This window comes from Streptomyces endocoffeicus (assembly GCF_016741935.1).
GTDB classification, from domain to species: domain Bacteria; phylum Actinomycetota; class Actinomycetes; order Streptomycetales; family Streptomycetaceae; genus Streptomyces; species Streptomyces endocoffeicus.
The window spans coordinates 230685-343029 of record NZ_JAERRG010000006.1; the positions used below are offsets into that span (position 1 = coordinate 230685).

At 72.3% G+C, this 112345-nt stretch carries 101 protein-coding genes, 2 pseudogenes and 1 riboswitch (1 of these 104 running past the window's edge); of the genes and pseudogenes, 51 read left to right on the top strand and 52 right to left on the bottom strand.

Features of this window, described 5'->3' with window-relative positions; all coding sequences use genetic code 11:
• Nucleotides 1-13 precede the first annotated feature (13 nt).
• The 5 genes and pseudogenes from JK364_RS17635 to JK364_RS17655 all read right to left on the bottom strand — a co-directional run bounded on the left by JK364_RS17635 (nt 14) and on the right by JK364_RS17655 (nt 4577).
• Nucleotides 14-460, bottom strand: coding sequence for a nitroreductase family deazaflavin-dependent oxidoreductase (locus JK364_RS17635; protein ID WP_201852048.1), 447 nt, complete (start codon nt 458-460; stop codon nt 14-16).
• A 531-nt stretch (nt 461-991) separates the two neighbouring features.
• Entirely contained in the window at nt 992-1669 is a 678-nt protein-coding gene (locus JK364_RS17640; protein WP_201852049.1) for an SCO2207 family protein, read from the bottom strand.
• A gap of 189 nt (nt 1670-1858) precedes the next feature.
• Complete coding sequence (locus JK364_RS17645) at nt 1859-2566, bottom strand: dienelactone hydrolase family protein (protein ID WP_201852050.1); 708 nt, start codon at nt 2564-2566, stop codon at nt 1859-1861.
• Between the two features lie 135 nt (nt 2567-2701).
• Nucleotides 2702-2923: pseudogene (locus JK364_RS17650) on the bottom strand (aldo/keto reductase); the annotation flags it as partial.
• 115 nt (nt 2924-3038) lie between these two features.
• The gene (locus JK364_RS17655) at nt 3039-4577 is read right to left on the bottom strand and encodes a Rieske 2Fe-2S domain-containing protein (protein ID WP_201852051.1); all 1539 of its coding nucleotides are present in this window, start codon (nt 4575-4577) and stop codon (nt 3039-3041) included.
• Nucleotides 4578-4824: 247 nt separating this feature from the next.
• Here JK364_RS17655 and JK364_RS17660 point away from each other — a divergent pair, with 247 nt between their 5' ends.
• The 4 genes from JK364_RS17660 (at nt 4825) to JK364_RS17675 (ending at nt 8826) form a co-directional block, all read left to right on the top strand.
• Nucleotides 4825-5481: a histidine phosphatase family protein gene (locus tag JK364_RS17660; protein WP_201852052.1), complete on the top strand. Its 657-nt coding sequence runs from the start codon at nt 4825-4827 to the stop codon at nt 5479-5481.
• A gap of 90 nt (nt 5482-5571) precedes the next feature.
• Complete coding sequence (locus JK364_RS17665) at nt 5572-7059, top strand: FG-GAP repeat domain-containing protein (RefSeq protein ID WP_230992101.1); 1488 nt, start codon at nt 5572-5574, stop codon at nt 7057-7059.
• Nucleotides 7060-7137: 78 nt separating this feature from the next.
• Nucleotides 7138-7371, top strand: coding sequence for a hypothetical protein (locus JK364_RS17670; RefSeq protein ID WP_201852054.1), 234 nt, complete (start codon nt 7138-7140; stop codon nt 7369-7371).
• 138 nt (nt 7372-7509) lie between these two features.
• Nucleotides 7510-8826, top strand: coding sequence for a S1 family peptidase (locus JK364_RS17675; RefSeq protein WP_307841323.1), 1317 nt, complete (start codon nt 7510-7512; stop codon nt 8824-8826).
• Between the two features lie 50 nt (nt 8827-8876).
• On the opposite strand, the gene JK364_RS17680 is transcribed toward JK364_RS17675, so the two are convergent.
• From JK364_RS17680 to JK364_RS17695, 4 genes are all read right to left on the bottom strand, one after another.
• Nucleotides 8877-11993 carry a glycoside hydrolase family 2 TIM barrel-domain containing protein gene (locus JK364_RS17680; RefSeq protein ID WP_201852055.1) on the bottom strand — a complete coding sequence of 1039 codons (3117 nt, stop codon included), beginning with the start codon at nt 11991-11993 and terminating at the stop codon, nt 8877-8879.
• 226 nt (nt 11994-12219) lie between these two features.
• Nucleotides 12220-12465, bottom strand: coding sequence for a hypothetical protein (locus tag JK364_RS17685; protein WP_201852056.1), 246 nt, complete (start codon nt 12463-12465; stop codon nt 12220-12222).
• A 75-nt stretch (nt 12466-12540) separates the two neighbouring features.
• A complete protein-coding gene (locus tag JK364_RS17690; protein WP_201852057.1) occupies nt 12541-13704 on the bottom strand; it encodes a cation diffusion facilitator family transporter in 1164 nt (387 codons plus the stop codon).
• 178 nt (nt 13705-13882) lie between these two features.
• Entirely contained in the window at nt 13883-14482 is a 600-nt protein-coding gene (locus JK364_RS17695) for a hypothetical protein (RefSeq protein WP_201852058.1), read from the bottom strand.
• A 157-nt stretch (nt 14483-14639) separates the two neighbouring features.
• Here JK364_RS17695 and JK364_RS17700 point away from each other — a divergent pair, with 157 nt between their 5' ends.
• A complete protein-coding gene (locus JK364_RS17700) occupies nt 14640-16610 on the top strand; it encodes an APC family permease (RefSeq protein WP_201852059.1) in 1971 nt (656 codons plus the stop codon).
• Between the two features lie 53 nt (nt 16611-16663).
• Here the strand turns inward: JK364_RS17700 and JK364_RS17705 are convergent, their stop codons facing one another.
• Nucleotides 16664-18001 (bottom strand): radical SAM protein, encoded by a 1338-nt coding sequence (locus tag JK364_RS17705; RefSeq protein ID WP_201852060.1) that lies wholly within the window; start codon nt 17999-18001, stop codon nt 16664-16666.
• A gap of 208 nt (nt 18002-18209) precedes the next feature.
• On the opposite strand from JK364_RS17705, the gene JK364_RS17710 reads away from it, so the two are divergent.
• The 4 genes from JK364_RS17710 to JK364_RS17725 are packed head-to-tail and all read left to right on the top strand — an operon-like array spanning nt 18210 to nt 23057.
• The gene (locus tag JK364_RS17710; protein ID WP_201852061.1) at nt 18210-19298 is read left to right on the top strand and encodes an NAD(+)/NADH kinase; all 1089 of its coding nucleotides are present in this window, start codon (nt 18210-18212) and stop codon (nt 19296-19298) included.
• 2 nt (nt 19299-19300) lie between these two features.
• The gene (locus JK364_RS17715) at nt 19301-19927 is read left to right on the top strand and encodes a 2Fe-2S iron-sulfur cluster-binding protein (protein ID WP_230992102.1); all 627 of its coding nucleotides are present in this window, start codon (nt 19301-19303) and stop codon (nt 19925-19927) included.
• Nucleotides 19924-20922: an FAD binding domain-containing protein gene (locus JK364_RS17720; RefSeq protein ID WP_201852062.1), complete on the top strand. Its 999-nt coding sequence runs from the start codon at nt 19924-19926 to the stop codon at nt 20920-20922. The genes JK364_RS17715 and JK364_RS17720 overlap by 4 nt, the downstream gene beginning before the upstream one ends.
• Nucleotides 20919-23057: a xanthine dehydrogenase family protein molybdopterin-binding subunit gene (locus JK364_RS17725; RefSeq protein WP_201852063.1), complete on the top strand. Its 2139-nt coding sequence runs from the start codon at nt 20919-20921 to the stop codon at nt 23055-23057. Before JK364_RS17720 ends, JK364_RS17725 begins: the two co-directional genes overlap by 4 nt.
• Nucleotides 23058-23226: 169 nt before the next feature.
• Here the strand turns inward: JK364_RS17725 and JK364_RS17730 are convergent, their stop codons facing one another.
• The 8 genes from JK364_RS17730 to JK364_RS17765 form a co-directional block, all read right to left on the bottom strand.
• Nucleotides 23227-24465: a S1 family peptidase gene (locus JK364_RS17730; protein WP_201852064.1), complete on the bottom strand. Its 1239-nt coding sequence runs from the start codon at nt 24463-24465 to the stop codon at nt 23227-23229.
• Between the two features lie 110 nt (nt 24466-24575).
• Nucleotides 24576-25601: an ABC transporter ATP-binding protein gene (locus tag JK364_RS17735; protein ID WP_201852065.1), complete on the bottom strand. Its 1026-nt coding sequence runs from the start codon at nt 25599-25601 to the stop codon at nt 24576-24578.
• Nucleotides 25598-26656, bottom strand: coding sequence for an ABC transporter ATP-binding protein (locus JK364_RS17740; RefSeq protein ID WP_201852066.1), 1059 nt, complete (start codon nt 26654-26656; stop codon nt 25598-25600). The genes JK364_RS17735 and JK364_RS17740 overlap by 4 nt, the downstream gene beginning before the upstream one ends.
• Complete coding sequence (locus JK364_RS17745; RefSeq protein ID WP_201852067.1) at nt 26634-27557, bottom strand: ABC transporter permease; 924 nt, start codon at nt 27555-27557, stop codon at nt 26634-26636. Before JK364_RS17745 ends, JK364_RS17740 begins: the two co-directional genes overlap by 23 nt.
• Nucleotides 27554-28573, bottom strand: a complete 1020-nt coding sequence (locus JK364_RS17750) for an ABC transporter permease (protein ID WP_201852068.1) — start codon at nt 28571-28573, stop codon at nt 27554-27556. Before JK364_RS17750 ends, JK364_RS17745 begins: the two co-directional genes overlap by 4 nt.
• Nucleotides 28570-30159, bottom strand: a complete 1590-nt coding sequence (locus tag JK364_RS17755; protein WP_201852069.1) for an ABC transporter substrate-binding protein — start codon at nt 30157-30159, stop codon at nt 28570-28572. Before JK364_RS17755 ends, JK364_RS17750 begins: the two co-directional genes overlap by 4 nt.
• Before the next feature lie 321 nt (nt 30160-30480).
• Nucleotides 30481-31434: a DsbA family oxidoreductase gene (locus JK364_RS17760; protein WP_201852070.1), complete on the bottom strand. Its 954-nt coding sequence runs from the start codon at nt 31432-31434 to the stop codon at nt 30481-30483.
• On the bottom strand, nt 31431-31841 hold the full coding sequence (locus JK364_RS17765; RefSeq protein WP_201852071.1) for an RrF2 family transcriptional regulator: 411 nt from the start codon (nt 31839-31841) through the stop codon (nt 31431-31433). Before JK364_RS17765 ends, JK364_RS17760 begins: the two co-directional genes overlap by 4 nt.
• A 96-nt stretch (nt 31842-31937) precedes the next feature.
• Between JK364_RS17765 and JK364_RS17770 the strand changes: the two genes are divergently transcribed.
• Nucleotides 31938-32444 (top strand): cupin domain-containing protein, encoded by a 507-nt coding sequence (locus JK364_RS17770; RefSeq protein ID WP_201852072.1) that lies wholly within the window; start codon nt 31938-31940, stop codon nt 32442-32444.
• 110 nt (nt 32445-32554) lie between these two features.
• Nucleotides 32555-32791, top strand: coding sequence for a hypothetical protein (locus JK364_RS17775; protein WP_201852073.1), 237 nt, complete (start codon nt 32555-32557; stop codon nt 32789-32791).
• A 25-nt stretch (nt 32792-32816) separates the two neighbouring features.
• On the opposite strand, the gene JK364_RS17780 is transcribed toward JK364_RS17775, so the two are convergent.
• On the bottom strand, nt 32817-33413 hold the full coding sequence (locus JK364_RS17780; protein WP_201852074.1) for a helix-turn-helix domain-containing protein: 597 nt from the start codon (nt 33411-33413) through the stop codon (nt 32817-32819).
• 88 nt (nt 33414-33501) lie between these two features.
• Between JK364_RS17780 and JK364_RS17785 the strand changes: the two genes are divergently transcribed.
• Nucleotides 33502-34149: a class I SAM-dependent methyltransferase gene (locus JK364_RS17785; protein ID WP_201852075.1), complete on the top strand. Its 648-nt coding sequence runs from the start codon at nt 33502-33504 to the stop codon at nt 34147-34149.
• A gap of 51 nt (nt 34150-34200) precedes the next feature.
• On the opposite strand, the gene JK364_RS17790 is transcribed toward JK364_RS17785, so the two are convergent.
• From JK364_RS17790 to JK364_RS17800, 3 genes are all read right to left on the bottom strand, one after another.
• On the bottom strand, nt 34201-35295 hold the full coding sequence (locus JK364_RS17790; RefSeq protein ID WP_201852076.1) for an acyltransferase family protein: 1095 nt from the start codon (nt 35293-35295) through the stop codon (nt 34201-34203).
• Between the two features lie 171 nt (nt 35296-35466).
• The gene (locus tag JK364_RS17795) at nt 35467-36168 is read right to left on the bottom strand and encodes a DAK2 domain-containing protein (protein ID WP_201852077.1); all 702 of its coding nucleotides are present in this window, start codon (nt 36166-36168) and stop codon (nt 35467-35469) included.
• Between the two features lie 49 nt (nt 36169-36217).
• The gene (locus JK364_RS17800; RefSeq protein ID WP_201852078.1) at nt 36218-37216 is read right to left on the bottom strand and encodes a dihydroxyacetone kinase subunit DhaK; all 999 of its coding nucleotides are present in this window, start codon (nt 37214-37216) and stop codon (nt 36218-36220) included.
• Nucleotides 37217-37512: 296 nt separating this feature from the next.
• On the opposite strand from JK364_RS17800, the pseudogene JK364_RS17805 reads away from it, so the two are divergent.
• Nucleotides 37513-38174: pseudogene (locus tag JK364_RS17805) on the top strand (pyridoxal-phosphate dependent enzyme).
• A gap of 308 nt (nt 38175-38482) precedes the next feature.
• The gene (locus JK364_RS17810; protein WP_201852079.1) at nt 38483-39655 is read left to right on the top strand and encodes a sialidase family protein; all 1173 of its coding nucleotides are present in this window, start codon (nt 38483-38485) and stop codon (nt 39653-39655) included.
• Nucleotides 39656-39686: 31 nt separating this feature from the next.
• Here JK364_RS17810 and JK364_RS17815 read toward each other — a convergent pair whose 3' ends face one another.
• Nucleotides 39687-40304, bottom strand: a complete 618-nt coding sequence (locus JK364_RS17815; protein WP_201852080.1) for a TetR/AcrR family transcriptional regulator — start codon at nt 40302-40304, stop codon at nt 39687-39689.
• Nucleotides 40305-40383: 79 nt separating this feature from the next.
• On the opposite strand from JK364_RS17815, the gene JK364_RS17820 reads away from it, so the two are divergent.
• Nucleotides 40384-41931 carry a nitrilase-related carbon-nitrogen hydrolase gene (locus JK364_RS17820; RefSeq protein WP_201852081.1) on the top strand — a complete coding sequence of 516 codons (1548 nt, stop codon included), beginning with the start codon at nt 40384-40386 and terminating at the stop codon, nt 41929-41931.
• Nucleotides 41932-42252: 321 nt separating this feature from the next.
• Nucleotides 42253-44271, top strand: coding sequence for a spermine/spermidine synthase domain-containing protein (locus JK364_RS17825; RefSeq protein ID WP_307841314.1), 2019 nt, complete (start codon nt 42253-42255; stop codon nt 44269-44271).
• Nucleotides 44272-44365: 94 nt separating this feature from the next.
• On the opposite strand, the gene JK364_RS17830 is transcribed toward JK364_RS17825, so the two are convergent.
• Complete coding sequence (locus JK364_RS17830) at nt 44366-45439, bottom strand: hypothetical protein (protein WP_201852083.1); 1074 nt, start codon at nt 45437-45439, stop codon at nt 44366-44368.
• 261 nt (nt 45440-45700) lie between these two features.
• On the bottom strand, nt 45701-46678 hold the full coding sequence (locus tag JK364_RS17835; RefSeq protein WP_201852084.1) for a D-2-hydroxyacid dehydrogenase family protein: 978 nt from the start codon (nt 46676-46678) through the stop codon (nt 45701-45703).
• A 306-nt stretch (nt 46679-46984) separates the two neighbouring features.
• Here JK364_RS17835 and JK364_RS17840 point away from each other — a divergent pair, with 306 nt between their 5' ends.
• Entirely contained in the window at nt 46985-47782 is a 798-nt protein-coding gene (locus tag JK364_RS17840; RefSeq protein ID WP_201852085.1) for a prephenate dehydrogenase, read from the top strand.
• A gap of 8 nt (nt 47783-47790) precedes the next feature.
• Here JK364_RS17840 and JK364_RS17845 read toward each other — a convergent pair whose 3' ends face one another.
• Together JK364_RS17845 and JK364_RS17850 are read right to left on the bottom strand one after the other, a co-directional pair.
• Complete coding sequence (locus JK364_RS17845) at nt 47791-48483, bottom strand: response regulator (RefSeq protein ID WP_201852086.1); 693 nt, start codon at nt 48481-48483, stop codon at nt 47791-47793.
• Nucleotides 48480-50165: a sensor histidine kinase gene (locus JK364_RS17850; protein WP_201852087.1), complete on the bottom strand. Its 1686-nt coding sequence runs from the start codon at nt 50163-50165 to the stop codon at nt 48480-48482. Before JK364_RS17850 ends, JK364_RS17845 begins: the two co-directional genes overlap by 4 nt.
• A gap of 240 nt (nt 50166-50405) precedes the next feature.
• On the opposite strand from JK364_RS17850, the gene JK364_RS17855 reads away from it, so the two are divergent.
• The 4 genes from JK364_RS17855 to JK364_RS17870 all read left to right on the top strand — a co-directional run bounded on the left by JK364_RS17855 (nt 50406) and on the right by JK364_RS17870 (nt 54128).
• Nucleotides 50406-51218 (top strand): ABC transporter ATP-binding protein, encoded by an 813-nt coding sequence (locus tag JK364_RS17855; RefSeq protein WP_037959268.1) that lies wholly within the window; start codon nt 50406-50408, stop codon nt 51216-51218.
• Nucleotides 51211-52086: an ABC transporter permease gene (locus JK364_RS17860; RefSeq protein WP_201852088.1), complete on the top strand. Its 876-nt coding sequence runs from the start codon at nt 51211-51213 to the stop codon at nt 52084-52086. The genes JK364_RS17855 and JK364_RS17860 overlap by 8 nt, the downstream gene beginning before the upstream one ends.
• Before the next feature lie 126 nt (nt 52087-52212).
• Nucleotides 52213-53244: an ABC transporter substrate-binding protein gene (locus JK364_RS17865; RefSeq protein ID WP_201852089.1), complete on the top strand. Its 1032-nt coding sequence runs from the start codon at nt 52213-52215 to the stop codon at nt 53242-53244.
• Between the two features lie 317 nt (nt 53245-53561).
• Nucleotides 53562-54128: a hypothetical protein gene (locus JK364_RS17870; RefSeq protein ID WP_201852090.1), complete on the top strand. Its 567-nt coding sequence runs from the start codon at nt 53562-53564 to the stop codon at nt 54126-54128.
• Nucleotides 54129-54501: 373 nt separating this feature from the next.
• Here JK364_RS17870 and JK364_RS17875 read toward each other — a convergent pair whose 3' ends face one another.
• A complete protein-coding gene (locus tag JK364_RS17875) occupies nt 54502-55611 on the bottom strand; it encodes an MGDG synthase family glycosyltransferase (protein WP_201852091.1) in 1110 nt (369 codons plus the stop codon).
• 150 nt (nt 55612-55761) lie between these two features.
• On the opposite strand from JK364_RS17875, the gene JK364_RS17880 reads away from it, so the two are divergent.
• Genes JK364_RS17880 through JK364_RS17890 form a run of 3 tightly spaced genes read left to right on the top strand, consistent with a single transcriptional unit; the run spans nt 55762 to nt 58322 of the window.
• Entirely contained in the window at nt 55762-56580 is an 819-nt protein-coding gene (locus tag JK364_RS17880) for an SDR family NAD(P)-dependent oxidoreductase (protein ID WP_201852092.1), read from the top strand.
• Nucleotides 56581-56586: 6 nt separating this feature from the next.
• Complete coding sequence (locus JK364_RS17885; protein ID WP_201852093.1) at nt 56587-57594, top strand: DMT family transporter; 1008 nt, start codon at nt 56587-56589, stop codon at nt 57592-57594.
• On the top strand, nt 57591-58322 hold the full coding sequence (locus JK364_RS17890) for a polysaccharide deacetylase family protein (RefSeq protein ID WP_201852094.1): 732 nt from the start codon (nt 57591-57593) through the stop codon (nt 58320-58322). The genes JK364_RS17885 and JK364_RS17890 overlap by 4 nt, the downstream gene beginning before the upstream one ends.
• Before the next feature lie 7 nt (nt 58323-58329).
• Here the strand turns inward: JK364_RS17890 and JK364_RS17895 are convergent, their stop codons facing one another.
• Together JK364_RS17895 and JK364_RS17900 are read right to left on the bottom strand one after the other, a co-directional pair.
• Complete coding sequence (locus JK364_RS17895) at nt 58330-59802, bottom strand: class II fumarate hydratase (protein WP_230992103.1); 1473 nt, start codon at nt 59800-59802, stop codon at nt 58330-58332.
• A gap of 417 nt (nt 59803-60219) precedes the next feature.
• A complete protein-coding gene (locus JK364_RS17900; RefSeq protein WP_201852095.1) occupies nt 60220-61170 on the bottom strand; it encodes an anti-sigma factor RsbA family regulatory protein in 951 nt (316 codons plus the stop codon).
• Between the two features lie 152 nt (nt 61171-61322).
• Between JK364_RS17900 and JK364_RS17905 the strand changes: the two genes are divergently transcribed.
• From JK364_RS17905 to JK364_RS17915, 3 genes are all read left to right on the top strand, one after another.
• Nucleotides 61323-62204 (top strand): alpha/beta fold hydrolase, encoded by an 882-nt coding sequence (locus tag JK364_RS17905; RefSeq protein WP_201852096.1) that lies wholly within the window; start codon nt 61323-61325, stop codon nt 62202-62204.
• 229 nt (nt 62205-62433) lie between these two features.
• Nucleotides 62434-62757 (top strand): hypothetical protein, encoded by a 324-nt coding sequence (locus JK364_RS17910; RefSeq protein ID WP_201852097.1) that lies wholly within the window; start codon nt 62434-62436, stop codon nt 62755-62757.
• Between the two features lie 52 nt (nt 62758-62809).
• The gene (locus JK364_RS17915; RefSeq protein WP_201852098.1) at nt 62810-63643 is read left to right on the top strand and encodes an SAM-dependent methyltransferase; all 834 of its coding nucleotides are present in this window, start codon (nt 62810-62812) and stop codon (nt 63641-63643) included.
• Nucleotides 63644-63723: 80 nt separating this feature from the next.
• Here JK364_RS17915 and JK364_RS17920 read toward each other — a convergent pair whose 3' ends face one another.
• The 3 genes from JK364_RS17920 to JK364_RS17930 form a co-directional block, all read right to left on the bottom strand.
• Nucleotides 63724-66501, bottom strand: coding sequence for an AfsR/SARP family transcriptional regulator (locus JK364_RS17920; protein WP_201852099.1), 2778 nt, complete (start codon nt 66499-66501; stop codon nt 63724-63726).
• Nucleotides 66502-66668: 167 nt separating this feature from the next.
• Nucleotides 66669-67604: a TauD/TfdA dioxygenase family protein gene (locus tag JK364_RS17925; RefSeq protein ID WP_201852100.1), complete on the bottom strand. Its 936-nt coding sequence runs from the start codon at nt 67602-67604 to the stop codon at nt 66669-66671.
• 361 nt (nt 67605-67965) lie between these two features.
• Entirely contained in the window at nt 67966-68874 is a 909-nt protein-coding gene (locus JK364_RS17930; RefSeq protein ID WP_201852101.1) for a LysR family transcriptional regulator, read from the bottom strand.
• Nucleotides 68875-68962: 88 nt separating this feature from the next.
• Between JK364_RS17930 and JK364_RS17935 the strand changes: the two genes are divergently transcribed.
• From JK364_RS17935 to JK364_RS17960, 6 genes are all read left to right on the top strand, one after another.
• A complete protein-coding gene (locus JK364_RS17935; RefSeq protein ID WP_201852102.1) occupies nt 68963-69376 on the top strand; it encodes a YybH family protein in 414 nt (137 codons plus the stop codon).
• A complete protein-coding gene (locus JK364_RS17940; protein ID WP_201852103.1) occupies nt 69376-70566 on the top strand; it encodes a flavin-dependent oxidoreductase in 1191 nt (396 codons plus the stop codon). Before JK364_RS17935 ends, JK364_RS17940 begins: the two co-directional genes overlap by 1 nt.
• Nucleotides 70567-70768: 202 nt before the next feature.
• Nucleotides 70769-71911, top strand: a complete 1143-nt coding sequence (locus JK364_RS17945; protein ID WP_201852104.1) for an inorganic phosphate transporter — start codon at nt 70769-70771, stop codon at nt 71909-71911.
• A gap of 52 nt (nt 71912-71963) precedes the next feature.
• Nucleotides 71964-72203, top strand: coding sequence for a hypothetical protein (locus JK364_RS17950; RefSeq protein ID WP_201852105.1), 240 nt, complete (start codon nt 71964-71966; stop codon nt 72201-72203).
• A 73-nt stretch (nt 72204-72276) separates the two neighbouring features.
• Nucleotides 72277-73119 carry a pentapeptide repeat-containing protein gene (locus tag JK364_RS17955; RefSeq protein WP_201852106.1) on the top strand — a complete coding sequence of 281 codons (843 nt, stop codon included), beginning with the start codon at nt 72277-72279 and terminating at the stop codon, nt 73117-73119.
• 39 nt (nt 73120-73158) lie between these two features.
• Nucleotides 73159-74334, top strand: a complete 1176-nt coding sequence (locus JK364_RS17960) for a damage-control phosphatase ARMT1 family protein (RefSeq protein ID WP_201852107.1) — start codon at nt 73159-73161, stop codon at nt 74332-74334.
• Between the two features lie 80 nt (nt 74335-74414).
• On the opposite strand, the gene JK364_RS17965 is transcribed toward JK364_RS17960, so the two are convergent.
• The 3 genes from JK364_RS17965 to JK364_RS17975 all read right to left on the bottom strand — a co-directional run bounded on the left by JK364_RS17965 (nt 74415) and on the right by JK364_RS17975 (nt 76225).
• Nucleotides 74415-74663 carry a hypothetical protein gene (locus JK364_RS17965; RefSeq protein WP_201852108.1) on the bottom strand — a complete coding sequence of 83 codons (249 nt, stop codon included), beginning with the start codon at nt 74661-74663 and terminating at the stop codon, nt 74415-74417.
• A gap of 208 nt (nt 74664-74871) precedes the next feature.
• Nucleotides 74872-75132 carry a hypothetical protein gene (locus JK364_RS17970; protein ID WP_201852109.1) on the bottom strand — a complete coding sequence of 87 codons (261 nt, stop codon included), beginning with the start codon at nt 75130-75132 and terminating at the stop codon, nt 74872-74874.
• A 127-nt stretch (nt 75133-75259) separates the two neighbouring features.
• Entirely contained in the window at nt 75260-76225 is a 966-nt protein-coding gene (locus tag JK364_RS17975) for a hypothetical protein (RefSeq protein WP_201852110.1), read from the bottom strand.
• A gap of 404 nt (nt 76226-76629) precedes the next feature.
• Here JK364_RS17975 and JK364_RS17980 point away from each other — a divergent pair, with 404 nt between their 5' ends.
• Nucleotides 76630-77298: a pentapeptide repeat-containing protein gene (locus JK364_RS17980; RefSeq protein ID WP_201852111.1), complete on the top strand. Its 669-nt coding sequence runs from the start codon at nt 76630-76632 to the stop codon at nt 77296-77298.
• A 27-nt stretch (nt 77299-77325) separates the two neighbouring features.
• Here the strand turns inward: JK364_RS17980 and JK364_RS17985 are convergent, their stop codons facing one another.
• The 3 genes from JK364_RS17985 to JK364_RS17995 all read right to left on the bottom strand — a co-directional run bounded on the left by JK364_RS17985 (nt 77326) and on the right by JK364_RS17995 (nt 79589).
• The gene (locus tag JK364_RS17985) at nt 77326-78087 is read right to left on the bottom strand and encodes an ArsR/SmtB family transcription factor (protein ID WP_201852241.1); all 762 of its coding nucleotides are present in this window, start codon (nt 78085-78087) and stop codon (nt 77326-77328) included.
• Nucleotides 78088-78174: 87 nt separating this feature from the next.
• Entirely contained in the window at nt 78175-78681 is a 507-nt protein-coding gene (locus JK364_RS17990; protein WP_201852112.1) for a mycothiol transferase, read from the bottom strand.
• 86 nt (nt 78682-78767) lie between these two features.
• Nucleotides 78768-79589: a maleylpyruvate isomerase family mycothiol-dependent enzyme gene (locus JK364_RS17995; RefSeq protein WP_201852113.1), complete on the bottom strand. Its 822-nt coding sequence runs from the start codon at nt 79587-79589 to the stop codon at nt 78768-78770.
• A 221-nt stretch (nt 79590-79810) separates the two neighbouring features.
• Here JK364_RS17995 and JK364_RS18000 point away from each other — a divergent pair, with 221 nt between their 5' ends.
• The 6 genes from JK364_RS18000 to JK364_RS18025 are packed head-to-tail and all read left to right on the top strand — an operon-like array spanning nt 79811 to nt 85693.
• Complete coding sequence (locus JK364_RS18000) at nt 79811-80542, top strand: dienelactone hydrolase family protein (protein WP_201852114.1); 732 nt, start codon at nt 79811-79813, stop codon at nt 80540-80542.
• Nucleotides 80543-80571: 29 nt separating this feature from the next.
• Nucleotides 80572-81555, top strand: a complete 984-nt coding sequence (locus tag JK364_RS18005; RefSeq protein WP_201852115.1) for an ABC transporter substrate-binding protein — start codon at nt 80572-80574, stop codon at nt 81553-81555.
• On the top strand, nt 81552-82400 hold the full coding sequence (locus JK364_RS18010; RefSeq protein WP_307841315.1) for an ABC transporter permease: 849 nt from the start codon (nt 81552-81554) through the stop codon (nt 82398-82400). The genes JK364_RS18005 and JK364_RS18010 overlap by 4 nt, the downstream gene beginning before the upstream one ends.
• Nucleotides 82397-83221 carry an ABC transporter permease gene (locus JK364_RS18015; RefSeq protein ID WP_201852116.1) on the top strand — a complete coding sequence of 275 codons (825 nt, stop codon included), beginning with the start codon at nt 82397-82399 and terminating at the stop codon, nt 83219-83221. Before JK364_RS18010 ends, JK364_RS18015 begins: the two co-directional genes overlap by 4 nt.
• Before the next feature lie 59 nt (nt 83222-83280).
• Nucleotides 83281-84915, top strand: coding sequence for a benzoylformate decarboxylase (mdlC, locus tag JK364_RS18020; protein WP_201852117.1), 1635 nt, complete (start codon nt 83281-83283; stop codon nt 84913-84915).
• A 7-nt stretch (nt 84916-84922) separates the two neighbouring features.
• Nucleotides 84923-85693 (top strand): ABC transporter ATP-binding protein, encoded by a 771-nt coding sequence (locus tag JK364_RS18025; protein WP_201852118.1) that lies wholly within the window; start codon nt 84923-84925, stop codon nt 85691-85693.
• Here the strand turns inward: JK364_RS18025 and JK364_RS18030 are convergent.
• Both JK364_RS18030 and JK364_RS18035 read right to left on the bottom strand, forming a co-directional pair.
• Nucleotides 85690-88383 carry a carbohydrate-binding protein gene (locus JK364_RS18030; RefSeq protein ID WP_201852119.1) on the bottom strand — a complete coding sequence of 898 codons (2694 nt, stop codon included), beginning with the start codon at nt 88381-88383 and terminating at the stop codon, nt 85690-85692. The two genes, JK364_RS18025 and JK364_RS18030, sit on opposite strands and share 4 nt — an antisense overlap.
• A 215-nt stretch (nt 88384-88598) precedes the next feature.
• Nucleotides 88599-88817, bottom strand: coding sequence for an IclR family transcriptional regulator domain-containing protein (locus JK364_RS18035; RefSeq protein WP_201852243.1), 219 nt, complete (start codon nt 88815-88817; stop codon nt 88599-88601).
• 5 nt (nt 88818-88822) lie between these two features.
• On the opposite strand from JK364_RS18035, the gene JK364_RS18040 reads away from it, so the two are divergent.
• The 4 genes from JK364_RS18040 to JK364_RS18055 all read left to right on the top strand — a co-directional run bounded on the left by JK364_RS18040 (nt 88823) and on the right by JK364_RS18055 (nt 91232).
• The gene (locus tag JK364_RS18040) at nt 88823-88963 is read left to right on the top strand and encodes a hypothetical protein (protein ID WP_201852255.1); all 141 of its coding nucleotides are present in this window, start codon (nt 88823-88825) and stop codon (nt 88961-88963) included.
• 138 nt (nt 88964-89101) lie between these two features.
• Nucleotides 89102-89719 (top strand): TetR/AcrR family transcriptional regulator, encoded by a 618-nt coding sequence (locus JK364_RS18045; protein ID WP_201852244.1) that lies wholly within the window; start codon nt 89102-89104, stop codon nt 89717-89719.
• Nucleotides 89716-89916 carry a ferredoxin gene (locus JK364_RS18050; RefSeq protein WP_201852120.1) on the top strand — a complete coding sequence of 67 codons (201 nt, stop codon included), beginning with the start codon at nt 89716-89718 and terminating at the stop codon, nt 89914-89916. Before JK364_RS18045 ends, JK364_RS18050 begins: the two co-directional genes overlap by 4 nt.
• 80 nt (nt 89917-89996) lie before the next feature.
• Nucleotides 89997-91232 (top strand): cytochrome P450, encoded by a 1236-nt coding sequence (locus JK364_RS18055; protein WP_201852121.1) that lies wholly within the window; start codon nt 89997-89999, stop codon nt 91230-91232.
• 65 nt (nt 91233-91297) lie between these two features.
• On the opposite strand, the gene JK364_RS18060 is transcribed toward JK364_RS18055, so the two are convergent.
• Nucleotides 91298-93358, bottom strand: coding sequence for a phosphocholine-specific phospholipase C (locus JK364_RS18060; protein WP_201852122.1), 2061 nt, complete (start codon nt 93356-93358; stop codon nt 91298-91300).
• A gap of 394 nt (nt 93359-93752) precedes the next feature.
• Here JK364_RS18060 and JK364_RS18065 point away from each other — a divergent pair, with 394 nt between their 5' ends.
• Both JK364_RS18065 and JK364_RS18070 read left to right on the top strand, forming a co-directional pair.
• A complete protein-coding gene (locus JK364_RS18065; protein WP_201852123.1) occupies nt 93753-94559 on the top strand; it encodes a SigB/SigF/SigG family RNA polymerase sigma factor in 807 nt (268 codons plus the stop codon).
• Nucleotides 94560-94637: 78 nt separating this feature from the next.
• On the top strand, nt 94638-95750 hold the full coding sequence (locus tag JK364_RS18070) for a CapA family protein (RefSeq protein ID WP_201852124.1): 1113 nt from the start codon (nt 94638-94640) through the stop codon (nt 95748-95750).
• Nucleotides 95751-95796: 46 nt separating this feature from the next.
• Here JK364_RS18070 and JK364_RS18075 read toward each other — a convergent pair whose 3' ends face one another.
• Genes JK364_RS18075 through JK364_RS18095 form a run of 5 tightly spaced genes read right to left on the bottom strand, consistent with a single transcriptional unit; the run spans nt 95797 to nt 100987 of the window.
• On the bottom strand, nt 95797-96804 hold the full coding sequence (locus JK364_RS18075) for a lysylphosphatidylglycerol synthase transmembrane domain-containing protein (RefSeq protein ID WP_201852125.1): 1008 nt from the start codon (nt 96802-96804) through the stop codon (nt 95797-95799).
• Nucleotides 96805-96825: 21 nt separating this feature from the next.
• Entirely contained in the window at nt 96826-98043 is a 1218-nt protein-coding gene (locus tag JK364_RS18080; RefSeq protein WP_201852126.1) for a glycosyltransferase 87 family protein, read from the bottom strand.
• Complete coding sequence (gene mptB / locus JK364_RS18085; protein WP_230992147.1) at nt 98040-99503, bottom strand: polyprenol phosphomannose-dependent alpha 1,6 mannosyltransferase MptB; 1464 nt, start codon at nt 99501-99503, stop codon at nt 98040-98042. The genes JK364_RS18080 and mptB overlap by 4 nt, the downstream gene beginning before the upstream one ends.
• A 48-nt stretch (nt 99504-99551) precedes the next feature.
• Nucleotides 99552-100793, bottom strand: coding sequence for an NAD(P)/FAD-dependent oxidoreductase (locus JK364_RS18090; RefSeq protein ID WP_201852128.1), 1242 nt, complete (start codon nt 100791-100793; stop codon nt 99552-99554).
• On the bottom strand, nt 100790-100987 hold the full coding sequence (locus JK364_RS18095; RefSeq protein WP_201852129.1) for a ferredoxin: 198 nt from the start codon (nt 100985-100987) through the stop codon (nt 100790-100792). Before JK364_RS18095 ends, JK364_RS18090 begins: the two co-directional genes overlap by 4 nt.
• A 349-nt stretch (nt 100988-101336) precedes the next feature.
• Between JK364_RS18095 and JK364_RS18100 the strand changes: the two genes are divergently transcribed.
• On the top strand, nt 101337-103265 hold the full coding sequence (locus tag JK364_RS18100; protein ID WP_201852130.1) for an FUSC family protein: 1929 nt from the start codon (nt 101337-101339) through the stop codon (nt 103263-103265).
• Nucleotides 103266-103439: 174 nt separating this feature from the next.
• Here JK364_RS18100 and JK364_RS18105 read toward each other — a convergent pair whose 3' ends face one another.
• Together JK364_RS18105 and JK364_RS18110 are read right to left on the bottom strand one after the other, a co-directional pair.
• Nucleotides 103440-104945 carry a DNA-3-methyladenine glycosylase 2 family protein gene (locus JK364_RS18105; protein WP_201852131.1) on the bottom strand — a complete coding sequence of 502 codons (1506 nt, stop codon included), beginning with the start codon at nt 104943-104945 and terminating at the stop codon, nt 103440-103442.
• A 153-nt stretch (nt 104946-105098) separates the two neighbouring features.
• Nucleotides 105099-106094, bottom strand: coding sequence for an ADP-ribosylation family protein (locus tag JK364_RS18110; RefSeq protein ID WP_201852132.1), 996 nt, complete (start codon nt 106092-106094; stop codon nt 105099-105101).
• 321 nt (nt 106095-106415) lie between these two features.
• Between JK364_RS18110 and JK364_RS18115 the strand changes: the two genes are divergently transcribed.
• Complete coding sequence (locus tag JK364_RS18115) at nt 106416-106844, top strand: VOC family protein (RefSeq protein ID WP_201852133.1); 429 nt, start codon at nt 106416-106418, stop codon at nt 106842-106844.
• Between the two features lie 259 nt (nt 106845-107103).
• Here the strand turns inward: JK364_RS18115 and JK364_RS18120 are convergent, their stop codons facing one another.
• Nucleotides 107104-107982, bottom strand: a complete 879-nt coding sequence (locus JK364_RS18120; RefSeq protein WP_307841316.1) for a bifunctional 5,10-methylenetetrahydrofolate dehydrogenase/5,10-methenyltetrahydrofolate cyclohydrolase — start codon at nt 107980-107982, stop codon at nt 107104-107106.
• A gap of 22 nt (nt 107983-108004) precedes the next feature.
• A riboswitch (ZMP/ZTP riboswitch) is annotated at nt 108005-108091 on the bottom strand.
• Nucleotides 108092-108257: 166 nt separating this feature from the next.
• Here JK364_RS18120 and JK364_RS18125 point away from each other — a divergent pair.
• Nucleotides 108258-108494 carry a hypothetical protein gene (locus JK364_RS18125; RefSeq protein ID WP_086885525.1) on the top strand — a complete coding sequence of 79 codons (237 nt, stop codon included), beginning with the start codon at nt 108258-108260 and terminating at the stop codon, nt 108492-108494.
• Nucleotides 108495-108564: 70 nt separating this feature from the next.
• Here the strand turns inward: JK364_RS18125 and JK364_RS18130 are convergent, their stop codons facing one another.
• Nucleotides 108565-109509 carry a LysR substrate-binding domain-containing protein gene (locus JK364_RS18130; RefSeq protein ID WP_201852134.1) on the bottom strand — a complete coding sequence of 315 codons (945 nt, stop codon included), beginning with the start codon at nt 109507-109509 and terminating at the stop codon, nt 108565-108567.
• A gap of 141 nt (nt 109510-109650) precedes the next feature.
• On the opposite strand from JK364_RS18130, the gene JK364_RS18135 reads away from it, so the two are divergent.
• Together JK364_RS18135 and JK364_RS18140 are read left to right on the top strand one after the other, a co-directional pair.
• On the top strand, nt 109651-110772 hold the full coding sequence (locus JK364_RS18135; RefSeq protein WP_307841317.1) for a diaminopropionate ammonia-lyase: 1122 nt from the start codon (nt 109651-109653) through the stop codon (nt 110770-110772).
• 39 nt (nt 110773-110811) lie between these two features.
• On the top strand, nt 110812-112092 hold the full coding sequence (locus JK364_RS18140) for a M20 family metallo-hydrolase (RefSeq protein ID WP_201852136.1): 1281 nt from the start codon (nt 110812-110814) through the stop codon (nt 112090-112092).
• A 12-nt stretch (nt 112093-112104) separates the two neighbouring features.
• On the opposite strand, the gene JK364_RS18145 is transcribed toward JK364_RS18140, so the two are convergent.
• On the bottom strand, nt 112105-112345 hold the 3' end of the coding sequence (locus tag JK364_RS18145; protein ID WP_201852137.1) for a type 1 glutamine amidotransferase domain-containing protein. 500 nt of this gene lie beyond the right edge of the window; only the last 241 of its 741 coding nucleotides appear in the window; its start codon lies beyond the right edge, outside the window; its stop codon occupies nt 112105-112107.

Below are 112345 nucleotides of genomic sequence, written 5' to 3' on the forward strand. Positions count from 1 at the left end.
CGGGACCCGCGGGTCAGTGCGCGGTGGCCGCCGCCTCCAGCACGAAGACCGGGATCTGGCGGTCGGTCTTCGTCTGGTAGTCGGCGTAGTCCGGGTACGCCTCGACGGCGCGCTCCCACCACCGGGCCTTCTCCTCGCCGGTGACCTCGCGCGCGGTCATGTCCTGCCGCAGCGGGCCGTCCCGCAACTCGACCCGCGGGTCGGCCACGATGTTGTAGTACCAGACCGGATGCTTGGGGGAGCCGCCCAGCGAGGCGACGACGGCATACGCGCCGTTGTGTTCCACCCGCATCAGCGGGGTCTTGCGGATCTTCCCGCTCTTCGCGCCCAGCGTCGTCAGGACGACCACGGGCATGCCCCGCATGGTCGTGCCCTCGGTGCCACCGGAGCTCTCGATCAGCTCGACCTGATCGCGTACGAACTTCTCCGGGCTCGGCTCGTACTCACCCTGCAACGGCATGATGTCCGTCCCCTTGTCTCGTGTGCGAAGACTCGCCTTGCGTCTCCCCGTGCCGATGGTCAACACGGGGAGTGCGCGAGATCATCCCGGCGGCTCCGGCCGTCGGGGCGGCGACGCGAGGGGATCGGTCGCGGGCTGGGGGTCGGTCCGTCACGCCGCCAAGCGGCGCGGGGAGGGGGTGGGGGCGGAGGCGGAGGTAGGGGTTTCCTGGTCACCGTTCCGCTCCGCCGCGCGCTTCGACTCGTCGGAGCGACGTCCCTGAGGGGGGAAGGTCAGATCCGGTACGTCAACGACCGGCGGCAGATCGGGAGTGAGCATTGACTGCTCATTTCTGTTCATGGCCAGCGGGTACCCAGGTGTGCCGGACTCACCCTGCGATACCGGTCACAGTCGGACATGGCGGTCAGATCGGCGGTTCGCGCCCGTGCGGGACGGACCGCCGAACGGCCGGTGTGCACCCCCGCGGCACACCGGCCGCCGCACACCGGCCGCCGCACACCGGCCGCCGCACGGCGGCCGGTGTGCGGCGGTTCAGCCCACGCGCTCGATGCGCGCGTTACGGATCAGGAACTTGCCCGGCTCACGGACCTGCTCGAAGGCGGCGTTGTTGAGCAGGGCGCAGCTGCCCGACGTCGAGGTGACGGAGACGGTTGTCGACTTGTCGTTGTCGAGATTGGTCACCTTGAGCTTCGTGCCGACCGGGAACTCATTGCTGGAGGCGGCCGGGGTCCCGCCCTCGCCGGACAGGGTGACCGTCGAACCCGCGCAGACGACCTCGCCCGAGGCGCCGGCGTCACCGGCGCCGGAGTCCGAGGCCCCCGCCGGGGCGGAAGCAGAAGCGGAGGCGCCGCCCTCGGCCGGAGCGGCTGCCTCGTCCTGGCCCGCGGCCCCCTCCGCCTGACCCGCGGCATCATCGACGGCGCAGCCCGAAGCCTGCTGCTTCCGCTTGATCTCCTCGATGACGGCCTGCCGGTTGGCTATCCGCGCCTGTGACTGGGCATCCGGATTGGCCTGCTGATCGGCGATGAACTTCTCATTGTTGGCCAGCGCCTGCTCCAGCCCGGTGCAGGCCGTCGAGGACTGCGCCGAGCCCTCGGTGCTGGCGTTGCTGGTGGCGGCCAGCACCCCGGCGCCGGTGCCCGCCAGTGCCAGCGAACCGATCAGCAGGCCAAGCTTCTTCTTGCCGCTGAGTGTCCTTTTGCGTGTCATGTCGACTCCCTTTCAAGCTGTCCGCCATGCCATACGGGCGGATGCGGGAGTCGTCTCAGGGCCGGACAGAAATTTTTCGGGGAAATGTGGTTGAGAATTGAACGGTGGCGGCTTCTCCGGGCTCGACCTTAAAAGGGCCTTAAGGCTTCATGAAGCCTTAAGGCCCTTTCCGGGGGTGGGCCGATTTCGTCAGTCCAGCCGCTGGTGCAGGAAGCCCAGCGTGCTCTGCCAGGCGGCCGCCGCGGATTCCGCGTGATAGGACGGGCGCTCGTCATTGAAGAAGGCGTGACCCGCGGGGTAGAGCCGGAAATCCGGCTCCACGCCGGACTCCTCCCGCATGACCCGGCGCAGCCGCTCCAGACCGTCCAGCGGAATGGTGTTGTCGTTCTCCCCGAAATGGCCCAGGATGTCGGCCCGCAGCCCCGAGAAGTCCGGCAGCTCGCCCTGGATGACGCCGTAGAAGGGCACCGCCGCGCTGACCCGGGAATCGGCGGCGGCCAGATACAGCACGAAGCCGCCGCCCATGCAGAAGCCGACCGCCCCCACGGTGTCGGAGGTGACCTCGGGCCGGCCGAGGAGATGGTCCACCGCCCCGGAGAGCAGCTCGACCCCGCGCCCCACCGGCAGTTCCTGCATCATCCGGTACGCCTCGTCGGCGCTGTGGGCGACGCTGCCCCCGTACAGATCGGGCGCCAGCGCGACGAAGCCCTCGCGGGCCAGCCGGTCGGTGACATCGGCGATGTGATGGTCCAGGCCCCACCACTCCTGAATGACGATCAGCCCGGGGCCCTGCCCGGACGGCGGCAGCGCGAGGTAGCCGTGCGCGGTGGCTCCAGCGCTGGGGAAGGTGACGTTCTGGCGTGCGGGGGAGCCGGTCGGCTTCGGGGCCTCGGGCATGGGGGATCGCTCCTGTCGTACCGATCGTCGCTGGCCCCACCCATCGTAGGGACGGCCCGCGCCACCAGGGCGCGGCGCGCGCTGCCGCCGCGGGCGCTCCTAGAGGATTCCGCTCGTGGCGCGGCGGTGGGTGGAGCGCCGGTCGTCGAGCGACTCGCCGAGGATGGCTTCCGAACTGCCGCCGGTGTAGTTGTTGGCGGTGTCGATGAAGTTGCCGCCCGCGTCCGCGTAGAGGTCCAGCAGCCGCCGGCTGGTCTCCTTGGCGGCTCCCCAGCCCCAGTCCTCGCCGAAGGTCATGGCACCCAGGCTCAGCTCGCTCACCCGGAGGCCGGTCCTGCCGAACAGTGTGCAGCGCACGGTGGTCCCCTTGCGTCGGTCGTGTGATGACGTGCGCCGACGCTAGGAGTTGAAGAGGGCTCCAGGGCAACTCGCCGGGTGTGGCGGCGACCGCCGCCACACCCGGCGAGGCGGGTCACGAAACGGCCGAGGCGCGGATGTCGTGTCCGTCCGCGGTCAGACAGCGACCCGTGCTCAGGTCGTAGCGCCAGCCGTGCAGGGTGCAGGTGAGCACCTCGCCCTCGATCTGCCCGAACCGGCCGAGGTCGGCGCGCAGATGGGGGCAGCGCCGCTGCACCTGCCAGCCGTCCAGCACGATGTCCTGGCCGTCGTCCTGGCAGGAGTCGTAGTAGTTCTCCACGTACTCGATGCGCTCCATCGACAGGCATTTGAGGAACACATACAGGAATTCGTTGTAGGGCCCGATCCGGCTGGCGGTGAACCGCATCGACAGCAGCAGGCTGTTGGACCAGTCCACCTCGCGCCGCTCGATGTTGGTGGCCACCAGATCGGCCGAGGTGGACAGCGTGTAGCGGCAGCGCTCACCGCTCCAGAGACGGACCTCCCGCGCCGGGAAGTCGATCACGATCGGCACTTCGCCCACATCCAGCCGCGCCGGGCCGCCGACGCCCGCGCAGATCCGGTCCGCCCTGGTCAGCAGCGGTTCCCACCACTGCTTCAGCTCGGTCAGCAGCCGCTCGCGCGGCAGTGCGGTGGACCGTGAGGCGCGCTCGGCGGCGAGCGCGGGCCGTTGGCGGCGGGCGAACTCCCGCAAGTACGCGGGCTTCTCGCCGAAGATGTGCTCGATCTCCGTCTCGGTGTAGCGGTGGGTGAGCTTGCACGCGGTGTCCTCCGGCTCCGCCACCGTCCCGGGCAGCAGCAGATGCGCCGCCACCCGCGGGCGCGCCCGGCCCAGCTGGCGCAGGAACTCCAGCTGGTCCACGAAGATGCTCTCCCCGTCCTGGCCGGTGCCGTTGTGCTCGAAGAGCTCGTCGTCGAGGAAGCACGGCGGGCCCGCGTTGGGGAACACATGCTTGGCTTCCACCGCGTCGATGTAGCGCAGCGCCCGGTCGAACTGCCCCTGCCGCTTGCGCGCGGCGAACTCCTTCTTGGCGGAGAGCGGCAGCTGGTACACCATCGGGTACCAGATCGCCCCGGAGAACTGGACGAAGTACGCGTCCACCTCGCCGAAGTCCCGGATCGCCGCGATGTCCAGCGGATGGGCGTCGTTCTGGTTGAGCAGCACGGTCCGGCCGTCGTCCAGCGAGAGCGCGGAGTCTCCGATGGGGCCGTCCCCGGGGCCGGTCAGCGCGGTGATCATGATGCGCAGACCGTCGCGCTCGACCGGTGTACCGGAGGGGGCGCGGAGGAAGTCGGTGAAACCCAGCGCCCTCAGTTCGCGTTCCAGCTCGTCGGTGGCGAAGGCCGGAAGCAGCACGGTGATGTCCTTGCGCACGTTCCGGCGCAGATTCTCCGCGTCGAAGTGGTCGCGGTGCAGATGGGAGACATACAGATAGTCCGCCGTGCGCCCGTAGTGTGCCCAGTCCAGATCGGTGTTGTCCGGGAACGGGAACCAGGAGCCGAAGAAGGCGGGGTTGACCCATGGATCACAGAGCACCGACCCCGCCGCGGTCTCGATGAACAGCCCAGCATGCCCAAGTCCGGTCACGCGCATACCACAGCACCCCAACCCGGTCGGTGATGTCCGATATATCCACCGTGTCGGTGTTCCTGGCCGTGTGCATCCGCGGCTGCGCTTGCCGGGTGGCGCGATCCGCCACCCGGGTCACACCAGAGTGATCAGAGCCGTTCGGTCATGGCGTCTCCGTCATGAGACGGTGGGCGCGACGGTCGTCCGCTGCTCCGGAGCGGATCCCGGAAGGCGCCCTCCCGTGGGCGAAGGGTGCGGATGAGAGGGCTGGATGGTGCGGATCACGTTGGTCGCGCCCGCTGTCAACGCGGCGCTGCGGCAGGTGCGGTTCGACGACGCCCCGCCGGACGCGGCCGGGTGGCGCCGGGCCGCGGCGGCGGCCACGGTGTTGCCCCACCACGACATGGCGTTCACCGCGCCCTCCGAGCGCTGCCGCGGTACCGCCGCGGCCCTGGGGCTCGACGCCGCCGTGACGCCGGAGCTGGGCGATCTCGATGTGGGCCGCTGGCGGGGCCGGTCGCTGGACGAGGTGGGGCAGGAGGCGCCGGAGGAGGTCGCCGGGTGGCTGTCCGACCCGGCCGCGGCGCCGCACGGCGGCGAAACGCTGCTGGAGCTGGTGGAGCGGATCGGGGCCTGGCTGGACGCGCGCCGGGATAATCCGGCACCGGCGGCACCGGCCGCACCTGCCCGGGAGACGCGCGGGGAGGGTTCGCCCCCGGACGCACCGCCCGCCCCCGCCCGTGAGGCGCGGCTGCTCGCCGTCGTGGAACCGGCCGTGGTCCGGGCCGCCCTCGTGCACGCCCTCGGCCTGCCCGCGCCCACCTTCTGGCGGCTGGACGTCGCCCCGCTGACCGCGACGGAGCTCAGTGGCCGCGCGGGCCGGTGGAATCTGCGCTGCGGACACCCGCTGGCGGGGAGCGCGCCGTAACAAGAGGAGCGCGCCGTAACGAGGGGAGCGCGCCGTAACGAAATGATCTCTCCGATGGCGTGTCACCACAGGATGCGCTGTCGTGTCCTGATGGCATCCCCCACCACCAGGCTCCGCCCCGCCACCGTCACCCTCTGCGCCGCCGCGCTGGTGCTGCTCACCGCGTGCGGCGGTGGCGGTGGCGGTGGAGACGATGAGACCAAGGGTGGCGACGGGACCGGGAAGAGCACGGCCGCACCCGTCGTCACCCCCACCGCGACCGCTCCCGTCCCCCGAGGCAAGGGCAGCGCACTGGCGGACGACCTCAATGGCGACGGCCGCCCCGAGCTCGGAATCCCGATCGCCTCCGACGACGACGAGCTCGGCGGCCTGCGCCGTATCGCCTATGTGTACGGCTCGGCGAAGGGCCCCGACCCCGCCGTGCGCACCGTGCTCGGCCGAGACGACCTCGGCCTGCCCACCGGCGCCGGGTGGAAGGGCACCGCGGGCGAGATGGACTCCGCGACCACCGCCGACCTCGACGGCGACGGCTACGCCGAGGTGATCGCCACCGCCACCAAGGAGCGCGACCCGGCCAGTAGCGAGCGCGTGCACATCACCACCCAGACGCTGCCCTACATCGCCTGGGGCGGCCCCGACGGGCCACGCCGGGGAACCCCCGCCACCCCGGTGCGGCTGGCCGACGCCGACGATGGCCTCGAGGGCTCGCGGCCCCTGGCGACGGGCGACTTCAACGGGGACGGACACCACGATCTGGCCGCCGTGCGCCAGAGCGGCAAGGACTTCCATGTGCTGTACGGCCCGTTCGGCCGCGACGGCGAAGCCGCCCGTACCGAGACGTACGCCAACCCCCTCGGCTCCAGCGGCCAGATCGCGGAGCTGTACGCCGACACCATCGACGGCGACCGCCCCACCGATCTGGTGGTGCACGAGCAGGGCGACGACGACCAGACGAAGTCCGCGCTGCTCACGGCGGGTCCGGACGGCCTCGCAGGCACCGGCCGCACCCTCCGCAAGGGCAACGCGATCGCCTTCGGCGACTTCGACGGCGACGGGAAGCGGGATGTGGCGGTCGCCGACACCGGCAGCCGCAATGACGAACCGGGCTATGAGACCGAACCCGCGGACGTCGGCCAGTCGGTGAGCGTGTACACCAAACGCACGGCCGGTACGACCCCCGAGCCGATCAGGATCCCCGCCCTGGGCGGCGATGTGCTCGCCGCGGCCGACACCGACGGGGACGGCACCGACGAACTGGCCGTCTCGCTGCGCACCGGCGGCACCGAACTGCTGACGATCCGCCCGGACGCCCCCGGAGAGATCGCCCACCGCCGCACCCTCGACCGCACCGTCCCGTCCCGCGTGGACGGCCGCGAGGTGCCCAAGAAGCGGCGCGCCGTCAAGCTCTACGGCGCCGGGGACTTCGACCACGACGGCAAGGACGAGGTCGTGCTGGCCTGGGGGCCGGACCCGCTCTTCGCGCTCTACGGGGAGAAGCCGCAACGGTTCTGGGTGACCGACGGCACCGACGACAGGGTGGTGTTCACCAGCGCGCCCTACGGCAAGGGCGCCTCTTGAGGCCCGGTGCTCCACCGCACGCGTGTCCGTGCGCACGGCCCCCCGCCCAGCCCGGCCGACGCCCTACTGTGGGAGTGGATGCTCACCGAGCTCCAGCGGGAGCGTGAGCACCGCCGTCGCATGGACTGGGTCCACACGGGGCTGCAGGCGTTCGGCTCGCTGCTGGGCGCGGGCACGGTCGTGGCGTACATCTGGGTGGCCACGTACTTCCTCGCGCACGACGCCGCCACCCAGGGCGCGGCCATCCTCGGCGGCGGCACGGCCGCCCTGGTCGGGGGGTTCCTCGGCAAGCGCTACGGCGACCGGCGCTGATCCCGGGAGCCGCGGGCCGCCCCACCGGGATCCGTGGCTCCGTCCGGGGAGTGAGCAGGACGTCGCTTCCTTACGTATGAGGGGGTGGGCCTTCGCCGTCCGAGGCCCCCGGCTGGATCGACGTAAGGAGACAGGGTGGTGAAGCACATGCGGCGCGGCGTGCGCCGGGTCGTGCGGTTCGCGGCTGTCGGGGCACTGGTCTGTGGCGGGGTGATGGTCTCTCAGGCCGGGCCGGGCGGATCGGCCCACGGCACGACCGGAAGCGGCGGTCCGAGAGCCCTGAGCACGGACCGGACGGACGATGTGGGCGGACGGCTGGTGTCCGCGCTCGGCGCCTCCCGTACGGCGGGCAACTGGATCGGGGCCGACGGCCGCCCGGTGGTCGCGGTGACGGACGACACGGCGGCGGACGAGGTCAGCCGGGCCGGGGCCACCGCCAAACGGGTGCGCTACAGCATGGCCGACCTGGACTCCGCGACCGAGAAGCTGCGCTCGGCGCCCCGGGTGGCGGGCACCGCCTGGATGGTGGACCCCAAGTCCAACCAGGTGGTGCTGGTCGGCGACAGCACCGTCTCCACCGCCCGCTGGTCGAAGATGAAGGGCCTCGCCGCGGAGGTGGGCGGCGAGGTGCGCGCGCGGCGGACGGAGGGCTCCTTCACCACCAGAGCCGCCGGTGCCTCGCCCATGTTCACCAACGGCAGCCGCTGCTCGGCCGGTTTCAACGTCACCAACGGTCAGACCGGTTTCATCCTGACGGCGGGACACTGCGGCCCCAACGGCACCCCCTGGTTCACCGACGGCACCGGCTCCACCCGCCTCGGCACCACCGTCCAGAGCAGCTTCCCCGGCAATGACTTCTCGCTGATCCGCTACGACAACGCCGCGCTCGACCAGAACAGCGTGGTCAACGTCGGTGGCGGCCAGACGGTGCGGGTCACCGGTGTGGCCGATCCGGTCGTGGGCCAGGAGGTGTTCCGCAGCGGCAGCACCACCGGCCTGCGCTCGGGCAAGGTGACCGGGCTCAACGCGACGGTCAACTACCCCGAGGGCACGGTCACCGGGCTCGTCCAGACCACCGTGTGCGCCGAGCCCGGCGACAGCGGGGGGCCGCTCTTCGCCCAGGGCGTGGCGCTCGGCGTCACCTCCGGCGGCAGCGGCGACTGCGACCGGGGCGGGGTGACCTTCTTCCAGCCCGTGACCAAGGCGCTGACCGCGCTCGGGGTGTCCATCCCGGGCGCCAAGGCCCAGAGCCCCAACCCGTCCATCGCCTCCGGCACATCCGGGAGTTCAGGGGTCGACGACGGCGTCTCGACGCTCGACGACGTCGTGGCGTACGCCCAGGGCTTCGGGCCCGGTCTGGTGGTCATCGTGGTGGGGTTCGTGGGACTGCTGTCCACGCTGACCATCCGGCCCCGGCGACGCCGCTACCGCGGCTACTCCACCGGCTGGGGATGAGCCGTCGAGGTGGCCTCCCGGGGCGGTCGGTGGCTCGCTCGCCCGCCCCCTCAGCCGTCACCGGCCTCGAGGGCGACGATGCGCTGGGCGCCGTCCGCCGCGCCCGGATGACGGCTGGTGAGGTCCAGCCGCAGCCGTGAGGTGCGCACCGGGTCGAAGGTGATGACGGTCGGGGTGTCGGAGGCGGTGGCCCAGGTGATGGACGCCCCGCGCACCGGGACGTACACGTGGCCGTTCCACGCGGACACCTCGATCGAGGCGGGCAGGGTGTGCGTGGCGTCCACGGTGAAGGACACCTCGATTCGGCGCAGCCGCCGCCTCCCGCTCCAGGTCACCGAGACCCAGTCGGCCTTCCGGGCGCCGTCGAAGGCGGGGAGCAGTGCCGTGGCGGGCTTGCGGAAGGCGTTGGACCAGCCGGTGGCCGGATCGCCTTCCAGCATGGCCGAGGGCAGGGTCGTCGGCGCGCCCGAATAGCTCGCGTCGGCCAGTGGGTGCTGAGGAGCGCCGGGGCCGGGGTCGGGTGCGAACGGGGTGGGGCGGGTGACCGGCTCCGAGGTCCCGCCGGTGGCGCGGACGGTGGCGGTGGCGGTGCGCAACCCCGCCGAGCGGGCGGTGATGGTCAGCGGCCCGGCCTCGGTGCCGGCGCGGACGATGGCCAGGGCCTTGCCGTGGAAGGCGGTACGGGTGCTCGCCTGGTAGCGCTCGGCGCTCTCCTGACGGCCGTTGTCGACCCCGGCCAGGGAGCCTCCGGTGACCTTGAAGGCGATCAGATGATCGGCGTCCGGCACCACCACACCGTCGCTGTCGACGACTTCGGCGGTCACGAAGCACAGCGAGCGGCCGTCGGCCTCGACGGTCTTCCGGTCGGGAGTGAGCCGTACGGTGTGCGGGCGCCCCGCCGTGCGCAGCACATCGGTGGCCACCACCCGGCCACCGCGCCGGGCCACCGCCTTCAACTCGCCCGGTGCGAACGGCACCTTCCAGGTGAGGTGGAGCTTTCCGGCGCTGCCGCCCGGGCTGGTGTAGCTGCCGGGGTAGGGGCCGGAGGTGACGGTCTTGTCGTCGCCGGTCGGCTCGGTGGTCTCCAGATAGGCGCGGCCGTCGGTGGTCTTCTTGGTGTCGAACTCGCGGACGCCCAGCGATCGGCCGCCCAGGAACAGCTCCACCGCGGCGACGTTGGAGTACGCCCACACCTCCACGGTCTCGCCCGGCCGGTGCCCGGTCCAGTCCATGGGGACCAGATGGACCATCGGTTCGCTCGTCCACTGGCTCTTGAAGAGGTGGTACATGTCCTTGGGGAAGCCCGCGGTGTCCACCGCGCCGAAGAACGACGCCTTCACCGGGAACACGTCGTACGGCGTGGGCTCGCCGATGTAGTCGATGCCCGACCACAGGAACTGCCCGGCGAAGAACCTCCGGTCCCGGTCCTTCTTCAGCCCGTACTCGCCGCTCATCGTCCAGGAAGCGAGGTTGTTGTCGTAGCTGGAGGTCTGGCGCCTGCCGGGGGTGTGGTTCTCGCCCGTGTTGAGGTGTTCGGGCTCCTGGTAGGCGCCGCGGGTGGAGGTTTCCGAGGAGGACTCGGACTCGAAGAGGAACAACTGCGGATAGCGGGCGTGCAGGGCGTCCACCGAGGCGGCGGTGTTGTAGTTGAGGCCCAGCCCGTCCAGCTTGGCCAGCATCAGATCGGCGGGGGAGCCCTCGGCGGGCAGCCCGCGGTACTTGTCCGAGCCGATCACCACGGGCCTGGTGTCATCGGCCGCGCGCACGGCGTCGATGAGCCGCTGGGCCATCCCCAGGCCCGGGGCGCTGGTGGAGTCGGGGATCTCATTGCCGATGGACCACATGACGACGGCGGGGGAGTTGCGGGCGGCGCGCACCATCTCGGTGATGTCCGCATCGCAGTGCTCGTCGAAGAAGCGCCCGTAGTCATACGTGTTCTTGCCGGTGCGCCAGCAGTCGAACGCCTCCACCAGCATCACGATGCCGAGCCGCTCGCAGACCTCGATCAGCTCCGGCGCGGGCGGATTGTGCGAGGTGCGCAGGGCGTTGACACCCATGCCCTTCATGATGGTCAGCTGGCGCAGCACGGCGTCGGTGTCGACGGCGGCGCCGAGCGCGCCCAGGTCATGGTGGAGATCGACGCCCTGGAGCTTGGCGTATTGGCCGTTCAGCGAGAATCCGCGCTCGGGGTCGAAGATGGCATGGCGGAGCCCGAAGGGGGTGCGGTACCGGTCGGTGGTGTCCTCACCCACCCGCAGTTCGGTCTCCAGGACATAGCGCCGCGGGGTGTCGAACGACCACAGCCGCGGCCGGTCGATCCTGAGCTCCTGGGTGGCGGTACGGGTGTCACCCGCCCCGACGGTGAGGGTGGAGCGTGCCTGGACCACCATGTGCCCGTCGGGGTCCTTGACCGTGGAGATCACGGTCACCGGCTGCCGGCCGTCCGACTCGTTGACCACGAGGGTCCGCGCCCGCACCGTGGCATGCCCGGCGCGCAGGGCGGTGGCCAGGCCGGGGGTGGTGAGGTACGTGCCCCACCGGGCCACATGGACCGGGTCGGTGACCACGAGCCGGGCGTGGCGGTAGATGCCGCTGCCCGAGTACCAGCGGCTGCTGGGGAGCCGGTTGCGCACCTTGACGGCGAGGACGTTGGGCGTGGCGCCGTCGGTGTGGGCCAGCTCGGTGAGGTCGAGGGCGAAGCCGGTGTATCCGTAGGGGTGTTCGCCGATGAGCCGTCCGTTGCAGTACACGGACGAGTCCATGTACACGCCGTCGAATTCGACGGAGATCCGCTTGCCCTCGAGGGCGCGCGGCAGGGTGAAGGTGGTGCGGTACCAGCCGAGGCCGCCGGGCAGGAAGCCGGTGCCGCCGCTGGTGCCGTGGTCGGTGGTGGGGGTGAGCTCGATGCTCCAGTCGTGCGGAACCGCGACCTCGCGCCAGGCCGAGTCGTCGTACGCCGGGTCATGAGCGTCCTCGTACGCGCCGGTCGGGTCGGTGATGCCGCCGGGGTTGACGAGGGCGAACCGCCAGCCGTCCGTGAGCGGGACGGTCCGGCCTCCCATGGCGCGGGACGCGGTGGCGGACTGGGCGGGAACGGCCGTGACAAGTGCCCCGGCCATCGGGGCGGCGGTGCCTGCGATCAGTAACGATCTGCGAGTGACCGCCATCGCGATCCCCTTCTCTTCGATTGTGTGGTGTGCAAGGGCTTGTGCGGCACGTGAGGGTCGTCGACCGACCACAACAGCCCTTTGCGCAACAGATTCTGACAGTTTCAAACAGGGAACTGTCAAGGGTCCCGCAGGGGCTCGGCACCCCGACGGGAGTCGTACGAACGACGAGGTGGCCCCCACCCGCGGCGGGGGCCACCTCGTCGGAAAGGGAACCGGCCGGCACTCAGTAGTCGTAGTGGTGGTGGTGCCGGTGATGCTCGGGCTCCTCGACCACCGGGGGTGCCACGGCGCCGGGCTCGACGACGCGCCGACGCTTGTAGACACTCACATACGCGCATGTGCCGATGATGCCGACCGCCATCAGAATCAGGCCGACCAGGTGGACGTTGAAGCCGTTGGCGTTCCAGTCGGTGGCGAAGGTGAGAATCCCTCCCACCGCGATCATCAAAATGCAACCGCCGAGGCCCATCAGTTCTGCCTCCGTATGTGAGTTCGCTGTTGTGGGCTGGTTTTCGCCGAGTACCCAGGCCCGCCGGGGCCAATCTCACGCCCCGCCGTCCTCGCGCTCCACGGCCGCCACCGCCTCCTCCAGCGCCTGGCGGTCCGCGCGCGCCTTCGTCCGGTCCTCGGCCGAGGCGTCGGTGACATCGAGGAAGATCTGGTCGGCGTGCGGCCAGAGCTCCGTCATCGCCGTCTTGACGCGCACCAGGACCTCCTCGACCTCCTCGCTGTCGAGACCGGGGACGAGGTCGACCCGGGCCGCCACCAGCGTCGAGTCATTGCCCAGACGCATCGTCAGCAGCGTGGTCACGGTGTCGATCTCCGGCTGTGTCTCGAGGAACCGGCGGAGCTCCCGGCGCTGGACCGGGTCGATCGCCTCACCGATGAGCCGCCCGCGCGACTCCATGGCCAGCCGGTAGGCCACATAGACCAGCAGCGCCCCGATCAGGAAGGAGGCCGTGGCCTCGTAGGCCACCTGGCCGGTCACCATGTGCAGCCACATGCCGAGCAGGGCGAACACCACGCCGAGACAGGCGGTGGAGTCCTCGGCCAGCACGGTGCGCAGTGTGGGGTCGTCACCCCTGCGCAGCTCGGTCGCCATACCGCGGCCCGCTTCCCGGGCGTGCCCGCGCACCTGGACCAGCGCCCGGACCAGTGAGGAGCCCTCGGCGATGAGCGCCACGCCCAGGACCGCGAGGCCCACCAGATAGCCGCTGTGGTCCTCGGAGCCGCCCGCGCTCAGCGCCTCGGCGCCCTGGAAGAAGGAGAAGCAGCCGCCCATGACGAAGATGCCGACGGCGGCCAGCAGCGCCCAGAAGTAGCGCTCCTTGCCGTAGCCGAACGGGTGCTGGTCGTCGGGGGCCCGCCTGCTGCGCTTGAGGGAGGCGAGCAGGAACACCTCGTTGAGGCTGTCCGCGACGGAGTGAGCGGCCTCCGAGAGCAGCGCGGGGGAGCCGGCGAAGATCCCGCCGAAGGCCTTGGCCAGTGCGATGACCAGATTGGCGCCGAGGGCGACGAAGACGGTGACGGCGGTCCGGGAGTCCCGACCCTGCCGCGCGCCGGACCCCCCGTCCGGCCCGTGGTCCCTGTCCGGCCCGTGGTCTCTGTCCGGTACGTCCGGTGCGTGCGAGGTCTCCGGCGGGTCCGGCGCATCCGGCGTACGCGGTGTTCCGTGCCGGTCGGGGGAGTGCGTGGTGGAACGGCTCATCGGCGGGAAACTCCGTAGGCGGGAAGTCCGTGCCGTCCCTATGGCCCGCTCCGCGGGGGCGGCCGGACGGCCTGTCCCGTTCGCGGGTGTCCCGATGTCGGGACCTCAATCGTGACCCGCCCGCCGAGGAGCGCGCCCCGCCGGACCCATCCGGTCCACGGGGCGCGCTCGGATGGGGTCAGCCGGCCGGGGCGTTCGGGGACGCGGGCACCTTCGGCAGCTCGCTGAAGATGTCGAGCCCCATGGCGGCGGCGATCAGCAGACCGATCACGCCCAGCGCCACCGCTCCCCAGGCCACCGCGGTCACCCAGGGCGCCCCGGCCGTGACGGGCCGCCGCTGCCGCAGCAGCACCACGGCGGCGATCACCACGGCGGTCAGCGCGAACAGCCCGTTGACGAGGGCCGTGGTGTGCCACGGAGTGCCGTACACCGCGGAGATCTGATCGGCGGCCGCCCCGGACTGGGCCTTGATCTGGCCGGTCAGTTGCTTGCGCTCCTGCAGCATGGTGCCGAGCCAGGTGCCGGAGAGCGAGGCGAGCCCGAGGCCCGCGGCGACGACCGAAGCGGCGCCGGGGACGACGCCCGGTGTGGTGGCCGGGGGAGGGGGCGCGATGTCGTCGGCGGGGTCGGGTGCTTCCAGCGAGTCCGGGGTCTCCTTCGGGCCCGGGGTTTCCTGCTGGTCCGAAACAGCGTTCGGGACACCCTCCGCCGTGGCTTCCTCGGCTTCTGCGGGCTGCGCTGCGGTGTCGGTCGGTTGGTCGGTCTTGGTGGTGTCCATGTGCCGCAACCGTACGGACCGAAGATGAAAACTCACTGAGAAAGCGATGTCCTTCGGCCGGCGGCACCGGCCGGGTGGTGGCCGGCCGCGCCGCATACGCTGACCGAAGGGTCTCAGCGATGGCCGGGGACCCCTCCCCGTACGACGGGAGCACCCCGTGGTCTCCTCCACCTCTGGCGGCGCCGCCCCCGACGGCGGGGCACGGCACCGGCTGCGCGCATGGCTGCTGGAGGGCCTGACCGACATCGTCAAGCGCCAGCCCGGCCCGCACGCCGAGCCGGAGGGCGCACACCAGGGCCGGCCGTGGTGGCGGGTGATGTGCCTGACCGGTCTGGACTACTTCTCCACCCTCGGCTACCAGCCCGGAATCGCCGCCCTGGCGGCCGGGCTGCTCTCCCCGCTGGCCACCGTGGTGCTGGTGGTGGTGACCCTGGCGGGCGCGCTGCCGGTGTACCGCAGAGTGGCCGCGGAGAGCCCGCACGGCCAGGGCTCGATCGCGATGCTGGAGCGGCTGCTGACCTTCTGGAAGGGCAAGCTGTTCGTCCTCACCCTGCTGGGCTTCGCGGCCACCGACTTCCTCATCACCATCACCCTCTCCGCCGCCGACGCCACCGCCCACCTGGTGGAGAACCCGCATTTCACCGCGGTCCTGCGCGGCCATGAGGTGGCCATCACCCTGATCCTGGTGGGAATGCTCGGGGCGGTGTTCCTCAAGGGGTTCACCGAGGCCATCGGGATCGCGGTGGTGCTGGTCGCCGCTTATCTGCTGCTCAACGCCGTCGTGGTGGCGGTCGGGCTGTGGCATGTGTGCACCGCGCCCCACGTGATCCCCGACTGGTCCCAGGCGCTGGTCGCCGAGCGCGGCAGTCCCCTGGTCATGATCGGCGTGGCGCTGGTGATCTTCCCGAAGCTGGCCCTCGGGCTCTCCGGGTTCGAGACGGGCGTGGCCGTCATGCCGCATATCGAGGGCAGGCCGGGCGATACCGAGGAGCGCCCCGCCGGGCGCATCCAGGGCGCCCGGAAGCTGCTGACCACCGCCGCGGTGATCATGAGCGTCTTCCTCATCACCTCCAGCTTCATCACGACCCTGCTGATCCCGCAGCGGGCGTTCGAACCGGGCGGTCAGGCCAATGGGCGCGCCCTGGCCTACCTCGCCCATGAGTACCTGGGCTCGGCGTTCGGCAGCGTCTATGACGCCTCCACCATCGCCATCCTCTGGTTTGCCGGCGCCTCGGCCATGGCCGGACTGCTCAATCTGATGCCCCGCTATCTGCCGCGCTACGGGATGGCACCCCACTGGGCGCGCGCGGTCCGCCCCATGGTGCTGGTGTTCATCGCCATCGCGTTCCTGGTGACCTGGCTCTTCAAGGCGGATGTGGACGCCCAGGGCGGCGCCTACGCCACCGGGGTGCTCGTGCTCATCACCTCGGCCGCCATCGCCGTCACCATCGCCGCCCGGCGCGCCCGGCAGCGCGGCTGGACCATCGGCTTCGGCGTCATCTCGCTGATCTTCCTGTACACCACCGCGGTCAACGTCGTCGAACGGCCCGACGGCGTCAAGATCGGCGCCTGCTTCATCGCGGGCATCATGGCCGTGTCGCTGCTGTCCCGGGTGGCCAGGGCGTTCGAGCTACGGGTCACCAGCGTGACGTTCGACGCCCTGGCAGAGCGATTCGTCCGTGACACCGCCCACCGCAGGATCCGTCTCATCGCCAACAAACCGGAACGCCGCGACCTGGCCGAATACCGCGAGAAGCAGCACCAGATCCGGGCCGACAACGACATCCCGCCCGAGGACGACATCATCTTCGTCGAGGTCACGGTGGCCGACCCGTCCGAGTTCGAGAGCGAGCTGCGGGTGTGCGGCGAGGTGGTGCACGGCCGCTACCGCGTGCTGACCCTGCAGAGCGCCACCATCCCCAACGCGCTGGCGGCGCTGCTGCTACGGGTGCGGGACCTGACCGGGCAGCGCCCGCACATCTACTTCGAGTGGACGGAGGGCCATCCGCTGGCCCACTTCCTGCGCTTCTTCCTCTTCGGCCAGGGAGAGGTCGCCCCCGTCACCCGTGAGGTGCTTCGCGAGGCCGAGCCCGACCGCGGCCGCCGCCCCCACGTCCACGTCGGCTGAACGGCTCCCGTCGAGCCAGGGGCGGCCGCCACGTCAGGGCGCCGTCGTGCGGGTCAGGGCGCCACCGGCTCCGGGTCCGGGTCCACGGCGGGCAGGCTGTCCATGAACGAGCTCACCGAGAACACCGCCCGCCCCGGCCCCGGCGGGCCGTATCCGGGCGGCGAGGACAGCCCGAAGTCCTCGAGCGTCGCCCGGTAGGTCTCCAGCAGCCGGATGTGGTACTCCAGCGGGGCACCCTGCGGATTCTCCTTGCCCAGCGGAGTCGTCGGCTCGGGGCACCAGGTGGTGAACCGGGGCACGACCCCGTGCGACATGAAGAACCGCAGCCCCTCGGCGGTGGAGTCGATCGCCTCGGCCACGGATGCGAAGCCGAGCGGCTGGGCCATCTCCACGCCCGCCACGAAGTTGGGGATCACATTCCGGGCGCCGAACACCTCGGCCGAGTCCAGGATCCGGCGGTGCCACTCGTCCCGGCCGATGTAGCGCTCCTTGCCCGGGCAGTACAGCTCGAACAGCCGCCGGTCCCACACCTCGAAGTTGGGGTGGTAGATCCGCACCCCGTAGTCGTGGAACCGCTGGACGTCCTCCTTGGGCAGCGCCTGCGCCACCACTTTGCCGATCCACCGGCCCGGGAAGCGCTCCTCGATGGCCTTCGCGTACTGGCCGTAGAAGTCGGCCTCGTCACGGCCGCCCACCTGCGAGGTGATCGCGCCGCCGGTGAGGGTGTACGCCTGCGAGGTGCGGGCGGTGTCATGGCGGTCGATGATCTCCAGCGCCTCCAGCACCTCCTCGACCGGCTTCACCCCGGTGTACGGGCGGCCCGCCGCCTTGTGCTGACGCCAGTTGTGGTTGATGTCGCAGTACTGGCACTCCTCCTTGGCGCCGAAGTACTGACACACCCGGAAGACCGTCAGATAGACCAGATAGCCCCACTGGATGGTCGGCGCGACCTCCATCACCGACTTGCCGTTCGACAGGGTGTGGCGGTAGTACTCCGGCATCGGCGGCAGCCCCACCTCGGCGATGCGCGCACCGTCCAGATACAGCCCCAGCGCACCGTCCTCCCCGGCCCGGACCACATACGGCGACGCGGGGTTGACGCGGACGGACACCACGGTGCGGCGGAGCCCGTACGGCCCGCCGGTGAGCACGATCTCCTCGGGCGGCCGGTTGAGGGCCGCGGCGCCCAGCTCCGGCAGGGTGCGGTGGTCGAACGAGAAGATGAAGTACGACTTCGGCTTGACGTCGCCGCCCTCGTTGCCGCTGAGCGCGGACTCGTCGAAGGCCATGCCGCCGCGCAGCAGGTCCTCCTTGAGCACGGCCTCCCGGGGCACCTGGGGGAAACGCCCCATCAGCCCTTCGATCAGCGCGGTTCGTCTCTCACTCGCCATCTGCTGCACCATCCCCCTGGCTCCGTACGGATGCGGTGTGGTTCCCACGCGGGTCTCTGTGCCGCTGAACACGATAGATCAGGACGGATGTTCGGCTCCAGGGCACCCGCCCCGAGCCCGCCCCGTGTCCGTCCGGTGGGCGCTCCGAGCCCGCCCCGTGTCGGTCCGGTGGGCGCTCCGGGGCCGGCCGATCTACGGTGGAAGGGCCATGGCTGTCAACCGGCTCGGCATGGTCGTCCACCAGGCCCGCCCCACCGCCGTCGCGGCGGCCCGCACCGCCCGCGCATGGGCCGCCGCGCACGGCATCTCCTGCTTCGAGCTGGACGTCTGGCGCGGTGACCAGCCCCGGCGCAGCGCCCAGGAGGAGTCCGAGGCGGCCGGCCACCCCGATCTGATCGTCACCTTCGGCGGCGACGGCACCTTTCTGCGTGGCGCCCGGCTCGCCGCCAGGAACGGGGCCGCGGCGCTGGGGGTGAACGTGGGACGGGTCGGCTTCCTCACCGAGATCAGCGTCGACCAGGTGGAGGACGCGCTGAACGCCGTCCAAGAGGGCCGGGCCACGATCGAGGAGCGCATGCTGCTCACGCTGCGGGCGTCCCGGCCGCTGGAGATGCCCGAGGGCATGGAGGCGCTGCTGCGCTACGGGCGGGGCCCCGTCCCGCCCCCGCCCAAGGTCCGCCCCGGCCGCGGCGGCCCCGAGGAGGCCGGCTGGGGCATTCCGCTGGATGTCAACGCCGTCAACGACGTGGTCTTCGAAAAGCTCGCCCGCGACCGCCAGGCCGGGCTCGGGGTGTATGTGTCCGGGCAGCTGCTCGCCTCGTACTCGGCCGACGCGATCATCATCGCCACCCCGACCGGCTCCACCGCCTACAGCTTCGCCGCCGGCGGGCCGGTGGTCTCCCCGTACATGGACGCGGTCGTCTTCACCCCGGTGGCCCCGCACATCGCCTTCGACCGCACCGTGGTGGCCGCGGTGGACGAACCCGTCGCCGTACGGGTGCTGCCGACCTCGGGGCGGGTGGCGGTCAGCCTCGACGGGCAGCTGCGCGGGGTGCTGGAGCCGGGTGACTGGGTGGCGGCCTACCGGGCACCGGTCCGGCTGCGGCTGGTACGGCTCGTGCCGACGCAGTTCTACCACCGGCTGCGGGACCGCTTCCGGCTGGCCGACTCGCCCGCCGCCGACCCGGCCCCGCCGTTCTACCGCCCCAGCTCCCCGATCCCGCCGGACCTGGCACATCTGCGGCTGCCCCCGGTGCCCGACGACCCACCGGAGCCGGGGCCGGACGGCCCACGCTGAAGATGCGGGGCGCACCGCCCGGTGCCAGGCTGAGGGGCGTGACAGCTCACGCGTTTCACAGCGACTTCGCGCTGCGTGTCAACGGTGCCGACCGCCCCCTCACCCTCGACCACCGGGTGACCCTGCTGGACGCCCTCCGCGAACACCTGGCGCTGACCGGGGTCAAGAAGGGGTGCGACCACGGGCAGTGCGGGGCCTGCACCGTCCTGATCGACGGGGAACGCGTCAACAGCTGCCTGGTGTTCGCGGTGGCCGCCCAGGGCCGGGACATCACCACCATCGAGGGTGTGGCGGGGCTCGCCGCCCCCGAGGAACTCCACCCGCTGCAGCGGGCGTTCCTGGACCACGACGGCTTCCAGTGCGGCTACTGCACACCCGGCCAGATCTGTTCCGCCATCGGCGCGCTCACCGAGGCCGCGCGCGGCTGGCCCAGCCATGTCACTTCGGACATGGCGGCCGGGGTCGGCGCGCCGGAGGAGCTGGACGCCGACGAGATCCGGGAGCGGATGAGCGGCAACCTGTGCCGCTGCGGGGCGTACCCCGGCATCGTGGCCGCCATCCGCGAGGTCGCCGGGGCCGACGGCGGCGGGGCGCCCGCCCGCACCGGTGCGGCGGGAGGGGCGCGATGAAGCCCTTCGGCTACGAGCGCGCCACCGACCCCCAGGCCGCCGCCACGCTCGTGGCCGACTCCACCGAGGCGGTGTACCTGGCCGGGGGCACCAATCTGGTGGACCTGATGAAGCTCGGGGTGACCGAGCCCGCCCTGCTCGTCGACATCACCGGGCTCCCGTACGACACCGTCGAGCACCGCCCGGACGGCGGTGTGCTCATCGGCGCACTGGTCCCGGGCAGCCGCCTCGCCGGAGACCCGGGCATCCGCGAGCGGTTCCCGGCGCTGGCCGAAGCGCTGCTGTCCGGCGCCTCCGGGCAGCTGAGGACCGTGGCCACCACCGGTGGCAATCTGCTCCAGCGCACCCGCTGTGTGTACTTCCAGGACGTGACCAAGCCCTGCAACAAACGACGCCCGGAGACCGGCTGTTCGGCCGTCCAGGGCCTCCACCGCGACCTGGCCGTGCTCGGCACCTCCGACTTCTGCGTGGCCAACCACCCCTCGGACATGGCGGTGGCGATGGCCGCGCTCGACGCGGTCGTCCATCTGCGGCGGGTGAACGGCAGCCCCCGTACGCTGCCGCTGAACGACTTCTATCTGCTGCCCGGTGACACCCCGCACCGCGAGACCGTGCTGCAGCCCGGCGATCTGATCACCGGTGTCGAGCTGCCACCGCCCCCCGAGGGCGCCGCCATGTCCTACCGCAAGGTCCGCGACCGCTGGTCCTACGCCTTCGCGCTGGTGTCGGTGGCCGCCGTCGTGGCCACCGAGGCCGACGGCACCCTGCGGGACATCCGGCTGGGGCTCGGCGGCGTGGGCACCCGCCCCTGGCGTGCCCGCGAGACCGAGCGGCTGCTGACCGGGCGGCAGCCGACCGAGGAGCGCCTGCGGGAGGCGGCCCGGGCCGAGTTCGCCTCGGCGCGCCCGCTACCGGGGAACGCGTTCAAGATCGACCTCGCCGTGGATGTCATCACCGCGGCCGTGCGCGACCTCGTGGGAGGACAGCGGCGATGACCACGCTCCAGCGGACCGTGGGCGCGGAGGTGATCCGTGTCGAAGGGCGCGAGAAGGTCACCGGTGCCGCGCTGTACGCGTACGAGTACCCGGTGCCGGACGCCCTGTACGCGTGGCCGGTGCAGTCCACCATTCCGCGTGGCACGGTGCGCGCCGTCGACACCGCCGCGGCGCTGTCCCTGCCGGGCGTGGTCGCCGTGCTCGACAGCCGCGACGTGGTCCGGCTGCGCCCGACCGACACCCCTGAACTCGCCGTTCTGCAGTCCCCCGAGGTGGCCTACCGCGGGCAGATCGTGGCGGCCGTGGTGGCGGACACCTTCGAGACGGCCCGTCAGGCGGCGGCCGCCGTGCGGGTCGAGTACGACGTGGACGACCACGACGCCGAGCTGATGGACGGCGATCCGCGCATCTTCGTCCCCGAGACGGTCAACGGCGGCTACCCGGGACACACGGAGACCGGCGATGTGGAGGCCGCCCTCGACGCGGCGCCGGTCGTCCTCGACGCCACGTACACCACGCCCCCCGAGCACACGGCCACGATGGAACCGCATGCCACCATCGCCGTCTGGGACGGGGACACGCTCACCCTCTACAACGGCGACCAGGCCCCCTGGATGACGGCCGCCAGGGTGGCCGAGCTGTTCGGCCTGCCCGAGGGCGCCGTCCGGATCGTGGCCGACCACACCGGCGGCGGCTTCGGCTCCAAGGCGATTCCCCGACCGCCCACGGTGCTCGCCGCGCTGGCCGCCCGCGCCGTGGGCCGCCCGGTCAAGGTGGCGGCCACCCGGCAGCAGATGTTCACCATGGTCTCGTACCGCACGCCCACCCTCCAGCGCATCCGGCTCGGCGCCGAACGGGACGGCAGGCTCACCGCCATCTGGCACGACGCCCTCCAGCAGAGTTCCACGCTCACCCCGTACTGCGAGCAGACGGTCACCTGCACCCGCGTCATGTACGCCGCGCGCCACCGCCGGACCACCCACCGTCTGGCGCAGCTGGACGTGCCGACGCCCTCGTGGATGCGGGCCCCCGGCGAGGCGCCCGGGATGTTCGCGCTGGAGAGCGCGATGGACGAGCTGGCGGTGGAGCTGGGCATGGACCCCATCGAGCTGCGGGTGGCCAACGAGCCGTCCGTGGACCCCGGGACCGGTCATCCCTTCAGCAGCCGCAATCTGGTGGCCTGTCTGCGGGAGGGCGCGGCGCGCTTCGGCTGGGCGGGCCGCGACCCCGCTCCGGGCGCCCGCCGGGAGGGGCACTGGCTGCTCGGCACCGGAGTGGCGGCGGGCAACTACCCCGCCCTCACCTGGCCCTCCACCGCGACCGCCCGCGCCGAGCCCGGCGGAGGCTTCACCGTACGGATCGCCGCGGCCGACATCGGCACCGGCGCCCGCACCGCGCTGACCCAGGTGGCGGCGGACGAACTCGGTGTGGGGATCGACCGGGTCACCCTCGACATCGGCCGCAGCGCCTACGGCCAGGCGCCGTGGGCGGGCGGCTCGATGGGCCTCAGCTCCTGGGGCTGGGCGGTGTCCAAGGCGTGCCGGGCGCTGACCAAGCGGCTGGCCGAGGTCTCCGGCGCGGTCCCGCCCGGCGGACTGGAGGAGCGGGCGGACACCGCCGAGGACGTCGAGGCGCGCCGGGCGTTCTCGCGCCACGCCTACGGCGCCCAGTTCGCGGCGGTGCGGGTGGACGCCGTCACCGGCCAGGTGCGGGTCGACCGGCTGCTGGGGATGTTCGCCGCCGGACGTGTCATCAACCCCCGGACGGCGGGCTCGCAGCTGCGCGGCGGCATGTGCATGGGGCTGTCGATGGCGCTGCACGAGAACCTGGAGCCGGACCCGCGGTTCGGCGACTTCGCCAACCACGACCTCGCCACGTATCACATCGCGGCCAACGCGGATGTGCGCGACATCCAGGCGCACTGGCTCGAGGAGAACGACGACGAGCTCAACCCGATGGGCAGCAAGGGCATCGGGGAGCTGGGCATCGTCGGCACGGCGGCGGCGATCGCCAACGCGGTGTACCACGCCACGGGGGTGCGGGTCCGCGATCTGCCGATCACGGTGGAGCGGGTGCGCGCGGGGTTCTCCGCGGGCCCGCGCGCCGGGCTCTCCGCCGGGCCGTCCGCCCGCTGAGCGGCCGCCCGGCCCGTCGAGGGTCCCGGGGTGTCGCGGCTCCCGGCCCGTCGAGGCTCCCGGGGTGTCGCGGCTCCTGGGGTGTCGCGGCTCCTGGCCCGTCGAGGCTCCCGGTCACGGCTCCCGGGGTGTCCCGCGGTGACGGCGCGGGACACCCGGTCGCGTGGGATCAGCCGTTGTCGGCTGCCCCACCGGCGCCGTCCGCGCCCGCGCCGTCCCCGGCGGCCCCGGAGCCGTCAGCGGCGTCGCCGCCCGCCGCGCCACCGTCGTCCGCCGCGCCGCCGCCTCCGGCCGCGCCGCCGTCGCCGATCTTCGCACCGACCGCCTCCAGCGCGGTCGTCACCGGCTGGAAGAAGGTCTCACCGCCGGCGGTGCAGTCACCGCTGCCGCCGGAGGTCAGGCCGATGGCCTGGCCGTCCGCGCTGAACAGCGGGCCGCCGCTGTCGCCGGGCTCCGCGCAGACATCGGTCTGGATGAGCCCGCTGACCGTGCCCTCGGGGTAGTTGACCGTCGCGTCGAGACCGGTGACCGCGCCGTCATTCAGCCCGGTGGTGCTGCCCATGCGCTGCACCTGCTGGCCCACCGTGGCCTCGCCCGCCCCGACGATGTCCACGGACTGGTCGCCGGTGTTCACCGTGCTGGGGGCCTCGGTGTTGGCGTCGTCGTAGGTGACCAGCGCGAAGTCCCCGTCACCGGGGAAGGTGGCGTCCTGCACGGTGCCGATCGCCGCGCCGTTCTGCGAGTCCGACCACTGCTCGGCGGCCACGCCGCAGTGACCGGCGGTGAGGAACGCCGGGGCGCCGCTGTCCGTGGTGACGTTGAAGCCGAGCGAGCAGCGCGCACCGCCGCCGAAGATGGCGTCGCCGCCCGCGACGAAGGGCTTGAACTCGCCCGTGGACTTCTTCAGGGTGGCCATGCCGTCGCCCAGCGACTTCACGGTGGACTCGAGGGTGTCCCACTTCGCCCCGGTGACCGTGGAGTCCGCGGTGACCCGCAGCTCATTGGTCTTGGGGTCCACCGACCAGGAGGTGCCCGGGATGGTCGCCTTGGTCTTGAGGGTCTTCGCGGCGGTCTGCAGCGCCTTGGTGCTGTTGTCGACCTTTCTGGCCACCGCCCCGGCGCTCTTGACCTGGACGTTCACATTGTTGTTGTCGCCGACGACATTGACGATGACCTGCTGCTTGTCCTTGTCGTAGTAGGCCCCGCCGAACGCCTCGCCCAGCTGCGACGCGAGCTCCGCGGCGATGTCCGCCGCCGACGCGGCGTCCACCTTCTTGGGCTGGGCCGCCTCGGACTTGTCGTCCTGTGAGGCGTTGGCGTTGGGCAGGATGATCGCGGCTGCCGCCACGGCGGCGGCCCCGGCCCCCGCGAACACGATCTTTCGCTTGGGTACCCGTTTATGGCTCAACTCATGACCTCCAGTTGGGGGGTTACGGGATCCGCTCATCCGCGACGAGCACGACCCGGCAGTGGATACGGGCGGCGCACGAGTTGTGTTCAGAGTGATTTAGGAGATCTTTACGGGGCCGCCTCCAGCAGTCCGGTCCCCGGCGGCCGCCGCGCGGTGACCGGGGCGGCGATCAACTCGCGCCATTCGGACGCCCGGTGGCAGGCGGCCGTGCGCCCCCGGCCCACCGGGGCCGGTACGGGCGCGGTGCGGCAGGCGTCGATGGCGAACGGGCAGCGGTGGGCGAAGACACAGCCCTCCCGCGCCGTCCACGCGGGCGGGTCGGCCGCCGGGCGCAGCGCCGCCGCGCCCGGCCCGCCCTCGGCCCGTACGCTCGGCGCGGAGGCGATGAGCAGCGCGGTGTACGGATGCAGGGGCCGGCCGAACACCTCCCGTACCGGCCCCTGTTCCACCACCCGGCCGCGGTAGAGCACCGCCACCCGGTCGGCGATGCCCGCCAGGGAGCTGAGGTCGTGCGAGATGACCACGACGGCCATCCCGCGTTCGGTGCGCAGCCGGTCCAGCAGCCGCAGCACCCGGTTGCGGTTGGAGGCGTCCAGGGCGCTCACCGGCTCATCCGCGATCAGCAGCCGGGGCCGGGCGACGATCGCCCGCGCGAGCAGCACCCGCTGGCGCTGACCACCCGAGATCGCGCCCGGCGGCCGATCGCCGAGGCGCGCCGCGTCCAGACCCACCGTCTCCAGCGCCTCGGCCACGCGGGCGGCGATGTCCGTGTCGCCGAGGTCCCCCGCCACGGCGAGCGGCTCGGCCACGGCCCGCCGGACCGTCAGCTCCGGGTCCAGCGCCCGCAGCGGATCCTGGAACGCGTAACTCAGCCGCCCCGAACGGCGGAACGCGCGCAGCGCCCGCCCCCGCAGCCCGGAGATCTCGCGCCCGTCGAAGACCACCCGCCCCGAGCGCGGAGGGACGAGCCCCACGGCCGTACGCGCCAGTGTGGTCTTGCCGGAGCCGGTCTCCCCGATGACCCCGACGATCTCCCCCTCGCCCACGGACAGCTCCACGCCGTCGAGCACCGGCCGCGCACCCCGCCGGCCGAAGGCCACGGTCAGCCCGGAGAGCTCCAGCAGCCCGCTCATACCGCCACCTCCCGGGTGGAGCGCGCACCGGCCCGCGACAGAGCGAGCTCCTCGCCGCGGACACACCGCACCCGCCGCCCGTCGGCCGTCTCCCGCAGCGGCACCGGACCGCTGAGGCACTCGGGCGCGGCGAACCCGCAGCGGTCGGCGAACCGGCAGCCCGGCAGCCGCGCGCCCACCTCGGGCGGCGCACCGGGGATGACCTCCAGCTCGCGCCGCTCCCAGTCGCCCACCGTGGCCACGCGCAACAGCGCCTCGGTGTACGGATGCAGGGGGTCGTTCAGCACCCGCTCGGCCGGGCCGTCCTCGACCAGCTCCCCGGCGTAGGCCACCAAGACGCGGTCGCACACCTCGGCGATCACCGCCAGGTCATGGCTGACCAGCAGCAGCGCCAGATCCTGCTCGGCGCGCATCCGGGCCAGCAGCTCCAGGACCTCGGCCTGGACCACCACATCCAGCGCGGTGGTCGCCTCGTCGGCCACCAGCAGATCCGGTGCGCAGGCCACCGCCACGGCGATCAGCACACGCTGCAGCATCCCGCCGGACAGCTCGTGCGGATGGCGCCGGGCCACCTCGGCGGGGTCGTGCAGCCCGACGGCGGCGAACAGCTCGACGGCCCGCGCACCGGCCCGCGCCCGGTCAAGACCCAGCTTCACCCGCAGCACCTCGGTCAGCTGACGCCCCACGGTCAGCGAGGGGTTGAGATACGAGGCGGGGTCCTGGAAGACGGCGCCCACCCGAGTGCCCCGTACCCGGTCCCACTCCCGGCGGGACAGCCCGGTCAGCGCCTCACCGGCCAGCGTGATCTCGCCCTCGGACACCGCGCAGCCCGCGGGCAGCAGTCCGAGCACCGACCGGCAGATGAGGGTCTTGCCGCTGCCCGACTCGCCGACCAGGCCGACGGCCTCACCGCGGCCCACGGTGAACGACACATCGCGTACGGCCGTCAGCCGCCCGGACGAGACGGTGACGCCGAGCCCCTCGACCGACAGTGCGGCCGACGGGTCAGTGGGCGCGCCGGGCGTGGCGGGGTCAGACGACGGGGAGTGCGGCATCGGCCCGCTCCTTGGTGGTGTCGGGGGATTCGGCGGTGGCGGCGGGGGACCCGGTGGCCGGGTCCGGAGCGCCGCCGGGCAGCAGTTCGTCCGCCCCGGCGTCCCGTACGGCGTCGGCCAGCAGATTGAGCGCACCGGCGGTGATGACGATCAGCGCGGCCGGGAACACCGGCGCCCAGATCTGCTGGGTGAGGAAGCCCAGATCGGTGGCGAGCATGCCGCCCCAGGTGGCGGCGGGCGGCTGCACACCGACCCCGAGGAAGGTCAGCGAGGAGACCACCAGCAGACAGGTGGCCAGCGCGTGGGCGGCCGTGACGATGACCGTCGGCAGCACCTTGCTCCAGATGTGGGTGCGCAGCACCCGCCCGACCGAGGCGCCGAACAGCTCGGCCGACTCCACGTACTGGGCGTGCCGCAGGCTCAAACCGGCGGCGCGGGTCATCCGGAAGAACAGCGGGGCGTAGAGCACCCCGAGCGCCAGCATCGCCTGGTGCATGCCGTTGCCCAGCGCGCCCACCACCGCGATGGCGAACACGGTGAACGGCAGTGTCATCAGCGCGTCGACGGCGCGCTGCGCGAGCCACTCGCCCACCCGCCCCATCCACAGCGAGGCCAGCCCGGTCGGCACCCCCACCGCCATCGCGGCGGCCACCGCCTCCACGGCGCCCGCCACCGAGCGGCCACTGCCCTCCAGCAGCCGGCTGAGCACATCGCGGCCCAGGTAGTCGGTGCCCAGAAGATGGCCGGGGCCGGGCCCGCGCAGCATGTTCCGGGGGTTCTGGGCCAGCGGGTCATGAGGGGCGAGCCAGCCGCCGAACGCCGCCAGCAGCGCGATGGCCAGCAGCACCAGCAGCGCCACCTTGGCGGAGGTCGGCCGCCACGCCCGTCGCAACGTCCTCATCCGCGCGTCACCTCCCGGCGCCGGGCGGCCGGATTCAGCGCGAGCAGCGCCGCGTTGACGGCCACGTTGACCACCAGCACCACCGCGATGGTCACCAGCAGCGTCCCCTGGATCACCGGGATGTCGTGCTGCTCCGCCGACTGCAGGGTGAGCTGGGCGAGCCCGGGCAGCGCGAAGATCTGCTGGGTGACCACCGCACCGCCGAGCAGCATCGGCACGCTCATCCCGAGCGCCGTCAGCGCGGGTCCCGCGGCGTTGCGCAGGGCATGGCCCAGCACCACCCGCCGGGCGGGCAGTCCGCGCATCACCGCGCCCGTCACATAGTTCTCCCGCAACGTCCCCACCAGCGAGGTGCGCAGCTGACGGGCGATGGCGGCCGCGGCCTCCAGGCTCAGCGCGAACGCGGGCATCACGGTGTACCGCAGCCACTGCGCGGGGTCCATGTCCAGCGGCACATAGCCACCGGACGGCAGCCACCCCAGCCTCAGCGAGAACACCGTGACCAGCGCGATGGCCACGACGAAACCGGGCAGGGTGCCGAGCAGCGCGCACAGCGCCGTGACGGCGCGGTCCAGCCGTCCGCCCGCCCTGAGCGCGGCGGCGACACCGGCGGCCCCGCCCAGCACCACGGCCATCAGCAGCGCGAGCCCGGCGATGGACAGATCCACCGGAATGGCCTGCCGGATGCTCGTCGCCACCGGGATCGTGGTGAACCACGAGCGGCCCAGGTCCCCGGTGAAGGCATGTCCGAGCCAGGACACGTACTGCTGCCACAGGGGCCGGTCGAGGCCGAACTGATGGTTCATCCGGGCGATGTCGGCGGGTGTCGCCGTCTCGCCGAGCACGGCCGCCGCCGGATTGGCCCCGGAGAGCGCGCCGAGACCGAAGGTCAGTGCGGAGGACAGCAGGAACACCGTGCCCGCCGTGGCGAGTACGCGGCCGAGCGAACGCGGCAGCCGGGCCGGGCGTACGGCCTTCCGGCGGGTACGCGCGGGGTGTGCGGCGAGCGCGGTCATCCGGCCGTCACCCCCTCGAACCGCTGCACCACCGGGAGCGAGGGGATGGCGGAGACGGACGTCGTACGGGCGAGGGCGCGCGGCACCGTGTAGAGGAACACGTTCGGCATCGTGCGCACCGCCACCGCGGTGGCCGCCCGCAGCACCTGCGGATAGCGCGGCGACTCCAGCGGGGTGCGGCGCACCGCGGCCACGGCCGCGTCCAGTTCGGGCGTGGTACGGCGGGAGGGGTTCATCAGCCCCTCCGCGCCGAAGAGCACCTGCATCGCCTGCACCGGTGACTCCCGCCCGGCGAACTGGTCGATGTACAGGGCGCGCGAGTGCTGGACGTACACCACCTGCGACGTCCGTGCCTCGGGGATGACCTCGATCCGGGCCCGGAACCCGACCCGGTTCAGCTGGGCCTGCAGCTGCTCGGGCGCGCCCTGCGGCTGGGCGGTGGTGATGGTCACCTGGACGCCGTCGTGATACCCGGCCTCCCGGAGCAGGGCGCGCGCCCGCTCCGGATCGTGCTTGTACACCGCGCCGAGCGACGGGTCGAAGCCCGTGTAGCCGGGCGGGAAGGGCTGGTGGTCCACCTCGCCATGGCCGAACTGCTCGCTGTCCAGCAGGGCTTGGCGGTCCACGGCGTACTTCAGGGCCTTGAGGACGGCGGGGTCGTCGAAGGGCTTCATGGCGGTGTTCACATCCAGGACGCGCACCACCATCGACGGGATGAGCTGCACCGTGAATCCGGCCTCACGCGCCGCCTCGACCTGGCTGAACGGGATCTGGGCCACATTGAGCCGCCCGGACTGGAGCGCGGCGAGCGCCGTGGTCTCATCGGGCTTGGGAAACGCCTCGAAGCGTTCGACGGCGATGTGCTCGGCGTTCCAGTAGCCGGGGTCGCGGCGCAGGCTCGCCATGGAGTTCTGGGTGTACGACACCAGCCGGAACGGGCCGTGGCCGACCGGCCTGGTGGCCAGCCGCGCTTCGTCCTTGCCGAACGCGGTGGGGCTGACCACCATGCCGGTCTTCCCGGCCAGCAGCGCGGGCAACTGGTAGTCGGCCTCGGTGAGTTCGAGGACCACGGTGTGCGGGTCGGTGGCCCGTACCGTGTCGATGGTGGTCAGCTGGGAGGCGATCAGGGACTTGGGGTGGTTCTTGCCGCGCTCGAGGCTCTTCTTGACGGCCCCGGCGTTCACCGGTGTGCCGTCGGAGAACCGCAGGCCCCGGCGGAGGGTGAAGGTGAGCCGTCGGCCGTCGTGGGAGTAGTGCCAGGAGGAGGCGAGCGCGGGCTTGGCGCCGCCCTTGGCGTCGAGTTGGGTCAGCCCGGAGTAGACGAGCGACAGCAGATGGACATCCCAGCCCTTGGACGAGAACACCGGATCCCAGGTGGAGGGCAGATCCCAGCCCCAGCGCAGGGTCTCGCCCCCGCCGCCCGCGCCGGTGGTCGCCACCCCGCCGCAGGCGGCCAGCGGCAGGGAGCCACCGGCCCCCAGGGCCAGGCCGAGCACGGAGCGCCGGTCCGGTGCGGGGGCCGGAGCGGGGCCCGGTGGCGGATCGGGCGGACGGCGGACGGGAGGTGGCGGGGCGGCGGGAGTCATGGCTGGACGTCGCCTTTCGTGGTGTCAACTGCCCCCGGACGGCACGAATTTACGGCCGGGACACGGCCGCACAGGTCAGCGAGGGCACGAGGAAAACGAGGGGGACGAGCGGCACGAGGCGCTCGGGACGCGGCGGATCGTCGCGGATCGCGGATCGCGGAACGGGAAACGGGCGATCAGCGACAGATGGCGCTGGCGGTGCGCCGGAAGTCCACGTATCGGCACACCACACCGGGGTGCGTCGTCAGCATGTGCCCATGGTGCGGGGCGAGGACCGGCGAAGTCAATGGACACCTTTCGGTGTCTCATTCGCCAAGACGGCTACGAGCTGGGGCTTTTCGACTCTCCGGCGGTGATGAGCGCCGGATGGGTGGTCGCCTCGTCCGGGTGCAGCCACAGCGGCCCGCCCGCCGTATCGACCCGTACGGCCGCGGGCGGGGGAGTGGTTCCGCCCGTCAGCAGGGACAGATCGGGCCCGGTCAGACTGCGGTACTTCGCCAGGGCCTCCCCGGGGCCGATCGGGGCCGCTTCCCAGAGCTGACGGGGAGCCACCGTGCGCAGCGCGGCGAGGTACTCGGGCACGCTCCGCCACCCCGGCGCGGCCACGCGCCCGCCGGGGCCGGAGAACACCAGCGTGGGCAGCGCGTAACGCACCCCGTCGTCGGTTTCCTTCACGCCCGTGCCATGCGGCCCCGGGGCGTGGAAGGCATGCGCCTCCGGGATGGGGTCGCGGGCCTCGGCGTGGTCCCGCCGGACGGCCGCCACCACCTCCGGATCGCCCGCCTCCGCGCCCAGCCGCCCCACATCGACACCGTCGAGACCGGCCAGGGCGTCGAGCACCCGCCCAGCCGTATCGGCCGGAGTGCCCAGCACGAACGTGGTCTCGCGCAGCCGCCGCAGCACCCGCTCCGCGGCCGTCGCGCCCTGCCGCTCGGCCGCCTTCGCGGCGAGCGAGGCCGGCCGGCTGGTGGCCGCCACCCAGCGCAGCCGGTGGGCGTAGGGCGCCCGCGTATGGCGGGCGATATCGGCGACATAGCGGCCGTACCAGGCGGTCTCGGCGGCCGGATCCGGTGCCGGATCGTCGTCCTCGTCGAAGAGGATGCCGAACACCCGGCGCCAGCGGGCTCGCCCCGCGGTGAGCGCCCGCAGCAGGCGGAACGCGGGCTCGGAGCCCCACGCCCACGGGCAGGCCGGATCGGTGTACTCCACGATCTCGACGGCCCGGTCGCCGTCCGCCCCGGGGTGCCGGAGGCGGTCAGGGTGTACGGACGTCATGCGGCCAGCCGCTCGCGGACCAGATCGCTCAGGGCGGTGGAGGTCAGAACCTGGCGCACATGCGCCTCCATCCCGCGCCACACCCCGGGCAGCCCGGCCGCCGGGCCGCGGTAGCCGAGGTCGTCCAGCCGCTCGCCGCGCAGCGTCAGGAACGCCCCGTCCACCGCGAGCACGATGTCCGCGAGCGTGGTCTCGGCGGGGTCGCGGGCGAGCCAGTAGCCGCCCTCGCAGCCGCGCTGGCTGCGCACCAGACCGGCCTGGCGCAGATCGCGGAAGACGGCCTTGAGGAACCGGAAGGGGATGTCCTGGGAGGTCGCTATCGCCTCACATGTGAGCGGCCTGCCGGGGTCCGCGGCCAGCTCCGCCAGCGCCCGGACCGCGTAGTCCGCCTTCGCCGAGATCTGCATACGGCCATTATGCAGCGTGGATTTCGCGGTGTTGTGCCTGGTGAGCGAAAGGACACCGGTTGACATCCATTACCGGTGCTTTCTACGGTCGGTGGCATGACGACGCCCGGCGGCGACCCCGCGCAGCAGCACGACGCGTTCCATCCGCATCTGAAGGCCACCGCCCCCGGCGGTCCGTCGCGGTCGCGGGTGCACCACATCCGCACCGAGGACGTCGACCCCGGCACCGCCCAGACCGAGGGCATGCGGCGGTTCGCCGCGATCAGCGGCCAGTCGGTGGGGTCGGAGCGGCTCTGGATGGGCCAGACCCATGTGGCGCCGGACACCGCCTCCGCCAACCACCACCACGGCGACTCCGAGACGGCCATCTTCGTGGTGCGGGGCCACCCCGAGTTCGTCTTCGCCGAGGAGCGGGACGGACACGTCGAGGAGGTCCGGCTGCGCACCCGGCCGGGTGACTACGTCTTCGTACCGCCCCATGTGCCGCACCGGGAGGAGAACCCGGACCCCGACGACGAGGCGGTGGTGGTCATCGCCCGCAGCACCCAGGAGGCCATCGTGGTCAACCTGCCGGAGCTGTATGTGCTGGAGGGCGGGGAATAACCGGCCGCGCGCACGGATGGCCGCATCGGTCCGGCCGGCCGTGCATCCGCCCGGCGCTCGTGGGTAGTCGCCTCTGCTGTGCCCCCTTCATCGACGAAAGGAGTGGCATCGTGAGCGACGACCGGCGACCGGAGGAGCGCGAGGAGCGGGGCGGGATCCCCAGGGACCTCCCCGACCAGCAGGCGCAGGACGGGCCCGACCACCTGGATGTGGCGGGCGCCGGCCATGAGCCGGACGAGGTGGACGACATCCCCGAGACGGACGAGTCCGGCACCGGACGGCGGGGGAGGCCGCAGAGCGGGAGTGTGCACCCCGAGCAGCCCGTCCCGGACGAGCCCTCGGGGTGAACGCCGTACGTGACCCGGCGGCGGGTCACGTACCGGCGGGGCGGGCGCGGACATGGATGCGCTCGCCCTGCGCCCCGAACAGGGAGAGGAACTCCACCGGCTGGTCCCCGGCGTTGGTGAAGCCATGGGGGGTGCGGGTGTCGAATTCGGCGGCCTCACCGGCCGCGAGCACCAGATCGTGCTCGCCCAGCGCCAGCCGTAGCCGCCCGGAGAGCACATAGAGCCACTCATAGCCCTCGTGCACCCGCTGCTCCAGCGGTTCATCGCTCCTGCCCTGCGGCCGGGGCGGCATGATCTGCTTGTACGCGTGCAGCCCGCCCAGATAGCGGGTCAGTGGGATGAACGTCTGGCCTTGCCGGGTGAACGGTCGTGGATGGACGCGGGGATCCCCGGTGGCCGGCGCCCCCACCAGCTCGTCCAGCTGCACTCCGTACGCCTTGGCCAGCGGCAGCAGCAGCTCCAGGGTCGGCTTGCGCTGCCCCGCCTCCAGCCGCGACAGGGTGCTCAGCGAGATGCCCGTCGTCTCGCTGAGCTGGGAGAGGGTGGTGCCACGGGTGCGCCGCAGCGCCCGCAGCCGGGGTCCTACGGCGGTCAGCACCTCGGTGAGGTCTTCGTCAGCCATACCTTCATTTGCCACCCCGGCAAAGAATTTTGTCAAGTGGCCACGGCCGGACGCACCCTCTTGACCCAACGAAGGGAGCGCATCCGACATGACCACCAAGCCGCACGACATCTCGCCCGACACCACGCCTGGGGAGTTCTGGGACAACTTCTACAGCGCCGAGGACCGCGTCTGGAGCGGCAGGCCCAACGCCGCCCTGGTGCGCGAGGTCACCGGGCTGACCCCCGGCCACGCACTGGATCTGGGCTGTGGCGAGGGCGCCGACGCCATCTGGCTCGCCCAGCGGGGCTGGCGGGTCACCGCCGTCGACGTCTCCCAGGTGGCCCTGGACCGCGGTGCCGGACACGCGGCGTCGGAAGGTGTCGGCGACCGTATCGAATGGCAGCCGCACGACCTGTCCGTGTCCTTCCCGGCCGGCACCTTCGACCTGGTCTCCACCTACTTCCTGCACTCCTGGCTCGAGCTGCCCCGGGAGCGGATCCTGCGCAGCGCCGCGGGCGCCGTCGCACCGGGCGGAGTGCTGCTGATCACCGGGCACGCCGGATTCCCGTCCTGGGTGACGGACCCCGATCCGGACATCCACTTCCCCACCCCCGAGGAGGTGCTCGCCGGGCTGGAGCTCGCGAACGGCGAGTGGGACGTCCTGGTCAGCGAGGCCCACGAGGAGAAGACGACCGACCCCGAGGGAAAGCCGAGCACCCGCACCGACAACACCGTGAAGGTCCGCCGCCGCTGACGGCGATTCCCGCTCGCCGAAGAGGAAGCGCCTCGCCGCCCCTCGTCGCCCTCAGGAAGCGGCTGACGAACCGGTGCGCCGGAACGCCCAGTCCATGCGTGGCTCCACCAGAGCGCGCAGGACCCGTCGCACCGGTTCCGTGCACAGTGCGGTGATCATGAGCACCGCGGCCGCCGTGACGGTGAGCTCCCCGAGCGGGGTGTGCAGCCACGGATGGTCGTACCAGTCCCAGAAACGGGACGACTTGATGATGAAGCCGTGCAGCAGATAGCCGTACAGCGTCCCCGAGCCGAGCGCGGTGAACCAGGTGCGGCGCCCCGGCACCCAGGCCAGGAAGCAGGCCGTCAGCACCAGCGCCAGACCGAAGAGGGCGGGCGTGGTGAGCAGACCGGCCCAGGACGGTACGCCGTCCAGCTTGGCGACGCTCTTGCGGTGGTAGAACCACTCCGCGTCCATCCAGGGCGCCACCGCGTACGCCGTGCACAGGGCGAAGGCCGCCACCGGAAGGGCGACCAGCCGGGCCCGCCGGGTCCGCAGCCGGGTGAAGTGGTCCGGGCGCAGAGTGAGCCCGACCACGAAGAACGGGAGGAACGCCAGTACCCGCTGGAGACCGAGATCCCCGCCGGCCTCCGGTGAGATCGAGGCCAGCGCGGCCACCGCCAGCGCGACCGGCACCGGATGGCGCAGCGCCAGCCACAGCGGGGTGGTGACCCGCCAGATGAACAGCGCGGCCAGGAACCACATCACATACCAGGGGTCGAGCAGGCTGATCGGATAGCCCGGATCGTCCTGCGCCCAGCGGTAGAAGAGCGTGTACGCCACCTCGAAGACCAGGTACGGCACGACGACGCCGGTGAGCAGCCGCTTCACCCGCCCCGGCGCCATGTCGAAACTCCGCGAGAAGTAGCCCGATATGAGGGCGAACGCGGGCATGTGGAAGGCGTACACCATCAGGTAGATCGCGGTGGCCGCCCGGCTGCCGTAGGTGAGCGGCTCCCATGCGTGGCCGCACGCCACCAGCACGATGGTGAGGTACTTCGCATTGTCGAAGTACGGGTCGCGCGTCCGGCCTCCGGACGCGCCGCCATCGCGCGGCCGTGGCACGGCCGGTGGTGTGGTCACACGTGCGGAGGTCTCCTGCTGCACAGCTTCTCCCGAGCCCTTTCGATCGATCCGACAGTCGAATCCTGGTCGCCTGCCCGGCTTTGCCCGTCCCATGCGGCCGAAGGATTCTGATCCCAGTACGGGTGGCTCGCCCGTGTGGTTCACCGGCGGGCGGCACGTCCCGGCCCCCCCTCATTCCCTCGGCCCTCCTCCTCAGGACACGGGGAGCCGGCTGACCGAGGTGAGCTCGGCGTGTGCGGAGGCGAACAGCAGGGCGACGGCCAGGGCGCCCGGGTCGGGGACGCCGCGCGAGTGGTCGCCGGTGTAGCTGGCGCGCCCGCGGCGGGCGCGCAGATCGGTCGTGGAGCGGGCGCCCCGATGGGCCGCCACCGCGGCCACATGGAGCGCGTGCGCGGGGTCGGCGGTGGGTTCGCAGGAGGCCAGGGCCCGCGCGGCGGGGACGAGGGCGTCCACCATCGTCTTGTCGCCCACCTCGGCCTCGCCGACCCGCTGGATCGCGGCCGCGCCCGCGGCGGTGCCGAGGGCCAGCGCCGCGGTCCCGGGCGGGTCGGCGGCCACCCCCAGCGCGTCGGCGAGCTCCTGGAAGAGCAGCCCGAACAGGGGGCCGCTGGTGCCGCCGACGTCGTCGAGGAAGACCCGCGCGGCGGCGTCCAGCGGCGCGTCCGGCCCCCGCCGGTCCCGCTCGCCGTTCCCCGCGCCCGCCGCCAGGGCATCCAGCGCGCGGCGGACACCGTCCATCCCGGTGACCAGATTGGCGCCGAAGTCCCCGTCGCCCGCCTTCTGGTCGAGCGCGGTGAGCTCGGGCTCCACGGAGCGTACGGTGGCGGCGAACCGTGTCATCCAGTTCATGACGGCGGTGTGGGTGAGGCCCTTGGGGCCGGGCTGGTCGGGCATGAGCGGGGCAACTCCTCGGGACGGTGGCGGGGGCACGGGGCCAGTCGGATCACAGGGGCCAGGCGGGGGTGCGGGCGGGGGCGTCCCACAGCCGCAGCGCCTCCGCGTCGGTGGCGAACAGGGTCAGCGAGAAGCCCCGCATATCCAGGGCGCTCACGAAGGTGCCGGTCAGGGACCGGTCGAGGCCGACACCGCGGTCGTCCAGGGCCTTGGCGACCGCGTGGCGGATGCCGTACAGCTCCAGCGAGGTGATCGAGCCCAGCCCGTTGACCAGGGCGAGCACCCGTGTCCCGATGCTGTCGGGCAGCGCGGCCAGCAGCTGGTCGGTCATGGTCTCGACCAGCTTGCCCAGCGGTGCGTGCGGGGTGGTCCCCTCGGCCCGCTCGCCGTGGATGCCGACCCCGAACTCCAGGACGTTGTCGGGCAGGGTGAAGGCCGGTGTCCCGGACTGGGGCGTGGTGTGGGCGGCCGCGGCGACGGCGAGGCTGCGGGCCCGCCGGGTCACATCGGTGCCGAGCGCCACCAGGTCCTCAAGGCCGCGCCCCTCGTCGGCGGCGGCGCCCAGGATCTTCTCGACGATCAGGGTGGCGCCGGTGCCGCGGCGGCCGACCGCGATGTCGTCCGAGTCGGTGGCGAGGTCGTCGTCGATGAGGAGACGGGCGCAGCGGATGCCCTCGTGGGCGAGGCGCTCGGCGGCGATGCCGAAGTTGATGCGGTCGCCGGTGTAGTTCTTGACGATGTGCAGCACCCCGTCGGCCCGGGCGACGGCCCGGCTGGCCTCGAAGATCTGCCGGTTGTGGGGCGAGGCGAAGATCCGCCCGGGGCAGGCGGCGTCCAGCATCCCCGTACCGAGGAAGCCGGAGTGCAGCGGTTCATGGCCGGAGCCGCCGCCCGAGACCATCCCGACGCGGCGGGTGGGTGCGGTGTGGCGGGTGCGGAAGTATCCGTGGTCGGGGTTGTAGGCGACGAGATCGGCGTGGGCGGCGGCGAAGCCCGCGAGCGCGTCGGGAACGAGAGACTCGGGTGAGTCGCGGAAGTACTGGGGCATGATCTCGGCTCCCTGGGCGAGTGGGGCGGACGGGTGGGCTCGGCGGTCGAGCGCCGTCTCGGCGGTACGAGGGCTCAGGCACAGATAGTCGCCGCGACCCGGCGGCAGGGTGCTCAGGCTGGACAGCAGCGGGACCCCAACGGCCTACTGGCATAGGCCGGTCGGGTAGTGACGGAGGCGGCCGGGGAGGGCTCGGCTCGTGTCCCGATGTGGCGGTGGAGAGGAGATCGTGTGCCGAGGAGGAGGGGCGGGGTAGGGATCGGCGGACATCCGGCACCACCCACAAGGAGTCACCCATGTCCCTCGATGACTTCGAGCGCCACCCCCTGCTGTTCGGCCCCAGCCCGGTCCACCCCCTGGACCGGCTGAGCGAGCGTCTCGGCGGGGCGCGCGTCTGGGCCAAGCGCGAGGACTGCAACAGCGGACTGGCCTTCGGCGGCAACAAGACCCGCAAGCTGGAGTACCTCGTCCCCGACGCGCTCCGGAAGGGCGCGGACACCCTGGTGAGCATCGGCGGTGTGCAGTCCAACCACACCCGCCAGGTCGCCGCGGTGGCGGCGAAGCTGGGGCTGAAGGCCGTCCTGGTGCAGGAGGCCGCCGGGTCCTGGGCATCGACGCCTCCGCCAAACTGGCCGAGACCCGTGCCCAGGTGGAGAAGATCGCACGCGAGACCGCCGGACTGATCGGCCTCGGCCGGGAGCTGCGCGATGAGGAGATCACCGTGCTGGAGGGCTGGGCCGGGGACCTCTACGGCGTCCCGGTCGACTCCACCCTCGAGGCGATCCGGCTCACCGGAAGCCTCGAAGGGTTGATCCTCGACCCGGTCTACGAGGGCAAGTCCATGGCCGGGCTCATCGACCTCGTCCGCGACGGCGACATACCCAAGGACTCCAACGTGCTCTACGCCCACCTCGGTGGCCAGCCCGCGCTCAACGCCTACAGCGGCGCCTTCGGCTGACCCGGCGCAGGCCCGCCGGTGCGTCGAGGACGCCGTCGAGCGGTGCGGACGGTGTCCGACGCCCCGCGCGGGTGGCGGATGTGGTGAACGGGCCCGGTGCCCCGGCCGAGGGCGGTACCGGTCCCGGGCACCTCGTGAAAGCGCGGCCCGTCCCGGCCGTGCCCCGGCCCTCGCGGAAGCCTGCGCGGGAGCCTGCGCGGAAGCCTGCGCAAGGGATTTACAACGTTGGAAATTCTCTCTAGCGTTGCGCCACGCAGGGCCCGGGCCCCTCATCTCCCCCCTTCACCACTCCTCCCGAGGGAGCGTGCATGACCACGCCGTACCGAAGACGCCTCCTGCCCACCCTGCTGACCCTCCTGGCCGTCCTGGGCTCGCTCCTGGCCGTCCAGGCACCCCCGGCCGCGGCCGCCTCCGGGACGCTGCTGCGCGACGGCACCGGCCTCTACCCCCGCGCCCTGCGCCTCCAGCACAATGGCGCCGCCAACGGCCGCATCCTCGCCTCGGTGGTCACCTTCCGTGGCTCGGACGGGCTCGGTGCCATCTACGAGAGCGCCGACGACGGCGCCACCTTCCGGCAGGTGGGCGAGGTGGCCGACCCCGAGGCGTCCGGTGGACAGGGCGAATGCTGCGCCACCCTGTACGAACTGCCGCGGGCCGTCGGCGCCATGCCCGCGGGGACCCTGCTGTGGGCGGCCTCCATCGGCCAGGACGAGCCGGATCGCCGGATGGCCATCCGGGTCTTCCGCAGCAACGACCAGGGCCGCACCTGGTCCTATCTGTCCACCGTGGCCACCGCCCCCAACGCCAGGGGACTGTGGGAGCCGGAGTTCTCCATCGACTCCAGCGGACGGTTGGTGGCCCACTACTCGGACGAGACCGACCCCGCGCACAGCCAGAAGCTGGTCGCCGCCCGCAGCGCGAACGGGATCACCTGGAAGGGCCACCACGCCACCGTCGCCAGCAACCTCGCCTCCGACCGGCCCGGTATGCCCATCGTGCGCAAACTGCCCGACGGCCAGTACTTCATGGCCTACGAGATCTGCGCCGCCCAGGGGCAGTACTCATGCGTGGTCCACTACAGGACGTCGTGGGACGGCTGGAACTGGGGCGATCCCGCCCACCTCGGCTACCGTCCCGAGACCGCCGACGGAAAGTACTTCACCCACACGCCGAACCTCGCCTGGGCCCCTGAGCCCGGAAATCCCCGGGGCAAGCTGTTCCTCGTCGGCCAGGTCCTGAACAACGCCGACGGCACCACCGCCACCGGCAGCGGTGCCACCGTCTGGACCAACAGCGATGGCGGCACCGGATCCTGGCGTTCGATCTCCGCACCGGTGCGGGTGGATTCCAAGGTGGTCGACTGGTGCCCCAACTACAGTTCGGCGCTGCTGCCCTCGGCGGACGGCAGCCGAGTGCTGGAGATCGCCACGGACTACGTGGGCACCGTGTGCAAGCCGTTCTACGCCACCGGGGGGAGCTGACCCGGTGAACGCCCGCTGATCGGCGTGGTGTTCACCCGGTGGCGGATCTCCTTTCCGGCCGTTCGGGGCCGGCGCCCAGCATGGTGCGGACGACTGTCTCCACCAGGGCGTCGGCCTCGGCGCGCGTCGGTGTGCCGAGGCGTTCGTCGAGCAGCAGTGTGCTCAGCCCGTGGACGAGGGCCCAGAGCCCGATCCGCAGTGGCACGCGCCGCTCCGGTTCCGCGACCGCCGCGATGCGCTCCGCCACCATGGCGATCGCGGCGTCGGAGGCGGCGATGGTGTCGGGGTGGTTGCTGCACGCCTGCCCGAACATCAGGCGGTACACCCCGGGGTGGTCCAGCGCGTAGTCGACCGCCGCGCACGCCATGGCGATGACCTCCGCGTCGGGGGCCTCTCCGGGGGCGACCGCGGCGAGGCGTTCACCCAGCTCCGTGAAGCCCCGGGTGGCGAGCGCGGCGAGCAGCGCCTCCTTGTCGCGGTAGTGGCGGTAGGGGGCGTTCGGGGAGACCCCGGCGTGCCGGGCGACCGCGCGCAGCGACAGCTCGCCCGGGCCCCCGGCGTCGAGGAGCGCCAGAGCGGAGTCCAGCAGGGCCGCTCGCAGATCCCCGTGGTGGTATCCCGAGCCAGTGGATGTTGACAGTGTCCACACCTCCATCCTTCAATGTGGGCATCGTACACATCGATGCGGGCCGGTCCATGGGGGCGCGGCCCGCGCACAGGAGCGCCCGATGACCGAACGACTCGCCCTGCCCGCTCAACGCCCCTGGCTGTGCCTGTGGGGCGGCGCCGCGGCGTCCTTGCTGTCCGTCGGCGGCCGGTTCGACGTGCCCCTGGCCGCATGGGTGGCGCCGCTGCTCCTCCTCCGCTTCCTGCGCCACACCCGCCCGCTCGTGGCCCTGCCCGCGGTGTTCGCCGTCACGGTGGCGTCGGCCGCGGTGTGGATGGCCGAACTCGCCGTGCCCATCACCTGGCTCACTCTCCTGGGCGATGTGGCCTTCGGAGTGGCCTACGGTCTGCCGTATGTGGTCGACCGGCTGCTCGGCCCGCGCGCCGGCACCCTCGGCAGGGTGCTGCTGTTCCCGGCCGCGGCCATGTCCGTGGAATTCCTCCTCGGCACGTACGGCCCGTTCGGCACCGCCTACGGCATGCGGGCCGCGTCCCAGCACGCGAGCACCGCACTGCTGCAGATCACCGCGCTGACCGGGCCCTACGTCATCGCCTTCGTCATCGGGGCGGGAGCGACGATCGGCAATCTGGTCTGGGAGCGCGGGCCGCGGCCCGCGCTGCGCTGGGCCGCCGCCTACGCCACGGCCGTCGCGCTGACCGTCGTCGGCGGACAGCTCCGCATGATGTCCACCGACACGGGCGGCGACACCGTCAAAGTGGCCGGCGTCAATCCGAGCCGCGCGGCCATCGACGCCGAGACGGCGGTGCACGGCGCCTCCCGGCTCGCCGTCACCGACCCGCGCCGCGTCGACCGGGCCGATGTGCGCCGGGCCATGCGACCGCTCCTCGACGACCTCTTCCGCCAGACCGCCCGGGCGGCCGCGGCCGGTGCGCGGATCGTCGTCTGGTCGGAGAACGCCGCTCGGGTGGCCGACGAGGACCACCGCGCGTACCTGCGGCAGGCATCGGCGACAGCGGACGCGCACGACGTCTATCTCCTGGTGGCCGACCTGACCTATCTGCCGGAAGCACCCCACGGCAGGGACGAGACCCATCTCTTCGGCCCCGACGGCAGGAAGCTGTGGGACTACGAGAAGGCCCGGCCCATCCCCGGGCTCGAGATCTACACACCCGGCGACGGCCATGTGCCCGTCGTCGACACCCCGTACGGCCGGCTGGCGAACGTCATCTGCTACGACGCCGACTTCCCGGCGGGCAATCACATCGACGCCGACATCGTCTTCGTCCCCGGCGGCGACTGGCCCGAGATGGGGCGCACCCACACCGCCATGGCCGGGCTGCGCGCGATCGAGAACGGCTACGCGCTGGTCCGGCAGGACTTCAACGGCCAGTCCAGCGCCTACGACGCCGGCGGACGGCTGCTGTCCACGCAGGACACCACCACCGACGCGGGCGTCTGGTACGCCGACGTTCCCGTCCACGGATCGCGCACCCCGTACTCCCGCACGGGCGACATCGTCTCCTGGGGCGTGCTCGCCGGCACCATGGCCGCGGCGGTGGTCCTCGCCAGGCGCGCACGGCGCCACCCCGCTCCGCCATCCGGGTCCGCCTCCTCCGCGCGGGCGTCCGCCGTTGGCCCGGGCAGGTGACGGACACCGGCCGGGCCATGACCCGAACGCCGTACGGCGGTGGCCGGGGGAGCGTACCCAGGCCATGCGCCAAGGCGTGCGGACCCCACCCCGTACGGCCGTGGTACCGCACCCCAAGCCACGCCGCTGACCTGCACCGACGGTCGCGGCGGTGGCGGGGTGGCGGGGCATCGCACGACCGGGAGGCGAGTGGCCGGAGCCACTTTCCGAAGTGCCGGACGCCCGCCATCCGGCCGACGGCACGGGCCGTGTGGGTGCTCGACCTGCCCCGCCCCGGATGACAGCGTGGCCGACATGGAGCACAGCCCAGGACCGCAAAACGTGCGCGCGAGGCTGCTGCTGGCCAGCGCCACCATGCTCTTCGTCGAGCTGGCGCTGATCCGGTGGACCGGCGCCAATATCGTCCATCTGAGCTATTTCTCGAACTTCATCCTCTTGGGCTCGTTCCTCGGGATCGGCCTGGGATTCCTGCTGCCCGCCGGCCGTGGGCAGTGGCTGACCCGCTGGACGCCCGTCCCGCTCGCCGTTCTCGTCGTCCTGGTGCGCGAGTTCCCCGTGCAGGTGCGGCAGACCAGCGGCGAGGTCATCTACTTCACCGCCGTGAAGACCACCGGTCTGCCCCAGTGGGTGACCCTGCCGGTGCTCTTCGGGCTGACCGCGCTGATCATGATGGCCATCGGGAAGATGACGGCCGATCAGTTCCGTCGGCTGCCGTCGCTGGAGGCGTACCGCTTCGACCTGCTGGGCTCGCTCACCGGCTCGGTGTCCTTCGCGCTGCTGTCGTGGCTGCGCGCACCGTCGGTGGTGTGGGGGGTGATCGCCGCGGCGGCGCTGCTGACCCTCGGCGGCCGCCGCAACACCATCAGATATGCGGTGCCGCTCGCGCTGATGGTGGCCATCCTGGCGCTGGAGACGGCGGCCAGCGGTATCTCCTGGTCCCCGTACTACAAGATCGAGGTCACCAGGCCGACCTCCGGCAGCCGGGACTACAAGATCTCCGCCAATGGCGTACCGCACCAGTCCATCGCCCCGCTGAAGGTGCTCAGACGCCCCGACTCCCCGTACGAGCGGCCCTACCGCGAGACCCCACGCAACTCCCACCGCCGAGTGCTGGTCATCGGGGCGGGCAACGGCAACGACGTGGCGATGGCGCTCGCCCACGGCGCCCGGCGGGTGGACGCGGTGGAGATCGACCCCCGACTGCAGGAGATCGGCGCGTCACTGCACCCGGCCCGGCCCTACGACAACCCCCGGGTGCACGTGCACATCAACGACGGCCGGGCCTTCCTCGAGCGCACCAAGACCCGCTACGACCTGGTCGTCCTCGCCCTGCCGGACTCCCTGACCCTGGTGTCCGGCGCGAGCAACCTGCGCCTGGAGAGCTATCTGTTCACCCGGCAGGCGTTCGAGGCGGCACACCGCCACCTCGCCCCCGGCGGCGCGTTCGCCATGTACAACTACTACCGGCAGAACTGGCTCATCGACCGGTTCGGCTCCACGCTCACCTCCGTCTTCGGCCATGCCCCCTGCATCACCCACTACGGAGGGAAGAAGGCGGCCATCCTGGTGGCCGGTGCCACCTCCAGCGACCAGTCCTGCACCGCCTCCGTATGGCGCCCCTCCGGCCCGGTGCCCTCGGCCGCCGGTGACGACCACCCCTTCCCGTATCTGCTGCACCGCACCATCCCCACCCTCTACATCGGGGTGCTGGGCGCGATCCTGCTGGTGACGCTGGTGTCGGTGCGGCTGACCGGGGTCCGGCTGCGGCGCACCGCCCGCTACGTGGACATGTTCCTGCTCGGCGCGGCGTTCATGCTGCTGGAGACCAAGAACGTGATCGGGTTCGCGCTCTACTTCGGCACCACCTGGCTGGTCAACGCGATGGTCTTCGCGGGGGTGCTGCTCGCCGTGCTGTGCGCGGTGGAGGTCCGGCGCAGGCTGCGCCGGGTCAATCAGCTGGTGCTGCGACTGATGCTGTTCGCCAGCCTCGCCATCGCCTGGCTGGTCCCGTCCCATGTGGTCCTGGGGCTGCCCTTCGCCCCCCGGCTGGCCGCCGCGATCGCGCTGGCCTTCGCCCCCATCTTCTGCGCCAACCTCATCTTCTCCGACCGGCTGGCGGCGGCCGCCGACCCCACGTCGGCGTTCGGCGCCAATCTGCTGGGCTCCCTGTTCGGCGGCACCCTGGAGTATCTGGCCCTGCTCACGGGCTATCAGGCGCTGCTGCTGGTGGTGGCCTTGCTGTACGCGGGTGCCTGTGTGGCCATGCGCTTCACCCGCCGCGGCCCCGGCGACGTCGCCACCCAGGAACCCCTCACCGTGCAGACGGCGCCACGCCCCTGAGCGCTCCTTCCCCAGCCGCCCCCGGCCGCCTTCCGGCCGGGGGCGGCCGCGTGCGTGACGCGGGCCGCCGATTTCAAGGCGCGGGCCGCCGTGGTCACTCGAACATGACGTAGTCCGGGCGTGGCCGCAGGGCCAGCACCTCCTCCGGGGTCATCAGCCGGCTCCCCTCGGTGTCCTCCTCGTAGAAGAGCTTGAAGCCGGTGCGCACGCCCTCGGGCTGGTTCTTGACCAGCTGCCGCCAGGTGTCGCGCTTCATCCCCGGCGAACCTATGCCGTCCGCGCTCTTGATGAGCACCACACCCGGCTGCGGGTGCAGCGCGGACTGGTCGCCGACGACGGACACGGCCACCTGGTGGAAGACGAGCGGCTTCTGCGGCAGGTCGTGTTCGTCGACGATCCCGGAGAGATAGCGGGCCACATCGGTGAGCTCCTTGCCGCTGGTGTGGCCGTAGGTGTCCCCCGGCACCTCGCCCGGACCCATCTCCCACTCCGGGTCCAGGGCTATGCCGACATCGGGGTGGACCAGCCATTCGCGCAGCGCCTTGACCTCGCCGAGGACCGAGGCCCGGCCCGGCTGGATGTTCAGCAGCAGCAGGGCACGGTGGCGCTTGGCCGCGTCGTGGAAGCGGCGGATCGTGTCGGAGGAGGTGCGGGAGCGGTAGGTGCCGTCGGGGCCCGCGCTGCTGTTGGCGACGGTCGCGAGGAGTTCGAGCACCGGCTGCGGTTCACGGTCCGCGGCGTAGGCGCGGGCGGTCTTCTCGATCTGCCGCACCTGGTCGTCGAGGTCCCCGACACCGAGCCGGCCGAGCGCGGCGGCCCCGGGCAGTCCGCAGTAGCCCACCAGCCGGTAGCGGGACAGCTCCCGGCCGCCTCGCGGCAGCTCGGGCCGCGGTTTCGGGGTGGGGGAGGGGGAGGGCTTGGACGGGGTGGCGGACGGGGAGCGGTCCGCCCTCGTGGACCCCTGCGGGCCCGCTCCGGAGGTGGAGCCGGCCGATTCCTCGCCGCAGCCGGCGAGCAGGCCGAGCCCGGCCGCCGCGGCCACCGAGAGCATGCCGCGCCGGCTCGGTGGCGGGCCCCCCGGTCCTCCGCCGCCGTCGCCGTGCCGTAGGGCGTCCTGCCCGGCCGATGCCCCGTCGGTGGTCGGCTTTCCGGATGTGCTGTGAGCCACGTTCCCTCCGTCCGCGGTGCCGGGTCGGTGGACCGGGCACCGGTCTGTTGTGCGGGCCGATGGGTTGTCCGTGCCAGGCAGCCTGTCCGGTATGACGAAGGCGAAACGGAATAGTGTCCACCGGGCGGAGGGCATGCGTCGCTTTCAGCCCGGGCAAACGAGCAGTGGTTGGGTACGGGACGTTCGAACAAGGTCGGCGAGGTCGCCGACCGGCTCCAACACGTCCTGGAATACGTCCCCTTGGCGCTCCCCGGAGTCGAGTCAGCCGGCCGGTTCGGGCGGGCTCAGCCGGCGGATCGGCGCGCCCTGAAGATAGGCGCTGATGTCCTCCACCACATCGCCGTAGAACCGCTCGTAGTTGTCCCGGGTGACATAGCCGAGATGCGGGGTGGCCAGCAGATTGGGCAGCGTACGGAACGGATCGCCCGGCGGCAGCGGCTCCCGTTCGAACACATCGACGCCCGCGCCCGCGATCCAGCCGTCCCGCAGCGCCCGCGCGAGCGCGGTCTGGTCCACGATCGCGGCGCGGGAGGTGTTCACCAGGAGCGCCGTGGGACGCATCCGCCGCAGTTCCGGCGCGCCCAGCAGCCCACGGGTGCGGTCGCTGAGCACCAGATGCACCGAGACGATGTCGCTGGTCTCCAGCAGTTCCTCCTTCGAGGCTGCCGCCCGGACCTCCGCCGCCTCCGCGCGCTCGGCCGTCAGGTTCTCGCTCCAGGCGGCCACCTCCATGCCGAAGGCCCGGCCGACCCGCGCCACCTGGGCGCCGATCCTGCCGAGACCCAGCAACCCCAGACGGCGGCCGTGCAGCTCGGTGCCGACGGTGCTCTGCCATGGCCCGCCGTCCCGCAGCGCCGTGCTCTCCGGCACCAGATGGCGGGCGAGCCCCAGGATCAGCGCCCAGGTGAGCTCGGCGGGCGGTCGCGAGTCGCCGCCCGTGCCGCATACGGCCACGCCGTGGCGGGCGGCGGCCTCCAGGTCCACCGACGCATTGCGCATTCCCGTGGTGACCAGCAGTTTCAGCCGTGGCAGCCGGGCGAACAGCGACGCGGGGAAGGGAGTGCGCTCCCGCATGATGACCACGATCTCGCAGTCCTCGATCGCCTCGGCCACCGCCTCCTCACCGGCGATGTGCTCATGGACCGGCAGCACGTCCACCGCGTCGAGCACCCCCGACCAGTCGGCCGCCGACAGCGCCACGTTCTGATAGTCGTCGAGCACGGCGCAGCGCAACTTCATGGGACTACCTCGACTACCTCGGTTTCCTCGGACAGGTACGGTGTTTCTACCACCTATGTGATGGCACCCCGGAAACGGGGGCCTGACACGTCGTCACCGCGTTTGCGGCGCCACCCTTCCGGATGACATCGGCGGTGCGGGCGTGGTTCCGCAGACGTGTTTTTTCACCGAAAGTTGGCCTCTGATGGGGTGCTGAGACATGTGTGGTTGTTTTGCGTAGTGGCACACAGGGCACCGCACACCACTGACAGCAGGCATAATCGCTGCTGCGATGGGCGCAGACGCCCAGAAAGGGGACGAAGTGAAGTGAACGCGTTGAGCGCGGACAGCAGTGTCGGTTCGACCATCGAGGTGTTGGAGGCCGAACTCCCTCAGCTGCAGAAGCAACAGGAGGCACTCAAGGGTGATTTGGAGGCCGTCACCCAGCGGCTGGAGGCGGTCAGCACCGCCCTGAGCAGCCTGCAGACGCTCTCCACCTCGGCGGTGCCCGAGCAGGGCGGCAACGGAGCCCCGGTGGCGGAGCCCGTGGCCGAGCCGGCCGCGGAACCGGCCACCGAGGCCACGGCCGAGGCCACCGCGCCGGAATCCGCCGAGGACACGGCCACCACCGGCCGTACCTCCGCCGCCACCCGCAAGGCGGCCATCGGCCGTCAGCGCAGTGGCGGCAAGGCGGGCAAGGCGCCGGCCACCGGACGGGGCACCAAGGCGGCGGCCAAGAAGACCGCCGCCAAGAAGACCGCCGCGAAGGCCGCGGCCAAGGCTCCCAAGTCCGCCAAGGCCACGGTGAAGGCCACCAAGGCCACGGCCAAGACCGCCAAGAGCACCAAGGCCGCGGAGAAGCCGGCGGAGAAGGCCATCAAGGAGACGGCCACCAAGGAGACGGCCACCACCTCCGAGCGGTCCACCGGGCTCGCCGACAGCGTGCTGACCGCGCTGCGCAAGGCCGGCCGCCCCATGCGGGCCTCCGAGGTCAACGAGGCCCTGGGCCGCGAGGAGTCCCGCACCAATGTGAACTCGGTGCGCAACACCCTCGAGCGGCTGCGCTCCTCGGACCGGGCCCAGCGCTCCGGCCGTGGCCTGTACGAGGCCACGGCCACCAGCTGAGGGTGCCGTCAGTTCACCGCCACCCATGTGTAGCGGTGTTCGGGACGGCCGGTGTCCCCGTACTTGAGCGTGAGGCTGATACGGCCCGCATGCTCGAGGTACTTCAGATAGCGCTGGGCCGTGGAGCGGCTGATGCCGGTGCGCTCCGCCACTTCATGGGCGGAGAGCGGGTGATCGGCCTGGTCCAGGACCCGGCGTATGAGGTCGACGGTGGGCGCGGAGTGGCCCTTGGGGAGGGCGGGACCGGAGGTGTCGGCGGCCGCGAAGGCGCCGAAGATCCGGTCCACCCTCTCCTGGCCGGTCTCGCCGCGCCCGCCGACGCCCTCGAGGGTGCGGCGCAGCGCCGCGTAGCCGTCCAGCTTGGCCCGCAGCCCGGCGAAGCTGAACGGCTTGACCAGGTACTGGAGTGCGCCATGGCGCATGGCGGCCTGCACGGTGGCCACATCACAGGCCGCCGTCACCATGATGACGTCGGCGTGGTGGCCGAGCTGGCGCATCCGGCGCACCAGGGTCAGCCCGGTCTCGTCCGGCAGGTAGTGGTCGAGCAGGACGAGGTCGACCGGGGTGCGTTCGAGGGTCGCGAGGGCCTGGGCGGCGGTATGGGCGCGGGCGGTGACCCGGTAGCCGGGCACCTGGGCCACATACGCAGCGTTGATCTCGGCGACGTGGAAGTCGTCGTCCACGACAAGAACGTCGATCATCGTGATTCTCCTGCCGCGGTGAACTCATGAGTGGGTGTGTCGTCCCCGGTGAGGGCCTCGGGCAGGACGACGGTGAACACCGCCCCGCCACCCGCCCGGGCGGTGACCCGGGCCATCCCTCCGTATCGCTCGGCCAGCCGCCGTACCAGGGCCAGTCCGATGCCCCGGCGGCGCGGCGACACCGCGGCGGACCCCTCGTGGGGATCGGGGCCGTCCGGGAAGTCGGGAGGGGCGGGCCGTTTGGTGGACCAGCCCTCGGTGAAGATCTGTTCGCGCATCCCCGGCGGCACCCCCGGACCGGTGTCGCTCACCCGCAGCACGGCGGTGGTGCCCTCGGCTCTCAGCTCGACCTCGATGAGCGGGGTGGACGAGCGGTGTGCGGCCACCGCGTCCAGCGCGTTGTCGATGAGGTTGCCGAGCACGGTCACCAGATCGCGCGGATCGACCACCCGCCCCGGCAGCAGCGTCGCCGGGGAGATCCGCAGGGCGACCCCGCGCTCGGCCACGATGGCCGACTTGCCGACCAGCAGCGCCGACAGCATCGGATCGTGCACCCGTTCGGAGATCTGCTCGGCCGAGGCGCGCCGGGCGTTGGTCAGCTCGGCCACGAACTGCGCCGCCCGCTCGTGCAGTCCGAGTTCCAGCAGCCCCAGCAGGGTGTGCAGCCGGTTGGCGTGTTCGTGGTCCTGGGCGCGCAGCGCGTCCAGCAGTCCGCGGGTGCTGTCCAGCTCGCGGCCCAGCAACTCCAGCTCGGTGCGGTCCCGCAGCGTCGCCACCGCCCCGCCGTCCTTGGTCGGCATGCGGTTGGCCACCAGCACCCGGCCGCCGCTGACGGTCAGCAGATCCGCCCCGTCCACCCGCCCCGCCAGCACATCGGTGGTACGGCCCGGGGGCAGTGACTCCTCCAGGGTGCGGCCGGTGGCGTCCGGGTGGATCCCGAGCAGCCGTCCGGCCTCGTCGTTGACCAGGCGGATCCGGCCCTGCCGGTCGAAGGCCACCACCCCCTCGCGGATGCCGTGCAGCATCGCCTCCCGCTCGTCGAGCAGCGCCGAGATGTCCGCGAACGCCACACCGTGGGTGCGGCGGCGCAGTCGGCGCGAGACGGCGATCGCCGCGAGGACACCCACCGCGAGCGCCGCCCCGGCGTACAGCAGCAGCCGGGGCACCGCCGCCAGCAGCTGGTCGCGCACGCTGCCGTAGCCGATGCCCACCGACACCGCCCCGACGATCCGGCCGTCCCGGGCCCGCAGCGGCACCTTGGCACGGGCCGAGCGGCCGAGCGTCCCCACGTCGATCTGGAGGACCTCCCGGCCGGAGAGCGCCTCGCGCGGATCGGTGGAGACGTGTTCGCCGATCCGGGCGGTGGTGGTGTGCGACCAGCGCACCCCCCGGGAGTCCATCACCACGATGTACAGCGCCCCGGTGGACCGGCGGATCCGCTCCGCCGCCCGCTGCACCGGACCCGACGGGGTGGGCTCGGTGGCGGCGAGGTCCCGGGCGATGTCCGGATCGGCCGCAGTGGTCTGGGCGATGGCGAGCGCCTGGTGCATCGCCTGGTTGTCGATCTCGGAGCTGAGGGGGGCCAGGAACAGCGCGGTCGCCAGCACCATCACCCCGGCGGTGATGGACAGCTGCGCGGCCAGTACCTGACCGGAGACACGCCGGGGCCATCGGATACGCATGATGGGCCCCCTGTCTCCCGTCTCGAGGTCCCGGTTGGTCCCGTACGCGAGCGGTAGTGCTTCGTCCGTTTATGGTGCTGTGAAGGCACCGTAAAGGCGCCCGGGGCGTATGCCCAGTCTCCGTAGCGTTTTCGTTGCGCGGGCGCGAGCAAAACGAGCAGAACGCGGTTTGTGAGCGCAAGGGCGCGTTGTGCTCACAAGACTGCCGCTGTGGCGCGGGTCACTCCTACTCTCCCGGCCATGAGCAGCCACACCAGCCCCGCCATCGAGCTGCGGGGAACGAGCAAGGCGTTCCGGACACCGTCCGGGGCCCTCCACACCGCGGTCAGGGATCTGGACCTGACCGTCGGACACGGTGAGTTCGTCGCCGTCGTCGGGCCCACCGGCTGCGGCAAGTCCACGACATTGACGCTGGTCAGCGGGTTGGAGGAGCCCACCGAGGGCGATGTGCTGGTGGCCGGTGAGCCGGTCCGCGGCATCGCCTCCAACGTGGGCTTCGTCTTCCAGCAGGACGCGGTGTTCCCCTGGCGCAGCGTGCTGTCGAACGTGATGGCCGGCCCGCGCTTCCGCGGTGTGCCCAAGGCGGAGGCGAAGGAGCGGGCCCGTGAGTGGCTGGCCCGGGTCGGCCTCACCTCCTTCGAGGACCGCTATCCGCACCAGCTCTCGGGCGGCCAGCGCAAGCGCGTGGCGCTCGCGTCCACCTTCGTCAACGACCCCGAGATCCTGCTCATGGACGAGCCGTTCTCGGCGCTCGACGTCCAGACCCGCGCGCTGATGTCGGACGAACTCCTGGAGCTGTGGGCGGGGACCGGCGCATGCGTCGTCTTCGTCACCCACGACCTGGAGGAATCCATCGCCCTGGCCGACAAGGTCGTGGTGATGACGGCCGGACCGGCCACCGTCAAGGAGGTCTTCGAGATCGATCTGCCCCGGCCCCGCAAGGTGGAGTCGGTGCGGCTGGAGCCGCGGTTCGTGGAGATCTACCGGGAGATCTGGTCCTCGCTCGGCGAAGAGGTCCGCATCACCCGTGAGAGGGGTGCCGTCGATGCCTGAGACCATCTCCGCCACGGCCACCCCCGCCGTCGGCAAGACACCCCGTACCGAGCGCTCCAAGGCCCGGGCGCGCGCCGCGCGCAACCGCGCCATCCTCGTGCAGAGCACCCGGGCCCTGGTGCTCCTCGGCGTCATCGGGCTGTGGGAATGGCTGGCCCGCGCCTCCGTCATCGACCCCTTCAACTTCTCGATGCCCTCGAAGATCTGGGAGCAGCTCAAGCAGTGGGCGCTGCACGGCACCGCGCAGGGCTCGCTGTGGGAGCAGATCTGGTACACGCTCTACGAGGCGCTCCTGGGCTGGGGCATCGGGGTCGTGGCCGGTGTGGTCCTGGGGATCGCGTTCGGCCGGATCGCCTTCCTCGCCGATGTGCTAGGCCCCTACATCAAGGTGCTCAACGCGCTGCCGCGGATCGTGCTCGCGCCCATCTTCCTCATCTGGTTCGGCCTCGGCCCGGCCTCGAAGGTGGCCTCGGCCGTCGTCCTGGTCTTCTTCCCCGTCTTCTTCAACGCCTTCCAGGGCGCCCGGGAGGTCGACCGCAATCTGGTGGCCAACTCCCGGATCCTCGGTGCGAGCAACCGCCAGGTCACCCTCCAGGTGGTGATTCCCTCCGCCACCTCATGGATCTTCACCAGCCTCCATGTCAGCTTCGGCTTCGCCCTCATCGGCGCCATCGTCGGCGAGTACATCGGCGCCACCAAGGGGCTCGGCCTGCTGGTGTCCTCCTCGCAGGGCACCTTCAACGCCGCCGGTGTGTACGCCGCCATGGTGATCCTCGCCGTGGTGGCCCTGCTCGCCGAGGGGCTGCTGACCTTCCTGGAGAAGCGGCTCTTCCGCTGGAAGCCCGCCCAGCCCGGCGAGGACCGCTGAGCCCGCCTCCTGCTTCCCGGCTCCGGCTGAGCCCCCTTCTCGGCTCCGGCTGAGCCCCCTCCCCGGGTCTCGCTGAGCCCCACCCTCCTTCTCCCCGCTCACCACCGCTCACAAGGACGTGACCTCATGCGCAGCAGTGCCAAGTTCTCCGCGGCCGCCGTCGCCGCGGCGCTCGCTCTGACCACCCTCACCGCCTGCGGCGGCGACTCCAGCGCCTCCGGCGGCGAGGGTGGCAAGGTCAAGATCATGGTGGGTGGCCTGGACAAGGTCATCTACATGCCCGCGATGCTCACCCAGCGGCTCGGCTACTTCAAGGCGGAGGGCCTCAAGGTCCAGCTGCTCACCGAGCCCGCCGGGGTCCAGGCCACCACCTCGCTGGTCGCGGGCGATGTCCAGGGCGTCGTCGGCTTCTACGACCACACCCTCGATCTGCAGGTCAAGGGCAAGCAGGTGGAGTCCGTAGTCCAGCTCGCCCAGGCCCCCGGCGAGGTCGAGGTGGTCTCCAACAAGGCGGCGGGCGAGCTGAAGTCGCCCAAGGACTTCAAGGGCAAGAAGCTCGGTGTCACCGGTCTGGGCTCCTCCACGGACTTCCTGACCAAGTACCTCGCGGTCGACAGCGGCGTGCAGACCAGCGAGTTCACCCCGGTGGCGGTCGGCGCGGGCCAGACCTTCATCTCGGCCCTCAAGCAGGGCTCCATCCAGGGCGGGATGACCACCGATCCGACGGTCGCCCAGATCGTGGAGCAGAAGATCGGCAAGGTCCTGATCGACATGCGCACACCCGAGGGTTCCAAGCAGGCCCTCGGCGGTCTGTACCCCTCCTCCTCGCTCTACATGAACACCGACTGGGTGAACGGCCACAAGGACACGGTGCAGAAGCTGGCCAACGCCTTCGTGAAGACCCTCAAGTGGATGTCCACCCACTCGGCCGAGGACATCGCCGCCAAGATGCCGAGCGACTACGCGCAGGGCGGTGCCAAGCTCTACGCGGAGGCCATCAAGAGCACCCTGCCGATGTTCACCAAGGACGGGGTGATGCCGGCGGACGGCCCGGCGACCGTCGAGCGCGTCCTCAAGGCGTTCAACCCCAATCTGAAGAACGCCACGGTGGATCTGAAGAAGACCTACACCACCGAGTTCGTCAAGAAGGCGGGCTAGTTCGGAGGGGGTCCGACGGGTCTTGACGCCTGCGGCGGGCTGTTCCCCTCCCCGCCCCTTCCCACAACTGGGGCTCCGCCCCAGACCCCGGGCCGGGGTGCGAAGCCCCTGCCACGCGGCGGCCCACGCGGCGGGCCATGCGGCTCCGCCGCGTGGCCCGCCGGACAGCCGATGGGTCCCGGGGCCGGTTGCGCGGATTGACAGTCCCGTGCCCGTGGCGGACGGGTGTTTTCTCCCTGGTTCACGAAGACGTGCCGGGTGGCCGGACGGAAGGCTGTGCGGCGTCACTCCGCATCCCTTCCGAGGAGGAACACCGCATGACCCGACACGGAAGCAGACGCGTCATCGCGCTGCTGGCCTGTACCGCGGCCCTCACCGGTGCCGCCCTCAGCACCGGTGGGGCCGCTCAGGCGGCGGCCCCGGCGAAGGCGCCGACGGCGACCACCTGCACCGACCCCAAGACCGGCCTCCCGCTCACCGCCACGATCGAGGGGGACAAGAACGCCAATGCCATCTGGGGCACCCCGGGCAGCGTCGTCAACGCCTTCTCGGGGGACGACTGGGTCTTCTCCGACCTGATCAGCACCTCCGCCGTGGTCTGCCTCGGTGACGGCTCGGACAACTTCAACCCCAGCGACCCGACCAATGTGTCGGTGGGGACGTACTTCGGTGTGAGCGGCCAGAACGGCAACGACAACATCACGGGCGGCACCGGCAACGACTACCTCTTCGGCGACAGCCCCGACAACGCCTCCCACTCCGGCAACGACACCCCCTCGGGGGCTAAGTCCAGGGTGCGGCGTCTGAGAGCCTGTGTCATATCCCCGGCCGGGCGTGCGACGCCTGGCACGCTCCCCCAGCTACCGCTGGGAGGTGCCCCCTGACGCCGCACGCTGATCCGACCGGGGATATGACACAGGCTCTGAGCCAGACCGCGTAGTCCAGCGCCTCGGCGTGTCGCCGGCCGTCGTGCTCCACGAACCGGTACTCGGGGATCTCCTGTCCGTAGACCTCCACTTCGTGACGCGCGTCGTCCAGGGTGCGCCGGGCCAGCTCGGCGAAGAGATGACTGCCCATCGGGCGGTGCCTCCGTCAGTCGTTCGGGAACTCCCGCGGGACCGCACGGGGACAACTCGCTCGCGGGGGGCGATGCTCCACGCGGCGTTCCCGAGGTCGGATGGGTCGAGGCCGAGCATGCCACCAGTCGCGGTCGGCCGGTCGGCCGGTCGGCACGGGCGGCATCGCGTGCGCGGATTCTCACCTCGCGGCCGTCCGGGCGACCACGTCGGTCAGCCGGACGGCGGCGTCGTCGGCGAACAGCCGGCGGCCCGCCGCGATACGGCGCTCCCGCCACGCGGAGGGCTCGGTGAGCGCATCGAGCAGCCGCAGCAGCTCCCACGAGTCCCGTGCGTGGTCCGAGAGGCCCAGCGCGGCCATCCGGCGGACGCCCTCGCGGCCATGGCCCGGGATGGGGCGGTAGCCGATCACGGGTACCCCGGTGGCCAGCGCCTCCAGCGCGGTCTGACCGGCCGCGTTGTCCACCACGGCCCGTACGGCGGCGAGCAGACCCGGCATATCCGGCTCCCAGCCGAGGGCCGCCACCTCCGGGCGGCGCGACAGCTCGGCGCGCAGCCGTTCGTCCCGGCCGCACGGCACCACCGGCAGATACCCCGCCCCGGACATCAGCCGCGCGGTGTCCGCCACGCGGGTGCCCGCGCCCCACGCCCCCACGGACAGCAGCACCGGCGGCCTCCCGGGCGCGAGCGCGCCCAAGCGCCGCCGCCACCCCGCCGCCCCCCGCGCCGGTCCGAAGAAGCGCGCCGCCACCACCGGTCCGGTGGCCACCGACGGGCGGCCCAGCGCCCGGCGCACCGTGTCCGCGGCGTCCGCGGTGACACACAGATGCAGATCGTTGCCCGGGTGCAGCCACTGGCGGTGCACCGCGAAATCGGTCACCACCACCGCGCTGGGCACCCCCAGGGCCCCGCGCGCCCGCAGCCTGCCGGTCAGCTGCGCGGCCAGATGGAACACCGGGACGACGACATCCGGCCGTTCCCGCTCCACCAGGGCCAGCAGCCGGTCCTCGGCGAGCGCCGCCAGCGGGGCGCTGCCCGGCCGGGGGCCCTTGCCGGGGCGGAAGAACGCCCGGTAGATGCCCTCGTACACCACCGGGGCGCGGCGGATGGCCGTCCGGTAGAACGAACGCAGCCCCGCCCCGATCCGGTGCGGCAACAGCTCCAGCACATCCACCCGGCCGGCCCCCTGACCCCGGTCCTCCAGTCTGCGGACCAGCTCAGCGGCGACCGCGTCATGTCCGGCTCCCATCCCGGCGCTGACAACGAGAAAGCGTGCCGACAGGGGGTGCATGACCACCTCCGATGGTGCGAGGCGCGGCTCCTCATGGCTCACTGGAGGTATCCGCTCCGCATGCCGTCAAACCGCGCGCTCGACGGCCGGTGACCCAGGACCAGGTGACCCAGGACCAGCGGCCGGTCGGCGGCGAGACAGGGAGATGCCATGATCCGCCCCCTCCCGGACACACCCCTGGATCGCGGCCAGGTGCGGGACACCGGGCATCCGGCAGCCACCGGGACGAGGGTCGCGCTGGTGACCGGCGCCTCCTCGGGCATCGGGGCCGCCATCGCCGACCGGATCGCGGCCGAGGGCGGATGGCGGCTGCTGGTCAGCGGCCGCCACCGGGAACGGCTCGACCGCGTGGCCGCCAGGACATCGGCCCTCGCCCTCCCCGTCGACCTGGCCGCGCCGGAGGGTCCGGAGGCGCTCTTCAGGGACGCCCTCCACGCCGCCGGACGGGTGGATCTGCTGGTCGCGGGGGCGGGCGTGGGCTGGGCGGGCCCCTTCGCCACCATGCCCCCCGCCGCCATCGACCAGCTGGTCCGCGTGGATCTGCTCGCCGCGATGCGCCTGGTCCGCATGGTCGTCCCCCGGATGGAGGCCGAGCGGCGCGGACACATCGTGCTGATCGGTTCGGTGGCCGGGACCGTCGGGGTGCGTGGCGAGGCGGTGTACTCCGCGGCCAAGGCGGCGCTCGGCGTCTTCGCCGACGCCCTGCGCCACGAGCTGGGCCGGGCCGGGGTGCGCGTCACCCATGTGGTCCCCGGCGTGGTGGACACCCCGTTCTTCGCCCGGCGCGGCGCCCCGTACACCCGGCGGCTGCCCCGCCCGCTGCCGCCCGAGCGGATCGCCGACGCGGTCTGGGACGCGGTCGAGCGCGGGCGGGACGAGGTGTACGTACCGGCCTGGATGCGGCTGCCCGCGGTGGTCCGGGCCCTGGCTCCCCGGCTGTACCACCGCTTGGCCACACGCTTCGGGTGACCCCCGGTGAGCGTCCTGACCGTCGTACTGGCCCTGCTGTCCGCCCTGGGCAACGGCGCGGCCTCGGTACTGCAGCGGCGGGCCGCGATGGACCAGGTCCGGGAGGAGCGGGGCGACGGCGGGCCGATGCGGAACCTGCTGCGGCTGGCGCGGCTGCTGCGCCGCCCGTTCTGGCTGGCCGGTCTCGCGGCGATGGTGGTGTCGGCGGTGGCGCAGGTGGGCGCGCTGGCGGTCGGGCGGCTCTCCGTGGTCCAGCCGCTGCTGGTCAGCGAGCTGCTGTTCACCCTGGTGGTCGGCAGTCTGGTGTTCCGCCACCGCCCGGACGGCCGGACCTGGCTGTCGTTCGTGATGCTCGCCGCCGGGCTCGCGCTCTTCCTGGTGGCGGCCGACCCCTCCAGCGGTTCGCCCACGGCGCGCAACGGCCGCTGGATGCCCGTGGGCGTGGTGGTGGCCATCGTCGTGGGCGCCCTGATCGCGGTGGCCCGGGTGCTGCGCGGGGCCGCGCGCGCCGTCACCCTGGGCAGCGCCACCGCCGCCTGCTTCGCCTGCACGGCGGCGCTGATCAAGGAGCTGACCGGCCGGTTCCCCGGTGGGGTGGTGGAGGTGTTCACCGACTGGCCGCTGTACGCGGTGTGCGCCGTGGGACTGCTGAGCTTCCTGTTGCTGCAGAGCACCCTGGGCGCGGGCACCCTGGCCGCCTCGCAGCCCGCGCTCACCCTCGGCGACGCCCTGGTCAGCATCGCGCTGGGCTGGATGCTGTTCGGCGAGCGCATCGCGCTGGGGCCGCGGATCGTGCCCGAAGTGGCCGGGATCCTGCTGATGGCGACCGGCATCGTGGGGCTGACCCGCTCGCCCGCCATGTGCGGCGGCTGGGACCGGGCCGTCCTCGAACCGCCGCGGAACGCCGGGACACCGCTCCCCGGCGGGCGGAGCGGCCCTGGCGGGCGGAGCGGCCCTGGCGGACGGAGCGGCCCCGGCGGGCGGAGCGGCCCCGGCGGCGAGGGGACACCATGAGCGTGCGCCACCGCTCCGGTGTCCTGGTGCGCAACGCCGCGCTGCTCGCGGCGGCCGCGCACCTCGCCCCCGCCGGCACCTGGCTGCCCGGGCCCCGGAGCGTCCTGTTCCCGGCCCTGGCGGGCCGCGGGCGGCCCGGCCATGTGGCCCTCACCTTCGACGACGGACCCGATCCACGCACCACCCTGCGCTTCCTCCAGGTGCTCGACGAGCTGGGTGTCCGCGCCACCTTCTTCGTCCTGGGGGACGGCGTGATGCGTTTCCCGCACACCACGCTGGAGATCGTCCGCCGAGGCCATGAGGTCGCCGTCCACGGCTGGACCCACAGCCGCCCCTGGCTGCCCACGGTGTCCCGGGACGCCCACGAGGTGGCCCGGGCCGCCCGCGCGATCCGGCTGGCCACCGGCGCGGTGCCGCGGTGGTACCGGCCGCCGTACGGCATTCTCACCGGTGGCCGCTGGCTGGCGGCGGCCCGGTCCGGACTCACCCCCGTCCTCTGGTCGGCCTGGGGGCGCGACTGGACCGAGCACGCCACCCCGGGGTCGGTGGCCGCCGCCGTACGGCGCGATCTGCGCGACGGGGCCACCGTTCTGCTGCACGACACCGACCGCGCCGCGGCCACGGGCTGCTGGCGCGCCACGCTGGCCGCGCTGCCCGTGGTGGTGGCGGAGTGCCGGGCCGGAGGGCTGGAGGTGGGGCCGCTGGCCGAGCACGGGATACGCCGGTGAACTGAGCTCAGCCGTCGCGCAGGCGGGCCATCTTCCGGGGGTCCACGATCCGGTCGAAGTCCTCGGCGCCGATGTGGCCGCTGGCGATGGCCGCCTCGCGCAGGGTCGTTCCCTCGGCGGCGGCCTTACGGGCGATCTCGGCGGCCTTGTCGTGGCCGATCCGCGGGGACAGCGCGGTGACCAGCATCAGTGAACGGGCCAGATACTCGTCGATCCGCTCGCGGTTCAGCTCGATGCCCTCGACGCAGTACGCGCGCAGCTTCTCGCAGGCGTCGGCGAGGATGCGGGCGGAGTGCAGGAAGTCGCTGATGACCAGGGGCCGGGCCGCGTTGAGCTGGAAGTTCCCCCGGGTGCCCGCGTGTGCCACGGCGGCGTCGTCGGAGAGCACCTGGGTGCACACCATCATCATGGCCTCGCACTGCGTCGGGTTGACCTTGCCGGGCATGCTGGAGCTGCCGGGCTCGTTCGCGGGCAGCGTCAGCTCCCCGATCCCGCCGTGCGGGCCGGAGGCGAGCCAGCGGATATCGTCGGCGATCTTCATCAGGGGGACGGCGAGGCCCCGGAGCCCGGCGGAGGCGGCCACCATGGCGTCCACACCGCTCTGCGCCGCGAAGGAGTTGGACGCCACCTTGAACGGATGGCCGGTGGCCACGGCGATCTCCCGCGCCACCGCCGGTCCGAAGCCCTCGGGGGCGCCCAGACCGGTGCCGACCGCCGTGCCGCCGATGGCGAGCTGGTACAGATCCGGCAGGGTGGCCCGCAGCCGCTCCAGCGCGTCGGAGAGCTGGGCGGCGTAGCCGGACCACTCCTGCCCCACGGAGAGGGGGACCGCGTCCCGCAGATGGGTGCGGCCGGTCTTGACGATGTCGTACCAGCTCCGAGACTTGGCGGCGATGGCCTCCTGGAGCAGGCTGACCCGCGGCAGCAGCGGGTCGTGCAGGACGTGCACCGCGGCGATGTGCATGGCCGTGGGGAAGGTGTCGTTGGAGGACTGGCCCAGATTGACGTGGTCGTTGGGGTGCACCGGCTCCTTGCTGCCCACGACGCCGCCGACCAGCTGGATCGCGCGATTGCTGATGACCTCGTTGACGTTCATATTGGTCTGGGTGCCGGAACCGGCCTGCCACACATACAGCGGGAAGTGGTCGTCCAGCGCGCCGGAGACCACCTCGTCGGCCACATGCGCGATCAGATCCGCCTGCCACCCGGCCAGCCGCCCCTCCCGGCCGTTGACCAGCGCGGCGGCCTTCTTCACATAGCCGTACGCGTGGTAGACCGCCTTGGGCATACGGTCGTCACCGATCGCGAAGTGGACCAGGGCCCGCTGGGTCTGGGCGCCCCAGTACCGGTCGGCCGGGACCTCGACGGGCCCCAGCGCGTCCGTCTCCCGCCGGGTGCCGGTGGCGTCGATGCGGGTGGGCAGGTCCCGCCGCACCCTCGGGGTGCCCTGGGCGCCCGGGCGCCGGTGGGGCGTGTTCATCGCGTGCTCTCCCACACGGATGGCAGCCCATCCATACGCACACTCCGCATCACGGCTGTTGCCCTCCCCGCCAGTGTCGCTCCGCACCGCCCCGGCCGCATCCGGCCGGGGTGGTGCCGCGTTCGGCCGATCCGGGTGTCAGCCCTGGCCGTCATCGCCATGGCCTACAGGCTCGGTCAGCGCGAACGCCGGAAGCTCGACCCCGACACGCTCGCCGCGGTCAAGCTCGACATCGCCTCCGGCGCGGCGTTCGAGCCGGTGAAGGCGGACTGGCGGAACTCGGCGACTTCCAGAAGCACGCCCTGCGCTGGGGCGTGCCCGTCTCCCTCGGCTGCATCGCCTTCGCCGTCCTCACCGGGGCCATCACCGTCACCTGACCCCGGCCGTCAGTCGGCACTCCGGGCCGTCAGAGGGACGTCAGATCCGGGTGCGCAGCCGGATGAGGGTGCCGTCCGCGTCGGCCTGCATCTGCACCACGTCGCAGAGCATGCGGACGCCCCACAGACCGAACCCGGGCTCGGAGTCGACCGGCGGGGTGAAGCCCCACAGCGCGTCCGGGTACCAGTGGCCGGGCCCGGAGATCTCGCAGACCAGATCGCCGTCGTGGAGCCAGGTGCTCAGCCGCGCCGGGGCACCGCCGTGCCGGATCGCGGTGGTGGACACCTCGCTCACGGCCGCGACCATGTTGCGCAGCGCGTCATGGGCCATGCCGTGCCGGCTCGCCCGCTCGGCCACGAAGGTGCGTGCGGCGTCCAGGTCGGTCGAGACGATCGACACGGACTCGGCCGTGCGCGGGGCGGACGGCAGGGGCCGCCGGTCGCAGGTGGCGCTGAACGGGCCGGGGTCGGTGTAGGCGTCGCTCTTCTCCGGCCCGTGGCCGTCGATGATCTCGGGGTGGGTCTGGCGCGCGTAGGCGAGGATCTCGGGGTGCAGCAGACGGCGGTCGTAGCAGCAGATGGCACGGGCGCCGGAGTGGGCGAAGGCCGCGTTCACGATCGACTCGTAGCGCGCCCACTCCACCACCTCGAGCGGGGTGCGGCCCTGCCACACCGGTTCGGCGATCACCCGGACCCGGCGCGGCTTCTCGGCCTTCACGAAGGAGTCATAGGCGGCGATGGTCTTGACCGGGTGCTGGTACCAGCTGAGCGCCTCCTCGAACTGCACCGCCTTGGCGTCCTGCCCGAGCGCGTCCCGCAGCGCGTCGATGTTGGAGGTGGCCGCGACGACGGCCACGGCGTCGTCCGCCGCCAGGCCTTCGCGGAGGAACGGGACGCAGATATCGACCACGTCCTCCTCGTCGCGGTAGAGGAATCCGCGGTGCATCATCGCATCGCGGTGGTCCGCGACGGGGCTGCTCGGGCTGGTCATCGGGCCTCCCTGGGGCTCGGCCGGCGAAAACACGCGGTGCGTCATCGAATTTCCGGACGGTATAGCGCAGTCTGCCACTTCCCCGGCCCGGCGCGCAGCCCGTTCCGGCCATACATGGACGGCATCCTGACGGTGCATTAGCATCCTCGGGCGTGACAGAGCTGAAGAACATCAACGCAAATGGACTTGATTTCGGGTATTTCGAAGCGGGCCCGGCCGACGCCCCATTGGCGCTGTGCTTGCACGGCTTCCCAGACTCCGCGCACTCCTGGCGTCATCTGCTTCCCGAGCTCGCGGACGCGGGCTACCACGCCGTGGCGCCCTTCCTGAGGGGCTACGCGCCCAGCGGCATACCCGCCGACGGCGCCTACCAGGCGGGTGCGATCGCCGCGGACGCCAACGCGCTCCACGAGGCGTTCGGCGGCGACGGCGACGCCGTGCTCATCGGCCACGACTGGGGCGCCATCGCCGCGTACGGCGCCACCGGCAGCGCCCCCGAGCGCTGGCGGCGCGCGGTCACGATGTCGGTGCCCCCGCTGGGCGGGGTGCTGGCCGACTTCTTCAACTATGACTACGGCCAGTTCAAGCGGTCCTTCTACATCTTCATGTTCCAGACGCCGCTGGCCGAGGCCGGGGCGGCGGCGCACGACATGGCCCTGATCGACGGTCTGTGGCGCGACTGGTCGCCCGGGTACAAGGACGCCGCCGAGGACATCGCGCACGTCAAGGAGAGCCTGCGGGACCCGGCCCACCTCGCCGCCGCGATCGGCTACTACCGGGCGTTGTTCGACCCGTCGCGCCATGTGGAGGCGTACGCGGCCGAGCAGGAGGCCATCACCCGGACCGGAGAGGTCCCCATCCTCTATCTGCACGGTACCGACGACGGCTGCATCGGCGCCGATGTCGTCCAGGGCGCCCCGGACCACCTGCCCGCGGGCTCGCGGATGGAACTGGTCGACGGTACCGGGCACTTCCTCCACCTGGAGCGGCCCGAGCGGATCAACCGGGAGGTCCTGGCCTGGCTCGCCGAGTGACCGGGTGACCGGGCGGCCCTGGTCCTACGCCATACCGCCATATGGTGTGTGACCAGGTCCTTTTCCAACGCGGAACGCGATGCGGCCGCGGCGGGACCCCGACCGGGGCGGACCCGGTCGAGCCGCCGCGGCCGTCGCTTTACCGCCGGTATACCGCCGCTGATCCGCCCTCATCCATGCTGGACGCATCGCTACAGCCGCCCGGTAGGGACGCGTCTGGAGAGGGCCTGTGAACGTCGACCAGCAGTATCAGCCTCATGTCGAGGACGAACTCCTCTACGCCTGGAGCACCTTTCAGCTCTGCGGCGGGGTGGAGGGGTCCGGCCCGAGCGGCACCTGCCGGGCCGAACGCACCGCCCGTGCCTGTCTCGAAGCGGCGCTCCAGGCCACCGCGGCCCACTCCAAGGCGTACTCCTGGGGTCAGCTCAGCCGGGTGTCCGCGGATGTCGACCTGCCCTTCCACCTGTGGGCGCGGGATCCGGTCGCCTGGGCCGAACCGGGGCCGAGGAAGACGGTCACGTGGCGTCCGGGCGCGGCTCCGCACCCGCAGTGATCCGGAACCGTCGGTGGTGAGGCGAGGCAGTGCTAGTGGTAAGGGAATCACGATGAAGAGCAGCGGACCCGGCATCGGGCTCAGGACGAGGGAGTGGCGGCCGGCCGACCACGGACGTCTTGCGGTCAGCGAGGCGAACCCGGCCAGGGTCTACAACTATCTCGTCGGCGGCAAGGACAATTACCTCGCCGATTACGAGCAGGCTCAGCGATTTCTCGGTGTCGCACCGGAAGTCCGCGACACCGCGCTCTCCAATCGGAGATTTCTGCACCGGGCCGTCCGCCATCTCGCCGCCAATGGAATCAGCCAATTCCTGGATATCGGCGCGGGATTGCCGGCGACCCCGAATGTGCATGAAATCGCCCAGGCCGTGAATCCCCGGGCCCGGGTGGTCTACGCCGACAACGACCCCATCGTGGCGAGCCACGGCCAGGCCCGGCTCTCCGTCTCCGGCACCACGATGGTCAAGACCGACATCCGCTCGCCCGAGGAGCTCCTGGGCCATGAGGAGCTGCGGCGGCTGCTCGACCCCGCACAGCCGGTCGCGATCCTGCTGACGCTCGTCCTCGACTACATCGAGGACCTGGCGAACCCCGTCGGCATCGTCCGCCGGCTCATGGACTGGGCCGCGCCGGGCAGCTGTCTGGTCCTCTCCCACGCCACCGGTGACTTCACCATCGACACCGACCGGGACTGGGAGGTCATCAGCTTCGGGGACCCGGTGTCCCTGGTCGCCCGCGACCATGCCGGGATCATGGAGTTCTTCGCCGGGCTCGACCTGCTCGCCCCGGGCCTGGTGCAACTGCCCTCGTGGCGTCCGGGCATCGGCGCCGAGTCCGACCCGAGCCGGGTGTGGGCCTACGGCGGGGTGGCCCGCAAGCCGTAGCCCCGGCCGCCCCTTATCCCGGCCGCCCCCTTCGCCCGACGTCCGCCCCGGTTCGCCCGACGTCCGCCCCGGATCCCGCCTCAGCGCGGGCCGGGGCCGATCTGCAGGGTCATACAGGCGGGGAAGAGCCCGCTCCAGGTGTGCCCGCGCCAGCTCTCGTACGTACCGGGGCGCTTCCATACGGGCAGCGCCTGGTCCATATGGGCCCGGCCCTCGGGGAACCTGCCCTGCTCCATATAGGTGATCCCGATCTCGTAGAGGGCGAAGCCCTCATGGTGGATGTTGCCCGTGCGGCGGGCGTACTCCAGGCTCTCCTTGAAACAGGTCAGGGCGTCCTCGGGGCGGCCCAGCCCCCGGTGGGCCCGGCCGAGGTTGCCCAGGCCGATCACCTCGGCCGGCAGATCCCCGGCCTCCCGGGCGAGGGCGAGCTGCCGCTCCTGCACCGTGATGGCCTCCTCGTAAAGGCCCAGTTCGCACAGCGCGTCCGCGAGATTGCACGCGGTGCGCAACTCGCCCTCTCGATGGCTCAGTTCGCGCCAGATCTCCAGCGCCGACTCCAGGGTGGTCCGTACCTCGTCATAGCTGTGCTGCAGCCAGTACGCGGCGGAGAGGCCGTCCAGCCCCCACGCCTCGCTCTCCGGATCGCCCAGTCGGCGGGCGGTCTCGACGGCCAGCTCGTTGATCGTCTGGAGATCCTGGGCGTGCGCCCGGGGGAAGAGGAACCACTGGAGCGCCCGCGCCAGCCGCAGCCCCAGGCGCGCGATCGCCTCGGGCTGGGCGGGCTCGGCCGCGTGGACGACGGCGGCCAGCAGATTGGGCAGCTCGTCCTTCAGCCAGCTCTCCGCCTCGCCCTGGCCGCTCAGCGGCACCGCCGGGCCCTCCACCGGGTGCCGGGGCCAGGGGCGGAGCGGGTCGAGCAGGGTGACCGCCTGCTGGGCGGTGGCCGCGTAGCAGGACAGCGCCCGCTCCAGCGCCGCCGAACGCTCCATTTCGGACTCCTCCTGCTCCGCCTGCTCCGACGCGAACAGCCGCAGCAGATCGTGCATGTGGTAGCGGACGGAGTCCCGGCTCTCCAGGAGCTGGGCGTCGACCAGCCGCTCCAGCGCGTTCTCGGTGCGGTCGGCGGGCAGGTCCAGCAGCGCGGCGGCCACCGGCAGGCTCACATCGAGCCCGTGCAACACGCTGAGCAGCCGGAAGGCGCGGACCGCGTCCAGATCGTCGGAGCGCCGGCCGAGCCGGAAGCCCTCGTAGCTCACCTGGAAGCTGACGCGGACGGCCAGATCGCCGAAGCGCAGCTCGTCCAGCCGGCCCCGGGCGTCGGTCAGCTTGGTCACGAGGGTGCGCAGCGGCCACGCGGGGCGGGCGGCCAGCCGGGCACCGGCGATCCGCAGCGCCAGCGGCAGCCAGCCGCACAGCCGGGTGATCTCCTCCGCCTCCGCCGGCTCGGCCCGCACCCGCTCCGCGCCCACGACCCGCTCCAGCAGCGCCACCGCCTGGTCCTGCGGGAGCACATCCAGATGCAGATGGGTGGCGCCCTCCAGGGTGGTCAGCATCTCGCGGCTGGTGATCAGCGCGGCGCAGCCCGGACCGGCGGGGATCAGCGGCCGCACCTGGTCCACACTGGCGGCGTTGTCGAGGATCACCAGCAGTCTCCGGCCCGCCGCGAGCGAACGGAACTGCGCGGACGCCTCGTCGGTGTCGCCGGGCACGTTGGAGCCGTCCACGCCGAGAGCGCGCAGAAACCGGCCGAGCACCTCACCGGGGTCCAGGGCCGACTGCCCGGCGGTCGCCCCGTACAGATCCACATAGAGCTGGCCGTCGGGGAAGCGGTCGGCGAGCTGGTGTGCGGTGTGAATGGCCAGGGTCGACTTGCCGACCCCGCCGGTGCCGTCGATGGCCGCGAGCACCACCGACCGGCCGCCCTCGCCCGCCTCCGGGTCCCCGGCCGCGTCCATCAGCGCCTGGATCACCGCGACCTCGCCATGGCGCCCGGTGAACGCCGGGCTGGCGGGCGGCAGTTGGCGGGGCCCTCGGTGGGCCTTGCGGGCAGCGGCGGCGGAGTCGGGCCGGTCCGCCTCCGGGGCGGGCGCGGCCACCAGGGAGGCGTCGGCGTTCAGGATCCGCTCGTGGAGGTCGCGCAGCGGCGGGGTCGGCTCGACCCCCAGCTCCTCGCTCAGCAGCCGGTGCAGATCGCGGTAGGCGGCCAGGGCGTCGGCCTGCCGCCCGGACCGGTACAGCGCCAGCATCAGTCGGCCGCGCAGCTCCTCGCGGAACGGATACTCGGCGGTCAGCGCCTCCAGCTCGCCCAGGACGGCCGTATGGCGCCCGCACCGCAGGTCTGCGTCGATCCGGGCGTCCACGGCCTGCAGCCGGCACTCCTCGAGCCGGGTGGCCTCCGCCGTCACCGCCGGGGTCGGGGGCACATCGGCGAACGGGGTGCCGCGCCACATCGTCAGCGCCTCGCGCAGCCGCTCCGCCGCGGTCTCGGGCGCCTCCCGGTCGAGCGCCCGCCGCCCCTCCTCGATCAGCTGCTCGAAGCGGTGGGCGTCGAACTCGGCGGCCTCCACCGCCAGTCGGTAACCCTGTGCCTTGTAGCCCTGCTTCTCGGTGATCAGGGTCTGCCCGGCCTCGTCGCCCAGGGTCTGGCGGAGCCGGGAGACATAGGTCTGCAGCAGTTTGGTGGCGCTCTGGGGCGCCCCGTCCTCGCCCCAGAGCTCGTCCAGGAGCCGTTCGGTGGAGACGGTCTGGTTGGCGTGGCACAGCAGCACCGCGAGCAGCGTCCGCCACTTGGCCGGCCCCAGGGAGGCCCACCCCTCGCCGGCGCGCAGCTCAAGCGCCCCCAGGACCCGGTATCGCACCCGTCCCCTTCCATCGGCTCGTCAACTGACCACTCCGCAATGGTTATACCTCCGATGTGGCCGCCGCCGTACATCGTTTCACCCGCCGGGAACAAGCCCGCGCCGGGTACGGGCTCGCGCGGATGGCCGAAAAACGCCGCATCAGGGCGGCGGCGGAGCGGCCGGGGTCAGAACGGCCGGTCGCCCTCGATGGCGACGCGTTCGGCGACCCTGCGGTGCGGGGCGTAGTCGTTGACCGCGTAGTGCTGTGTGGCGCGGTTGTCCCAGAACGCGATGTCGCCCGGCTGCCAGTGGAAGCGCACCTGGTACTCCGGGACATGCGCCTGCCGGCACAGGAAGCTCAGCAGCCGATCGCTCTCCTCGCGCTCCATCCCGGTGATCCGGGTGGTGAAGGAGGTGTTGACGAACAGCATCCGCCGGCCGGTCTCCGGATGGGTGCGCACCACCGGGTGCTCCACCGGCGGGAACATCTCCTGGAACGGGGCCAGCCGCTCCGGTCCGTAGAAGCGGACGAAGCCGGGGATGACGTCGTGGACGGCGGTGGCGCCGTCGATGCGCTCCTTCACCTCCGCCGGGAGGTTGTCGTACGCCGCCGCCATATCGGCCCACATGGTGTCCCCGCCCACCGGCGGCACCTCGCGCAGCTGGAGCACGGCGCCGAGCGCGGGCCGGGTGCGGAAGGTGACGTCGGTGTGCCAGATGTTCTCGAACGTCGGCGTGGCGCCGGACGCCTTGTCGAAGCGGACCACATCCTCGCTGGACCCGGCGGCGAGCAGCGGATTGGTCTCCAACTCGCCCCAGTTGCGGGCGAATCCGCGCTGCTGCTCCGAGGTGAGGTGCTGAGCCCGGAAGAAGAGCACCTTCCACTCCAGCAGGGCGCGGTTCAGCTCCTCGCGCAGCGCGGGCTCCAGCGGCCGGGACAGGTCCAGGCCGCGGATCTCGGCGCCGATGACGCGTCCGAGGGGCACGATCTCGAACCGCTCGTACGGACGCTCCTCCCACCCCTCGGGCAGCCGCCGCAGAATGCGCGCGCCCTCGTACATGCCGTCCGGCGGGATGGTGGCTTCGCGCAGGGTCGTGGGTGGGGTGTCGACGACGGTCATGGCGTCTCCTCATGCGTGACGGCGGACAGGGGGCGGGCGGGGGTGGGGAGGTGCCCTCGTGCCGCGGGGATGGCCACGGGAGTGTCGTCCTGAGCGTCGCGATGTCCGGATCGTCAGGGGCTGACCGGCGATCGTGAGAGGCGTGAGAGGAATGACCGGCGTGGCTTCGGGGGCGCGGGGGCGGTGGCCGCGGGATGCGGAGAGTCCCGGTCAGAGGCCCGAGCGCTCACACCCGGTCCGGTCCGGGGCGCGCAGATGTCCCGTCACGTCGAACCGGTGCCTGATCATGAGCGCAATTGTGGGATCCGCCCCGGTGGGCTGTCAACGGGGAGTGCGGTGTGTACGCACGGAGGACGCGTGCTCACCCGGCGGCGCGCTCGGGGTCCGAGGCGGCCGCCAAGGCGGTACGGGCGCGCTCGACCAGGGCCCGGCCGGCCGGGCCGCTCGGGCCGTCCGCCCGCCAGGCGAAGGCCAGCCGCCCCCGCAGCGCCGGCCGGTCGATGCGAACCGACCGCAGCCGGTCCGACCGCGCCTCGGCGAACGCCCCGGGCAGGATCGCCGCGCCCAGCCCCCGCTCGGCGAGCTGCGCCAGCACCTCCGGATCGCTGGCCTCGAAGGCGATGTGCGGGGTGAAACCGGCGGCCGCGCACGCCTCGTCGATCCGGGTGCGCAGCCCCGTGCCGCGCGGCAGGCTGATCAGCGCACGGCCCCGCAAGGTGTCCAGCGAGATGGCCGAGTGCACGGCGAGCTCATGGTCGGGACCGACCGCGGCCACGATCGGCTGATCCGTGATCACCTCCAGCTCGACCCCGGCCGGGGTCGTGGCGCCCACGCTGACGATCGCCGCGTCGAGCCGTCCCGTGCGCAGACCCTCCAGCAGCTCGTCCGACGTGGCCTCGGTGAGGGTGATCTCCACCGCCGGATGGGCGTCGTGGAACTCCGCCAGCAGCCCCGGCAGATCCACGCTGTGCGAGGTGACCGTCCCGACCGCCACATGCCCGCGCAGCAGCCCGGTCAGCTCGTCCACCGCGAGCCGGGCGCCCGCCACCGCCGCGAGCGCCGCCCGCGCGTACGGGAGCACCGCCGCGCCCGCCTCGGTCAGCCGCACCGAGCGGCCCGAGCGGTCCAGCAGCTGCTCGCCCAGCTCGCGCTCCAGCCGGCGGATCTGTGCGCTGACCCCCGGCTGGGCCACATGCACCTTCTCCGCGGCCCGGGTGAAGTTCCGCTCCTCGGCCACCGCCACGAAGTACTCAAGCTGCCGCAGTTCCATAAGCGATGATTCTAGCAACCAGACCAACCATCTCTTGGACTTCTGATCGCGCCCGCCGGAGGGTGGAGGCGGACGAAAGGAGTCGACCATGACCGAGACCCGTGCCCGCGCCACCACCCCCGAGGACCTGGCCCGGCTGTTCGTGGAACGTGCCAACGCCGGAGACGCCGAGGGGCTGGCCGAGCTCTACGAGCCCGACGCGGTGCTCGCCTATCCGCCGGGTGCCACGACCGTCGGCCGCGAGGCGATCCGCGCCGTCTGCGAGCGGATGCTGGCGCACGCCCCGCGCCCCTTCCGGGTGGAGGAGGCGCTGCCGACCGTCCGCTACGGCGATCTGGCCCTCACCTCGACCCGCCCCGCCGACAACACCGGCGGCCGGGTGCAGGTGGCCCGCCGCCAGCCGGACGGCACCTGGCAGCGCATCATCGACCGCCCCGAGGTCCGCCAGGAGGTCCGCCCCGAGGCCCCCTCCGAGATCCGCCCCGAGGCCGGAGCCGAGTGATGCGTGTGCTCATCGCCGGGGGCGGCATCGGCGGGCTGGCCACCGCCCTGAGCCTCCACGCGGCCGGGATCGAGACGGCGGTCGTCGAGAGCGCCCGTGAGATCCGGCCGCTCGGCGTCGGGATCAACCTGCTGCCGCACGCCGTGCGCGAGCTCATCGAACTCGGCCTCGGCGACGAGCTCGCCGCCATCGGCGTGGCCACCGCCGAGAACGTGTACTGCGACCGGTTCGGCAGGCGGATCTTCACCGAGCCGCGAGGCCTCGCCCAGGGCTACCGCTGGCCGCAGTACTCGGTCCACCGCGGGGAGCTCCAGCGGCTGCTCCTCGCGGCGGTCCGCGAGCGCCTGGGCGCGGACGCGGTCCGCACCGGGGCCCGGGTGGTGGGATTCGACGACCCGGGGCAGCGGGACAGTGCGCGCGTACACCTCCTCGACCGGGCGACGGGGACGGTCGAGGAGACGGCCGCGCGGGCACTGATCGGCGCCGACGGGCTGCACTCCGCGGTCCGCGCCGCGCTGCACCCGCAGGACGGCCCGCTGCTGTGGTCGGGCATCCGGATGTGGCGGGGCACCACACGGGCCGAGCCGTTTCTGACCGGGCGTTCGATGGTGATCGTGCATGAGGGGGACGCCGAGCTGGTCGCGTATCCGATCGGCGGCGGCCGGGTCAACTGGGTCTGCCTGGTGCGGATGTCCGAGCCCGGGCCGCTCACCGGCGCCGCGGCCTGGAATCGGGCGGGGCGGCTCGCCGATGTGCTGCCGTACTTCGCGGACTGGCGGCTCGGCCGGCTCGATGTGCCCGGTCTGCTGACCGACGGCGACGAGATCCTCGAATACCCGATGGTCGACCGGGAGCCGCTGCCGTGGTGGGGGCGCGGCCGGGTGACCCTGCTCGGCGACGCCGCGCATCCGATGTATCCGGTGGGGGCCAATGGCGCGTCCCAGGCCGTCGTGGACGCCCGCGTCCTGGCCCGTGAACTCGCGCGGGCGGACGATGTGCCCACCGCGCTGGCCCGCTACGAGACCGAGCGCCGCGAGGCGACGGCGACCGTCGTACGGGCGAACCGGGCCATGAACCGGGCCGGTGCCCGCACCCCCGGGGAACTCGCCCGCGTCACCGACACCTACCGGGACACCACGGGAGGCGATGTGCGCACGCTCAACGCCCGCCCCTCCCTGAGCTGCCGGTGAGCCCGCCGACCGGTGGGGCGGTACGGCACCGGAGCCGGGCGGGGCCGTGTTCCACGGCGCCGACCCGGCCCGGCCGTTGGGCCGGGCGCCAGCGTTGGCGCCCGTCCGGCACCGCGCTTAGCGTGGACATCAGACAGCGGTCTTCACGAGACGGTCCGACGCGATCGATGTGCCGGACCACTCCTGGTGCGGGAGGTCGGGAATGGACTCCGTCTCCTTCCTTCTGGTGGCCGTCATCCTCACGGCACTGGCCTTCGACTTCACCAACGGCTTCCACGACACGGCCAATTCGATGGCCACGTCCATCGCCACGGGGGCGCTGTCGCCCCGGCTCGCCGTCCTCGTCGCCGCGGTGCTCAATCTGGCCGGGGCATTCCTCTCCACCGAAGTGGCCAAGACGATCTCCAACGGCATCGTCGACGACGCCAAGGTCTCCCCGGTCATGATTTTCGCGGGGCTGATCGGGGCGATCCTGTGGAATATGATCACCTGGCTCGCCGGGCTGCCGTCGAGCTCCTCGCACGCCCTGTTCGGCGGGCTGATCGGCGCGGTGTGGGTGGGCGCCGGGGAGTCCGCGGTGCGCTTCACCGCGATCGTCGAGAAGATCGTGATTCCGGCGGTCGCCTCACCGGTGGTGGCCTGTGTGGTGGCCATGCTGGCCACCTATCTCGCGTATGTGATCACCCACCGGGCGGCCGCGCCCGCGGCGCGGAAGGGCTTCCGCGCGGGCCAGGTGGGATCCGCGTCCCTGGTGGCCCTCGCCCACGGCACCAACGACGCGCAGAAGACGATGGGGGTCATCACCCTCACCCTCATCGCCGGTGGTGTGCTCGGCCATGGCTCCGGACCACCGTGGTGGGTGGTGCTCAGCGCCGGTCTGTCGATCTCACTCGGCACCTATGTCGGCGGGTGGCGGATCATCCGGACCATGGGCAAGGGGCTGACCGACATCCAGCCCCCGCAGGGCTTCGCCGCCGAGACCAGCGCCACCGCGGTGATCCTGGCCTCCTCGCACCTGGGCTTCCCGCTGTCCACCACCCAGGTGTGCACGGGCAGCATCCTGGGCGCCGGGCTCGGCCGCAGGCTGGCCCAGGTGCGCTGGGGGATCGCCGGACGGATCGCGGTGTCCTGGCTGCTGACCCTGCCCGCCGCGGCGGCCGTGGGAGGCGTCGCGGCCTGGGTGGCGGGCCAGGGCAACGCGGGGGTGGCCCTGGTGGCGTGCGTCGCCGTCGCGGCGGCGGTGGGCTTCTACGTGCTCTCGCGCCGTCGCCCGGTGAACCCGGACAACGTCAACGCGCCGCGCGTCCCCGAGCACGCCGGGCGCACCCTGGACACGACCGTCTGACCCGGTCACGACCCCCGCCGAGGACACGACCCCCGCCGAGGAGCTGATCCGTATGGGCACCACCTGGGGCACGATCGGCGGGGTCTTCGGGGTCAGCCTCGGGGTCACCGTCCTGGTGGTCGTGATGTTCTCGCTCGGCGTCGCCGCCTGGGCCCGCGCCGGGGGCGGCACACCGCGCCACGAGGCGCGCCGCGGCCGTCTCGACACGGTGGCGGCGGCCGCGGCGGTGGTGTGTTTCGCCGCGTGCCTGGCGATCGCCGCCTATGGAATCGAGCTGATCATTCCCGGCTGAGCCCGCTTGCGACAATGGAACGCCACCGAGCACCGCCCCGCGGTGCTCTTGTCGACGCGGGAGACCACGCACGGTGTCAGATACGACCGAAACCCCGTCCGCCGGCCCGGCCGCCGCGGACCGCCCCGCGCTGCGGGCCGACTGCGCCGACTGCTTCGGGCTGTGCTGTGCCGCCCTGCCCTTCGCGGCCTCCACGGACTTCGCGATCAGCAAGGACGCGGGGGAGCCCTGCCGCAACCTCCGGGCCGACTTCCGCTGCGGTATCCACTCCCGGCTGCGCGAGGAGGGCTTCCCGGGCTGCACGGTCTACGACTGTTTCGGCGCCGGGCAGAAGGTCTCCCAACTCACCTTCGAGGGCCGTGACTGGCGGCGGCACCCCGGGACGGCCGCCGAGATGTTCGCCGTCTTCCCCGTCATGCGCCACCTGCACGAGCTGCTCTGGTACCTCACCGAGGCGCTGGCCCTGTCGGCCGCCCGGCCCGTCCACGGCGCACTGCGCGAGGCGCTGCGGGAGACCGAGCGCCTCACCCTCGGCAGCGCCTCCGAGCTGAGGGAGCTCGATGTGGCCGCCCACCGCGACCGGGTCAATCAGCTGCTGCTGCGCACGAGCGAGCTGGTACGGGCCCGGATCCCGGGCAAGAAGAAGAACCGCAGGGGAGCCGATCTCATCGGCGCCGACCTGAGGGGAGCCGATCTGCGGGGCGCCAACCTCCGCGGCGCCCGTCTCATCGCGGCGAACCTCACCCGGGCCGATCTGACGGCGGCCGATCTGATCGGGGCCGACTTCCGGGATGCCGAGCTGAGCGCGGCCGATCTGCGGGGAGCCGTCTTCCTCACCCAGGCCCAGCTGAACGCGGCCAAGGGCGACTCCGCCACCCGGCTGCCCCCGTCCCTCACCCGCCCCGCGCACTGGTGACCCCGCCGCGCCACCGCGCGGTGTGCGACCCTGGCTGCCATGTCCGACACCGTCGACGCGCCCGTGATCCGCAGCGATGAGCCCGGATCGTTCGCCCGGAGTGTGCTGGCCGAGCGCCATCCCGCACTGATCGAGAAGGTGCGCGACGCCTTCCCGTACGGACCCGGTCAGCACCGCGCCCTCGACGCGCTGCGCGACAACGCCGCCGAGGGCACCATCGCCCCGCTCCCGCCCACCGCGTACGACCACGACCGGTGGGCGGTGTGGGGCCGGGAGCACTTCGGCCGGTCCTGGTTCGACGTCCCGTTCCTGTGGGCGGAGAGCTACTTCTACCGCCGGCTCCTGGAGGCCGTGGGCTACTTCGCGGACGGCCCCTGGCGCGGCGTCGACCCGTTCCGCCCCTTCAAACAGGCCGAGCTGGACACCCCCGGGGCCGAGGCCGAACTGGCCGCGCTCGACGACATCCTGCGCGAGCCCGCCGGGGAGCAGGCGGCCGCGCTGGTACACGGCTCGCTCTGGGGCAACCGCGCGGACCTGGGCTTCCGCATCTCCTCATCGGCCGCGGACGCGCCTGGCGCCGACACCCCGCCGCTGGTCGCGGACGACTCGGAGGCGCTGTGGTCGCTGCTGCCCGTCGGCTCCCCGGCCACGCTGTGCGTGGTGGCGGACAACGCCGGGCGGGAACTGCTCCCCGACCTCGTCCTCATCGACCATGTGCTCCACCACGGGCGCGCCGAGCGGGTGGTGCTCCAGGTGAAGCCGTATCCGTACTACGTCTCCGATGCCACCACCGAGGACGTCGTCGACTGTCTGCGCCGTCTGGTGCGGGCGGAGGGCGCCGCGGCCGGGACCGGCGGACGGCTGTGGGCCGCCATGGGCGACGGGCGGCTCACGGTGCGGGCGCACGACTTCTTCCGCGCCCCGCTGCCGTACGAGCAGATGCCCGCCGATCTGCGGAGCGAGTTCGCCGGGGCCACGCTCACCCTCATGAAGGGCGATCTGAACTACCGCCGCCTCGTGGGCGACCGGCTGTGGCCCCCGACCACCTCCTTCGCCGACCGCACCGGGTACTTCCCCGGCCCGGTGGCCGCGCTGCGCACCCTGAAGTCGGATGTCATCGTCGGGCTCGACGAGCGGACCGTGGCCGCGCTGGACGCGCACGAGGACCACTGGCGCACCAGCGGCGCCCATGCGCTGATCCAGGTACGGCGGTGAGGCACGCGCTCCCCTCGGCCCGGAGGGCCGAGGGGAGCGCGGTGGGCCGGTGACCGTGGTCGTCGACCCCTGCCCCTGCGTCAGCCGCCGATGAAGTTGACGCAGTTGCTGCCGATCTTCATGTCACCGCTCGGGCCGACGCCGCCGATGGAGGAGGTGGTGCCGGTGGAGGTGTTGCAGTGGTTGTCCTGGACGATGAGGCTGGACAGGTTGAAGCTGGTGGGAACGTCGGAGCCGCCGTAGCCGTCGGCGGCCGCGGTGCCGGTGCCGAGGAGCGCAAGGGCGCCCGCGGTCGCGGCCACCAGGGCGGCCTTCTTCGCGATCTGCATGGATTCCTCCGTGTCGGGTCGCAGAACGAATAAATCTGACGGTCCGATTTAACGAAGGAAGTCCGGGGGAAGTCGGGTAAGCGCACCGGAGAGTGGCCCGTTCGGCGTACGAAGCCATCGGGCCGGAACGGGTGCGCTCCTCCCGCCCCGGAGGAGCGAGAGGAGCGCGGTGGGCCGGTGACGGTGGCCGTCGGCCGCTGTTCCGGCGTCAGCCGCCGATGATGTTGGCGCAGGTGCTGCCGATGTTCATCTCGCCCGTCGGACCGGCGACGGCGCTGGAGAGGGTGGTGCCGGTGGAGGTGTTGCAGTGGTTGCTCTGGAAGATGAAGCTGCTGACGTCGAAGCTGGTGGGAGCACTGGTGCCCCTGTCGGAGCCGCCGTAGCCGTTGGCGGCCGCGGTGCCGGTGCCGAGGAGTGCAATGGCGCCGGCGGTCGCGGCCACCAGGGCGGCCTTCTTCGCGATCTGCATGGATTCCTCCGTGTCGGGTCGCAGAGTTAATAGATCTGACAGTCCGATTTAACGGAGGGGGCCCCGGGAAAACGCGCTCAGCACACCGGAGAATGGGCCATCCGGCGCACGTAATCGCCCTCCGGTGTCAGTTGAGGCGGATACCCACGGAGTAGGCCGTGATCGTGCTCGGGTCGGACACATGATGGTCCTTGGCGGCCGCGCTGTAGCTCGGCGTCTGGGTGGTGGCCGGTTCGAGCTTCCAGAGCAGATTGCCGCTGCCCCGGTAGTGCACCTCCGCGCCGCCACCGGTCAGTGCGAAACCGGGCTCCACGGACGCCACGGCGGCCGGGTGCGGGGACTGGCCGGAGTCGGCCCGGGTGAAGCTGTTGGACACGAACCCCACCGGGAGAAAACGCCGGAGCCCGATGGCGAACACCCGGATGTTGGCGGGATCGGAGACCAGATGGTCCTTCGACCGGGCCTTCCAGGAGGTCTCGGTCGAGGGGAAGGAGGCGGTGGCGAGATTGCCGCCGCCGTGCCAGTCCACCCGGAACCCGCCGCCGACGAGAACGTACTCATCCGACGACGGAAGACCGGCCTCGGCCTCCGGATGCGGGGCCACCCCGCTGTCCGCACGCGATACGTACACCGACCGCAGCAGCTGGTCCCGGCTCATCCCGGCGATCTTCAGGCCGATGACGTACGAGACCAGCTCATGCGCCTGCGCGTCGATATGGTCCTTCGAGCCGACGGTCCAGCCCGACAGGTCGTCCGTGGGATACGACGCGGTCAGCAACGCCCCGTTGGGGTATTCCGCCGCGGTGGCCCCGCCGCCGATGGCGATCATGTCGCCGTCGCCGACGAGGACCGTCTCATCGACCCAGTGCTGCTGAGGGGGATTGCCCCGGTGCGAGAAGACCGAGACGGTCACCAGGCCCGAAGCGTCCTTGAAGGTGTTGAGCCGCGTTCCCACCGAGCTCAGCACCCTTCTTGGCCGCCGTGCCGCCGGCGTGGCCGCGGCGGCGGTCGTGACGCCGCCCACCGCCCCCACGGCCGCCGCGCCCGCCACTGCTGTCGCCGCCCTCAGCATGTCCCTACGGCTGCGCATCATCCGCGTCGACCCGCCTTCCGTTCGTCAATCGCCTGACCCGGCGTCAGGCCGCGCAGAAACCTATCCGGGTCATCGAACACGGCGATATTCCCTGAAATGACGGATTGACAGTGCATTGCGTGGTGGGCTAGAGATCCATGGCCGGTTCCCGACCCGGCCGTTACCTGGAGGAAGCCCTCCGGCGGGGGCGGCCGGTCCAGGTCCCGGGATCGCTCCCGGGGAGGTCGTGAAGGCGGAGGGGGCGGCAGATTGTCCTGTTCACGCGGTTGAACGACATGCCACTCGGCCAATCTTGGCTTCTCGGCGGTCCGAGGTCATCCCTCCCGGCGTCCCCGGGGGATGTCGGTAGCGGATGGCAGTATCGGCCTCGTACGCGCTCCGCCCCCAGGAAAGTGAGCCCTCGCATGGTGCCGTCCCCCCGTGACCTCGCCGATCTGCCCTTCGCCGACCATCTGCGGCCGTTCGAAGGGGACTTGGCGGAAGGGGGCGACTACGACACCGTTCATCTGGACGGCGGCTCCTTCGACGGGGCCGTGTGCGACCAGGCCCGGTTCCTCGAGTCCGCGTTCTCCTCGGTGACCTTCACCGGGGGCCGTGGCCGTGGGGCCCGGTTCAATGAGGTGTGGCTGGACGGGGTGCGATGGGTGGGCACCGATCTGGCGGACACCGAGTGGCTGGACGGCGAGCTCAACGGCTGTGTGCTGGCCGGTCTTGAGATGTTCTCCGCGCGGCTGCACCGGGTGACCTTCCACCGGTGCAAGCTGGAATCGGTGAATCTCCGCACCGCCACGCTGCGGAACGTCACCTTCGTGGACTGCCTGCTGCGCGATGTGGACCTCGGCGGCGCGGGGCTGACGGAGGTGGCGTTTCCGGGGTCGGCGCTGGAGGGCGTGCGGTTCGGCAAGGCGCGGCTGGCGAAGGTCGATCTGCGCGCGGCCACTCGGCTGGAGATCACCGACGGTTATGACGCGCTGGGCGGTGCCACCATCGGCAGCGGGCAGTTGATGGAGCTCGCGCCGATGCTCGCCGACGCCTTGGGGATCACGGTCCGGGACGGTGGGGCCGCGCGCTGAGCCCCCACGTCCCACGGTGACCGAGGTTCACCGGGGGATCAGCCAGGGCTGCTGCGGCAGCGGGCTCCCCGTCTCGATCAGCGACTTCAGATTGGACAGCACCGCGGCCCAGCCACCGGCCGCCGCGGTCCGCTCGGCCTCGTCGGCCAGATTCTCATGGGTCACGGTCAGCCGGACGATGTCGCCGTGCGGCTGGATGTCGAAGGTGACCCGGGAGGGCTCGGCGGTGGCATCGGCGTCGGGCGCGGCCCAGGTGGTCACCAGCCGGGTGGGCGGTGAGCTCTCCACGACCGTGCCGACGACATCGGCGGTGCCGGAGCCGTCCGTCCGCTGATGCTCCCACGGGGAGCCGACCTGCCAGTCCGACACATTGCTGTGGCCCCAGTACTCGGCCGTGAGGTCGGCATCGGTCAGCGCGTGCCAGACCTTCTCCGGTGTGCTCTCGATATAGATGACGTACACGAACGCCGGCTTGTCGGCCATCGCTTCCTCCGCTTGTCGCTTCACCAGGCTCAGCGCGCGCAGTCGCGGGCGCTCGAACTTGTCGATCCAGCGCTCCTGGATCTCATTGAGGGGGACAGGGTTGAGGTAGTGGAGTTTCTCGCGGCCCCGCCGCACCGTGCTGACCAGGTTGGCGGCCTCGAGAACGGCCAGATGCTGGGTCGCCGACTGGCGGGTCATCTCCAGCCGCCGGCACAGCTCGCCCAGCGTCTGGCCGTTGTGCTCATGCAGCCGGTCCAGTAGATACCGCCGGGTCTGGTCGGCCAGCGCCTTGAAGACCTTGTCCATCTCTGAGCTCACACCGAACGTTATGCAGGTGATTACCTGCATGTCAATGTGTGCGATGTGACGGCCCGTGTTCCCGGTGATTTCGCGCTATCGCCTGCGGACCGCGCCGCGGATGAACGCCGCCTGCCCGGCGTGCTGCAGATCGTCCGCGGCCACGCTGACCAGCCGGACGCCGAGGGTCACCGCCGGGGTCCACCGCTCGTCCACGATCCGGTCGAGATCGGAGTCGCGCAGGCCGCGCACGAACGCCAGGGTGTTCTCGTGGACGGCGTCGTAGTACCCGGTGAGCAGCTCGGCGTCCGCCCGCACCGCCGCCACGTCCTTGCTCCGGTGGCCGTAGCCGGTGGCCTCGGGCGGGAACGGCAGGCCGAACCGCTCGGCCCAGCCCTCGGACGTCCACAGCTGCTCGGTGCCCGCGGCGTCGGCGATGTGGTCGTCCTGGACCCGGGTCAGATGCCACACCAGCCAGGCGATCGAATTGGCCCCGCTGTCGAGCCGTACGGCCAACTCGTCCTCCGAGAGCCCGTCCACGGCCGACTGCACCTCCTCGCGTACCCGCTCGAAGGCGTCGGCCAGCAGATCGGCGCTGTTCATTCGCGGCTCCCTCGCTCGTGGTCGGCTCCCGGCCATGGTCGCACCCCGCGGCCCCGGCCACGGGGTGCCGACTCGCCGGACGCGGTTCACACGGGCGGGACGAGGGTGAAGTAGCGGTCGAGCACCGCCTGGTCGCCGGTCACCTTGTCGAGCCGGTCCGCGGGGAGCCGCTGCCACAGGAACAGCATCAGGTCCGACGCGGTCCCGGCCAGCTCGACATCGCCGGTCGCCCCGCCGGTGTCCTCGTCCGCGGCGCCGGTGGTGAGCCGTACGTCGGCGCCGTCGAAGCGGACCGTCCACAGGTCCGGACCGTCGGTCCGGCGGAACCGGAAGCGCTCGCCCGCTCCGGGCGGGGCCTCCCGCCACGCCCGCCGGGCCGGGGCCATCACCTCGAAGGTCTGGGCCACGGCGTCCACCGCGAGGCCGGGCTCCACCGGACGGGCCCATCCGCCGAGCGCCTGCTCGGCGTCCCAGCGGTGCAGGGCCGCCTCGATGGTCTGCATCCGCAGCCAGAAGCCCGCGGTGTGCTCCGCCGACCACGTCCACACCGCCAGCCCCGGATCCTCGCTCCGGAACAGCGCCTCGAGCCGCGCGGCCCCCTCGGCGAACCAGTCGACGAGGCTCACCGGCACCGGGCCGTGATGCGGCCCGCCCGTGGGCGCCGGCCAGCCCTCGCGGTCCTCGGGAAGCTCGAAGAGGGTGGCGTCCGTGATGTCCGGCTGCCGGTCGAGCCGCTTCCGGATCACGCGGGCGACCAGGCGATGCACCCCGCCCAGGTGCAGCACCAGATCCGACATCGTCCAGTCGGGGCAGGAGGGGATCAGCGGCGCGTCCGCCCCGTCGGCGGCGCCACGGGCCGCCTGCTCGAACGCCACGATCTCACGGTGGAAATGGGCTGAATAGTCCATGGGCCGCACTCTGCCAGGCGGCGACCGCCGTTGCCATACACCGCCCGGCCACTCGGTACGCCTTCGCTGTCGGCAGAGCGGATCGGCCCCCGGCGAAGCCGCACCGGCCCGGCGCCCCGGCGCTGCTAGCTTCCCCCCATCCGGCTCGAAACCCGGGAACGCCCCGGAACCCACACTCCGACGCCCGGGAACGCCAGGACCAAGGACAAGGAAGCGCGGCCATGGTGACGACCAGACGTATCGAATACCCCGTGGACGGCACCACCATGGTGGGCCATCTGGCGCTGCCCGGGGGCACGGACCGGCGCCCCGCCGTGCTGATCGCCCATGAGGGCCCCGGCATCACCGACCACCAGCGCGAGCGCGCCGACCGGCTCGCCGAACTCGGCTATGTGGCCTTCGCCCTCGACTACCACGGCGGCGGACGATTCATCGAGGACCGCGAGGAGATGTTCGCCCGGATCGACGAACTGCTCGCCGACCCCGACCGCATGCGCGCCCTCACCGGAGCCGGGCTCGCGGCGCTGACCGCGGAACCCCGGGCCGACCCCTCGCGGCTGGCCGCCATCGGCTACTGCCTGGGCGGCACCATGGCCCTCGAACTCGCACGGAGCGGCGCGGACCTCAAGGCCGTGGTCGGCTTCCACCCCGGTCTGACGAGCACCCGGCCCGAGGACGCCGCCAACATCACCGGCAAGGTCCTGGTCTGCGTGGGGTCCGAGGACCCGTTCATCCCGGTCGAGCAGCGTCTGGCCTTCGAGGCGGAGATGCGGGCCGCCGGAGTGGACTGGCGCATGCACCTCCACGGCGGCGCCCCGCACAGCTTCACCCACCCCGGCCTCGACCCCGATCCCGTGGCCCGCCCGGGGATCGGCTATCACCGGCCCTCCGCCGAGCGGGCCTGGCGGGCGATGCTCGACCTGTTCGACGAGGTGTTCCCGACCATGGTGTGAACAGCGCACGGCCCCTATCGTGAAATGCCATGAGAGACCAACTGCGCTTCCCCCCGGCAAAGTTGGCCGCGGCCGCCACGGTCACCGCCGTGCTTCTCGCCGGATGCGGCGGCTCCGACGAGGACTCCGGTGCCGGGGGCGGGCCGGAGAAGAAGACGATCACGGTGGCCGGACTGCCGCTCGCCGATGTGGCCGCCCTGCACATCGCCATGGACCGCGAGCTCTTCGAGAAGGAGGGGCTGAACGTCCGCGTCCAGCCGGTCCAGCAGAGCGTCCAGGCGCTGCCCGCGCTCGCCCACGGCCAGGTGGACGTCATCGGCGGCGCCAACTTCGTGACGTTTCTCCAGGCCCGTGAGAAGGGCACCCTGGCCACCCGGGTGCTGGCCGAGGGCGCGCGCAACGCCCCGCACATGATGGATGTGCTGGTGCCCGCCGACTCCAAGATCAAGGAGCCGCGGGACCTCGCGGGCAAGAAGGTCGCGGTCAACATCCTCAACAACATCCAGTCGCTCACCCTCAACGCCACCCTCGGCAAGGCCGGGATCGGCCGGCCCGAGTACCGGCAGGTGCCGTTCCCGCAGATGGGCTCGGTGCTGGAGCGGGGCCAGGTGGACGCCGTGCACGCCGCCGAGCCCTTCGCCACCGCGCTCAAGCGCGAGCTGAAGGCCCGTACGGTGGTCGACGGCAACGCGGCGCCCGTCGCCGGACTGCCGCTCAGCGGCTATGTCACCACCGATACCTTCATCGACAAGTACCCCAGGACCGCCGCCGCCTTCCGGCGCGCCATCTCCGCCGCCCAGGCCGTGGCCGCCAAGGACCGTGGCGCCGTGGAGAAGGCGCTGCCCGGCTATACGAAGATCAAGCCGGCGGAGGCCGCCGCCATCGGCCTGCCCGACTACCCGGCCACCTCCAGCGCCGCCCAGCTGAAGCGGCTCATCTCCCTGATGCGGGCGCAGAAGCTGCTCACCAAGGACCTCGACCCCGCCGCCGTCCTCTACCAGCCCGCCGGGTGAGCCCCCCGACGGCCGGGCGGGCCGGCCGAAAGCGCACCGGGCGGAAGCGCACCGGGCGGAAGCGCACCGGGCGGGCCAGGAACGCGCTGCTCGGCGCCGTCGGCGTGCTCGTGGCCTTCGCCGCCTGCGAGGCCCTGGGCCGCTCCGGGATGGTGCGGAGCGCCTTCCTGCCGCCCGCCTCCGAAGTGCTGGTACGGGCCGTCGAACTCGGCGGCGACACCGCCTTCCTGAACGGTGTCGCCGCCACCATCGAGGCATGGGCCACCGGGCTCGCTCTCGCCTGCGCCCTCGCGATCCCCCTCGGGCTGCTGCTGGGCAGTGTGCCGACGGCCGCGCAGGCCGCGCGGGTGCTGATCGAATTCCTGCGCCCGGTGCCGTCGGTGGCCCTCATCCCCCTGGTGTCGCTGCTGCTCGGCGCCGGCAGCGAGACCACGGTCGCCCTCGTCACCTACGCGTGTGTCTGGCCGGTGCTGTTCAACACCGTCTACGGGCTCGGCGAGACCGATCCGCTGGCCAAGGACACGCTGCGCGCCTTCGGCTTCGGCCGGCTCGCCGTCCTGCTGCGGGCCGGTCTGCCCTCGGCCGCCCCGTTCATCGCCGCCGGGGTGCGCATCGCGGCGGCCACCGCCCTGATCCTCGCCGTGGCCGGCGAGATCCTCGCCGGATTCGGCGAGGGTCTTGGCACCTTCATCGCCCAGGCGGGCATGGCCACCGACGGCACCCGCGATGTGCTGGCCGGAGTGGTGTGGGCGGGAGCGCTCGGCCTCGTCATCAACCTGGCGCTCACCGCGGTCGAACGGCGGCTGTTCCCCTGGGCGCCCGAGCACCGCGGGAGCCGCGCATGACCGCGCCGGCCACCCCGCTGGGGGCCGCACGGCGGCTGCCCCGGGCCCTCGCGCTGCGGCTCGGCGTCCCGGTGGTGGCGGTGGTGCTGTGGCAACTCGCCGCGCGCGCCCACGGCAGCGTCTTCTTCCCGACGCCCGCCCGCATCGTCGATCACGGCTATCACCTGTGGTTCTCCGGCCCCGCCGAACGGGCGTTCCTCACCGACGCGGCGGTCCGCGATCTGCTGCCCAGCCTCGGCCGGGTGCTCGCCGGATTCGCCCTCGCCGCGGCCGGTGGCATCGTGCTGGGGCTCGCTCTGGGCCGCTCGCGCACCGCGTACGCGCTGTGCGATCCGGTGCTGCAGTTCGCCCGCGCCGTGCCCCCGCCCGCGCTGGTGCCCGTCTTCGTCGTGGTCTTCGACCTCGGCACGCCGATGCAGCTCGCCTCCATCGTCTTCGGCGCCATCTGGCCCGTACTGATCAACACGGCCGAGGGGGTCCGGGGCATCGACCCGCTGCGGCTGGACGTCGCCGCCACCGTGCGGATGCGGCCCGCCGAGCGGATCGTGCTGCTGTATCTGCCCGCCGCGCTTCCGCGCATCTTCGCCGGGCTGCGGCTGAGCCTGTCGCTCTCGCTCATCCTGATGGTGTTCTCGGAGCTGCTGCCCGGCACCGCCGACGGCATAGGCTTCACGCTCACCGACGCGCAGACCCGCTCCGATCTGCTCACGGTGTGGGCGGTGATGGTGCTGCTCGGCGCGCTCGGGCATCTGCTCAACAGCGCGCTGCTCGCCGTCGAGCGCCTGGCTCTCGGCAGACACCGCGCGGCGCACCGCACCTGACCACCCGTAGCACTCGTACGCAGGACACGCCCCCCGCACCCAGCAGAGGAGGTGGCCCCATGGCCGAGCCCACCGCCCACCCCCCGACCACCACGGTCCGCGAGGCGGTGCTGGCACTGTGCCGCGCCACCGGGATGACGACCGTCTTCGGCAACCCCGGCTCCACCGAACTGCGGATGTTCCGCGACTGGCCCGAGGACTTCCGCTACGTACTCGGCCTCCAGGAGTCCACCGCCGTCGCCATGGCCGCGGGCCACGCCCTGGGCACCGGGCGGGCGGCGCTGGTCAGCCTGCACTCCGCCGGGGGAGTGGGCCACTCCCTGGGAGCGGTGTTCAACGCCTACCGGGACCGGGTCCCGGTGGTGATCATCGCGGGGCAGCAGTCCCGTGCGCTGCTCCCGCTGCGGCCCTTCCTCGGCGCCGACGAACCGGCCCGGTTCCCGCGCCCGTATGTGAAGTTCAGCAGGCAGCCGGAGCGGGCCGCCGATGTGCCCGCCGCGCTCGCCGAGGCCCACCGCGTCGCCATGAGCCACCCCCGGGGCCCGGTCTTCCTCTCCGTACCGGAGGACGACTGGGACCGCCCCGCCGAGCCGGTCGCCCCGCGCACCGTGCACGGCGGCTACACCGCCGACCCCGCCGCGCTCACCGGCCTCGCCCGAGCACTCGACGCCTCGGCGCGCCCCGCGCTGGTCGTCGGGCCGGGCGTGGACGACGAGCGCGCCGTACGGGAAGTGGCCGAACTGGCCGAGCGGCTGCGGGCCGCGGTGTGGATCAGCCCGCTCTCCGGGCGCTCCGGCTTCGACGAACGCCACCCGCTCTTCCAGGGCTTTCTGCCGCCCGTCGCCGACCAGCTGGCGGAGCGGCTGGCCGCCCACGATGTGGTGGTCGCGCTCGGCGCCCCGCTGTTCACGTACCACGTGTACAGCGAGGCCCCGCCGCTCGCCGACGGCACCGAGCTGTACCACCTCGACTGCGACCCCGCGCAGGCCGCCTGGCTCCCGGTGGGCACCAGCATCGTCACCACCCTCCGCCCCGCCCTGCGCACCCTCATCGATCTCGTCCGGCCCGCCGACCGGCCCGCGCCACCGCAGCGGCCCGCCCCCGGGCCGCTGGCGGCCACTTCGGCGGAGGAGATCTCCCCCGAGCTGGTGATGGACCTGCTGCGCGAGCGGCTGCCCCGGGACACCGTGCTGGTGGAGGAGACCCCCAGCCACCGCGACGCCCTCCACGCCCGCCTCCCCATCAGCGGCGAGGGCCGCTTCCTCACCACCGGCAGCGGGGCGCTGGGCTGGGGGCTGCCGCTCGCGGTCGGCCGCGCCCTCGCGGACGGCGAACGCGTGGTGTGCGTCGTCGGCGATGGCTCTGCGCTCTACTCGGTGCAGGCCCTGTGGACCGCGGCCCGGCACCGCGCCCCGGTGAGCTATGTCCTGCTCGACAACGGCGGCTACAGCGCGGTCAGGGCGCTGGGCCACCGCATCGGCATCGCGCCCGTACCGGGCACCGACATCGGCGGCATCGACTTCGCCGCGCTCGCCGGGTCCTTCGGCTGCCCGGCCGAACGGGTGGACCACCCCGACCACCTCCCCAAGGCCCTCGACCGGGCCCTCGCCCTCGGCCGCGACGACGGCCCCCTGCTGCTCCAGGTCCGGGTCCCCGCCGACGACTCCCCGGCGTACGAACCCTGGGCCCGGTGAGGCGGATATGCTGCGGATCGACCGACTCAGCCATCGCTACGGCGACGGCCCCGATGTGCTCCAGGACATCGAACTCACCGTTCCCGACGGGCAGTTGCTGACCCTCGTCGGCCCATCCGGCTGTGGCAAGTCCACCCTGCTGCGCTGTGTGGCGGGCCTGATCCGTCCCTCCGCCGGGCGGATCACCCTGGACGGGGAGGTGGTGGACGGCGTCCCGGACCGGCTCGGAGTGGTCTTCCAGGACTACAGCCGCTCGCTCTTCCCCTGGCTCTCGGTGCGGGAGAACGTCGCCCTTCCGCTGCGGCGGCGCGGACTGCCCCGCGCGGAACGCCATGCGGCGGCGGTGGCCATGCTGGAACAGGTGGGCCTGGCCGACGCCGCCCGCCGCCACCCTTGGCAGCTGTCGGGCGGCATGCAGCAGCGTGTCGCGCTCGCCCGCGCCCTGGCCGCCCGGCCCGCGCTGCTGCTGATGGACGAGCCGTTCGGCGCGCTGGACGCCCAGACCCGGGAGGACCTGGAGGATCTGCTGCTGCGGCTGCACCGGGCCGAGGGGATGACGATTCTGCTGGTCACCCATGACATCGACGAGAGCGTCTATGTGGCGGACCGGGTGGTGGTGCTGGCCCCGGAGCCGGGCCGGGTGCGGGCGGACCTGCCGGTGGCGCTGCCCGCCGAACGCGACCAGATCGCCACCCGGGGACTGCCGGAGTTCATCGCGCTGCGGACGGAGGTGGGGCGCGCGGTACGCCAGGGCGCGGCCCCACCTCCGCACACCTAACGCAACGTCAGCCAGTCCACGGCGGCCACCCGGTGGCCGCCCGTGGCGACGAGATAGACATCATGGGAGCCGGTCACCGTGCGGGGGAGACGCACCGAACGCTCCCGCCACTCGTCCGTGCCACCGGTCCCGCGCACCGGAAGCGTGGCCGCCACCGGTCCTTCGGGTGAGTCCAGGCGCAGTCGCAGGGCGCAGTCCCCGCAGCCGCCGGACGCCAGCCGCACCGTCAGCGTGTCCGCGCCCGCGCCGAACCGCACGCCCCGGAAGCCGATCGCGTCCCCCGTTCCGAGGACCGAGGTGGCCGCCTCGCCACGCTCGACGCCCCGGACCACCTCGGCGCGCTCACCCTGAAGAGTGGCGGCCGCGTCGGGACCGTCGGAGTAGAGCCGGACCTCGTTCACCGCCCAGGGGTTCTCGCCCGGCCGCGTCAGCTCGATCCGCAGGTAGCGGGCGGTGCGCTGCTCGAAGACCGCGTCCTGGGTGAAGGAGCGGCCGCTGACCCGGGCCACCGGCGTTCCCCAGTGCTCACCGTCGCGGCTGACCGAGACGGTGAAGCCGGCGGGGTGTCCGGTGGCGTCGAGACCCGCGTCGATCGCCAGCCGGCCGAAGGTCTTCGCGGTGCCGAGATCCACGGTGAGCGACTGACCGGCGGCCTGGGGAGCGTCCCCCTTCCACTGGGTGGTCTGCACCCCGTCGACGGCGGCCGAGGCATCGGCGCCACCCGATGCGGTCGCCTTCCAGCCGTCGTTGCGGACCCGGGTCTCACAGCCCGCCAGCCGGCAGCCGGACGACCAGATGGGCTCGCCGTACTCGTACGCGCCCTGGTCCGGCCCGTCGCCCCGGACCTCGCCGGTCACCCCGTCGACCTGCTCGCCCGCGTCGATGGCGGGGGAGTCGGCGCGCGGCCAGAGTTCGCCGTTGCGCGCGTCGGTGTAGCGCGGATCGGTCGGCGGCAGCAGGTTGTTCCGTACGACGGGGGCGGGGTCGCCGGGGCCGGAGATCTCCATCGGGGTGAGCGCCACGTCGTTGCTCACATACGTCCCGGTGGCGTCGGTGGCTCCGCTCAGCCGGACGGCGGCGGTGGAAATGCCCGTGCCGTACGAGGAGTTGTGGTCGCGGTTGCCGAGGCTGACACTGCTGTGGCCGTTGAAGAAGGTGCCGCGGGTGCCGGTGTTGTACGCCACGTTGTGGTGCAGCAGGAAGTTGCCGGAGGAGTTGTCGATGTAGTAGCCCACCTGGCCGTCGGCGTCGTGCACGGTGTTGTGGTCCACGCTGGTGCCCTTGGCGTCCAGGTTGCAGCACACATAGAACGGGCTGCCGTCGCGTGAGGTGCGCATCGCCTCGGAGAGGTCGTTGTAGGCGATCCGGTTGTCGTGGAAGGGCACACCGTTCAGCTGCCAGGCGGTGTCGATGCTCGCCCGCCCGGTGCGGCGGATGGTGTTGTGGGTGACGGTCTGGCCACTGCCGTTGACCTCGATACCGGGGGTGTAGCTGCCCATCCAGCCCACGTCGTGGATGTAGTTGCCGGTGACGGTGTTACCACTGCCGCGCAGCAGCACCCCCGTGCCCGCGGAGTAGCCGATGTCGCTGTCGCGCAGGGTGTTGCCCCGGCCGAGGATCTGGACACCGGAGTTCAGCACCCGCGAGGCGACGATGTGGCCCTCGCCGGGCGGGATGGCCAGTTCGTCGTCGCGTGGCATGGGGAGCGTGGAGAACTCCGAGATGTAGCGGGCCCGGAGCCCCTCGACCAGCACACCGGTGCTGTCGGCGCCGGTGCGCAGCGAGGTGCCCCACAGCTCGAGACCGCGCACGGTGACATGTGAGCTGCGCGAGAGGTCCACGCCCCAGCTCTCGTACTTCGCGGTCACGGTGTGGCCCGCGAGACCGCCCTTGGGCGGGACCAGATAGAGGCGGCGCGCGTCCTTGTCGTAGTACCACTCACCGGGCTGGTCGAGCGTGGCCTTGGCGCCGACCAGGTAGTAGTTGCGGTAGTTCTGGTCGCCCATGCACAGCGGGGTGCAGCGGTAGTTGCCGCCCTTGAAGTCGAGGGCGCCGGCCGATGTGGCGGTCACGGTGCCGGTCTGCTGGCTCCACGGGTTGGAACCGGCCCACAGATGGACGGTGGCGCCGGTGAAGTCGCCGTCCGGCAGATCCGGGTCGTCGATGTGCTGATCGGTGGAGGAGCGTTCGGCCACCGCCCAGGACGGATTGAGCGGATCGGAGCCGGAGTTGGGCCAGCGGCCCTCCATGGCGCGCTCGCCGTCCAGGAACAGCGCGTTCTCGCTGCGGTCGAGCGGGAGGTCCACATCGGCGGCCACCAGACCGCCGCCGGCGTCCTGCCACCCGCTCACCGCCCGCGTCCCGTCGACGGTGACCGGCCCGTCCCCGTACGCCGCCAGGGTGATCGGGGCGTCGGCGCGGCCCGAGGGCGGGGCGACCCGCTCGCGGTAGTTCCCGCGGTGGATCAGACAGGTGTCCCCGGGCCCGACCTGCTCGGTGCAGCGGCCGATGGTGCGGAACGGGTGGCGCGAGCTGCCGCTGTCGTGGTCGGCGCCCCAGGTGGCGACGTGGTACGTACGCCCCTGCTGCCCCTGCCCGCCCTGTGCCGCCGCGGTGCCCGGTAATGCCGCGGCGCAGACGGCCATCGCCGCGACGGCGGCCAGGGATATGCGCCTGAGCGTGGATCTCATCTACCGCCTCCAGTGTTCAGGGTCGACCGAAACCTAGGAGAAACATCGGATGAGGTCAACGGATGGAGGCGAATTCATGGTCAGGATTACGGAAATTCCGCGAGACAGGTCCGATGTCTCTTGCCATAAGTCGACTTATTGACAAAGAGGCGTTCGCTCGCCGAGCATGGCCCGCGTATCTCCTGACAGCACAGCCACCACTGCCATCACAGGCATCACTCGAAACGACGGGCGCTGATCTCCGCCGCGGTGTCGGCCACCAGCCGCCCCCACCGGTCCACCTCGCTCGCGGCGTAGCGGGAGTCGGGCATGGAGATGGCGACGGCGGCCACCGGCGCTCCGCTCTCCGCGACGATCGGCGCGGCGAGGGCGCAGACATCGGGCAGGTACTGATTGCGATTGAGGGCGTAGCCGTCCCGCCGGACCCGCTCCAGCGCGAATGACGGAGATCTTCCCGCGGTTGAGCCATGTCGGCATCGACTATGTGTGGGGTGGCAGCGTCGGGTTCTCCTACGACCGCATCCCGCACGCCGGCCAGGCCGCCGGGGCGTACTACAAGGCCAAGGACCGGCTCATGTGAGCCGGGCCCTTCAATCAGTTGCTTTATTTAATTCACGCGTTTTAGAGTGGCCGCGACAGCTCACAGGAACCACGGAGGCTGGAGGCCACGGTGACCGACGCACGCACCGTCCGCTCCGCCGGGACCCGCGAGGCCATCATGGCCGCGGCGGAGCGGCTCTACGCCGAGCACGGCCTGGTCGCGGTGTCGAACCGGCAGATCAGCGAGGCGGCCGGGCAGGGCAATGTCGCCGCGGTCGGCTATCACTTCGGCACCAGGGCGGACCTGGTGCGCGCCATCATGCGCAAGCATTCCGAGGCGATCGAGGAGATCCGGCAGCGGATGGCGGAGGAGACCCGCGGCAGCGAGGAGGTCCGGGACTGGGTCGCCTGCCTGGTGCGCCCAGCCACCGAGCACCTGGCCACCCTGGGAGTGCCCTCCTGGTACGCCCGGTTCGCCGTCCAGGTGATGACCGACCCCGTGCTGCGGGCGATCGTCACCGACGAGGCCCTCACCCGGGAGCCGCTGCGGGAGACCCTCTACGGCCTGGGCGGCTGCCTGGACGCGCTGCCCGCCGAGGTACGGGCCGAACGCGGCGACATGGCCCGCCAGTTGATCACCCACACCTGTGCCGAACGGGAGCGCGCCCTCGCCGAGGGGACCAGTACGCGCCAGCCGTCCTGGGACGACACGGGCGGCGCGCTCACCGACGCCATCACCGGTCTGCTCCTCGCCCCCGTCACCCGTCGTTCCCCTGCCAAGGAGGCCCGGACATGAAGATCACCGTCGACGAGGAGAAGTGCTGCGGCGCGGGCCAGTGTGTGCTCATCGCGCCCGAGGTGTTCGACCAGCGCGAGGAGGACGGCATCGTCGTGCTGCTCGACGCCGAGCCCGCCGACGGGCATCACACGGCCGTCCGGGAGGCCGCGAGCGTCTGCCCGGCCGCCGCGATCCAGCTGAGCGAGACCACGTGACCACACCGTCGAGCGTGGTGGTGGCCGGTGCCTCCGCCGCGCAACGGGGGCCCACTCCCAACGACCCTCGGAGGAAGACCATGACCACCTCGCCCGTGGCCGACGACGCGTCGGCCGAGATCCCCGCCTTCCCCCAGCCACGCGCCGCGGTCTGCCCCTTCGACCCGTCCCCGGAGCTGCGCGGGCTGGCGAGCTGGGGCCCGCTGACCCGGGTCCGGTCCTGGAACGACAGCACCCCCTGGGTGGTGACCGGCCACGCCGAGCAGAAGACCCTGCTCTCGGACCCCCGGCTCAGCGCCGACTTCTCCCACCCCGGCTTCCCGAGCCCCGTTCCCCATACGGGCGGTGAACGGCGATCCACCGACCTGAGCTTCGTCGGCATGGACGATCCGGAGCACGCCCGGCTGCGCCGCATGGTCAGCGGCGCCTTCACCATCAAGCGGGTCGAGGCGATGCGCCCGGTCGTGCAGGAGATGGTGGACGACTTCATCACCCGGATGCTGGCCGGACCGAATCCGGCCGACCTGGGCCAGGCGCTGGCGCTGCCGCTTCCGTCGCTGGTCATCTCCGAGCTGCTGGGCGTCCCGTACGAGGACCATGAGTTCTTCCAGACCAACAGCAAGGTCCTCGTGTCCGCCGTTGCCACGCCGGAGGAGCGGGCCGCCGCGCACACCAACCTGTACGGGTATCTGGACCAGTTGGTGGGGGAGAAGCTCGCCCGGCCCGGTGACGATCTGCTCTCCGGGCTCGCCCAGCAGATCACGGCGGGCGAGCTGACCCGCCGTGGGGCCGCGGCGATGGGGGTACTGCTGCTCCTCGGCGGCCACGAGACCACGGCCAACATGATCACCATGGGGACGCTGCTGCTGCTCCAGCACCCCGAACAGCTCGCCCGCGTCCGCGAGGCCGACGACCCCAAGGTGATCGTCTCCGCGGTGGAGGAACTCCTGCGCTACCTCAGCGTCGTCCACCTCGGACGCCGCCGGACGGCGCTGGAGGACATCGAGGTCGCCGGCCGGACCATCCGGACCGGTGAGGGAGTGATCCTCCTCGGCGAACTGGCCAACCGGGACCCGGCCGTCTTCCCGGACCCGGACCGGCTGGACATCGGCCGGGACGCCCGCCACCACCAGGCGTTCGGCGTGGGCACCCACCACTGCCTCGGCCAGCCACTGGCCCGGATGGAACTCCAGGTGGTCTACCCCACCCTGTTCCGCCGTGTCCCCACCCTGCGGATGGCGGCGGACCTGGCGGACATCCCCTTCAAGTACGACGCGGTGATCTACGGAGTGTACGAACTCCCCGTCACCTGGTAGCCGTTCCGGCGCGCCCGCCCGGCGGGTAGCCGGACGGGCGCGCGACGAGGGGCCGGTGGCGAGGCTCAGTCCGCCGAGAGCGCGGGGTCGCTCGTCCCCGCACGGCCGGTCTCCACATGTCCGGCCAGCCGGCGCAGATAGCCGTTGTCGTGGTCGGAGACCACCGACAGGTCGTACCACTGGTGGCTGCGCCCGGTCCGCGCGGTGTGCACCACCCGCGCCCCCGGCCGGAGCCGGTAGCTCGCCGACTTCTCCTCGTGGTAGCCGTCCGTGACGGTGAGCCGCACCGTCGCGTCGCCCTGGTTGACGAGGGTCAGCTCGACCTCCCCGGTCGCCCGGTCGTGACGGGCGCTCACCTCGGGGCCCTTGCCGGTGGCGTGGCCGGTGAAGTGGCGCAGGAAACCGGCCGGACCGTGCACCTGGAGGTCATAGGCGCCGTTGTCCGCCGAGGAGCGCCGCCAGCTGCCGGACAGCCGCTTGCCCGCCTCGACGGTGTAGCCCCACGGCCCGCCCGCATGGCTCGCGGAGGTCACGTGGAAGTGCGCGGCGGTGCCCTTGCCGTGGTGGACGAAGTCGACCCGCAGACCGCCGTCGGCGCCGGTCGTGGCATCGGCCGACAGATCGTACGGCAGCGGCCTGGCAGGGCGCAGCCCGGACTCCTGCCGGGGCAGCGAGGGGTTCGCCGGGAGCTTCGGTACGTAGTCCGGGTGCCGCTCGTTGTCCTTGGGCCGGTAGCCGCTGGTGTCCGGCAGGGCCGGGACCTTCACATCGGTCCGGGAGAAGTCGAAGGCCTCGGTCAGGTCGCCGCACACCGCCCGCCGCCACGGCGAGATGTTCGGCTCCTCGACGCCGAAGCGCCGCTCCATGAGCCGGATGACCGAGGTGTGGTCCAGCGTCTGCGAGCAGACCCAGCCGCCCTTGCTCCACGGTGACACCACCAGCATCGGCACCCGCTGCCCCAGCCCGTACGGGCCCGCGGGCTGCGAGGAGGAGCCGGCGTACAGCTCCCCGGTGGTGTCCACGGTCGAGGCGCCCCGCTCGGCGGCGGGCGCGTACGGCGGCACCACGTGGTCGAAGAAGCCGTCGTTCTCGTCGTAGGTGATGAGCAGCGCGGTCTTGCTCCACACCTCGGGGTTGGAGGTGAGCGCGTCCAGCACCTGGGCGACGTACCAGGCGCCGTAGTTGGCCGGCCAGTTGGGGTGCTCGGTGAAGGCTTCGGGGGCCGCGATCCAGGAGATCTGCGGCAGCTTCCCGGCCTTCACATCGGCCCGCAGGACGTCGAAGAAGCCGTCGCCGTGCTTGGCGTCGGTACCGGTGCGGGCCTTGTCGTACAGCGGGTCGCCGGGCTTGGCGTCGCGGTACTGGTTGAAGTACAGCAGCGAGTTGTCGCCGTAGTTGCCGCGGTAGGCGTCGTCGATCCAGCCCCAGCCGCCCTTGGCGTCGAGCCCGTCGCCGATGTCCTGGTAGATCTTCCAGGAGATCCCGGCCCGCTCCAGGCGCTCGGGGTAGGTGGTCCAGCCGTAGCCGGCCTCCGCGTTGTCCAGCACCGGGCCGCCGCCCTTGCCGTCGTTCCCGGTGTAACCGGACCACAGGTAGTAGCGGTTGGGGTCCGTGGAGCCGATGAACGAGCAGTGGTAGGCGTCGCAGATGGTGAAGGCGTCGGCCAGCGCGTAGTGGAACGGGATGTCCTCGCGGGTCAGATGCGCCATGGTGGTGGCCGACTTCGAGGGCACCCACTTGTCGTACGCGCCGTCGTTGAACGCCACATGGCCGTCGCCCCAGCCGTGCGGCAGGTCCTGGAGGAACTGCAGCCCGAGGTCGTTCACCTCGGGGCGGAACGGCAGAACCTCCTTGGAGCCGTCGGACTGGTGCCACACCGGCTTGCCGCTGGGCAGCCGCACCGGCCGCGGATCGCCGAATCCCCGTACCCCGCGCAGGGTGCCGAAGTAGTGGTCGAAGGAGCGGTTCTCCTGCATCAGCACGACGATGTGCTCGATGTCCCGCAGACTTCCGGTCCGGCGGTTCGCCGGAATCTCCGCGGCGCGGGCGATGCTGGCGGAGAGGAGGGACATGGCCGTGCCGGTGCCAGCAAGTTGCATGAATCTTCGACGGTCTATGGAGGTCATGACGCTCCGGTCTCCTGTGGCGTTCGAAGGGAAGCGGGGGGAACCGGTGCAGTGTCTTCCGCCGAGACGGTACGGACAACGGCAGATGGGCGAAACGGCGGGAAAGCCTGCGTAAATCTTGGCCGTGGGCCGAATCCTTGTCACGACCCCTCCCACATGCCCATACGGGCCACGCACCGGGCCGATGTGACGCACGACGCACCGGATGGAACGGCATCCGTGGAGATGAACTCCGTTTCGCCGCGCCGAGGAAGGGCACGCGAACAGTGTGCTTCGGACCGGAGGCACGCCATGGGAGCAGCCCGGCTGCGGAAGGCGTGTCCACGGTCGCCCGAGTTGTCCGGATTGCCAGCGCCTGTGGTGACACCGACGACAGCCCAAGGGAGACCCGCCCATGACGGCCGCACGAGCACACCCCCGAACACACCCCAAGCACACACACGACGACGCCCCCGACACCTCCGCCGACTTCCGCCGGATCGCCGGTCTGCCGGACGGTCAGGAGAAGGACACCCTGCGGCAGGATGTCGTACGGGCCTGGATGCCGATGGCCGAGCGCATCGCCTCGCAGTTCCGCAACCGCGGTGAGAGCGCCGAGGATCTGCGGCAGGTGGCCATGGTCGGACTGGTCAAGGCGGTCAAGCGCTATGAGCCGGACCGGGGTTCGGCCTTCGAGAGCTACGCCGTACCGACCGTGGTCGGGGAGGTCAAGCGGCACTTCCGCGACCACATGTGGGGCCTGCACGTTCCGCGCCGGGTCCAGGAGCTGCGCAACCGGGTCCGCACCGCCATCCAGGAGCTGACCCGCTCACCGGACGACCGCTCGCCCGGCGTCAAGGACATCGCCCGGCACACCGGCATGACCGAGGAGGACGTCCTCGTCGGCATGGAGGCGCTCGACAGCTTCCGCACGCTGTCGCTGGACGCCGCACTGCGCGGCGCGGACGACGGCTACGCGCTGGTGGACACCCTCGGCTCCACCGAGTCCTCCTACGAGCGGGTGGTCCAGCGCGAATCCCTCAAGCCGTGCCTGCGCAGGCTTCCCGAGCGCGAGCGGGAGATCCTCTACCTGCGGTTCTTCTGCGACGAGACCCAGAGCCGGATCGCCGATCGGCTCGGCATCTCCCAGATGCATGTCTCCCGGCTCATCAACCGCACCTGCGCCCGCCTGGGCCAGGAGGTCGGCGCCCGTGCCGCGTGACGCCCACGCGCCGTTCACCTGTCCGGGTCCCCACCCCGGCCACGGTCACTCATGGCGACGCACGCCTATCGTTGAGGTATGCACGACCCGGCGGTGACGCTGTTCCTCTGCGGCGATGTGATGCTCGCCCGCGGGGTCGACCAGATCCTGCCGCATCCGGGCGATCCGGAGCTCCAGGAGCCCTACATCCGCGACTCCCGGGCCTATGTGGAGCTGGCCGAGGAGGCGAACGGCCCGATCCCGCGCCCGGTGGACTTCTCCTGGCCCTGGGGCGACGCCCTGGCCGTGCTGGACGAGGAGGCGCCCCAGGTGCGGGTGCTCAACCTGGAGACGAGCGTCACCCGCAGTGATGAGTTCGCCCCGGGGAAGGACGTCCACTACCGGATGAGCCCGGACAACCTCCCCTGTCTGACCGCGGTCCGGCCCGATGTCTGCGTCCTGGCCAACAACCATGTGCTCGACGGCGGCCGGCGCGGGCTCGACGAGACGCTCGACTCGCTGGCCGCCGCCGGGCTCCGGGCGGCCGGAGCGGGCCGTGACGCGGCCGCCGCGCGGCGCCCCGCCGCCGTCCCGGCCGGGGACCACCGCCGGGTGCTGGTCTTCGCGTTCGGCGCGGCTTCCAGCGGCATCCCGGACCGGTGGGCCGCTGCCGAGAACCGGTCCGGGGTCGACTTCCTGCCCGAGCTGTCGGACGCCCGCGCGTACGCGATCATCGACCGCGTACGGCAGCTCAAACGCCCCGGCGACCTCGCCGTCGCCTCGGTCCACTGGGGCGGCAACTGGGGGTACGGCGTCTCACCGGACCAGATCCACTTCGCCCACGCCCTGATCGACGGCGGTGTGGACCTCGTCCACGGCCACTCCTCCCACCACCCCCGCCCCCTCGAGGTGTACCGCGGCAAGCTGGTCCTCTACGGCTGCGGCGACATGGTCGACGACTACGAGGGCATCGGCGGCTACGAGCGGTACCGCGACGATCTGCGGCTGCTCTACTTCCCCGAGCTGGATCCGGACACCGGCCGCCTGGTGGGCCTGCGCATGGTGCCCCTGCGGTCGCGGCGGATGCGGCTGGAGCGCACCGGCCACGACGACGCCGCATGGCTGGGCGGCACCCTCGACCGGGTCGGGGCCTTCCTCGGCTCGCACATCGACGTCCGGCCCGACGACGTCCTCACCCTGCGCCGGTCCTGACCCCGCCGCCGGTCCCGACTCCGCCGCCGGTCCTGACTCCGCCGGGTCAGACGATCTTCCAGCGCACCAGCCCGCCCAGCACCAGCGCCCCGGGGACCAGCGGCAGCCACACGGTGATGAAGCGGTACGCCAGCACCGTGGACGTGGCCGACTCGACCGGCGCCCCCGCCGCCACCAGCGCGATGACCAGCGCCGCGTCGACGGAGCCGATACCACCGGGCGCGGGGACGACGGCGGCCACCGCCGTGGCGGCCAGATAGGCGAGCATCACATGCGCCGGCCGCACCTCGAGCTCCAGCGCCAGCGCGACCGCCACCAGCCCCGTCGCCTGGAGCAGGGGAAACGCCAGCGAACCGCCCCACAGCGCCAGCGCCCTGGACGGCCGCATGTGCAGCGAACGGGCGTCGGCCAGCGCGGTGCGCAGGAACGTCACCACGAGCCGGCGCACCGGACGGATCAGCGCCACCCCGGCCACCAGCACCCCGGCCGCGGCCACCACCCCGGTCACCACCGTCCCGCTCACCGAGTCCGGGAGCAGCGGGCCCAGCCGCAGCGCCTCGGGAAACGCCACCAGCAGCACCAGCAGCAACCCCACCCGGGCGGTGGCCTCCGCCAGGAAGTACAGGGCCAGCGCCGCCGAGGAGCGGGCGGGCGGCAGCCCGCAGCCCGTCATGAACCGGATGTTGACCGCACTGGCGCCGATCCCCGACGGCAGCAGATGGTTGGCCGCCCCCGCGGCGAACTGGGTGGCGAACAGCCGCCTGGCCGGCAGCCGCTCCAGCACCGTGCCCTGCCGGGCGAACGACACCGCCACCCAGCCGAGCCCGGTCGTCGCCACCGCCGTCAGCAGCCAGTACGGATTGGCGGTGAACATCTGACGGGCGCCGGAGCCGATCAGCGACCGGTGCTGGACCACCCAGACGGCCACGACGAGCAGCGGCAGCAGACACAGGATCTGGCGCAGCGGCAGCCGCCGGTACAGCGGCCGGCGCTCCGTCCGCTCCGCGGGCCGGTCCAGGGGCTGCTCCGCGGGGCGCGGCATCGCTTCAGGCATCGGTCCGGACACTCCTGTCGGTCATGGGATACGTGCCGGATACGGCTCTTGGCTCAGCATCTCCGCGGAACGCGCACCGCGCAGCGGGAGCGCGATCAGCAGGCCGAGGCAGATCCACACATAGGTGTTGCTGCCGAGGAAGCCGTCGACCCCGGTGGAGTCGAACCGCCACAGCCACACCACGCTGCTGCACAGCAGCACGTACACCACCGCACCGACCTGGAGCAGCAGCCTGCGCCGGGCCGGTGGCGCGTCCGGCCGCAGCGCGCTGTCGACCAGCACCGCCAGGGCCGGAATCAGCCACACCAGATGGTGCACCCAGGTGATGGGGCTGATCAGACAGGCGGTCACCCCGGTCAGCGCGAACCCGGCCCGCTCGTCCCCGACGGCCACCGCGGAGCGCACCCGGTGCGCCCAGACGGCCAGCACGGCGAGCACCCCGAGCGCCCACACCACCCCGCTCGGCGGCACCGGATCGACCAGCCGGGCCAGCACCCCTTCCCACGACTGGTTGGAGACGTAGGAGAGCACCCCGATCCGGTCGGTGTCCCACAGCGCCTCGGTCCAGTAGACCCGCGAGGCCCCCGGCGCCACCGCCAGGGCCAGCAGGGTGGCGGCCGCGGCGGTGGCCGTGGCGGTCGCGGCGGCGCGCCACCGCCGGGTGATCAGCAGATAGCCGATGAAGATCGCCGGGGTGAGCTTGATGGCGGCGGCGAGCCCGATTCCGCAGCCGGCGAACCGGCCGCGCCCCGTGGACAGCAGCCGGGCGTCGAAGAACACCAGCACCAGCAGCAGCAGATTGACCTGCCCGAAGCTGAAGGTGTCCCGCACGGGCTCCAGGAGGACGAACAGACAGGTCGCCACCACGAAGGCGAACCACTTGTTCCAGCCGTGCCGCTGGACGATCGGCCCGATCAGCCAGGTGAGCAGGGTGGCCGAGGCGGCCACGTTGAGCACCATGCTCAGGGTGATCGCGGCCGGCCAGGTGAACAGGGCCATCGGCAGCATGCACAGCGCGGCGAAGGGCGGATAGGTGAAGCCGTAGTCCGCCCCGTCCGCGCCGGGGATGGTGAAGTCGTAGATACGGCCGTCCCGCGTCCAGTGGCCCACGGCGTCGTAGTAGACGTTGAGGTCGAACCAGTGCCGGTGCAGCGGGACGAAGGCCAGGAACAGCGCCACCGCCACCGTGAGGGCGAGCGCCAGCACCAGCCGGCCGCGTGAGGTGGTGGGCCCCGTCATACCGAACGCTCCGATCCGTGGCCGCCGGAGACGGCGGGCAGCGCGTTGCCGGTGGCGAACCCCGGCGCGTGCCGTACGAGCCACAGCGCGCACACCGCCAGCGCGCCCCCGCACACGGCGTACGTCAGCTGCCGCGAATCCGGCGCGAACCCACTGGGCAGCACGGCCAGCGCGAGCACCCCGCTCCCGGCCACCACCGCCTTGCGCACCGTTCCGCCGGGACCGGCCGCCGCGATCACGAACAGCCCCCACAGCACGTACCAGGGCCGGATCGCCGGGCCCAGCACGGCCACCGCGATCAGGCTCAGCCCCAGGGCGTACACCGGCCGGGGGCGGGGCGGGCGCAGCCAGGCGGCCCCGATGGCCACGGCGGTGGCCAGCAGCCCCAGACCGTGCCACGCGGGCGCGGCCAGCGGCGCCAGACCGCTGCCGACGGCCTCCAGCAGGGCGCCGGTGGCGCGGCCGAGCGTGCTGGTCAGCGCCCAGTTGTCCGGTGAGGCCGGGGTGGTGAGCGCGGAGATCCAGCCGTAGCCGGTGCCGGTCACGGCCGTCGCCACTCCCGTGGTGGCCAGGGACAGCGCGGCGGTGGCCGCCACGGCGCCGACGCGGCGCCTGCGGCCCTCCACCCGGCGGGCCCACAGCGTGGCGACCGCCAGCAGCCCCAGCGCCGCCGGGGCCTTGACCAGGGCGGCGAGCGTGACCAGCACCGCGCCACAGGCCGGCCATCGGCCCGTCGCGGCCACCAGTCCGGCCCCGAGCAGCCCGAGCATCACGGCATCATTGTGCGCCCCGCCCACCAGATGCAGCAGCAGGAGCGGGTTGAGGCCGCCCAGCCACAGGGCGGCGCTCGGGTCGGTGCCGCAGCGGCGGGCCAGAACGGGCAGCGCGAGCACCATCAGCGCCACTCCGAGCAGCGCGATCAGCCGCAGCCCGATCACCCCGAGCGACGGCTCGGCGCGCGAGGCGTGGGCGACGGCCGATTCGAAGGCCAGCGAGACCGGGCCGTACGGCGTCGGGGTGTGCTGCCACACCGGCGCCACCTGTTCCGCCAGCGGCCCGCCGAGGCGGATGGGACCGTGGGTGTAGACGTCGATGCGGGCGTGCACCATGGCGCCCTGGGCGAGATAGCTGTACACATCCCGGCTGAACAGCGGCGGCCCGGGCAGCAGGGGAGCCGCCCAGGTCGCGAGCGTGATCAGCAGGGAGCGGGGGCCGGGCGGTTTCGGCCCGCGCACCTCGCGCCCCAGCAGCCACCACGCCGCGATCAGCAGCACCAGCCCGAAATAGGTGCTGATCAGCCCGAGCGCCTCTCTTCCGGAGTCAGGGGTGAGGGCATCCCCCACTGGCAACGCTCCGGCTGTCGCTCCGCCCGCTGCCAGGGCCACCGACCCGGCGAGCCCGAGGAGCCGGCAGTGACCAGGAGCGACGGCGACACGTTGAAGGAGAAGGCGACGGACCAGCACCTACCCAGCCTCGCGAGAGCGCATGGCCGGAAATTGACGTCGCGGTCACCGGAGACTGGCCGAGAGGTGTCGGCCGGGCCACACCACCTGGGGAGCGGGCAGGATCGATGCCCACGGTGCCCGGTCGACCACGAGTTGACGCAGTTTGCGCAGCTCGCACGGGCTGTTCCAGCCGAGTACCCCGACCACCCGGCCCCGGTGTCCATAGGCGACGACGAAGTGGCCGCCCTCGAGCTCGCCGTGGAGCACGGCGAGTTCGGCGTCGGCGGGAAAGATGCCGTACGCCTGGATATGGGCGTCGTACTGATCGGTCCAGAAGTACGGTACGGGGGCGAATGGCTCGTTCTCGCCGAGCACATTGTGGGCGACGGCCCGCGCCTGTTCCGTGGCGTTCAGCCGGTGCTCCAGCCGCATCCGGCAGCCGAAGTGGTTGTTGTGCCACGAGGCGACATCACCGGCCGCGTAGACGCCGGGCGCCGCGCGGCAGGTGGGATCGCATTCGACGCCGTTGCGCAGCTCGAGGCCGGATCCGGCCAGCCAGCCGATCGCCGGGGCGGCACCGATGGCGACCACCACGACATCGGCGTCCAGCAGTGTGCCGTCGGTGAGTTCGAGACCGGTCACCCGGCCGCCGGACTCGAAGAACCGCCGCACCCCGGTGCCACAGCGCATGGACACCCCGTTCTTCTTGTGCAACTGCCCGACCAGGGCGGCTATCCGGTCGCCGAACTGCCGCCGCATCGGCATCGGCCGGGGGTCGATCATGGTGACGTCCAGCCGCATCCTGCGGGCCGCCGCCGCGGCCTCCGAGCCGAGGAAGCCCGCGCCGACCACCGCCACCCGCACACCGGGCTTGCGGCGCAGATCGGCGCGCAGGGCGAGGGCGTCGTCGAGGGTGCGCAGCAGATGCACCCCGGCCAGATGGTGGGCGCCGGGCAGGCTGTTGGGGGTGACACCGGTGGCGATGACCAGGGCGTCGTAGGAGACGCTGGCGCCGCCGTCCAGCACCACCCGGCGGGCGGCGGTGTCCAGACCGGTGGCGGATCTGCCGAACAGCAGCCGTGCGTCGAGGGCGGACAGCTCCTCGTCGGTGCGCAGCTTGATCCGGTCCGGTTCCCAGGTGCCCGCCAGGATCTGCTTGGACAACGGCGGCCGGTTGTAGGGCGTGTGGGGCTCGTCGCCGATGAGGGTGAGCCTTCCGTCGTACCCCTCGGTGCGCAGTGTGACGGCCGCGGTGAGCCCCGCGACCGAGGCACCCACGATCACGACGTTCCGCGGTGCGCTCACGAGTCGGCCAGGGCGATCGCCAGGGCGGGGCAGACGGCGGCCGCGTATCGGACGTCGTCGTGCAGCTCCGCCGACGGGCGGTCGTCGAGGAGTACGGCGACACCGTCCTCGTCCCGCTGGTCGAACACGTCCTGGGCGGCGAGGACGCACTGCCCCGAGGCGACGCATTTGTCCTGATGCAAGGTCACCTGCATGGCGTTCTCCGGCACTGGGGATCAACGGAAGGCGGTTACCAGACGAATGTTCGGTAACGGGCGAAAGGGAGGCTAGTTCTCCCGCGTACCCAGCACAACACGCTCCGCAAGAAGCTGGCCACGCAGCGAGACATATGAGCCTGGCATGTGCGCCCCGAACGGGCCGACCGGGCGACTCGGGAGGACTGTGTAAAACGCCAGGTCACACCCGGTTCCGCGGGCCGAGGACCGCTTGTTCGCGGGGTGGGGCATCAGTGGCTCACATGGCGGAAATACGCAGGTTACGAAAGTTCCGCATTGCTCACGTACGGTTCGAAGAGCCCCACGATTTCCACCTCACGGAGGATCCTTGCGCGCGCTCCGCACACCGCCCGACTGGCTGACGCACCCCCTGCGCGGGGTGCGGGCGCTGCGGGGTCCCGTGCCCTGGGCGGCGGTGGTCCGCGGAGCCCTCGGCGTGGGACCGGTGGTGGCCGTCGGCGTGGCGTCGGGACACACCCCGTTCGGGATGCTCGCCGGGCTGGGGGCGATGTTCGCCCACATCAACGACCGCCCCGCGACCCGCGCCACCCGCGTCGTGCGCATCGGCCTGCCCGCCCTCGCCGGGGCCCTCGGGCTGCTGACCGGGGCCTGGCTGGGCACGCTCGGCCTCGGGATCTGGATCGCGTTCGCCCTCGCCGCCGTCGGACTGCTCTCCGGCGCGATCAGCGCCATCGGCCCGGTCTGCTCCTCCGCCGGGGTACAGCTGATGGTGCTCGCCGTGGTCGGCGCGGGCATGCCCCTCCCGGTGGCCCCGCCGGCCAGGGCCGGCCTGCTGCTCATCGGCGCCGCATGGGTGATCGCCATGGCCGCGCTGCTGCCCCGCGTCATCCCCGCACGCCAGGCCGCGCCCTCCGGCGAACGGGAGGCGGTGGCCGCCGTGTACGACGCCCTGGCCGACCTGATGACGGCGGTCGGCACCGACGACGGCCAGGCCGCCCGGCGCAAGCTGGCCGCCGCCTACGACGCGGCGTACGAAGCCCTCTACGCCCATCGGCTCCCCCTGCACCGGGTCGACGAGGAGGAGCGGCGGTCGCGCGACCGGCTGGCGGTGGCCGGGGCGCTCAGCGAGGCCATCCTGACCCTCCTGTGGGAGGACGAACCCGTACCCGAGCGCATCGCGCGCACCCCCGCCCAACTGGCCCGCTCGGTACGGACCGGACTGCCACCGGGCCGGCTGCCCGCCCCGGTGCCCGACACCGCGGGCAATGTGGCCATGCACCGCGCCGTGCTGCTCGCCGCCCGGGTCTTCGACGGCGAACCGGCGCCGCCCGTCGGCGCGGTGGTCCCCGGCCACCGGCAGCGGCTGCGCCGCGCGCTCGGCCCGGCGGGCCGGGAGTACGCCGCCCGGGTGGCCCTGTGCGTGGGCGTCAGCACCGCCCTCGCCCAGCAACTGCCCGGCGCGCACTGGTACTGGCTCCCCGCCACGGCCGCCTTCCTGGTCAAGCCCGACATGGGCCCGCTGGTCTCGCGGGCCCTCTCCCGCGCCCTCGGCACCGCCGTGGGCGTGGCCGTCTTCGGCGCCCTCGCCACGCTGCTCGCCCCCGGCGCGGGCGACCCCGGCAGCTGGCCGGTGGCCGTCGCGGCGGTCTGCTCCGCGCTGATCCCCGTCTCCGTGCGCCACTTCGCCCTGCAGACCGCCGTGCTCACCCCGCTGCTGCTCTCCCTGGTCTACCTCGGCGGCGACACCGACCCCGGGTTCACCCGGCTCACCGACACACTCCTGGCCTGTGGTGTGGTGCTGGCCGCCGGGGCGCTGCCCGGACTCGGCGGCCCGCGCGCCCAGGTGTCGGTGCGGCTGTCGCTCGCGGTCCGCGCCACCCGCGACCACCTCGACCGGGTGCTGACCGCCGAGGCGCCGTACGCCACCCGGCTGCGGCTGCGCCGCGAGGCCTACCGCGCGCTCGCCGACGCCCGCCGCGCGGTGGAGGTGGCCAGTGCCGAACACCCGCCGTTCGGCCGGGACCTGGCGGCCTGGGCGCCGGTGGTGCTGGCCCTGGAGAAGATCGTGGACGCGGTCACGGCCTGCGGCGTACGGCTCGACCAGGGCGCCCCACAGCCCGATCCCGCCCTCGCGGCCCGGCTGCGGGCCGCGCTGTCCGACCTGGCCGACGCCGTCGCCACCCGCCGCCCCCCGACGGACCTCGTCCTGCCCGCGGGGGCGGCGGTGGGCGACTGCGCGACCATCGCCGATGTCACCGCCGGGCTGCGCACGGTGCGCGACCTGGCGGCCCGTTGACCCCGCTCGCCTCGCCGGTGGCCGTCGGCTGACCCCGTTCATCTCCCCGGCGGCCGTCGGCTGACCCCGCTCGCCTCCCCGGCGGCGGATTCGCGGATCCCCGTCGGGCCGGGCGGCGCCTCTGGGCGGGTGTCTCTCGGTGGTTGTCTGCCCGGCGGGTGTCTCCCGGCGGGATCACGCGGGCCGGGGCCGCGGGGCGTTCCAGAGGTGGTGCATGGCGTACGAGCGCCAGGGCCGCCAGCCCTCGGAGTCCTCCAGATGGGCCCCGGCGCCGCGGGCCCCGGCCCGTACGGCGACATCCGACTCCAGCAGCACATCGGGGTCGCTCAGCGCCCGCATCCGGATGTAACCGGACGTCCAGGGGCCGATGCCGCGCAGCCCCAGCAGCTCCTTCTCGGTCCGGTCGCGGTCGGCGCCCGCGTCCAGTCGCACGGTGCCGTCCGCGAGCGCGGCGGCGAGCGTACGCAGCGTGGCGCGCCGGCTCTCCGGCATGCCGAGCTCGGAAAGCGGCGCCCCGGCCAGGTCCTCCGCGCGCGGGAAGAGATGGGTCAGCCCGCCGTCCGGCCGCTCCAGGGGCTTGCCGTACGCGGCGATCAGCCCATCGCCCAGCACCCGCCCGGCGGCCACCGAGACCTGCTGGCCGAGCACGGCGCGCAGGGCGAGCTCATGCGGGTCGGCGCTGCCCGGCGAACGCAGCCCCGGCCGCGCGGCCACCAGGGGTGCCAGCGCGGCATCGGCGCCGAGGCGCTCGGCGACCGCGTACGGATCGGCGTCCAGGTCGAACAGGCGCCGGATCCGCTGGATGGCGGTGGTCAGATCGCGCAGCTCGGTCAGGCGCAGCCGGCACTCGAGCCAGCCGTCGCCGGGCCGTTCGTCGACCTCGACGATGGCGCAGGCGTGCGGCAGCCGCAGGGTGCGGCGGTAGGTCCGGGCGCCCGGCATGCCCACCATCTCCTCCAGGCCGGTGAGGGCGCGCCGGGCGAGATAGTCGAAGACCCGCGTGGTGTCGTACGGACCGCGGTAGGCGAGCCGCAGCGGCACCCCGGCCGTTCCGCCGTTCGTACCGCCGTTGGTCCCCAGCACCCCGCCGGGCGCCCCCGCGGGCCCGGACAGGGAGGACTTCTCCGGCCGGGCGGCGCGCAGTTCGGTGGGGGTGGCGGCGTAGATCTCGCGCAGCGTGTCATTGAACTGCCGGACGCTGGAGAACCCGGCCGCGAACGCGATCTCCGAGGCCCGCAGCGCGGTGGTCTGCAGCAGGATCCGCGCGGTGTGGGCGCGTTGGGCGCGGGCGAGCGCCACCGGCCCGGCGCCGAGCTCGGCGGTCAGCTGCCGCTGCACCTGCCGGGCGCTGTACCCGAGCCGCGAGGCGAGCCCGGACACCCCCTCCCGGTCCACCACCCCGTCCCCGATCATCCGCATGGCGCGGCCGACGGCGTCCGCCCGCGCGTTCCAGTCGGCGGAGCCGGGTGCGGCGTCCGGCCGGCAGCGGCGGCAGGCCCGGAACCCCGCGCCCTGCGCGGCGGCCGAGGTCGGGAAGAACCGGACGTTCTTGCGCCGGGGCGTGGTGGCGGGGCAGCTCGGCCGACAGTAGATCCCGGTCGTGGCGACACCGAAGAAGAACTCGCCGTCGAACCGTGCGTCGCGGCTGCACACCGCCTCGTATCTGCTGTCGTCGCTCATCACACCTCCACTGTGCGCCCTGGGAGGGGAGGCGCGCTGGCGGAAAACGGACATGGCGCTCGGGGCGGCGCGGTGGCGCGCCGACCGGGGCCGGCCCGGGGCCGGGCCGGGGCAACCGTGCAGCTGTGGGGGAGGGGCGGGCGCGGTCCGGTGCTAGCGGGAGCCGAGGACGGTGACGTTGGGCAGGTCGCGGTGGTCGTGGTGGGCCTGGGCGATCCCCGCGAGGGAGGACCGGCCCAGCGCCTGGTAGGCGCCGACCAGCAGCTCATTCGCCAGCGCCTCCCTGACGGGGTCACCGGCCGACGCCCAGTGGAGATCGCGGCCCAGCGCCAGCGCCTCGGCCGGGTCGCCGTGTGCGAGGCGCCGCCGGGCGTCCGCCACGAGCCTGGTCGAACCCGCGGGGTCGTCGAGCAAGGGGTACCGGGCCTGGGCGAACCGGAAGCCACCGGGCGCGCGGTGCACGGGCCGCTCCGGCGCCGTCTCGCCGGTCACGAGCGCACCGGCACCGTCCAGCGTGGCGACCCGCGCGGGGTCGGCCGACCCGGCCGCGCTGTCGTACGCGCGCACATAACCGGCGCCGGTCTCGTCGCGGTCGCCCGTCTCCAGGCCGGTCAGGGCCTCGCGCAGCAGTTCCAGCCCGTGACGCCGAGCGGCCAGGTGGTCCGCGTCCCCGTCGTCGTCGGCGAGGTCGCGCCAGTGGCGCTCGATCAGCACGCGTATCGCTTCCAGCGGCGTGTGCGCGCTGGTGTCGATGTCGCCGCCGTCGTGGGTGGAGTAGGAGGCGACCCCGGCACAGGCCGATCCGTCGTCGGACCACAACCCGTAGTGCAGCCCGTCCGACCCGCCGTGCAGAAAGGTCAGGAACTCGGGCGGATCGCGGTAGTAGCGTCCGTGCGCCCGCGCGTCGATCCCCGGCCGGGCGGACAGTCCGGGGTCGTCGAACAGATCGGAGATACCGGCCGGAGCCACGTCCATGTCCGTGAGCGCCCGCCGCTCGGCCGCCCCGAGCCCCTGGAGGAAGACATGGAACCGGCAGAAGGAGTCCGGCAGTTGGAGCCCCCACTCACGCCGGACGCGGGCCTCCACCGCCGCCCACCGCTCTCCGCCCTGCCGCCGCCGCTCGTCGCCCATGCGCCATTCCTCGCTCATCCCCGGCACCCCCGTGGTCCACGGACCCGAGACCGGAGGCTAGCGGACACGATCGGGCGGACGTGGCCGGGGTCGGCTCCAGCGCACTCGACGACAGCGCACGGAGCCGGACCGTCGATGGCGCACGGAGCCGGACCGCCAATGGTAAGTTCGGCAATGTGACTGCCGGGTCGGCCATGGGCCACGCACGAGTGAGGCGCCCGGCCTCGGCGTGAGCCCGAGGCGGGCCAGGGGCCCGCCATTTCCTCCGTGTCCTTCCTCCCGGCGCCCGTATGTGGCGCCTGTTCCAGCGGATTCCACGATGCGGAGACACCACCACAGATGCCACACCACGCCCGGCCCCAGCACGACTCCGAGCCCCCGGCCACCGCCGTCCAGCTGAATCACACCGCCGTCTACGCCCATGACCGGCGGCTGTCCGCCGAGTTCATCGCCGCGATTCTGGGGGTGGAGGTCGGAGCGCCGTTCGGACCGTTTCTGCCCGTCGATCTCGGCAACGGCGTGACGCTCGACTACTACGAGAAGCGCGACGAGCCCATACAGCCACAGCACTACGCGTTCCTCGTGCCCGATGAGCAGTTCGACGCGATGATCGCCCGTCTGGAAGCGGTCGGCGTCACCTACTACGCCGACCCCAGCCACACCGACCCCGGCCGGATCAACCGTCTCTTCGGCGGCCGTGGCGCGTACTTCGACGATCCCGGCGGCCACAACATGGAGATCATCACCCGGCCCTACATCCGCCCCTAGCGACGGGTGGCTACGGGGCCCTGGCCTTGAAGGGCACCAGCCACAGGGGGCGTCCGAAAGGGCGCCCCCGCCGGGCTGTACACCCGCGCGGCGCCTGAGCCACCATGTGCTGGGGGATGCGTAAGGGGGGCGCATGATGCCCAGGACAACGTCGTCCTCAACATGGACATGCACGGCCCCGGCGACACACGGTTGCCCGCCTTCACCGAGGAGGTGCCGCGCCGGGCACTGACAAGAGCCCGGCGCGGCGGCTGACCGCTCAGCGATCCGCCCGTACGCCGGTCAGACCCGTCTGCCGCCGGGCGGCGTCCACGGTCTGTGCCAGCAGGACGGCGATGGTCATGGGCCCCACCCCGCCCGGCACCGGGGTGATCAGCCGGGCGCGTTCACTCGCGGAGTCGAAGTCGACGTCGCCGATATTGCCGGGGTTGTATCCGGCATCGATCACCACGGCGCCCGGCTTGATGTCCTGGCCACGGATGAGCCGGGGCCGGCCCACCGCCGCCACGACGACATCCGCTTCCCGGAGCACCGCGCCCAGGTCGGCGGTCCTGGAGTGGCAATACGTCACCGTCGCGTCCCGGGCCAGCAGGAGCATTCCCACGGGCTTGCCCAGGATCGGGCTACGGCCCACCACCACGGCACGCCGCCCCGCGAGCTCGACGCGGTACTCGTCCAGGAGACGCATGATCCCTCCTGGAGTGCACGACGCGAACCCCGGCAACCCGAAGCTCATCGCCCCGAAGGAGCTCATGGTGACGCCGTCGACATCCTTCTCGGGAGCGATGGCCTCGAACGCCGCCCGCTCGTCGATATGAGCCCCGACGGGATGCTGCAGCAGGATGCCGTGCACTTCGGGGTCCTGGGACAGCGAGCCGAGGGTGTCGACCAGCTCAGAGGTGGTCGTGGCGGCCGGCAAGGCGACGAACCGTGACGCGATCCCCGCCTTGGCGCAGCGGGCGCGCTTCATACGGACATACGTGGCCGAGGCCGGATCCTCGCCCACCAGCACCGTTGCCAGACAGGGGGTGATTCCCGTACGTCGAGCGATCTCCGAAGCGTGGCCCGCCGCTTCCGCCACGATGCGCCGGGCAGGACCGGCGCCATCCATGAGCTGGGCCGTCTGTGTCGAGGACAAGGTCGCCTCCCAGGCGTTACCGACTACTCGCCCAGGCGCACGGCATCGACCCGATCGTCAGGCCGCTCCCCGGTGGTGCTCCACCTCAGCGCCAGTCACGGCCCGGACACCACTGTAGGGCACCCCGGACGGCCTTTGCCGGGCGTTTTTCTCCCTCGTTCCCAGCGCCATCCACCAGGCGTTTCCCCGCGTATGAGCGAATGCCACCCCTGGCCGGGCCATGATCCGAAGCCCCCTAGACTGTCCCGCAATCCTCACGTTGATCGGAGCACGACATGCGTCGCCTTGCCCTCGCCCTCCTGGCATGTTCAGCCCTCACACTCGCCGGGTGCGCGCAGGACTTTGACCGGGGCCCTGATGGGACAGTCACCGACAAGGTCAAGGACGGGAAGAAGTTCTACCTGGTCGTCGATCCGGCCAAGGGCGGCGAGGAGAAGAAGTTCCGGGTCAGCAAGTACGACTACCACGACTGCAACCGTGGCTCGAAGTACCCCAAGTGCGTTGACGACTAAGGGTAATTGAGCCTGAGGGTACTCATCGTCGGCCCCGACCGTCCGCGGTCGGGGCCGACGATGCTTCGTTTCATCCCTCGGCCGAGGTGGCCAGGTCCGCGGCCGCCTGCCGCAGTGCGTGGCGGCAGGCCGTGATCGCCGGGTGCCGGCTGCGGCCCCGGCGTACCGCGGTGAAGACACGGCGGGTGCGTTGGCCACGGGGGAGCTGTCGCAGCGCGACGGTCGGGGGTGCTCCGTTCCATACGAGGCCGGGGAGCAGGGCAGCGGCGTGGCCCCGCTCGACGAGGCGGAGATGGATCAGGAGGTCCGTGGTCTCGAACCGCACATCGGGCTCGAAACCGGCGTTCCGGCACAGGGTCATGGCCCAGTGGCGGGCGGCCGTGTCCTCGGGCTCCATGGCCCAGGGATGGCCGGCGAGCGAGCGCAACGCCGCCGTGGGGCCGCCCCTGGGATCGGCCCCGGCGTCGCTCCGCTCACCGGCCGGTGCGGGCAGTGCGAGGTGGAGGGGGTCATCGAGCAGATCCTCCTGCTCCAGACCGGGCGGCCGGGGGTTGGGGTTGCCCGGGTACTCCTCGGCGACGGCCAGGTCGAAATCGCGCGCTTGAAGCGCGGGGATCGCCGTTTCCGGTGGCATCTGTGTGACGTGCACCCGAAGGCCGGGATGGCGGTCGCGCAGCAGGCTCAGCATGCCGGGCACCAGGGCGAGAGTGGCCGTCTGGAACGAGGCGACGCGCAGGGTGCCGGTCAGATCGGTCAGGGAGGTGGCGATGTCCGCCTCGGCGTGCTCCAGGCGCTCCAGCACCGCCTCGGTATGGGCGACGAGGATCTCCGCCTGCTCGGTGAGCCGCACCCGCCGGCCCACCGGCTCCAGCAGCCGGACACCGACCTCCGCCTCCAGCTGGGACAGCTGCTGGGAGACGGACGAGGGGCTGTAGGAGAGCGCGGCGGCGACGGCCGCGAGGGTGCCGCGGTGCTTGAGTTCGCGCAGCAGACGCAGTCGGTGCAGGTCGAACACGGGGTGCCGCTCCTCTTCCCTTGCTGCGGATCGTCGGCCGGGCATCCTTGCGAAGGACCCACGATTCGTCGGTATCGCCGATGAATATAGATGGGAAACATTCGCTGGACCGACGAGAGGTGCGGGCCGCACGCTGGCTACGTGCCCGCATACGTTTCCTCCACCGCCCAGCCGCCGTGGTTCGCCCGCCCCGCCGCCCGGGCCTGGACCTGTCCGCCCGCCCCCACCGGGGTACGGGACTTCCACGCCGCACTGCCCGGCTACGCCCCCACCCCGCTCACCGAACTGCCCCCAGTGGCTGCCGAGTTGGGGGTCGGGCGGGTCTTCGTCAAGGACGAGTCATGCCGTCTGGGCCTGCCCGCTTTCAAGGCCCTGGGCGCGTCCTGGGCCGTGCACCGCGCCCTCGCCGCACGGGCCGCGCGCGGCGATGCCACCGCGCCCGTCACCCTGGTGAGCGCCACCGACGGCAACCATGGCCGCGCCGTGGCCCGGACGGCGCGTCTGCTCGGCCACCGCGCCCGGATCTTCGTGCCGCGAGGTGTCCATCCGGAGGCCGTGGCGGCCATCGCCGCCGAGGGGGCGGAGGTCTCCCAGGTCACGGGCGCGTACGACGAGGCCGTGCGCCGGGCGGCCGAGGCGGCCGCCGCACCGGGCGCGCTCCTGGTCCAGGACACCGCCTGGCCCGGCTATGAACGGATACCGGGCTGGATCGTCGAGGGCTACTCCACCCTCTGTGCCGAAGTCGACGAGCAACTGGCGGCCGCCGGAGCGGGGACGCCCGGCCTCATCGTCATCCCGGTGGGCGTCGGTTCGCTGGCCCATGCCGTCGTCACCCACTACCGCAGCCGCCCGGCCGGGCCGCCCACGTCGCTGCTGTCGGTGGAACCCATGGCCGCCCCCTGCGTCATCGAGAGCCTCACGCGTGGCGAACCGGTCAGCGTCACCACCGGCGAGACCATCATGGCCGGACTGAACTGCGGCACCCCTTCCAGCATCGCCTGGCCCCGGCTGCGCGACGGTCTCGACGCGGCCATCGCCATCCCTGACACCGCGAGCGCCCGCGCGGTCGGCGACCTCGCCCGGCTCGGCATCTCCAACGGCCCCTGCGGCGCCGCCTCGCTGGCCGGACTGCGCGCCGCGCTCACCGGCGACGGCGCCGACGAGCGCCGCGCCGCGCTGGGCCTCGGCCCCGCCTCCACCGTCGTGCTGCTGAGCACGGAAGGCAGCGCGGCCAACCCCGCCGCCACCACCGCGGACAGCTGAAAAACCCCTCCGCGTCCGACCACCCGTGGGAGAACGAACATGACCGGCCCCGCCCCCGACACGATCACCGTCAACGGCCACCGGCTGTGGCAGTCGCTGATGGACCTCGCCGAGATCGGCGCGTACGACGACGAGCGCACCGGTCTGCGCGGGGTGAACCGGCTGGCCCTCACCGACGCCGACGCCGCCGGGCGGCGCCAGGTCATCGCGTGGCTGGAGCAGGCCGGGCTGACCGTCCGGATCGACCGGATGGGCAACATCTACGGCCGCCGCGAAGGCACCGACCCCACGGCGGCCCCCGTACTGACCGGGTCGCACATCGACAGCGTGGCCACCGCCGGCGCCTTCGACGGCTGTCTCGGTGTCCTGGGCGGCATCGAAGTCGTGCGGACCCTCGACGAGCGGGGCATCAGCACCCGCCGCCCCATCGAGATCGGTGTCTTCACGGAGGAAGAAGGTGTCCGCTTCGGCACCGACATGCTCGGCAGCGCGGTCGCCGCCGGGCGCCTCTCCCTGGAGTACGCCCACGCCCTGACCGATCGCGACGGCCGTACCCTCGGTGGCGAGCTGAGCCGCACCGGCTTCCACGGCCCCGCCGATGTGCGTCTCGACCCGCCGTACGCCTGCGTCGAGTGCCACATCGAACAGGGCCCCGTGCTCGCCGAGAACGATGTCCAGGTCGGTGTCGTCACCGGCGTTCAGGGCATCTCCTGGCAGGAGATCACCATCCACGGCCGCGCCGCCCACGCCGGTACCACCCCGACCCATCTGCGCGCCGACGCCGGCCTCGCCGCCGCCCGGATCGGTGTCCATCTGCGGTCCATGGTCGACTCCGGCGGCTACGGCGAGTTGCGCGCCACCGTCGGCCACCTGGCCGTCCATCCGGACCTGACCAATATCGTCCCGGCCCGTGCCGAGTTCACCGTCGATCTGCGCAACCCCGACGATGCCCGGATGGCCCGCGCCGAGGAGGACCTCGCGGCCTTCCTGCGCACCCTGGAGGACGGTACGCCGGGGCTCACCCTCACCACCCGGCGCATGGCCAGGACCGCGTACGTGCCCTTCGACGAGCGCGTCCAGAAGGTCATCGCGCGGGCCGCCGACGACCACGGCCTGGAACACATCTCCCTGCTCTCCGGCGCCGGACACGACGCCCAGGAGATCGCCGCGCTCTGCCCCACGGCGATGGTCTTCGTGCGTGGTGAGTACGACGGCATCAGCCACAACCCCCGCGAGTACTCCACCCCCGAAGCGTGCACCCACGGTGTCGACGTCCTCGCGACCACGCTCCTCCGGCTGGCCGCGCAAGACCCGTCCTGACGGGCGCGCCGGTCAGGTCAGCATCGCGGCGAAGCGCCGTGCGAAGAGATAGGCGTCGCCGGGCCAGCGGGCGGAGAGGTAGTTGCCGTCCTGGACGACGAACGCGGGGGTGTCGTCGGTGGCCGTGCCACGGCGCCGCAGCTCGATGGGCCCGCGTTCGAACTGGGCGGGGTCGTCCAGGGCGGCGACGACCTCGTCCTCGACGTAGGCCGGGTAGGTGCGGTAGTAGCGGCCGCGTCGCCAGGCCGTGAGG

What these genes read in the sequence shown, in the direction of transcription:
- JK364_RS17785 (WP_201852075.1), top strand. Translation starts at nt 33,502, where the DNA reads ATGACCACCAAGCCGCACGACATCTCGCCCGACACCACGCCTGGGGAG.
- JK364_RS17940 (WP_201852103.1), top strand. Translation starts at nt 69,376, where the DNA reads ATGCGTGTGCTCATCGCCGGGGGCGGCATCGGCGGGCTGGCCACCGCC.
- JK364_RS17975 (WP_201852110.1), bottom strand. Translation starts at nt 76,225, where the DNA reads ATGATGCGCAGCCGTAGGGACATGCTGAGGGCGGCGACAGCAGTGGCG.
- JK364_RS18015 (WP_201852116.1), top strand. Translation starts at nt 82,397, where the DNA reads ATGACCGCGCCGGCCACCCCGCTGGGGGCCGCACGGCGGCTGCCCCGG.
- JK364_RS17780 (WP_201852074.1), bottom strand. Translation starts at nt 33,413, where the DNA reads ATGGCTGACGAAGACCTCACCGAGGTGCTGACCGCCGTAGGACCCCGG.
- JK364_RS17810 (WP_201852079.1), top strand. Translation starts at nt 38,483, where the DNA reads ATGACCACGCCGTACCGAAGACGCCTCCTGCCCACCCTGCTGACCCTC.
- JK364_RS17925 (WP_201852100.1), bottom strand. Translation starts at nt 67,604, where the DNA reads ATGACCGTCGTCGACACCCCACCCACGACCCTGCGCGAAGCCACCATC.
- JK364_RS17640 (WP_201852049.1), bottom strand. Translation starts at nt 1,669, where the DNA reads ATGACACGCAAAAGGACACTCAGCGGCAAGAAGAAGCTTGGCCTGCTG.
- JK364_RS17985 (WP_201852241.1), bottom strand. Translation starts at nt 78,087, where the DNA reads ATGGACAAGGTCTTCAAGGCGCTGGCCGACCAGACCCGGCGGTATCTA.
- JK364_RS17670 (WP_201852054.1), top strand. Translation starts at nt 7,138, where the DNA reads ATGCTCACCGAGCTCCAGCGGGAGCGTGAGCACCGCCGTCGCATGGAC.
- JK364_RS18005 (WP_201852115.1), top strand. Translation starts at nt 80,572, where the DNA reads ATGAGAGACCAACTGCGCTTCCCCCCGGCAAAGTTGGCCGCGGCCGCC.
- JK364_RS18075 (WP_201852125.1), bottom strand. Translation starts at nt 96,804, where the DNA reads ATGCCTGAAGCGATGCCGCGCCCCGCGGAGCAGCCCCTGGACCGGCCC.
- JK364_RS17845 (WP_201852086.1), bottom strand. Translation starts at nt 48,483, where the DNA reads ATGATCGACGTTCTTGTCGTGGACGACGACTTCCACGTCGCCGAGATC.
- JK364_RS18025 (WP_201852118.1), top strand. Translation starts at nt 84,923, where the DNA reads ATGCTGCGGATCGACCGACTCAGCCATCGCTACGGCGACGGCCCCGAT.
- JK364_RS17740 (WP_201852066.1), bottom strand. Translation starts at nt 26,656, where the DNA reads ATGCCGCACTCCCCGTCGTCTGACCCCGCCACGCCCGGCGCGCCCACT.
- JK364_RS18115 (WP_201852133.1), top strand. Translation starts at nt 106,416, where the DNA reads ATGCCACACCACGCCCGGCCCCAGCACGACTCCGAGCCCCCGGCCACC.
- JK364_RS17960 (WP_201852107.1), top strand. Translation starts at nt 73,159, where the DNA reads ATGTCCGACACCGTCGACGCGCCCGTGATCCGCAGCGATGAGCCCGGA.
- JK364_RS17665 (WP_230992101.1), top strand. Translation starts at nt 5,572, where the DNA reads ATGGCATCCCCCACCACCAGGCTCCGCCCCGCCACCGTCACCCTCTGC.
- JK364_RS18040 (WP_201852255.1), top strand. Translation starts at nt 88,823, where the DNA reads ATGACGGAGATCTTCCCGCGGTTGAGCCATGTCGGCATCGACTATGTG.
- JK364_RS17915 (WP_201852098.1), top strand. Translation starts at nt 62,810, where the DNA reads ATGAAGAGCAGCGGACCCGGCATCGGGCTCAGGACGAGGGAGTGGCGG.
- JK364_RS18105 (WP_201852131.1), bottom strand. Translation starts at nt 104,945, where the DNA reads ATGAGCGACGACAGCAGATACGAGGCGGTGTGCAGCCGCGACGCACGG.
- JK364_RS17965 (WP_201852108.1), bottom strand. Translation starts at nt 74,663, where the DNA reads ATGCAGATCGCGAAGAAGGCCGCCCTGGTGGCCGCGACCGCGGGCGCC.
- mdlC (WP_201852117.1), top strand. Translation starts at nt 83,281, where the DNA reads ATGGCCGAGCCCACCGCCCACCCCCCGACCACCACGGTCCGCGAGGCG.
- JK364_RS17635 (WP_201852048.1), bottom strand. Translation starts at nt 460, where the DNA reads ATGCCGTTGCAGGGTGAGTACGAGCCGAGCCCGGAGAAGTTCGTACGC.
- JK364_RS17705 (WP_201852060.1), bottom strand. Translation starts at nt 18,001, where the DNA reads ATGGCGAGTGAGAGACGAACCGCGCTGATCGAAGGGCTGATGGGGCGT.
- JK364_RS18045 (WP_201852244.1), top strand. Translation starts at nt 89,102, where the DNA reads ATGGCCGCGGCGGAGCGGCTCTACGCCGAGCACGGCCTGGTCGCGGTG.
- JK364_RS18055 (WP_201852121.1), top strand. Translation starts at nt 89,997, where the DNA reads ATGACCACCTCGCCCGTGGCCGACGACGCGTCGGCCGAGATCCCCGCC.
- JK364_RS18080 (WP_201852126.1), bottom strand. Translation starts at nt 98,043, where the DNA reads ATGACGGGGCCCACCACCTCACGCGGCCGGCTGGTGCTGGCGCTCGCC.
- JK364_RS17950 (WP_201852105.1), top strand. Translation starts at nt 71,964, where the DNA reads ATGGGCACCACCTGGGGCACGATCGGCGGGGTCTTCGGGGTCAGCCTC.
- JK364_RS17795 (WP_201852077.1), bottom strand. Translation starts at nt 36,168, where the DNA reads ATGCCCGACCAGCCCGGCCCCAAGGGCCTCACCCACACCGCCGTCATG.
- JK364_RS17875 (WP_201852091.1), bottom strand. Translation starts at nt 55,611, where the DNA reads ATGCACCCCCTGTCGGCACGCTTTCTCGTTGTCAGCGCCGGGATGGGA.
- JK364_RS18065 (WP_201852123.1), top strand. Translation starts at nt 93,753, where the DNA reads ATGACGGCCGCACGAGCACACCCCCGAACACACCCCAAGCACACACAC.
- JK364_RS18125 (WP_086885525.1), top strand. Translation starts at nt 108,258, where the DNA reads ATGCGTCGCCTTGCCCTCGCCCTCCTGGCATGTTCAGCCCTCACACTC.
- JK364_RS18030 (WP_201852119.1), bottom strand. Translation starts at nt 88,383, where the DNA reads ATGAGATCCACGCTCAGGCGCATATCCCTGGCCGCCGTCGCGGCGATG.
- JK364_RS17855 (WP_037959268.1), top strand. Translation starts at nt 50,406, where the DNA reads ATGAGCAGCCACACCAGCCCCGCCATCGAGCTGCGGGGAACGAGCAAG.
- JK364_RS17685 (WP_201852056.1), bottom strand. Translation starts at nt 12,465, where the DNA reads ATGGGCCTCGGCGGTTGCATTTTGATGATCGCGGTGGGAGGGATTCTC.
- JK364_RS17695 (WP_201852058.1), bottom strand. Translation starts at nt 14,482, where the DNA reads ATGGACACCACCAAGACCGACCAACCGACCGACACCGCAGCGCAGCCC.
- JK364_RS17895 (WP_230992103.1), bottom strand. Translation starts at nt 59,802, where the DNA reads ATGAACACGCCCCACCGGCGCCCGGGCGCCCAGGGCACCCCGAGGGTG.
- JK364_RS17880 (WP_201852092.1), top strand. Translation starts at nt 55,762, where the DNA reads ATGATCCGCCCCCTCCCGGACACACCCCTGGATCGCGGCCAGGTGCGG.
- JK364_RS17745 (WP_201852067.1), bottom strand. Translation starts at nt 27,557, where the DNA reads ATGAGGACGTTGCGACGGGCGTGGCGGCCGACCTCCGCCAAGGTGGCG.
- JK364_RS17800 (WP_201852078.1), bottom strand. Translation starts at nt 37,216, where the DNA reads ATGCCCCAGTACTTCCGCGACTCACCCGAGTCTCTCGTTCCCGACGCG.
- JK364_RS17710 (WP_201852061.1), top strand. Translation starts at nt 18,210, where the DNA reads ATGGCTGTCAACCGGCTCGGCATGGTCGTCCACCAGGCCCGCCCCACC.
- JK364_RS17865 (WP_201852089.1), top strand. Translation starts at nt 52,213, where the DNA reads ATGCGCAGCAGTGCCAAGTTCTCCGCGGCCGCCGTCGCCGCGGCGCTC.
- JK364_RS17935 (WP_201852102.1), top strand. Translation starts at nt 68,963, where the DNA reads ATGACCGAGACCCGTGCCCGCGCCACCACCCCCGAGGACCTGGCCCGG.
- JK364_RS17655 (WP_201852051.1), bottom strand. Translation starts at nt 4,577, where the DNA reads ATGCGCGTGACCGGACTTGGGCATGCTGGGCTGTTCATCGAGACCGCG.
- JK364_RS17760 (WP_201852070.1), bottom strand. Translation starts at nt 31,434, where the DNA reads ATGACGTCCGTACACCCTGACCGCCTCCGGCACCCCGGGGCGGACGGC.
- JK364_RS17750 (WP_201852068.1), bottom strand. Translation starts at nt 28,573, where the DNA reads ATGACCGCGCTCGCCGCACACCCCGCGCGTACCCGCCGGAAGGCCGTA.
- JK364_RS17945 (WP_201852104.1), top strand. Translation starts at nt 70,769, where the DNA reads ATGGACTCCGTCTCCTTCCTTCTGGTGGCCGTCATCCTCACGGCACTG.
- JK364_RS17995 (WP_201852113.1), bottom strand. Translation starts at nt 79,589, where the DNA reads ATGGACTATTCAGCCCATTTCCACCGTGAGATCGTGGCGTTCGAGCAG.
- JK364_RS17990 (WP_201852112.1), bottom strand. Translation starts at nt 78,681, where the DNA reads ATGAACAGCGCCGATCTGCTGGCCGACGCCTTCGAGCGGGTACGCGAG.
- JK364_RS17755 (WP_201852069.1), bottom strand. Translation starts at nt 30,159, where the DNA reads ATGACTCCCGCCGCCCCGCCACCTCCCGTCCGCCGTCCGCCCGATCCG.
- JK364_RS17645 (WP_201852050.1), bottom strand. Translation starts at nt 2,566, where the DNA reads ATGCCCGAGGCCCCGAAGCCGACCGGCTCCCCCGCACGCCAGAACGTC.
- JK364_RS17725 (WP_201852063.1), top strand. Translation starts at nt 20,919, where the DNA reads ATGACCACGCTCCAGCGGACCGTGGGCGCGGAGGTGATCCGTGTCGAA.
- JK364_RS17835 (WP_201852084.1), bottom strand. Translation starts at nt 46,678, where the DNA reads ATGAAGTTGCGCTGCGCCGTGCTCGACGACTATCAGAACGTGGCGCTG.
- JK364_RS17680 (WP_201852055.1), bottom strand. Translation starts at nt 11,993, where the DNA reads ATGGCGGTCACTCGCAGATCGTTACTGATCGCAGGCACCGCCGCCCCG.
- JK364_RS17770 (WP_201852072.1), top strand. Translation starts at nt 31,938, where the DNA reads ATGACGACGCCCGGCGGCGACCCCGCGCAGCAGCACGACGCGTTCCAT.
- JK364_RS18000 (WP_201852114.1), top strand. Translation starts at nt 79,811, where the DNA reads ATGGTGACGACCAGACGTATCGAATACCCCGTGGACGGCACCACCATG.
- JK364_RS17900 (WP_201852095.1), bottom strand. Translation starts at nt 61,170, where the DNA reads ATGACCAGCCCGAGCAGCCCCGTCGCGGACCACCGCGATGCGATGATG.
- JK364_RS17870 (WP_201852090.1), top strand. Translation starts at nt 53,562, where the DNA reads ATGACCCGACACGGAAGCAGACGCGTCATCGCGCTGCTGGCCTGTACC.
- JK364_RS17820 (WP_201852081.1), top strand. Translation starts at nt 40,384, where the DNA reads ATGACCGAACGACTCGCCCTGCCCGCTCAACGCCCCTGGCTGTGCCTG.
- JK364_RS17765 (WP_201852071.1), bottom strand. Translation starts at nt 31,841, where the DNA reads ATGCAGATCTCGGCGAAGGCGGACTACGCGGTCCGGGCGCTGGCGGAG.
- JK364_RS17715 (WP_230992102.1), top strand. Translation starts at nt 19,301, where the DNA reads ATGCGGGGCGCACCGCCCGGTGCCAGGCTGAGGGGCGTGACAGCTCAC.
- JK364_RS18060 (WP_201852122.1), bottom strand. Translation starts at nt 93,358, where the DNA reads ATGACCTCCATAGACCGTCGAAGATTCATGCAACTTGCTGGCACCGGC.
- JK364_RS17660 (WP_201852052.1), top strand. Translation starts at nt 4,825, where the DNA reads ATGGTGCGGATCACGTTGGTCGCGCCCGCTGTCAACGCGGCGCTGCGG.
- JK364_RS18050 (WP_201852120.1), top strand. Translation starts at nt 89,716, where the DNA reads ATGAAGATCACCGTCGACGAGGAGAAGTGCTGCGGCGCGGGCCAGTGT.
- JK364_RS18110 (WP_201852132.1), bottom strand. Translation starts at nt 106,094, where the DNA reads ATGAGCGAGGAATGGCGCATGGGCGACGAGCGGCGGCGGCAGGGCGGA.
- JK364_RS18095 (WP_201852129.1), bottom strand. Translation starts at nt 100,987, where the DNA reads ATGCAGGTGACCTTGCATCAGGACAAATGCGTCGCCTCGGGGCAGTGC.
- JK364_RS17735 (WP_201852065.1), bottom strand. Translation starts at nt 25,601, where the DNA reads ATGAGCGGGCTGCTGGAGCTCTCCGGGCTGACCGTGGCCTTCGGCCGG.
- JK364_RS18140 (WP_201852136.1), top strand. Translation starts at nt 110,812, where the DNA reads ATGACCGGCCCCGCCCCCGACACGATCACCGTCAACGGCCACCGGCTG.
- JK364_RS17890 (WP_201852094.1), top strand. Translation starts at nt 57,591, where the DNA reads ATGAGCGTGCGCCACCGCTCCGGTGTCCTGGTGCGCAACGCCGCGCTG.
- JK364_RS17850 (WP_201852087.1), bottom strand. Translation starts at nt 50,165, where the DNA reads ATGCGTATCCGATGGCCCCGGCGTGTCTCCGGTCAGGTACTGGCCGCG.
- JK364_RS18070 (WP_201852124.1), top strand. Translation starts at nt 94,638, where the DNA reads ATGCACGACCCGGCGGTGACGCTGTTCCTCTGCGGCGATGTGATGCTC.
- JK364_RS17930 (WP_201852101.1), bottom strand. Translation starts at nt 68,874, where the DNA reads ATGGAACTGCGGCAGCTTGAGTACTTCGTGGCGGTGGCCGAGGAGCGG.
- JK364_RS17980 (WP_201852111.1), top strand. Translation starts at nt 76,630, where the DNA reads ATGGTGCCGTCCCCCCGTGACCTCGCCGATCTGCCCTTCGCCGACCAT.
- JK364_RS17860 (WP_201852088.1), top strand. Translation starts at nt 51,211, where the DNA reads ATGCCTGAGACCATCTCCGCCACGGCCACCCCCGCCGTCGGCAAGACA.
- JK364_RS17690 (WP_201852057.1), bottom strand. Translation starts at nt 13,704, where the DNA reads ATGAGCCGTTCCACCACGCACTCCCCCGACCGGCACGGAACACCGCGT.
- JK364_RS17970 (WP_201852109.1), bottom strand. Translation starts at nt 75,132, where the DNA reads ATGCAGATCGCGAAGAAGGCCGCCCTGGTGGCCGCGACCGCCGGCGCC.
- JK364_RS17720 (WP_201852062.1), top strand. Translation starts at nt 19,924, where the DNA reads ATGAAGCCCTTCGGCTACGAGCGCGCCACCGACCCCCAGGCCGCCGCC.